This window comes from Klebsiella sp. PL-2018, from assembly GCF_019048985.1.
GTDB lineage: Bacteria > Pseudomonadota > Gammaproteobacteria > Enterobacterales > Enterobacteriaceae > Klebsiella > Klebsiella michiganensis.
The window spans coordinates 4193609-4305708 of sequence record NZ_CP077673.1; the positions used below are offsets into that span (position 1 = coordinate 4193609).

The following is a 112100-nucleotide window of genomic DNA, read 5'->3' on the forward strand; positions in this document are numbered from 1 at the left end:
TATCGCTGTTAATCAGCTGCCGCGAGATTTTCCAGAAATTCACCGTTAGCGGCTTGGCCAGAGGCACTTTCGCAACGCTAATCGGATACTGTGAACCGCTAGCGCGTTGCATCACCTGCCAGCGGCCATTAGCCAGCTGCTGGATAAATGCATTACGGAAACGGTATGGACCTATTTTAAGATAGCTGCCGCGCCCCTCCTTGTTGTTTTTCCTGCGTGACAGGCGCGTCTGAGCGGCCCCCAATTTGATAGCGGGCAAGTTACCCCGGTTAATCTTAATACCGGCGCTGAGGCGCTGCGGGTTGGCTTTTTTCAGCCTTGCGCGCTGCCTGACCAGTTTTACCGGTATTCCTTTTTTTTTGCCGTCGCCTACTACGGCCTCTTTTGCAACTTTCCGGCTTCCCTGCCGGATAGTTGCTTGCCCCACGCGGTTAAGCGCTTTGGCGGTCGCAGTCGGCACAATCAAACGGCTAAGGCTATTCAGGTTATTAATCGCCTTTTCCAGATTTTTTATGCTCATTCCTGTTCCAGTGTGATTTTCGGTTTACCGTTGAACTTCTCAAACCGCGTCACTGTCCACTCCTGGCCATCATAGAAAACCGTGTCACCGCTTCGGGGCCGGTACTCGCCAGAGAAAACCACTAACGTAGTACCCATGCCCGCCAGCGAGCCCATTTCCTCCAGCGACTCCGCCGGGATGGCGTCAAATGGCAGACCGTTAATCTCTATCGGCCTGGTCATGCGTTTGACCGTTACCACGTCCATCCGCGCCGCCAGCCGCTCGAATGGGTTACACATTCAGTTTTACCGCCACAGCTTCAGTACCTGCACCGGCATCCTCCCACACCACGCCTGCGGCTACCGCGCCAGCCTCTTCCAACTGAATTAAGCCGTCTTTCAGAAACACACGGGCACCCTGCGGGGTTTCCTCTGCTTCCACCTTCGGGAGTGAAAAAACACCGGTGGTAGCGCCAGTGCCGCTGCTGGCAGGTGGGATATCAACCAGCGCAACCGCAATCATGCCGCCAACAGCAACTGGCGCGCCACTGGCGATCACTTTTGCGCCCGCGTTCTGAAGGTGAATAGTGTTTCCGTCCTGAATGTAATTTTTAGCCATAATGATCCCTTACCGCCCCGGTAGAGGCGGAATTTAGGTACAAAAAAACCCTTTCGGGCCTGTCGGAGTTTGGGTGCTACGGGAGGGTTACTTCAGGGAGCCACGCACAAAGCCGCGATAATCCAGCGCACTGACACCAGCATCGATGCGAATTTTTGTGGCCACGCCATCAGTAGTAAAGCCGTCTTGCTGGTCAAAGTACGGGGTATCGATACCGTCGAGATAGGCCACTTCGATTGTGTCCGTGCCCTGCGCGGCCGTCAGATACCAGTTATCTTTGCTGTGCTTACTCAGGCGCGCCTCGGAAATCACCTCGGCAAAGTCTTTAATCGGGTTCAGTACCCCGGAATTTACATCAGCACCGGCAACACTATCAGAGCCGATCACCTGTCGCGCTTTGCTCTTCAGTTGCACAGGCACCAGCATAAACGCCGGGGTAATGTTCAGCGGCTGCTCGTCGTCCTGCTGTAGAAGCATCAACTGTTCAGCCTGGCTAATGGTATCAACGTTAAACTGGCCGGTTGCGATGTTTCCATGGCGCTTATCAAAGAGCGGGATCTCATCCGGCATTTTCACGTTGCCAGTAAGCAGGGCATACACCAGATTCCCGATAGTGGCCTTCGCGGCCATCCCCATTTTGCGCGGGATATCGGTAAGCGCACCCAAATCATCGTTAATAATCGCCAGGCGAGTAATGGAGAAAAGATTCCCGTAGGTTGCCAGGGCAATCGTGGCTTTTTTATCGCCGGTGGTGATGTATTTATACTCCGCGCCTTCATCCACTTTCTCCAGCGCTTCAAAGCCCCCCATGCCCACGCGGTTAGACGGTTTAAAATCGGTAAGCGTCCCTTTTTTGGTCCAGCGCTCGTAAGTTTCCGGGGAGTTATCCCAGCCCAGCATCATAGATTTATGCGACACATCCAGAAGGATAGCGCCAAAATCAGAGGATGAGTGAGTGAAAGCAGCTGCTACCATCTGCGCCGCATTCATACCCAAAATCGAAACCCCACGCTCGGTGAGCGACGCGCGCGCCAGATCCCGCAACGTCATAACGTTAAAAGCATTACTGGCTTCTACGGCGCAATGTCCAACACGTGCGCTAATCGCGTTTTTAATGCCATCGGTAACGAACCGCCCGTTATCAACGCGGCGCATGTGCGGCGGAATGGTGGTATCAATCATGGCTGTTTCACCCGCCAGCGCGGTAAGCAGTTTTTGGCGCGCCTGATCCACGGAACAATTTATATCCGCGAGGCTTTCGGCCTCCAGATTGACGTGCTGCGGGAACTGCGCAAACACCTCTCGGATCCCGCTGGCGCGCGCTTGCTGCTGCTGCATGAATGCATTCTGAAATGCGGCCGGCTCGGCGTTCGCCGGAGCCGGTTGTTGTACCGGTGCCGGGTTCGGCACTGGCGGCGGCGTTACAGAGTTGCGTGGAGGGGTAACAGAATTGCGAATATTGTCAGGCATTTTGGAATAGTCCTTAAGTTTGTGTGAATAAATACAGGCCATCGCGCTTAGCGGGTCGCTGATTTCGTCAGCAAAACCCAATTCCACGCATTCAGCGGCCGTCAGCCATGTTTCATCGGCCAGCATAGCGGCGATCTCTTCTGCACTTTTGCCGGTCTTCGTGGTGTAAGCGGTAAGAAGTAATCCCTCCCACTTATCCAGAAAATCGGCGTATTCGCGCATTTCATCAGCGTTACCGGCAGCGCTCCCCCATGGCTTGTGTACCATCATCATCGTGTTACCCGGCATAATGACTTTATGCCCCACCATGGCGATAACTGAAGCCATAGAGGCCGCAATTCCGTCAATGTGAACCGTGATGTAAGCGCCGGTACCGCGTAACAGGTTAAAAATCGCGACGCCGTCTCCCACGTTACCGCCCGGAGAGTTAATGTGGAGCGTGATGCTCTTCAGCTCGCCCAGCGCATCGAGATCTTGCTTAAACTGCTGCGCGCTAATCCCCCAAAATCCGATTTCGTCATAGATATCGATAATGGCTTCTGTTGGCTTCTGGCTGGCTTTCACGCTAAACCATGATTTAGCCCGCGGTGTGCCCGGAGTGCCCCCCGCGCTGGCGCGTGGCGGCGTAAATCCGACCTTAAGTGGTTCATTCATTCTTTTTGTCCTCGTTGTTATCAGGCTGTGGTTGCTTTTTAGCCTTCCTGCGGGATGTTTTGGTGTCATTTTTCCCTTTGTCGTTGCGCGGGTCGCTGTCAAATATCAGGCCGTGCTTTTTGTTCTCCTCAATTTCTGATAAGCGTTCCGCCTTAACTTCATCCGGGTTATGACCGCTGGCGCGTATCATTTCCGCTTCAGTGGCCCCGCCAGCGCGTATGCGAATACGCCACGCCTGGGCCTCTTTCACCGGGTCGATCCAGACCATGGAAGGTCCGCGATATTTCGCGCTGTAGAGCGTGTCTTTATCGAGGTTCGCCGGGACTTTGATTTTCCCGCTGCTGATGGCCATGCGTAGCCACATGCGATACACGCGGCGCGTGAAGGTCTGAATAAACCACTGCTGCAGCACGGCATAGCCCGCTGTCGATTCCACCAGCTCTTGCCGCTGAGCGCTGAAGGTACCGTTATAGTTGCGGGATGCACTGGAATAGCTGAGGCGCACACCGGCAGCAATCGCGCGGAGCTGCCCACTACGGAATGTTTCTAAATTTGGGTTTGGCCGGTCGGATTTAATCATTCCGATTTCCTCACCCTGCTGGAGCCCGTCGAAAATGATCCCGGGCTCAATTTCTATATCTCTGTCCTCCTCCGAACTGGTGTCGTCATAGCTCTGGCCATCGCCTTTTTTAATGTACATCCCCAGTGATGCGGCAATCCGGGCGGCAACCAGCTCCGCATCTTCGTACTCTTTGAGTGCGGCTAAACGCATGATGACGCCGCTGAGCATGGAAACACCACGCGTCTGGTGAAACCGCCGCGAAAACTTCACATGGAGCATGTTTTCAGCGGAAACTTCGTTCACATCACCTTTAGTGTGATACGTCGCCCCGGGATGGTTTTTATAGACCTGATAGGCTTTCGGGCCACCGTGTGTATTTTTCCTCACCCCCTGAATAATGTTCTGCCCGGGATCGTCGTCGAGCGGGACAAAATCGCATTCCAGCGCCTGAAGCCAGAAATAGATCCCCGCAGGTGGGGTTAAATCCTCCTGTCTGCCTTTAATGCATTGAGCGAATACTTCTCCGTCGCGCAACCAGCTGCGCAACATCATTCTCTCAAGCATGCCCCGGTTAAATTCGCCGGTCACCTCAGGGTTAACTGACCACTCCCCCCACAGTCGGGAAATTTGCCCTGCCAGCGCCTTATCTATCGTGCCGTCTTTCAGGCGAGGTAACGGGTCTACGGCTATTCCGTTTTCGCCTATTACGCGTTCTTCCAGCTTATCCAGCACCCCGATCACCAAATCATGGTTATCATCGAGGTAACGCGCCTGCTCGCGTAGTGACTGACTCCCGGCGCGGGTTAGCTGGTCTGCGGTGCGGCGCTCCCGCTTCCCTCTGTGCGTTTTTGTGGGCGTGGCGGCTTCATATGCCTGCACTTGATTTCTGGACTTCAGGCGCGCCGCCTGCCAGCCCGGAGAGAAAACGCCAATTGCCCGATCAAGGATATTCATCGTACAAACCGTGCATGTTTAAAGATGCCGCCGCCGCGTAACCGCCGTTGTTCACGCGCTAAACGCAGCTCCCACTCCTGTCGCCCCTGGCGGATTTCGTCTAAATTCTCCGTCGTCATCTCCTGCCCGTTAAACTTAATCATTTTCCCCTGCAAGACGGCGCGTTCTGCCTTTACGTATTCGTCTATGATTTCTCTCATATCGCGACAATTCATAACCATCCTCCTCCGCCTGACCAGGCAGATTTTTTAGCTTTTGATTTGGGTTTTCGTGTGGGTTTTGTAGCCGGGGTTTTCTGAGGCTTTGCCACCTGAACAGCGTCTTCAGGCAGTGGCGGGGCATCACGGTCTGGCCCTGCTGGCGAATAGTGGTCAACGGCATCAATCCACGTTTCCGGCTTTGCCCATTTCGGAGCGCGCGGCCACTTAATCTTGTCGTAGCCCTTAAGGATAGCGAGCGCTTCGGCGTACACCATCAAATCAAAAGCCTCGTTAGCCCCGCGCCCCGGTTTTTTCCAGTGGCCGTCCGGGCTGCGTTCTTCATATGTCAGCTCATCGTAGAAAGCGCTATCCAGCCATGCCGGAAAATGGACAAAACCCGGCCCGGGCGTTTCACGCCACAGTGCGCCGTTCACCCGGTCTTTAAGCGCATTGGTCTGGAGTAAGTAAAGCGGTACATCGCCGGACGCTTTCGCGCGACGTTTAGAATTGCCACTGTTGTCCGGGTAGGTTTCCTGAATAAGCTTGTCGCGCTTCAGTCCATCTCCCTTAAAAAGAAAGATGTTTCGGTGTATTCCCTCAATCCGGCAGCGCCGCCAGAAGGCGTAGGCGTTATTGGTTACGCCATCTTCGCCCCCGGAATCAACCGCCATACTCATCACGCGCATAGCCTTTGAATCATCGGCGGCGAGGGGCCACGCCCGCTCGTATACGTCAGAAATAAGAAGATCCCAGTCTTCCGGGAAGCTGGCCGGGTTAATGCGTAGCGCCTCGCCATTGGCATCACAGCGCAATGAATACTTAATTTCATACCGCGCCACTATCCAGCGTTCACCGCGCTCACCGTAGCCCACCAGCTGGACCACAAAGCGGCGATTCTTACCGCCCTGCACATCAACGGTTGCCACCAGAAAGCGCACGCCATCGGGTACAAAATATTCTTCCAGCGGTTCCGCGCGCGCTTCGAGCACTTCACTTTTCCGCTGTTCCAGCTTCGTCCGGGGGATATAAGGGCGTCCAAAGTCGGTATTGACTACCGTCTTTAACTTCTCCTCGCTCTGCGTGGCTTCATATTCCAGCTCGGCGTTAAGGTATTTGGAATAGAGCTGCGCCCATGTCTGATACGCAGCGGCTACCCCTTCCATCCAGAAAGAGGCGATACGGGATCGCCGCGGTGTTCCGCCCCGCTTACCTTTCCGGTCTATGGTTTCGCCGTCACGTAACCAGACACACTTTTTATTCAGCTCGCGCTTCATCCCGGCGTGAATAGTTTCATTGCATGAGGGGCATTGCAGACAGGCCGCTTCACTGGCCGTGGTTACATCGGGTGAATTCCGATACCCGGTCATGTTTTCCATAATCGGCTGGAAGTATTCGCCACAGTGAGGGCATGGCCAGTACAACCGGCGACGATCACCGGAGTTAAAAAGGCCCATAATACCGGTACACGGCGGGCCTTCGTGGGGGGTCTGCGGTCGCCATTTTACATCAATAACATCGCGGCCCGGCGAACTCTCCACCAGCGTTTTACCGGAGCTCATAAACGTAGTGGTACGCTTAGAGGCCAGCATGAAGCCGTCCCCCTCTCCATCTATGTTTTCGTCCATACGATCGTAATCAGTGAGCGCCACAAAGCGATAATCTGAAGAGCTCATGATATTGACCGATGGCCAGCCGATTTTTAGATAGTTACCGGCTTTAAATGTGCGGTCGTGAACGTTGTTATCGTTGCGCTTTGCACTGAGGCGTTTTTTCACTTCAGGACTACAATTAAACGTCCTGGCTAAACGTTTCTTTGAGTGTTCGCGGGCTTTCTCCTCGGAAATCTGAATAACGAGCATGTAAGCTGGGTCGCAAACTATGCTGTAGACGATCCACCCGTCAATTAGCGCAATGGTTTTACCCGTTCGCGCCGGTCCCACAAAAATCACCGCGTCATATTCGCGTGAAGCGAGGCAATTCATAGGCTCAATCACATACGGCGCGACATCCGGTTCCCACGGCACGGAGTTGGCCGCACCTTTCGGTACCCGCATATATTGAGCCACGGCGTCGCTGACCTTCATGCGACGGGGTGCACGCATCATCTCTGCAATATTTTTCCTGACCTGATTACCGCTGGCTTGCGGGTTCCTGCGTCGCCTCTTAAACCGCCTCAATTACCCCTCCTCGGTTTCGTCGTCCTCCTCTTCTTCTTCGGGATCTGCATCCCGTATTTTGTCAGCCATCACATCCCGCAAATCGTCGATCACTTCCTGCACCCTGGCGACGGCTTCGGGCGAAAGAGCGCAATCTCGCTCTAACACATCGGGTAATGTTTCCAGCTCCATCACCACGGCCTTAACAATGGCGGCAAAGTTGGCTACCACCTCATCAACCGGGATAAGTTCACCCTGTTCCCGCTCCAGCTTCACTTTTAATAACTCAGCGTTGTAGTGGGCCTGCCGCTCACTCGGCTTCATCTTCTCCACGTCTACCGGCTCGGCGTTGTCGAGGAATTCACACAAGATATCTTTCAGGTAATAGAGTTTTTTTTGCTTGTTACTGCCCGGGGCAAGCGGTACCCCTTTAAGCCGCGCAGCCAGCGTGGTGCGATGTACGCCGGTAATCCCGGCGATCTGCGAGATGTTGAGCCGCGCGTGGGTAATTTCCTTGTCCATGTTGTCGAACACTTATTAATCAATTGTGCAACTAAAAGAAATAATATCCCAAAATATCAAAATGATAGTCGGTTGTTGTTGACAGCCCAAAAAACCAAAAACCAGCCGTTTCCCGCGAGCACGCCGCCCCGTGTCGAGGCCCCCCGCCGGGAGTACCTTTTGAGTTGACGCTGGCGGCGCTCACTGGTGGCCCTGATTACGCGCTGGCGGGGCTGTCGGCGTTCAGGACACTATCCGGCAGGTGTGAACCCAGCTCAGCCGCTGCGAATATCTCCAGCCCATTTGAGCTCATCCATGTATTTTCCGGCGAGACGTTTTCCATAAAGAACTCCAGCGATTCATTAACCAGCGCTTTCGCCAGCGTCTCTGTGTTGGAGCGCCAGTGGTTCTCAATGGCACTCAGTAGTGGATCGGAACCGCTTGAGATGCTCTGAGCGCCTACCTGATAGGTTTTTTTGTTACCTGTAGACGTGCGACAAATCAGTTCAGAGCTCTGCACGACGTTGCTTTGATCGGCTGCTTCTTTCACCTGAACAGTTACCAGAGCCAGCTTATCGCCAGTCTCGGCGTCTTTGGTACTGCGGTAGTACATCGCGAGCACCAATTCATCACGTTTAAACATGTTTTCTTATCCTTCTAATCAGTTAACGGTTAACAATCGGCATCAGGCCGTGCAACGGCGCGACACGCCCACATGCAAGCCTCTTGCATTTTTGTGCGGGCGATGGCCAGACAGCGCAAAGACTCGTTACAAGCTGCTTCGTCAACGCTTCCAGCCACTACAGCTTGCGAGTGCATATGAGAGCGCTCAATGTCCAGCTTTTCGCAGAAATCGCGGCTCAGTTCTTTCAGGTCGTTCATTTGCGCGATATCGTCAGCGGTCAACGTGCGATAGCCTTTAATGGTTCCGCCGTCTTGTGGCTTTGCTTTATTCATCTTTTCACCAGGAATATACGTAAGGCGGGAGCCTGAGATACGCTGAACTCAGGCGATTAGATGTGGCCCCGTTGAGGGTCACGGAATTATTATGGTTGTGTTGTTACCGGCGTTTAGGATAGCGCGGGCGCTTGCTGCGGCGCTGCGGTTGCTGATGGTCGCTATCGGCGTGGATCACTTCACCGGTCACCTCGCGCGGTTCGTCTTCAGGAGCGGCGATTTTGTAGCCCTGAGTAACGTTAATCACCGGCAGCTCGCCCAGCTCATGCTTAAAGGAAATACCCTGCACGTTATCCAGCAATGACATCCCGTTTAGGTCGAGAGCCACCAACTCACCATTCACATATTCAATTTTGAAATCTTTCATAGGGTTCCTCTCCAAAGAGCGCAGACGCTCCTTTGAGTAAATGTGTATTAATTAATAAGGGGATAAATCAGAAGGGGTTACTTGAACATCTTCACGGCGCGCCTAACCCCGCGAACAACGCTATTACGCAGACAGGCGATATCTATTTTCTGGTGATGTGCTTGCGAGGTATCATTTGATTTATCCAACGCTTCAGCTACAGCTCCACCAGCGCTCACCGTACCATTTGAGATCCGGGCATCTCTCAACACCACCCAACCTTCACTACTACCGCGAAAAGCAGCTACCAACACCTCTAAGCGAGCAACGCGCCGCCTTAAAGCTCTTGTTGATTTAGCCTGGCGTTTTTTCTTTGCCATCCTGACCCCCTTCAATCTGGTTATCTTCAAACGTGGCCAGCTTGATAACTGACACCACAGATTTAGCCCATTCGGCGGCGCGCTGCTCATACTCGCCAAAGGTTGAATCCCGGCGATAGTCCTCATGGTAGTTAGCCACCAGCTCTCCGCGCTTCTCTCCGGCATCATCCGTAATGATGATATCGACCCGGCCCCCAACCTCAGTTACAGCATGGAGCGGCCCCGGCCATTCGCCCTCTAAGCGCTCACGCTTATAACGCGGAGGGGATACCACAATTGCAATCTTCACAATCACCTCTATTTTTCATTTCCCAACGATGAATAAATCCGCTCGCATGTCAGCCCGGCCCGGTAGCGCTCATCAGCGATTCCAGCAAGTTTTTCAGCTTCTCCTGCAATCTCTCCGAGCACGTAGGCGAGCATTCCGGCGGGGGTTGTGTCTGCTTTGCTTCCTGCGGTAGCGGCAAGATTTGCGGTTTCTCTTGCTGCGTCCAGACGGGTAGCGAGCTTTTTGGCTTGTTGCTGCAGCTGCTGCACAGTGCCAGAAAGCAAATCAGCATTAAGGCGCGCGGCCCTCTCTTTCTCTTTTGCATCAATTACAGCCTCATCACGTGCAATCAGTCGGCCCTGCTCAATCAGCCGGTTACCGTGCTCAGCAATGGCCAGCGCGGTAGCATCTGCGGCATCACGTTTAAACCATTTCGATTGCCACTCTGTGTCTTTCCACATAGCAACAGCGGCAAACCCACCAGCGATAAGCAAAGCAACGAGCAATCCTTCAGCTTTCATCGTCACGGCTCCTCCCGATACGTTGCAAACCTGCGCTTTGAGATGAACCATTTGCCGCAATAGAAATCTGCCCATCGAAGCTCGGCAGCACTAACTGACTTCCTCAAAGGCTCAAATCAAAGTGGTAGGTTCGGTGTGGTTAGGTGCGCATTGCGGCGCGCGGTGAAATTCAGATGTAAAAAAGCCCCGCGAGTGCGAGGCTGGATTATTCGTTTAGCGGCTTACTTCCGGCTTTTTTCAAAAATAAAATCATCAGAACCGAGAAGATGCGAACCGTATACCGCCTCATATTCGTCGCCTGACAGAAGTGCTTTTGTTTCCGCGATATCCTTCGTTGCATACAAGCCAACCAGATGCCATGGGTTGAGACGGATCGTTGCCCAGCCCATCACCCACCCCGGATTATCCGGGTCGCGTTTTAATCCCTTAGCTACATACATACCTTTCTCCATCGGGGAACCCGGAGACCATGCTATGCATTTATGTGGCTAAAATAAAGATAATCAATTCAGTGAGGCCGTTATTGTAAGGCCGGGCAAATCATGGCGATTATGCTCAACTGTCAGAACAGAATCAGAGGCGTCAACCTCGTAGGTTCTGGTATAAGGACCAGATATCTTGCCTGTCAGGAAATCGGAAATCAGCACCGAGCCATTCTGTCGAACTTTAAATGCTAACTGCGCCCCACATACAGCGCCATCCACCCGCTCTGCCAGATTTGTAATGGTGACTTGTATTTTTCTCATTTATGACCTCACGCAAAATATTTGAAACCGCTACGTAATATCGCCGGAAACAAATGTGCAGAATTTTGTTTTATTCAGCCAGCGGGATTATCCTCACTTTTCAGTAAATCATGCTGAAAGCTGCACGAGCCGGGCAACCAATGACCGCAGTAAATAGCACAGCCAGCGAAGGGTGGACCTCAATATCTGTTTTAATCGCCTTACCACCACCTGACAGCGCTTATCAGTTGGGCTATACCATAAAGTGCCAGGCATAACGCTGCAGACTTAATAACCCAGGCAGTAGCAATACCAATCTCCCTGGTGGCAGGGGCCTCCAGTTCAAGGCCATTTTTCATCGTTAACCTCAACAAATTTTGCATCAGCCAGTCAGACCAACGGCCCGGGTAAACACATCAAAGCCATAAGGCTGGCTACCGTTCTCATGCTGAATGATGGCCTGTAAGAGCTTCATCATGAACCGGTTGTCGCTGGTATCTATGCGCTGGTCGGGGGTAACGCCCGTCGCCTGAGCCACGCTGTTGATATACGCCTGTGTGTTGTTCTCGTTCGGCGGTGCCCAGCGTTTGATGATACCGCTCACAGTGTTCAGGCCATGCTTACGCTGATAGTTGCGCAGGATGATAATCATCGCCCGGATGCCGTAGTCCGGTGACGTAAACTGGCAGAAAGATTTATCTGTACGCTGTGCTTTTGGCATCAGCCCTTTCCAGTCATCCCCCCAGCGGATATTGCCGGGGTTGTTGTTGCGGATACCGCGGGAAACATTACCGGTTGTCATCGTTCACTCCTGCTCTTTTTTTTAGTGCGCTGATGGCGATTTCACGCAGCTTGTCCACGCCAACAAATCCAATCACGCCGCCAACAAATGGCGATATCGACACAGGCAGACCAACAACATCCAGTGCACTGGTTATGCATAAAGAAAGAGCGCCGCAAAGGACGCCCTCAAGCCATTTATTCTTGCGTGTCGCACCGTCATATATCAGACGACCATAGGCGATAAGCCCGGCCATTGACGCCCCCAGAATCTGGGGCCACGCGCTTTTTAGCCCGGTAGCTACCGCAGCCCAGAATTCTGGGTTCTTTTCGTTCATACTCATGAGCCTCGCCTCCGCTGCTCACGGGGTCGTCGAGTGAGTTAAGATGTGCCGCCAGATGGATTTACGACAAAGCTCAAAGTGAGTGACGTTCTGGCGGCACAAATGAAAAAGGCCACGCGGATGCATGACCTCTAAAATGATGATATTTACAACTCAGGGGATAGCGGCTATTATTCGCGCGCTGGAAATTGCCAGGAGGGCATCAGCAATTCTTGTAGATTATTGTTGCATTTAAGCTCACTTCCCGAAAGTGGGCTTTTTTTTGGTTAAAGAAAAGGCCCACCAGCAAGTGAGCCTTTATTTCCATATCAGGTGTGGTGCCGGGTGCCTCCCGGTGAGTAACAGCTCAGCACCTGTTACCCGCAAAGTTAACCTCTCCGCCCAACAATTGAACTTGCCGAGTTGCCCCGCCGCACAGGGGGATTCACCACAAGATTAATGAGATTACTGACCCTTGTTTAAACGGAAGTCAAACATCTCATTATTTTCTCTCGTCACCCCAGCAGGTAATCGTAATAGAGCCACAATTCAAACAGCGCATGGAAGTTCATGGTCACCCCAAGCAGAAAACATGCCAGCAAAAGCAACCACAAGCTCAGTCGTTCCATCAAACCTCACCAGAAAAGCACGCGTCAATTACAGTAATGCATGCTGAGCACGACACCTCAACGCGATCAGTAGCTCCAATAGTCTGAACAGACTAATTCAGCGTTAATAAATCAACAATAAACGGGTTATTAACTATCGCCTCCAATCTAAATCTGACCCACCAGCCAATTTACGCTACACCCGGCAAATACAATTGCACTTCGTCGGCAGCTCGATCCCGAACTGTGTGAAGCAACCTCTTACGACCACCAACGCCCCATTTCGCCATCTGGCTCGCACACTGGCTGATCGCCTTAGTTTCGGTATTGATGAGATGGTCGATTTTGTTCAGTCGGGACATAGCACCAATTCCCATGCGGACAACAGTGCGAAATACTTCATACACCTCGATTTCAAACTCAGGCTTGATCCAGGCCGCGTACCGTATGGCTAACAACTCAGCCGCCCATACGCCTTTATCATCCCCACCATTTACAACCTTAAGTGATTGTTTTTGTTCCAGACGACTTTTTTGTCCTCTGGAGTCAAGCGCCGTAACAAAGCGTTTAATGCTGGCACTTCGGATAAATTTGTTGGGCCGCTGAGATTCTGTCGCCTCTCCTTTAGCTACTGCGGCTGCGTGGAGATCATTGAGGCTGTAACGACCTTCTCCATCTACACGAACAGAAACGCCGTTTACTGATACGGTTGGATATTTCATAGCTATTTGCCTATAGAAAGTGAGCCTGTCACACAGAGATAGCTGTCCTGGAGTGCAACTAACTCTCAGGCTCGCTTTCTGTAGGCTCCAGGATTAAAACGTGCGCGTGTGAAACGCAGAGGGTTTACTGCAGATACAAAAATGAAGAGGCTGTTTGATTCCCATTTTTGCAGCAAGGCGTATTGAGATTGAGGATTTACATCGCGGCGAAAAAACGGCAACTTCCGCATTGAGTGCGCCAGGACGCAACACTTGTACGACTGGTTAACGTAATCCCGCCCACGTCTATCCGTGGGCTTTTTTTGGCTAAAGAAAAGGCCCACCAGCAGGTGAGCCTTTATTCTTATATCAGTTGTGGTGCCGGGTGCCTCCCGGTGAACCGCCGCCAGCCAATGGACGGTTCGCATTTCAAGCGCATTACATAAGACTGGCAATGCCCCGCCGCACAGGGGGATTCACCACGCCAGAAATATATCGTTTGTCTTCAAAGCTTGTCAACCATCGCGCCGGGAATCCCCCCTCCCCGCACCATCAGTCTGGAAGGCTAAGATAAAAAAGGCCACCAACACGGCGACCTTTTGATTAGGAGATATGATGATTAACGGACGACAATTTCCATACTCTGTCCCAGCGCTGATAGCGCTTTTTGAATCGTATCAATTTTGGTGCTGTGACCAAGCGATACAATGCGCTGTACTTCCTGTGGGCGCGTGTTAATCATACGGGCGAGTTCAGCATTGCTGGTATTGGTGTTGACCAGACGGTTTAGCAGTAATACTTTCGCTGCCACGCTGGACGGAACCTCAACAAATGCCTCTCCTTCATCTGATGGAGCGGGAATTTCCCGACGTTCATCGAAGTAGAAATCAAACGCCGTAACAAGGGCATCTTGCGCCATTTCTAGCGCCTCTTCCCTGGTCTCTCCTCCCGTCATTGCCTCTGGGATATCGGGAAAGAATACCGCCCAGCCGGTTTCGTCATGTTCAAAAATTAGCGGGTACCGCATATCGATTAAGTGAATCTCCGCAAGTACCAGCCCCGGAGGGCTGGATTTTATTTGATGCCGAGTTGCTTAAGAATTGCTTTCCTCAGCGGTTCCGGTATTTCCTTCCCCGGATGTCTCGGCATTACCGTTTGCTTGCCATTGAGATAGATTTTCAGGTGGTTAGTACCATCTTTAAACTCTGCCCCTTGAGCTGCAAGCCAACGCCTTAACTCGCTTTGCTTCACTTCCTCCTCCTGTCTGTTTAACTTGAGTTAATTGTACTCATTTTTGTTTACACAATCAAGTAAAAGAATAAACATTTTTGTTTTCATTAATGGAAGGAAAAGCAATTGCAGACATGTCTCCACTGCGGTGGCTGAAGCAAATCCATAATTCGACATACGGCGATATGACAGGGGTACTGATGCAATGCATCTCGCGAATACCCCTGTCGGATCGCCGGAAAGCAAAAACCCCGCCGAGGCAGGGTTTTGATGGTTAAGCTGTGTGTCGAAGTGACCACTCTTAACACACTATACGAGAAAATGCGGACCGCGTTAGTGATTTTTGACGAGTTTTGCTTTATTTTTCCTACACACAGCAAAATAAGAAAGCAGTTCTTGTCTAATTACACAGTTAATGCGGGGCTTAGAATGAGGGATTATCTTTGGGTGACATACAGTATGATGTAGAGTCCGAGCAGCAAGCGTTTGAATTGCTCGAACGTTATCTGAATGGACAAGGCCTACCAGGAAAAATTACTTTCAATGGCTGGCCTAACCTCACCATCAGGCTAACCGGTGATAAGTTCAACAAGTCACTCACCCCCTCAGTAATGAAGGGATTCGTTGAGATGCAATCGCAGATAAACAAGTCTTATGCGCTTGCTAAATACGGCACTCCAGATGTTCGCAGGCTAACTAAAGAAGAGCTTGATGCTCTAGAAATTGAAGTTACAGTAGAGCAAGGTTCGTCACTTGTTGAGATCAACATTGATGGATTCCTGAGCAAGCTTACGCACGAATTGGTAGGAAAAATGAACGCCACAGAGATTGTATTCACAGTTCTCGGTGCTGCCGTCATATGGGGCGGTGTAACCGTCTTTAAACGCTTTTTAGATAACCGTAAAGATACTCGCCTCGCGGAGATTGCTAAAGAAGGCGATATAGAACACCTGCGTGCAATGCAGGTGATGACTCAAGAAGAAACGAAACGCCTTCAGATCATCTCTGAAATGGTGGCCCAAAAGCCTCTTCTCGACAACATGGATCGTATGTCTTATGACGCTAAGACAACCATGGTTAAGTCATTCGTACGCTCAGATACCGCTGAAATTGATGGTGTAACCATCGATTCTGAAACTGCAAAAGAACTGGTCACAAATGCACGTCGCCGCTCTGTCGAAATACGTATAGACGGTATCTACCGCATAGAGGAAGTGAATAACACTGACCCAGAGTGTTTCAAAGTTAAGGTTCGTAGAGTCGATTCTGACCAGCGACTGACTTGCGTAGTGCAGGACATTTTCCTCGACGAGTCGGGAAACAAAGAAGCTCTCCAACAAGCAGAATGGGAAAGAAAACCTGTTCATTTAAGTATTAATGCAAAACATGTTGAAGGAGATATCAAGTCAGCTGTGATTTTGTATGTCAAAGATGTTGATAATAAGCCCGAATAGTCGGGCTTTTGCTTCACGATTTTACTTCGACATCCATCTCTAAGGCCACATCCAGCATGCTAAGGCAGCCGTCAATAAATCCTTCTGCCATCTGGATCTCAATGCGTATAAGCTTTTCATCCTTCTTTCGCGCTTTCGCAATTTTCCGCTTTGATATGCCATAGAGATAATGCACAACTAAGAGCGAATGCTCATAGGGCCTACGCTTTTGCAGCCGAGCTAAGCATCCCTCGATAATCAGGGCATCATCATCAGTGCATGAAAGACGATTTTTACTTGTTTGTGGAAGAAGCTCTTTGAATCCAGCGGCGACAGGAGGCCAGTATACATCCTCATGATTACTCGCCGCCCAAGCTCCCCAACGCTCCAGTACTTGCCGGATATCTCTCATGCAGCCCTCTGCTTTTTCAGTTCGCGGGTTTTACGGCGGTATGCCACCGCTATTTCTTCAAGGTCTTCTTTGCTGTAGTGCTTCGCTTCGTGCGGCCCTTCCAGCCAGTCCACCAGCTCAATCCCATACCACTCGATTAACGTTTCTCTGTAGCGGGCGTGCACAGTGGCGTTCTTCGCTGCGAATCGTCCTGAACCACCGTTACAGGCTTTGCACTGCCTGTAGGCGTTCTTTTCTTCGAACCGTAGCTCAGGGCGAGCCCCTACCCCCATGAAATGACCACAGTCCCACTGACCGCCAAATATCTTGGGTGGATTGTATGTGCCGCAGGACGGGCAAGGTTTCCCTTCGTCACGCTCCCGGATGAATGCGTTAAACGCCTCCTGCGCCTTTCGGACAAAGTAACCACGTGGTTGTAGTTCCTTCCTGCGGATTTTCAGCTTCGACTTACGCTCTGCCTCCGCTTTTTTCGCTTTCAGCGCCCGGTTGTGCGCTATTGCACAAACCGGACCACAGACTTTTTGCAGGTTGCGGGTCGGTGTGAATACCACTTCGCACTGAGGGCGGGTCTTCGGCTTGTACACCTTCACTTTTGGTTTCGCTGGTTTCTTCACTGGTCGTCCTTGATGCGCCGGGCGGTGAGTTCACTGGCTTTACGAAGCGACGCGTTTTTCAGGTTCACGTAACGCTCACGTTCGTTTTCAGCGCAGTTGCTGTCGCACAGCTGCTGCCAGACCATTGCCGCTCTGCGGTAAAAACGTTTTTCCTGCAGGCTGATGGCTTTGGCCTCCAGTGCAAGAATCTCTCTCCGTACACCACCGGGAATACAATCCCCCGCCGCTGCTGCACCTGTCTCGAAGTAGGCAAACCCGCCCGGTACAGCAACGCTGGACAATTTGCCTTCGCAGTACAGCCGACGAATCGCAGTCCTCAGCGTTACCGGGTTAATCTCCGGTAGCGCCGACCTGATATCACGCACCATCACGCCGGGGTTTTTGCTCACCACCTGAAGCACCAACTGTCCAACATTCATCCCCTGAACCCCGCTGGTATTTCTGAATAATCAACACTGGCGTATGTCGGTTTGAATGCCCGGTCGTCTCTCGCTGAACCAGCCCCCAGCGAGGGCGAAAGTTTGAGTGACAGTTCATCCCATTTTTCCCGCAGTTTCGACGGACTGAGGATGTTCCGGCACCAGAATGCGTCCCGGTTAGCGCGTTTGAACAGCGAGCAAATCTGTTTATGCGTCCGTCCATCCTGAACGACCATCAGGCGTACCTCGTTTGCCCAGGTTATCCAGTTTGGTTCTTTCGGTCTAACAACCTCTTCGTCGCTTTCAGCCGCCAGTTCGTACATCGCAATGATTTTTGACCAGATAAACTCGGCGCAGGTTAAATCCGCCTGGCTACCCCACTGGCGTTTTGCAGCGCTGTACACAAACGCTTCAGGGTGACGCGAAGAAAAATCATCTGATTGCTCGCCGCCGTCTGGTTGCGGAGCGACCGGACGAGAAGGTTTTTTATCTGATGGATCTGGTTTTGAATTTACTGACGGATCGGGTCCAGATTCTGGACTGTGAGAACCGCGTTTTTTCACCTTTTCCGAACGTTCAGATTTTGAACGTACAGAAGCTGAACGTTCAGAAGTTGAACATTCAGAATCTGTACGTTCAGATTCTGGACTGTCAGAATAATAACGAGAAGCGGCTTTTCTCAGCCTGGCGATATTGAGTGTATAAAGATTGCTGGTATTCCGCTGCCCATTACGGCGTTCCTTTTTCGTTAACCACCCATCCCTTTCAAGCTCACCTATCAGTGTAATAACGGTACTGCGTCCGGCCCCGGTCTGACGGGAAATCGTGTCAATTCCAGGGTAGCTAACTCCCTCATCATTCGAGAAATCGGCAAGGCGAGCCATGATTAGTAACTTGTTGCCTTTAATGCCTTCTGCTGCGCAACCGTCCCAGATGTACGATGATACTTTGACGCTCATTTTGTCGCCTCCTTGCGGTTAGCATTCAGCGAGCGATCCACCAGCCCGGCAACAAACACCGCATCGTTCACGTAATCGTAGAGCGAAACGGCTAACGGAGATTCCGATGCCACCAGCATTGGATATAACTGGCTCAGCCATACTCGGTGTATTTCTGACATGTAGAGATAAGCTACGTGAGCATTGTGGGCTGCGGTGGTATCAGCAGGGCCGTTGACTGCAGGAGCGTTGAGCTTTCTTTCCATCTCGTTAAAAGCCGAAATGTAAGCCTCTTTGAAACGAGCTGCTCGTTTACCTGTAAAGCCCATTGCCAGAAATGCAAAACCATCGCGGGTGATTTGGTAGCAGGGAAGTTTGCGCCCCGATACATCGGTGTAATCACTGAGCGAAAAATTTCGCTCAGTGAATTCAGGGGAGCATTCTAGCCGAGAGATTTTAGCCAAAATGTCTTTATGGGGTTTTCGAAAGTAGCACGCTACAGATAGTGAAGTTGTTACAACCTTACCTGAAACAACGCCAAGTTGGGGTTGATATACTGCTGGGGTAGTAGCCATTGCGGCAGCCTCTTGAGTGATTTGAACATAATCACCACAAATTGCTGCTAAACAACTGGTGGCGACCTGGGCAGGGTTAGCAGACCGGACACTCAAGAACCCGGCGAACCTTTCGGTTCCCCCACTCAGGCCACCATAATTCGAATGTGACTGAGCATTACACACAAAAAAACCGCGGGCGCGGTTGTGCGCTTGAGATGATTCCAGGCTGCTAAACCCGGTTGCTGGATTTACAGCAACACCGCGAATATAACCCGGAATACCCGAAAGACGCAATAATCGAAGATAATCAGAAAGAGATGTTGTGACGGTAGAGCAGTGTTTAGATTGAGAAAGGGTTGGGATCGAAGCCATGATGGCAACCTCTGTGTTGAGTTTAAATAACTCACCACCAGAGACGCCAATCTCAAGGGTGGCGAGACGTGCAGGGTTGGCGTAACCGGTCAACACAGAACCCGGCGCATCTTGCGATGCCCCTGCACGCCCCACCATAATTTGGGTGTAGCAATGCAATGTGCACAAAAAAACCGCGAGAGCGCGGTTGTGCGCTGTGTATGATTCCGGGACGCCAATCCCGGCAGCGGGATTTACCGCTGCAAGGACAGTGTAACGCCCGAAATTGCTGGAATCAATCTTTACTGGAGTGCTCATGTTCACCCTCTATTTTCCTGAACTTTCTTCTGAACTGGTCGATTGGGCTGAAACACTCTGGCCCGTAGTTCTCACGAAGGTATATAACGCGCCGGGTGTCCGGTTCCCAACGGATAACGTGGACACTAATCCCCCGGTAATCTTTGTACCAACGGCTAAGTTCGCGCATACGCCCTCCGCCTGACCGTTAAAATCACCTTCCACCCAATGAGCAAACTCCTCATTTACCGGCTCAAAGTCGTTCGCCACTCTGACTCCATACACAAACGGCGATGGCCCTTTACCGCCGGATACTGGCCGCTCAAATAGTTGCGAACGACGATATTCTGTTGCTAAGATATTCATGCGTTTATTACCTCCTAAATAATCGGCGCAACTGACGCTTCGAGCTGCAGACTCGGAGCGTCAACCTCTCTTCCAGCCATTACAAACATGTCTACTGCGTGATCCGCTACACCAACCCCATACAGCGCCAGAAAACCCAAAAACCCATGTATCTGATGCCGAAGTGTTTTATTAAACAAATTCGACAACGTTTTATGCTCTCTGTGGTCAATAACCCCGTCCGCTTCCGCTGCTATCTTTGCGCTCGCCAACTGCCCCGCAGCAACCAGTGCCTTCATCTCAATGTCGTACAAATCAACCTTGTCAATGCTGCCCGGCTTCGGTATGTCCACCAGCAACTTTCCCTTTCTGTTTGCCTGGTATTCAGTGAAGTAAGACGTTCCTGAAAGGTCTTCCATTCGCTCCAGCTCTGCGTGGGTAAAAAACCTACTGCCACACCTCTGGTACAGATGGTTGTTGAACACGTCGAACGTCATCCCCAAATCACCGGCCATGCCTTGACGGCCTCGCTTATGCGCCTTACACATAAGGCTGACCGCCGTGTTTATGCTATCTACCATTTTGTTTTTCCTTTGGTAGTTACGTTCTTAGCCCTGATGGGGCATGATTAATAAATGTCAGGTCTCATTACCGATTTAGTGATGACACCTCCAGTTGCACTTTCAATTTTTTTTGCTAGACCAAAACCCGCTTTTTTATACCCGTTGAAAACTAAGCGAAGATATCCGGGTGTAGTACCGACGCACGATGCAAGCGCCTGCTGCTCTTGTTTGGAAAGTGCATCCCAATACTTTTTCATAAAGTACCCCCTTGGTACATATTACATCATTCCAATGAACCCGCAAGGCACTTGTCCCATGTTGGTACAACCTCTTTAATAGAAACATGAAAACTATCCAGCAAATCAGGCGTGATAACGCGAGAAAACTAAGGGATGGCGTAGGCGGAAATTCTTTTTTCGCCACAATGATCGACCGTGAACCAACTCAAACTAGCCGGTTTATGGGAGATAACCCTACAAAAGGCATTGGTGATGCGATGGCCCGCCATATTGAAAAATGTTTTGACCTGCCTGAAGGCTGGTTGGATAGCCAGCACCAGACAACTAACATTTCAAAGAATCCTGATGTTTGCGACACGCAAAGAACTATTTCAAAAGTGCCTGTTATCTCATGGGTGCAGGCAGGTGCGTGGACAGAGATGGCATATGTAGATAATGATATGAGGTTCACCGAAAGATACCCATGCCCCGTACCTTGCGGTCCCATGACGTACATACTCAGGGTTATTGGAGAGTCGATGATTGATGAGTACCGCCCAGGTGATATGATTTTTGTAGACCCAGAAATATCTGCCACTCACGGTGACGATGTTATAGCGCTGATGCATGAAACTGGAGAAACGACATTCAAACGTTTGATTGAAGATGGCGGGCAGCGATATCTTAAAGCATTAAACACAAACTGGCCTGACCCCTATATAAAGATCAATGGCAATTGCTCCATCATTGGCACGGTCATCTTTTCAGGAAAGCCGCGAAGGTACTGTGCTAAGGTATGAATGAAAAAGACCTGCTTCGGCAGGTTTTTTTATACTTGACATTGTACCATGTAGGTACATAATGAACCTATCAAAAGCGAAACGCTAGTACGCCGCTAAATTGCCGCCAGTGGCGTATCTATGGCCGGAAAAATCGAGAGGTGTTGGATGAATAGCCCCAAAGCTACAGCCAGAGGCGACTATATTTGCGTTAAAGGGTTCTGGGAAGAGATCCTCAGAATTGCTGAATTGAACGTTATCGCAGCCAAGCAAGGTGGGCCGGATGATGCTTTATTGATCGAGTGGCACAAAGAGAGTATTAACGCGCTTTCTTTACGTATTGTTCAGGCTAAAACACAGTGTGCTGTACGTTTAACAACCGGCGACTGGCTCTCCGGTTTTGAGCGGGCGGTTGATCGCCCTGCACAAAGCGTTCAGTCTTCCAGTTCCAGTGAACGCTCAGGAAGCAAATCTTGTAAATAGAAGTCATACAAAGTTTGAGTTAAATCTGGATACCGATGAGGATTTATCTCTTCTTTCAATCTGTCCAGTTCCAAATCTGCAAGAATGCGAAGAAGGGCAGCATTGTCAGAGGGTGAAAGACTCTTGACAATCAATCTGACCATCAACTCCAGAGCTGCAAGCCTGTTGTCCAGGTTGGCTTTATCGAATGGTGGTTTATTGATAGACATAATATTTACCCTCCACGGGCGTTTTCTTGATGGGGTTTTCCACGTGTGAGGTGGAATTCGTGTGCCGGACACGGGTAAGCATCCGGCGTCAATAGTATCACCTCATACGAAGAGGCGAAAAGACAGGCAACAAAAAGCGCCCCACAGGACGCTATGCTCTTTAATAATCTGGATATCCGCAACTACCTGTTACCAACCGCCTCGGTCAGCCCCTCCAGGGGTTACTCCCGGCTATTCGTCTGACCGTTGGTTTCGACTTAGGCATTTTATTCATTTTAAACTCGGCATTACAGGATGGGCAAAAATGAACAAAACTGTACCCTTTCACCGACTTATCAACACCAGGTTGAAGCAGCGATATTCGCTTTTTTTGATAGCAACTTGGGCATGCATTCACGGAAACTTGAGAACCATTCACAGCAATCTGCTTCGAATAAACCAAAGAACCCGATTCAGTTTGGTGAAGTTCATAACCTTCAGACTCGCTTTTAAAGTCTTCGTACTCTGCAATTTTTGCTTTGAGAAGTGCCATTTCCTCATCACGAAGGCGAATTACATCGCCGAGCGAAAAACATTCAGCCTGAAGAGTAATTAGTTTGCCCTGAAGATCGATGGTTGCAGTTTTAACTTCGGCGTCAGTCTTTGCGTCATTAATAACTTTAACAAGACTCGCACTCTCTTTGATGGCGGTCATGACCGCAGATAATCCAGTTATCACCGTAAATGCTCTTTTGTTGTTGGGGATATCCAGATTAACCGAATCCTTGTTGTTGGGGAATAACCAGGATACCACCTCGCCTGATGTGGCTAAAAGCAGGCAACCAACATGAAAGCGCACTCCTTCTCTACCCGTTGTGGATGACAGGTGTGCAGTAAAACAACGGAGTGCGCTTCCAGTTGAGAACTGAATAAATCGAATTCCTTTTTTTATCGCCAACCGGCGAGGGATTCCTGCAACCAAAATCTAATGGAGATGCCCATGGCTCATATGACAGTGAAAGAACTCGTTGCTGCTGCTCACTCTGTAGCTCCATCCCTGCCACCAGCAAAAGCAAAGCTAATGCGTGAAATGGCATCCCGTCTGGATGTCACGCATGTCGCCCTTGCTGAAGCGTTGAGCCAAAATACCGAAATGGCCACCCAGATTGAAAACCTGAGCGGGGCCAACACTCATGGCTAAGAATTCCGTAGATGCATACGGTGCCAGCGGCAAAACCAATGTTCTGATGTTTGAACCGGAAAAACTGCATCTGGTCACTGATAAGGCTCACCCCCTTTACGATGAACGTATTCACCTGCCTCTCTGTGAAGCCATGGTGCTGAACATCATGGACCAGGGGGTTCTGGAGCCAATTATTGTCTGGAAAGACCCAGAAACCGGGCTGTCCTGTGTGGTCGATGGCCGTCAACGTGTGCGCCATACTCTGGAAGTTAACGAGCGTCTGGCAAACGAGGGGAAAACCCCGCTACTGGTTCCGGCAGTCACTAAACGCGGGTCAGCTAACCGCATGGCTCAGGCAATGGTGAGTACCAATGAGCTTCGCCAGGAGGACTCTCCTTTGGGGAAAGCCAAAAAAATGGCTGCGGCGCTGGAGCGTGGGCATGACGAAGAAGACCTCGCGTTGATGTTTGGTGTAAGCATTCATACAGTGCGTGCAACCCTATCACTGCTGGACGCCACTCAGGCAGTCAAAGACGCCGTAGAGTCCGGCACAGTGACCATTACCCAGGCGCGTCAGCTGGCATCACTAAAACCCGAAGAACAGCGGGAAAAGGTAGCAGAAATCGAAGCGGCAACCGCTGGCACTACCGGTCATGAAAAAGCGCGTCGTCAGCGTCAGGTTCTCGGCGATAAGAAACCACGCATTAAAACTCGCAAAGAAATCACAAAAGCCCTCGAAGGTGCCAACGGTGAATACGCTGATGCTCTGCGCTGGGTACTTGGGGAGGCAGAGTAGATGTGGATTCTCATTATCTGGATGTTCGGGAGCTACAGCCCATCTGACGCGAAGCCGGCAATCACCGCACAGGAATTTAAGACAGAATCTGCTTGTAGTTCTGCCTTTGCCAAAATTAAAGAACTTAACGATGGTGAACTGGCGCTGCGTGGCGTCTGCACGCCAAAAGGAGCCAACCTATGAACAGCAAATTTACCAGAGAGCAAATTGTCGCTCTCATCGCAGAGCACTCTTACGACAGTGCGTTAGTTGACGCGCTTGAATATCTATTGGCCACACTGGACAGCGAGCCGGTAGCGTGGGTTGTCGGCAGAGATGAGATTGAAGAGTTTAACCGGGGCCGTGAAATTATGGTTATGCGTGACGGCGATGATGAGCAATTGGAAAAGATTCCGCTCTATCGCCACGCGCAGCCAGCACCGGAATCTGAATTGAAGGCGATTGTAGAACGCCTGAACGCCAGCGGTTACGAATGCGGTGACGGGCCAGTCACCGTACGCAACGCTGCTGCTGTGGTCGATATTCTCTTGCAACAACTCGACGACGCTGTACAAGGGAGTCGCTTACAGCGAGCACCTGTAGTTCCTGAAATTCTTCCGTGCTCTGTTGAATTAAAACCCGGCCTAATACTCGGCAAAGGTTGCAAAACAGCAACCTTGTTGATGGCATTGCAAAACAGGGCTGACTACCGCACCGAAATTGATGCTATGACGCCAGAAGAACGCGCAGAACATGACGCCCGTATCGAGACATTCAAAGCTATGCTCGCAGCCGTTCCACCAGCATTTAACAGGAAAAATATTTAACATGAACCATTTAATGATCGACCTCGAAACCATGGGCAAAAATACAAAGGCCCCTATCGTCTCCATTGGCGCTGTGTTCTTTAATCCGCAAAATGGGGAAACCGGGAAAGAATTCTATACCGCCGTTAACCTTGAAAGTGCGATGGAACAGGGCGCTGTGCCAGATGGCGATACTATTCTGTGGTGGCTGAAGCAAAGCCCGGAAGCTCGTTCCGCTATCTGCGTTGATAATGCCATGCTGATATCTGTGGCTTTATCTGAATTAACCCATTTCATTAACCGCCATTCCGATAATCCAAGATATTTGAAGGTCTGGGGAAATGGAGCTACTTTCGACAATATCATTTTACGCGGTGCATATGACCGGTCTTCCCTGCCCTGCCCATGGGAATACTGGAATGACCATGACGTGCGGACAATCGTCACTCTCGGCCGCACTATCGGATTTGACCCGAAGAAAGCAATGCCGTTTGAGGGTGATGCGCATAATGCACTGGCTGATGCCAAACACCAGGCTAAATACGTGTCTGCTATTTGGCAGCGTTTGATTCCTGCGTAAATTTGGGTTATTGAGGTAATTTATGACTACGACTGATTTTATGGAAGAGCAGGAAGTATTCGACCTGCTCAAAAAGAAAAAAACTGCTGTCTGGCGTTTACGAAAAGAGCACGGTTTTCCCGACCCGGTCCTCACTTATCCATCACGATATAGCCGTAAAGCTGTAATGAAATGGATCGATAGCGGCGGCATTAACCCAGTTGTTTAACATGCCACAAAATTTTATCGGCATACAGCTCATACGCTTCTTTTTGCTCCACCAGCCAATCGTGTTTGTTATACACCGCCATCACTCCTCCCAGTTCATGCCCCAGCATCTTTTCGGTGACATGGGGCATAACCCCTTCCCCTGATAAATTCGTGACAAGCGAGCGCCTGAAGTCATGGGTTCGCCATTCCGGCATATCCATTTTATCCCTTAATTTTTTCATATAGAGATTAGCTGACGAGCGATCTATGGGCTTGTCCTGTTCCTGACCGGGAAAGAGCACATTATTTCCAGCATTGAGCAACCTATCAACGAAAGGTTTTACCTGGTCGAAAATAGGCCTACGGATTACGTTCCTCATCTTGGAATGCTCTGATGGGGTAGTCCAAATCAGATCATCCATGTTGAACTCACTGGCGTTAGCCAAGCGGAGCTCTGACAACCTCGCCCCCCAAAGCATCAGAAGTTGATGAAGTACCTTGTTTGAGGTAACGATCTTACTGTTCTCCAGCGCTAACCAAATTTTGGCTAGTTCCGTATACGTTAGAACCCGGCTACCCACATCAGGTTTCTTGCCAATAGTCTTAACGCTTAGCTTCAGAACCTCACAAGAGGGTATCAACTGGCGGCTGATACACCAGTTCATCACGGATCGTAACTGGAGAAGCAGCACTCTGGCCTTTTTCCCGTTTTTCTTCTCCTGCTTATCAAAGAATCTAACCCATGCAGAAACAGGTATGTTGACGATAGGAGCATCTGGAAATTCTGTGTACATGGTGTTGTACACAACTGACTTATAGAGCGTCTGAGTATTAGGCTTCAGCGTCTCAACATACTTGCTCCACCACTGATCCAGGCACTCCTTTAGCGTCAATTCTCCGTCTTCTTTGGCAAAATAATTTTTAGGGTTTAGTCCCTTGAGGTACAATTCGCGCATCTCGCCGACTATCACTCGGGCATCTTTGAGAGTCGTTGCGGGATAGCGGCCTATGGAAAGGCGCACAGGCCTGGCATTCCAACGATAGCGGAATTGAAACGTAATCGTTCCAGTCGGAGTTATGCGCACACTTAATCCGTCACCATCTGTGACTTCTGGCGTGCCGCTGTAGGGCTTACCATTGATGCTGCGAAGTTTGGTGTCGCTGAGGGCCACGGCTTAGTATCCTGTACACACTGAACTTCAGCATTCTGTACTCAATCTGTACGCAATGGCAAGTGAACGAGATGATTTTCTCCCAGAAAGGATGCGAAGGGAGAGGAAAGAAAAGAAACGAAGTGCTTGATGATACGAGAACTAATGGGATAACATGTAAAACAAGCAGAACGCTTAGAAATCAATCATATCTATGTCTCCTTAGTTAAATGGATATAACGAGCCCCTCCTAAGGGCTAGTTGCAGGTTCGATTCCTGCAGGGGACACTTTTGAATTATTCACCTCCGTTCACAGCATTCGTTTAATCATCACCACCGCAGAACAACGCCAGCCCCGAAGCAGATGAATCACAGAGGTTTATCGATTCCTGCATAGATCTCATCAAGTTGCTGTAGCCGGTCTTCATATGATTTCGTCAAACAGCGGCTGTCGCTGCCGCATTTCTGCCGGCTATGGAGCCATGTTTTTTGTGCGTCCATCATCTCGCCACGCGTCCCCATTGGAAAAAGCCCCCGCAGAAACTCATACTTCGTCGCCATCGCCACGTCCATATCGTTCAGGCTCCGGTTAGCGCAGATAGCCTTTTCATCCGCCTGCGTCGCTTTCTGACAATCAAAACTCGCGGAGTACCCCGCTACCGGATACAGCACAGCAATAGTCATCAGTACTTCTCTTATCTTCATATGCGCTCCATTTCCGCACTCCCGCCATTTGTGCTACCCGTTTATAACGAGTGCCCCTCGCTACGGAGCCCAGCGTAAGCTTTTGACACACTGACGCTCTGAACTATCCGTGCTGTCGATAATTATAGTTAATCCACCTTAAGGCTCCCATTGGGTGAACCGCGCGCCTTCCGCAATATCTTTTTCCCCGACGCTGATGCGCCCTACAGCCTGGCTGAATTATTGGTCAGAATTGCATCAGAGCGGGTCACGGCATTGCTTGCCAGCGAGGGGGAATATTTTTCTCGCGCAGCGATTTTCATATTTTTGCCTGGCCTGACTTCCCATCAATAAATATAAATTCATTTAAAATCAATGTAATAAATTAAACCCTATCATTCACAGTAGTTATCATTGTTGATTGTTTCCTTGCGTTACGATTCGCAAAACAATGCCGGTAGATAAATCCCTGCCGTCACGTATTCTTGCCGCTGCCGGATGCGCTGAACTGCTGTTCTTTCAGTATCAGCGTTGCTTAAAAGCAGCGCGTCCGGCGGTTTATGGCGGATGAAAGGCTATCTTCTCAGCCATCCGCTTCATATTGCGGCAGGATGTCTGCGACAAGAATCGGGTTCTGTACGGGACTTGCGGACAGCCTGTTGCCTTACCTAAATTGGTTATACGGATAGATATGATGAAAAAACTCGCAATGGCACTGGGTATCTGTGCGCTTATGGCTTGTGGCGCTGCCAGCGCGGCAAATGGTCAGGTCGTTTCAAAGGCTAAGTCAGCCTGCCAGAATAACGCGACGCAGTGCGCCCAGGCTAAGTCCACGGCGAAAGCGGATGCGCAGAAAGAAGCAAAAGCAGCCAAAGACGCCTGTGCTAAAAACCAGGCAGCCTGCGACAACGCAAAAACTGCGGCCAAAAACGCAGTGAAAAAGTAACAACAGTAGGGTGGGGTATAACCCCACCCTACTTTCAAAATATGCTCCCCACCGTACGCCAGCGTGACTCCCGCAGGGCAGATTCTGTTTTGCTTATGGCAGATATAGCAGGATTCTTTTCGCACGAGCCCGCATCAAAACAAGCAGTTACACGATACAGGCCTGACCCATGGCGGCGCTCCCTCGTCTGTCCGATCGCCATTCACATCGGCTAACAGACGTTTTTCGAGCAGGTTTCGCGTTCGATAAATCACCCGCTTATTAATTCACTACCCGCCTCCTGAATTATTAGTAATTCACATAATCACCGCGAATTTAATTCATCAATAAAATAATCAAAAACAATCAATCCGCAGCAAGATGAATGAGCATGCTAATTTTTTAGCAGCGATACATTTAATTATTACAGGAAAGCTGATAGCATACAGGAGAGATAATATCCTGACCGGATTCAACATAGCACTCCGCTATCAACAATTGATATAGAATATCTGTTTTGATAAATATTTTGTATGAATCGAAATCGTCGCAACGTCGATAGAGGTCAATTTAAGAAAACCATAACCCCCTATTTTTCATAAGATGATATAGACCATGGAAAGAAAAGAAAGAAACATATGGAAACTAAACAATCTCCCCCCCCTGGAATACTGTTCAATATCTCGCGCTAAAAAACTATTGAATTGTGAAATAGAAGATCTGCTTCATTGGCATGATATTGGCGCGATAAGCCTGTGCATAAAAGTAGGTAAAACTAACGGAACATTAAAAGGTGCGTTCCAACATGACCAGAGCAGTAATAATCTCTATTTTCTTAACGCCCCCAATATTGATGAGTTGAGCATAAGCGAAAGATCGTGGTCACGGCATTCAAAAATTAACAAAATTTTTAAATTTAATGATAGTGAAGCAAATCAGGAAGCCCAATATGGTATACCTGTTACCCAGCTAAAACTCCGGGTTTCCGTCTCTGGCTTATGGTACTGCCACACGAGAAATTTGATGGAGATCTTAGAAACACCTGAAGACATTATTACTGAGCAGAGGATAAGCATCATATCACCGGCCACCAATGTCCTCTTCTGCCACTTCATACCCGACGAGGATGAGAGGCCAACCATCACGCTGAGTAAGCTTTACATCACGAGTCAGGCGATTGAGAAAATTTATGAACATACCATCAGCAGTCGCCCTCTCGAACTTTCTGAAAAAACCTTACATTTATCTGAGGAGCAAGATATAGCGACGCCCTCAACGATTATGCAAAATAAGTTGCTCATTGAATTTATCAATCACATCATTCAATCCAATCCCCATTTTGGCGATAACATGCTTAACGCGACTGAAAACAAAAAAAGTAAAATATTTAATAGAGCTATGGATAAACTCAGGTCTGAAGGCGTGGTTTCCAGCTACGGCAGCATTAATCTTCCGGCGTCAGAATATACGTTCGAATAATACTTCTTTAATTTAATTAAATCAGAATGAATCATTACAACGCCATAGGTACAGGGCGCGCAATGCAGTAGCAAATGTGAAATGCATTTCAATATGAATTCAGAGATGAATCTGGCTTCATAATAAAATCGTTCTCTATAAACGCTCCTGATGTATATGAAATACTTTATATACAGCGAATCAACGTAACGTTAAATCTCTCTCAGTCGATTCGTTAAATCCCTGTCCTGCGCTCAATATTGACGCAGCCTGATGTGCCATTAGTATAAACTCTCGGGTCGCGGCGCTTTGCCAGGCCCCCTTTCGCTGTATCAAACACGCGGTTCTTTCCAGTAATGATGGCGCGAGTTCGATCGCGGTTAAATCGTCACGCCCCTGAACAATGGCAGCAGGAAGCAAGGTTGCCAACGACGTGCGTTCAACCACGGTCAGCACTGCGCTAATCGAGTTGGCCTCCATCTGCACTTTCGGTTGAATACCGCGCTGTCGGCAGTCGCGATCGATTTGCTCGCGAGTAGCAAAAGCGCTGCTTAGCAGAATCAGTGACGCCTGATTGAGCGCCGTCAGCGCCACACGGCGGGTCGCCGCCAGAGGATGAGAGCGGCCAACCACCAGCGCCAGGGTTTCAGAGAGCAGCGGCTGAGACACAATATCCCGTGAATCGCTACCGTCGAAAGCGATCCCGATATCCAGCTCATCATTGAGCAGCAGAGTCTCCATTCGATTCTGCGCCAGCTCTTGTATATCCAGCGTTATATTCGGGTAACGTTGATAAAACGAAGCCACCAGCGGCCCCATAAAATAATGGGTAAAGGTTGGCATCATCGCTACACGTAGGGTACCGCGCTGCAAATCTTCAACGTCATGGAGCGCGCGCTGCCCCTCGGCCAGTTCCCGTAAAGCCCGGCGCGCATAAATTAACCAGACCTTGCCGGCGTCCGTCAGGCAAGTGTTGCGCCCGCTGCGATCAAAAAGCCGTACTCCCAGCGTCTCTTCCAGCTGTCGAATCTGCTGCGACAAAGCCGGCTGTGAAACATGCAGGATGGCTGCCGCTCGCGTAAAGCCGCCGTGTTCAGCAACGGCAATGAAGTAGTTGAGGTGTCGCGGCAGCATGAATTCATCCATAAGAAATTCAAATGAACTCAATCATAATTAAGTATTTTAACTTATGAAATAAGTTACGTACTCTGCTCGCGATTCTTTACCAAACGCCACAGGAGATCGGCATGAGTTGCCTCAATACCTTCCCCACAGCGAAACAAACGCCGGCTACTCAACGATGAACCTGACGCAACGTAATGGCACGATGCTGCTGGTGCTGGTGCTTATCGGTATCAATATGCGTCCGCTGCTGACCTCCGTTGGACCGCTCCTTCCGCAGATCCAGCAGGCAAGCGGCATGAGCTTCACGCTTGCCTCTCTGCTCACCGCGCTACCGGTGATCGCCATGGGTCTGCTGGCGCTAGCCGGCGGCTGGATTAACCGTCATTTCAGCGAGCGCCAAAGTATCTCCCTCAGCCTGTTAACGATCGTCGCCGGGGCTTTACTTCGCGAACTGGCGCCGCAGAGCGCGCTATTACTCAGCAGCGCGCTCCTTGGCGGAATCGGCATTGGTATTATTCAGGCGCTCATTCCCGCGGTGATAAAGCGTCTTTTTCATCGTCGGACGCCGCAGGTGATGGGGCTCTGGTCCGCGGCGCTGATGGGCGGCGGCGGCCTGGGCGCCGCATTCACGCCGTGGCTGGCGCAGCATAGCGCTATCTGGTATCACGCGCTTGCGTGGTGGGCGTTACCCGCCGCCGCCGCGCTCCTCTGCTGGTGGCCGCTAAGCCGAACGTTACCCGCCCGGACGCCATCAACAACCCGGGTCACGCTTTTTCGCCATCGTCGCGCGTGGACGCTTAGCCTCTATTTTGGTTTGATCAACGGCGGCTATGCCAGCCTGATTGCCTGGCTGCCGCCTTACTATATGCAGTCGGGCTACAGCGCGCAGTTCAGCGGTACCCTGCTGGCGTTAATGACCATCGGCCAGACCGGCGGAGCGCTCCTGCTGCCCATCCTGGCCAGACATGAGGATCGACGAACGCTTCTGATGCTGGCATTGGCCTTACAGCTTGTCGGCTTCTGCGGTTTTATCTGGCTACCGCAGCAGGTACCGCTTGTCTGGGCCATCTGCTGCGGTATTGGGCTTGGCGGCGCATTTCCGCTGTGTCTGGTCCTGGCGCTCGATCACGCCAGGCACCCCGCCATTGCGGGCCGACTGGTCGCGTTTATGCAGGGAGTAGGCTTTATTGTCGCCGGGCTTTCCCCCTGGCTGTCGGGACTGCTGCGGAGTTTAAGCGGCAATTACCAGCTCGACTGGATGCTTCACGCCGCCTGCGTCCTGGCCTTAATGGCCTTAACGCTGCGTTTCGCTCCCGCACGCTACCCGCAAGAGTGGCAACATCAGGATTCAGCCGCTCGCTAAACCCGTTATCTCCTCATGCGGGATAGTTAACTCCTCCCGCATTCAGGCAAAAAAAAGCACAAAATCAAATAACTATATCAGTACAAAAACTGTTGTTAATGACCGTCGCCAGAATGAAATTTAATACCGAATGAAATTAATGTGTCGCCGAATCACGACACTCGTAAGTAACTAAAAATTAATAAAAAAATGGGTCTTGTTTCCCTCATTTTTTAGGCGTACATTAGCGCCATCTGGAGCCGTTTACGCTCAGAATTTACAGCTACCGCCCGCTGAAAAAGCGTCGTTTTCGTGAGCGATAGCTGAGCAGGCAATGAAGAGCAAATTCATTTAAGGCGTCTCGCCGAGAGCGCGGAGTGATGAGTCGTGAAATATTTCTTAATGGGCATTTCTTTTATGGTCATCGTTTGGGCCGGTACTTTCGCCCTGATGATCTAGCTTTAACGGTGTTAAAAAAAGGAGCCTCTCGGCTCCTTTTTTTATTCGTGGCTTTCGCTGGTTAACTTAGCCGATGCGGGAAGCAGCCCGTCAGCACGGAACATCGATTTAATGCCGCGCACCGCCTGGCGGATACGATCGCGGTTCTCAATTAACGCGAAGCGTACATGGGTATCGCCATAGTCTCCAAAGCCAATGCCCGGAGAAACGCAGACTTTTGCATCCTGCAGCAGCTTTTTAGCAAACTCCAGTGAGCCCATCGCCGCATACTGCTCTGGGATCTTCGCCCAGACATACATTGACGCCTTCGGACATTCCACCATCCATCCGGCCTCATGCAACCCTTTCACCAGCACATCGCGACGACGTTTATACTGCTCGGCAATGTCGCGAACGCACTGCTGATCGCCTTCAAGCGCGGCAATCGCCGCAACCTGTAGAGGGGTGAAAGTGCCGTAATCGTGATAGCTTTTAATGCGCGCCAGCGCATTAACCAACGTTTTGTTACCGACCATAAAGCCGATACGCCAGCCCGCCATATTATAGCTTTTAGAGAGCGTAAAGAATTCGACGGCGACATCGCGCGCGCCGGGGACCTGCATGATAGAGGGCGCTTTCCAGCCATCGTAAACAATATCGGCATAGGCCAGATCGTGCACCACCAGCACGTCATAACGCTTCGCCAGCGCCACGACTTTCTCAAAGAACTCCAGTTCGACGCACTGTGCGGTCGGGTTGGAGGGGAAACCGAGGATCATCATTTTCGGCTTCGGGTAACTCTCACGAATCGCGCGCTCAAGCTCGTTGAAGAAATCCACGCCTTCGACCAGAGGTACCGAACGTACCTGGGCTCCGGCAATCACCGCACCGTAAATATGGATGGGATAGCTGGGATTTGGCACCAGTACGGTATCGCCATGGTCAAGCGTCGCCAGCATCAGATGCGCGAGCCCCTCTTTTGAACCAATGGTGACTATCGCTTCTGATTCCGGATCGATCTCAACGTTATAGCGCTCTTGATACCAGCGAGAAATCGCCCGGCGCAGGCGCGGAATGCCGCGGGAAGTAGAATAGCCGTGGGTATCGGGACGCTGGGCAACGGTGCAGAGTTTCTCAACGATATGCGGCGGGGTGGCGCCATCGGGGTTACCCATGCTGAAATCAATAATATCTTCGCCGCGGCGTCGCGCAGCCATTTTTAGTTCAGCAGTGATATTAAAAACGTAAGGGGGGAGACGATCGATACGCGTAAAACGGCGTTCAGGACTGAATTCAGCCATAGATTCCTCGGATTAACGTTAGCGCCCGGACCGTCCGAGCGACGCTGCTGCCTGTGCAGCACGTTTAGAAAATAACCCGAAAATTTTCCTGCTGTCGAGAGGGGCAGAGAAAAATAATTTCTGGCGATAAAAACGGGCATCAGTACGACTAAATACGGCAGCAACGTTCTTTCCCCTCCTCGCCTACTACATCAAAATTAACATGCTGATATCTTTAATTTTACTTAAATGCTTGCTCATCCGTAGACGCTATTGAATCGCGGGTGTTTGTTATTAATCCCCTTTTATTTGTAAGACTTTTCCCTATTCATGCCTTCAGCTGGCCTTCTGCCGCGAGGTTTTCTATCATGTTGCTTTCTCGCGATTAACACGGCGCACACATGCACGAAATATTTACTATGCTGCTGGCGGTTTTTGACCGCGCGGCATTAATGCTGATTTGTCTCTTTTTCCTCATTCGCCTGCGCCTGTTTCGTGAACTTCTGCATAAATCCGCGCACACCCCTAAAGAATTGCTGGCCGTTACCGCGATCTTCTCTCTCTTTGCCCTCTTTAGCACCTGGTCAGGCGTACCGGTCGAGGGATCGCTGGTCAACGTGCGTATTATCGCGGTCATGTCCGGCGGGATCCTGTTCGGCCCGTGGGTTGGGGCTATTGTCGGCGCGATCGCCGGCGTACATCGCTACCTGATTGATATTGATGGCGTCACCGCCGTCCCCTGCTTTATTACCAGCATTGTCGCCGGTCTGCTCTCTGGTTTTATTGGTCGTAAAGTGCCGAAAGCCCAGCGCTGGAAAGCGGGGATCCTCGCCGGGATGCTATGCGAAACCTTAACCATGATTCTCGTGATCGTGTGGGCGCCTTCATTCGCGCTGGGGATAGACATCGTGTCTAAGATTGGTATTCCGATGATCCTTGGCAGCGTATGTATCGGCTTTATCGTTTTGCTGGTGCAGAGCGTTGAGGGGGAAAAGGAAGCCAGCGCCGCCCGTCAGGCAAAACTGGCGCTCGACATCGCCAACAAAACTCTCCCGCTATTTCGCCACGTCAACAGCGAGTCCCTGCGTCAGGTATGCGACATTATCCGCCGCGATATCAGTGCCGATGCCGTCGCGATTACCAATACCCAGCACGTGATGGCCTACGTCGGCGTCGGGGAAATCAACTACCGCGATAACGATGACTTTATCAGCCCAACGACGCAACAGGCGATCCGCTATGGGAAAATCATTATTAAAAACAATGATGAAGCTCATCGCACGCCGGAAATACACTCTATGCTGGTCATTCCGCTGTGGGAAAAAGGCGTCGTCACCGGTACGCTAAAAATCTATTACTGCCACGCACACCGCATCACCTCCTCATTGCAGGAAATGGCGGTAGGCCTGTCGCAAATCATCTCTACGCAGCTGGAGGTTTCCCGCGCTGAACAGCTGCGTGAAATGGCCAATAAAGCCGAGCTGCGGGCGCTGCAAAGCAAAATCAATCCCCATTTCTTATTTAATGCGCTGAACGCCATTTCATCGTCGATTCGCATGAATCCGGACACCGCGCGTCAGTTAATTTTTAATTTGTCGCGCTATTTACGCTACAACATTGAATTAAAAGATGATGAACAGATAGATATCAAAAGGGAGCTGTATCAAATCAAGGATTACATCGCGATTGAACAGGCTCGCTTCGGCGACAAGCTGACGGTGATTTATGATATTGATGATGAAGTCAGCTTTATGATCCCCAGCCTGCTAATTCAGCCGCTGGTGGAGAATGCTATCGTCCACGGGATTCAGCCCTGCAAAGGAAAAGGCGTGGTGACCATTGGCATCAATGAGTGCGGGAATCGGGTACGAATTAGCGTTCGCGATACGGGGAACGGTATCGACCCTGCGGTGGTAGCGAGGGTAGAGGCTGACGAAATGCCGGGAAATAAAATCGGTTTACTCAATGTTCATCACCGGGTCAAGCTACTGTACGGGGAAGGACTGCATATCCGACGCCTGACGCCGGGGACCGAAATTGCCTTCTATGTGCCAACCCAACACGCGCCCCAGGTGGCTACGGAGTCGCTGCTGTCATGAGCGGAGATAAAATGAAGGTCATCATTGTGGAAGATGAGTTCCTCGCGCAGCAAGAGCTCACCTGGTTGATTAACACCCATAGCGAAATGGAGATTGTCGGCACCTTTGACGACGGTCTGGATGTGCTGAAGTTTTTACAGCACAACAAAGTCGACGCCATTTTTCTCGATATCAATATTCCATCTCTGGATGGCGTACTGCTGGCGCAAAACATCAGCCAGTTCGCGCATAAGCCCTTTATCGTTTTTATTACCGCGTGGAAAGAGCATGCGGTGGAAGCCTTTGAGCTGGAGGCGTTTGATTATATTCTCAAGCCCTACCAGGAATCGCGCATTATCAACATGCTGCAAAAGCTGACCGGCGCCTGGCAGCAACAGCAGCAGGTCAGCGCCGGTAGCGGGGCAGCGGCCAATCCAGCCAGGGAAAACGACACGATTAATCTGGTTAAAGATGAACGGATTATCGTCACCAGCATCCACGATATTTACTACGCGGAAGCGCATGAAAAGATGACGTTCGTTTATACCCGCAAGGAGTCCTTCGTGATGCCGATGAATATCACGGAGTTCTGCAACAAGCTACCGCCGGCGCACTTTTTCCGCTGTCACCGCTCGTACTGCGTCAACCTGAACAAAATTCGCGAAATCGAACCCTGGTTCAACAACACCTATATTCTGCGGCTACGCGACCTTGAGTTTCAGGTTCCGGTAAGCCGCAGCAAGGTGAAAGAGTTTCGCCAGCTCATGCATCTGTAGAGGATTTACCCGAATAATCATTTCATTCGGGTAAGAGACGGGGCTTACAGAATCTGTCCCAGAGTCTGACGCAGGTGCGCGCCGGAGCCCAGCAGTCCCGGATTGTCGTGGACAATCAGATAGACCGGAATATCCTGGACGAAGGCTTTAAATCGGCCTTTATCTTCAAAACCGCCGCGAAAGCCGGAGGCTTTGAAGAATTCAAGGAAGCGCGGCACGATACCGCCAGCAATATACACGCCGCCAAAGGTGCCGAGGGTCAGCGCCAGGTTACCGCCAAATCGGCCCATAATGACGCAAAACAGCGACAGCGCGCGGCGGCAATCGATGCAGGTATCGGCCAGCGCGCGTTCGGTCACATCTTTAGGCTGCAGATTTTCCGGTAGACGCCCGTCAGACTTCACGATCGCATGGTAAAGATTAACCAACCCCGGCCCAGATAAGACGCGTTCAGCGGAGACGTGCCCCAGCTCGCTGCGCAGCTCTTCGAGAATAATGCCTTCCTCTTCGCTATTGGGGGCGAAATCCACATGGCCGCCCTCACCCGGCAGGCTCACCCAGCGCTTATCAACGTGTACCAGATGAGCAACGCCCAGCCCGGTACCGGCGCCGTAGACGGCAATCGGCTTGCCTTCCACCGGTTCCGCGCCGCCAAACTGAATCAGATGTTCAGCTTTTAGCATGGGGATCGCCATCGATACCGCGGTAAAATCGTTAATGATTTCCAGATGCGAGAAACCCAGGTTCTTTTTCATCTCAGCGATAGAAAATGCCCAGGTGTGGTTGGTCATCGCCACCCAGTCACCGGTAATCGGACAGGCGATGGCAATACAGCCGTCTTCTACCTGGACGTTATGCTCTTCCAGATAGACCTGAACAACGGCTTCAAGACTGGGATAATCGAGCCCGGAATAGGTCTTAGCACGAGAGATCTCCCCGCTTGCCAGATCGCATAACGCCAGACGAGCATTCGTTCCGCCAACGTCCCCTACTAAAGCAAATTTTGTCATTCCGTTACGGCTCCGCTAAAGTCAAAATGATTCTTTGGCACACTCTAAATTCATGACGTCCTAACAACAACGACCAACGCATAAGCGCCCTTTGTTTAGCGACCTACGTCACAGTTAGGCTGTAATTTATGAAATTATTGTGCGGCCGATCGTCAGGCCAGCTCTTTACTTTATCGTTTCAGCACCATTTGCGCCAACGACCTTAACGCCCCCGGGCAAAGTAGTGCGTCGAAACCTTCAGAAGGATATTTTCATGCTGCACCCGCGCGCCAGAACGATGCTGTTGTTATCAATACCCGCAATCGTGATTGGTATTGCTGCCAGCCTGGTCTTGATTGTGGCGATGAAAACGGCAGCCATGCTGCAGAATATTCTCTGGAGTAGCCTGCCTGGATTGCTGGGCATGAACGCCAGCGGCCCTTTCTGGACGATAGCTATCCTCACCGGCACCGGCATCGCCGTGGGTCTGGTCGTGCGTTTTAGTCCTGGTCACGCCGGACCCGATCCGGCCACCGAGTCACTCATTGGCGCACCGGTGAGTCCCGGCGCTCTGCCCGGCCTGCTCGCTGCGCTGATCGTCGGCCTGGCGGGCGGCGTTAGCCTCGGGCCGGAGCATCCTATCATGGTGATTAATATCGCCCTCACTGTGGCGCTTGGCTCCCGCCTTTTCCCGCGAGTCAGCGCGCTGGACTGGACGATCCTGGCGTCCTCCGGCACTATCGGGGCGCTATTTGGCACACCTGTTGCCGCGGCGCTGATCTTTTCGCAAACGCTGAACAGCAGTAACGATGTCCCGCTTTGGGACCGACTCTTCGCTCCCTTACTTGCCGCGGCGGCGGGCTCTCTGACCACCGGGCTGTTTTTCCATCCTAACTTTTCGTTACCTATTGCGCACTACGAGCGGTGGCAGCTTGTCGATATCTTTAGCGGGGCTATCGTGACGCTGATTGCTATTGCCGTCGGCATGGTTGGCGTTTGGTGCCTACCGCGCCTGCACGCGCTGATGCAGCGGCTGAAAAATCCGATCTTAACCCTCGGTATTGGCGGATTTTTATTGGGGATCCTGGGCGTCGTCGGCGGGCATATCACGCTGTTTAAAGGCCTGGATGAAATGCAGCAATTAGCCTTCAGCCAGACCTTAACCGCCAGCGATTACATGCTTATTGCTTTGGTGAAACTGGCGGCGCTGGTGCTGGCGGCCGCCTGTGGTTTTCGCGGCGGTCGAATTTTTCCGGCGGTGTTCGTCGGCGTCGCGCTAGGCCTGATGCTTCACGCGCACGTGGATGCCGTGCCGGCAGCCATCACCGTTTCCTGCGCCATCCTCGGACTGACGCTGGTAGTGACGCGTGATGGCTGGTTGAGCCTGTTTATGGCAGCGGTCGTGGTGCCCGATTCCACGCTGCTTCCGCTGCTGTGTATCGTCATGCTTCCGGCCTGGCTGCTGCTGGCCGGTAAACCCTTGATGATTGCCAGGAAGCGTGGAGATTAAACCCGGCTGTTTCTCTCTTCCAGCGCCTGAGTGACCGTGCGCAGAAAGTCGGGAATATCCATTTTTGGCAGCATCACCTCCACCAGCGTCAGCCTGTCTGAGGCGACGCTGCTATTCATCGCTTCCTGCAGTTCGTGGGTGCGCGTCACTCGCCAGCATCGGGAAGGGACATCCGGCGCAAAAGCGTCAGGCAGGCGATTCCAGTCCCAGAGCGCAATATCGTTATAGCGCTGCTCGGGGCCGTGAATCGCGCGCTCGACCGTATAGCCTTCGTTATTGAGCAACAGGATCAGCGGGCGCTGCTTATCTCTGAGCATCGACCCCAGCTCCTGAATAGTTAACTGCGCAGCGCCATCGCCAACAATCAGCACCACCCTTCTGTCCGCTGCCGCGATTAGCGCCCCGTAGGCTGCCGGAAGGGTAAAGCCTATCGATCCCCATAGCGGCTGGACAATCAGCGTTGCGTCAGCGGGCAGCTTAAGCGCGGCGGCGCCAAAAGCGGCCGTCCCCTGATCGGCAAGGATAATATCTCCCGGGCGCAGCTGTTTCTGCACCGTACTCCAGAAATTTTTCTGCGTCAGGCTCCCCTCTGGCGCGCCGCTGACGCCCGGCGCCTGAACATTTGGCGCATGCCATTCTGCCGCCAGGCTGGCAGTGAGTTCGATCAAGACATCCAGCGCCTTTTCCATCGGTACCCGGCTAAACCAGCGATCGCCAACCCGAACGGCGAAGGGCTGGACTTCTATCGTTTTTTCCTGCGTAAGGTGTTGGGTGAAACCGGCGGTAATGGTATCGGTAAAACGCGTGCCGACGCAGATAATGGTATCCGCGTTTTCAATGGCATCGCGGGTATCCTCTGCGCTGGCTATCCCGCTGTAAGTCCCGACGAACCCAGGCTGCTGCTCATCAAAAAGCCCTTTGCCCATCAGCATTGTGGCGTAAGCAACCGGCACCTTCGCCACCCACTCTCGCAGAGCGTTTTGTAGTCCATAGCGCTGGGCGAGGAAATCCGCCAGCAGCGATACGCGACGGCTGCTTCTGAGCATCCGCTCGGCGTGCTCGCGGAACCCGGCCAGCTGGTTCTCGTCGGCGGGCAGCGTGTGAATAAGCAAGCGGTGAGCTGGCGGGGTGGCCTTTGCTTTGGCCACATCGGCCGGCAGCATGAGATAACCGGGGCGATGCTGGGTCAGCATTTCACTCAGTACCCGGTCTATTTCATGGCAGGCATTTCCCGCCGCCAGCACCGCCTGAGAGCAGGTAATATGTTCACTCATACGCGAAAAGTGGCTGAAATCACCGTCGCCAAGCGTATGGTGCAGCAGCTCGCCGCGCTGCTGTGCGCCGGTACAGGGAGCGCCGACGATATGCAGGACCGGTACATGCTCAGCGTAGCTCCCGGCAACGCCGTTGAGCGCGCTCAGTTCACCGACGCCATAGGTGGTCAACAGCGCGCCCGCGCCCTTAATGCGCGCATAGCCATCGGCGGCATAGGCGGCGTTTAGCTCGTTAGCACAGCCTACCCACCCTAAGCTCTGCTGCGCGATAACGCTGTCGAGAAACTGTAAATTGTAATCACCCGGTACGCCAAACAAGCGGTCTATGCCGCAATCTACGAGACGATCCAGCAGATAATCGCCAATGGTATAAGTCGGTTGCATATCCTTACTCTCCTCTCGTGCAGGTAAGTTGAGTATTGAATAAGCAGGTGCGCTGTCCAGATTGCGCTCAACAATGGCGGTGGAAAGCAAAATTTACGCCTTCAGGGTGTGTACTCCGCGGCAAACATTCTTTAGTGTAAACGTATACACAACCCTGTTTTATCTGCGGAGGAAGTTTGGTTTACCAGGCAAACGCCACGCGATATCAAACGATGGAGTACCGCCGCTGCGGTCATAGCGGACTAAAGCTACCGGCGATTTCTCTTGGGCTTTGGCACAATTTTGGCGACGAAACGCGGGTGGAAACCAGCCGCCAGCTTCTGCGTCACGCATTCGATCTCGGCATGACTCATTTTGATTTAGCCAACAACTATGGGCCACCGCCGGGTTCGGCGGAGAGTCATTTTGGCCGCATCCTGAAAGAGGATTTTTTGCCCTATCGCGATGAACTGATTATCTCCAGTAAAGCCGGTTACACCATGTGGGACGGCCCCTATGGCGACTGGGGATCGCGCAAGTACCTGATTGCCAGCCTCGACCAGAGCCTTAAGCGAATGGGTCTCGACTATGTCGACATCTTCTACCATCACCGCCCCGATCTCGAAACGCCGCTACGGGAAACCATGGGCGCGCTGGACCACATCGTCCGCCAGGGGAAAGCGCTCTACGTCGGATTATCGAATTATCCGCTCGAACAGGCCCGGGAAGCCGTCAATATCCTTAACGATCTCGGCACGCCGTGTCTGATTCATCAGCCCAAATATTCGATGTTTGAACGCTGGGTCGAGGAGGGATTACTCGATTTCCTACAGAGCGCGGGGGTGGGAAGTATAGCGTTTTCACCGCTTGCAGGCGGCCAGCTCACCAACCGTTACCTGCACGGTATCCCGGCGGACTCCCGCGCCGCCAGCGGCAGCCGGTTCCTGCAACCGGAGCAGCTTACTGAAAGCAAGCTGGAAAAGATTAGTCAGCTGAATACGCTGGCCGAATCCCGCGGGCAAAAGCTCTCACAGATGGCGCTGGCCTGGGTACTGCGCGATGAGAAAGTGACGTCGGTACTGATTGGCGCCAGTAAAACTTCGCAGCTCGACGATGCGGTTGGCATGCTGGGAAACCGCCATTTCAGCGCCGAAGAACGGGCCACCATTGACGCGATCCTTGCGGTGTAAATTCATTGTTACTTTAGCAAAAAGTGCTCTCACTTGCGATTTAGGAGTTCCTCCGATGCGGCGGGGCTTTACCGCCCCGTAATATCAGGTTAACAGGCCGACAACGGCCCCGATCGTGAAGGAGAAGAGTATGTTCAGGTCACTGATTTTGGCTGCAGTGCTTCTGGCTTCAGCGCCATTGGTCGCTAACGCTGGTGAAATCACCCTGTTGCCATCAATAAAATTACAAATTGGCGATCGCGACAATTACGGTAACTACTGGGACGGTGGCGGCTGGCGCGACCGTGATTACTGGCGTCGACACTATGAGTGGCGCGATAACCGCTGGCGTCGTCACGACAACGGCTGGCATCGCGGCTGGGATAAAGGTATAGCCTACGAACGCGGCTATCGCGAAGGCTGGAAAGATCGCGATGACCGACGCGGCGGCTGGGGGCGTGGGCCAGGCGGCGGACGCGGACATGGCCACGGGCATCATTAATCGCAAAAGGGAGCCATTCGGCTCCCTTTTTCATCGTCACGCTTAACTGAATATCGTTCCAATAATCAGCCAGCCGTTAAGCAGCACAACGACCGCAACTATCCCCCACCCCAGCAGTTTTACCCACCGGGAATTGACCAGGTCGCCCATTAACCGGGAATCGCTGGTGAATATCAGCAGCGGCACCAGCGCGAGGGCGATACCAAAGCTCAGCAATACCTGGCTCATCACCAGAATACGCGTGGGATCCAGCCCCATTAAAATGACGATAAACGACGGCAGCATGGTGATCGCCCGGCGAAACCACAGCGGGATATGAAAGCGGATAAAGCCCTGCATTACCACCTGCCCTGCCAGGGTTCCCACAACCGTGGAGGATAAACCCGCCGCTATCAGGCTCAGACCAAAGATGGTAGCTGCCGCGTGGCTCAGTAAGGGCTCCAGCGTCAGATAGGCCTGATCGAGGTCGGCAATCCCGGTGTGGCCGTTAAAGTGGAAGGCGGCGGCGGCGGTCGCCATCATGGCCAGGTTAACAAAACCCGCGATGGTCATGGCAATGGCGACATCCCAGCGCGTGGCGTTATAGCGCTCTTTGCGCGTCCCCCCGTGCAGGTGCTGAGTGAGCGATGAGTGTAAGTAGATAACATGCGGCATGATGGTCGCCCCCAATACCCCGGCGGCAAGAAACACCGCTTCGCTGGTCGGCAGTGAAGGCACGATCATCCCTTTCGCCAGGGGTGCCAGCGCGGGCTGGGAGAAGATAAGCTCAACGACATACGCTGCGGCGACAAACAGCAGCAGCCCGCCTATCACTTTTTCCAGCGGCTTTTGACCGCGACGCTGCAGCATCAGAATCAGGAACGTCGCAATTCCGGTCAATACAGCGCCCTGAAGCAATGACACGCCGAGCACCAGCTTAAATCCGATAGCCGCGCCAATAAACTCGGCAAGATCGGTCGCCATAGCGATAATTTCGGCCTGCACCCAGTAGAACCACACCACAGGACGCGGGTAGTGGTCGCGAATTTGCTCCGCCAGATTTTTACCGGTGGCGATGCCCAGCTTCGCCGACATCACCTGAATCAGCATCGCCATCAGGTTAGCCCATACCACCACCCACAGCAGCTGGTAGCCAAAGCTGGCGCCGGCCTGAATGTTGGTGGCGAAGTTACCCGGATCGATATAGCCAATGGCAGCAATGAACGCCGGCCCCATCAGGGCGAGCTTAATCTTGCGCGCTGCGCGACCGCTGCTATTCTCAACGCGACTGTTGGTCATTTTCTGCCTCTGGAAATATAGCCTTTGCTATGTTTCATGCTATCAAAATGCGAATGATTATCAAGTTCATTTGGAGCGATGATAATGATTGCTGTGATAGGGGAGAACGATAGCGGGTTGGCAACGGAAAACCGGGGAACTGATAAACGCTTTTAATTAATCACCAGAATAGTACAACTGAGCAACTTTTAAAACCTTTACGTAACATAACAAAAATGCATGGTTGATCACTATTTTTGCCATTAGTCACATATCCTTGCAATAGTGTGTGCTGGCTCTCGTTTTCTTTGCGCTTGTTACATAGAATGTGCACAGAAATTTAACCTGCCTCATATTTGGAGCAAATATGGACCGCGTCCTGCACTTTATTCTCGCGATCGTAGTGGTGGCCATTCTGGCCCTGTTGGTCAGCCACAACCGTAAGCAGATTCGTATTCGTTATGTCGTTCAGCTGCTTGTCATTGAAGTGCTGCTGGCCTGGTTCTTCCTGAACTCTGACATTGGTCTGGGTTTTGTGAAGGGCTTCTCCGAGATGTTTGAAAAACTTCTCGGTTTCGCCAACGAAGGGACAAACTTCGTCTTCGGCAACATGAACGACAAAGGCCTGGCGTTCTTCTTCCTGAAGGTTTTGTGCCCGATCGTCTTTATTTCTGCGCTGATTGGTATTTTGCAGCATATTCGTATTCTGCCTATCGTCATTCGCGCGATTGGTACCGTGCTGTCCAAAATCAACGGCATGGGCAAGCTGGAATCCTTTAACGCTGTCAGCTCGCTGATTCTGGGCCAGTCCGAAAACTTCATCGCCTATAAAGATATTCTTGGCAAGATGTCCCGCAACCGCATGTACACCATGGCGGCGACCGCGATGTCTACGGTATCCATGTCTATCGTGGGCGCGTACATGACCATGCTGCAGCCGAAATATGTAGTTGCGGCGCTGGTACTGAACATGTTCAGCACCTTTATCGTGCTGTCGCTGATTAACCCGTATCGCGTTGACGAAAGCGAAGAAAATCTGCAGATGTCTAACCTGCATGAAGGGCAGAGCTTCTTCGAGATGCTGGGTGAATACATCCTGGCGGGCTTTAAAGTGGCGATTATCGTGGCCGCCATGCTGATTGGTTTTATCGCGCTGATTTCCGCGCTGAACGCCCTGTTCGCCACCGTCACCGGCTGGTTCGGCTATAGCATCTCCTTCCAGGGGATCCTCGGCTACATCTTCTATCCGGTTGCGTGGGTGATGGGCGTACCGGCAGGTGAAGCGCTGCAGGTAGGAAGTATTATGGCCACCAAGCTGGTTTCTAACGAATTCGTCGCCATGATGGATCTGCAGAAAGTTGCCGCCACGCTCTCTCCGCGTGCGGAAGGCATCATCTCTATCTTCCTGGTCTCCTTCGCCAACTTCTCTTCTATCGGTATCATCGCCGGCGCGATTAAAGGCCTGAACGAAGAGCAAGGTAACGTGGTTTCCCGCTTCGGCCTGAAGCTGGTGTACGGTTCTACGCTGGTGAGCGTGCTCTCTGCGTCTATCGCCGCGCTGGTACTGTAATTCGTCAGCGTTATCGCGAAAGCCGGGCAAGTCCCGGCTTTTTCATGCCCGCAGTTCGCTCAACGGCAGCGGCTTACCAACCAGATACCCCTGGAGATAATCGACGCCTAACTCGAGAAGCTTTTCCCGCTGCTCCGGCGTTTCAACGTATTCCGCCACCACTTTCATCTTCTTAACCTTAGCCATTTCAATAATGGATTTGACCATAATGGCGTCCAGCGGATCGGTCTCGATATCACGCACGAAGCAGCCGTCAATTTTCAGGATATCGGCCCGCAGGCTTTTCAGACGCTCGTAGTTTGCGTAGCCGGTACCAAAGTCATCAATCGCTATACCGCAACCGAAATCTCGCAGCAGCTGGATGTTATGCATGCTGGTCTCGACATCGGAAAACGCCTGCTCTTCGGTAACTTCAATCGTTATCGCCTCCGCCGACAGGTTATAGCGTTTAAACAGCGCGATGATTTGCGCCGCGCTATCCTTTTGCATCAGCGTATAGGGCAGAAGGTTGACGGAGAAATGCTGACCATGATGGTGATTGAGCGAACTAAACAGCGTATCCAGCACCTGCATATCAAAACGCTGGCTCAGGTTAAACTGCGCAATCAGCGGGATAAACCGATCGGGCGTAATGATGGTATTACCGCAGCGCATACGACTCAGTATCTCGTAATACCCCTCTCCGGAGGCGTCCCGGATAGGCTGGGCGTACAGCACCAGCCCACGTTCGTTAAGCGCCTGCTTAATCTTCGCCAGCAGCCGTACCTGTTCGCTCGTTTGATCGGAAATCTGCTCTTGCGCCGCGTCCAGCGGTAATACGCGCCGCGCCGCGCCGGCCTGCTCCGATAACCAGCTAAGCTGACCAAGCATCGGGTGAAGCTCAGATTCTATGCCGCGGTAGCCGCCCCACGATGCGCCAAATTCCAGATCTAACGCCTGGTTATTCCAGCTAAACTTTTTATGGTTAAGCGTGGAAACAATATGACTTAACCGCGCCTCTGGCTCCGGCCCCTTCAGTACCAGCAGTAGCTCGCTGCCGGGGAGCTGAAATATTCGCTCGCCGGGAGCTAATAGCGGCTGTAGCTTCCGGGCTATCTGCCGTTTGCTCTCCACTCTCATCATCATGCCATAATGGCGGCTCAGGAAGTCCAGATTCTGAATGCGCAGGCTGCTGATGGCCACAGCAGGATTCCGCTGCAGGTGACTCTCCAGCGCGCGCAGATTCGGTAAACCGGTTAGCGGATCTTCTTCCGCCTGATCCCGCCACCTGAACTTCATTCTTTCACTGCGAGCGTAGATATCCGCCATATAAAACAGGCAGATAGTGAAACAAATGAGTACCGAAAGAACAAACGACAGTGAATATTCAGTTTGTACGCCGTGTAAAAAATTCTGGTTATACGCCACGAGTAAAAAGGCTGAAACGGACCATGAAATGCGAATCAGCGTATGCCCCAAGCGGCTAATACCAATGAAGTATAAAATGAAAATAAGCGGGACTAAATAACCGGCAATAAAAACAGAATCATAAGGCGTACACAGCACCAGTAATATTGCCGCCAGGGCCACAAACCAATACAACGTAAATACCCGCTGCTCGCCCGCCCGCCATGAGTGGCAAAGATTACGCCAGAATGCTCGTGCATAACGTGGACTGATAATCATCCGCAACGGATAATAAAAGAATGTCGTGAAAATTAATGCGGCGCTAATCAGGCTTTGTATATCGATAATGGTGTAAATAACCGACATACTGCCGAAATAGCTGGATATTGCCAACGGAAAAGCAAAAAAACGCCCCGCCAGATACATGGTGACCTTCAAAAGGAGCGGTGCAAAAAAGCCGCCCCAAAAAATCCTCGCGCCCATATGTTTTGCCGTCAGCCCAGCGCGCCAGCGCCTTCCAAGCTGAAAGCGAACAATCGCGCAGGACAGGAAAACTGAGAAGATCTGGCAAAATAGCAGGATCAGCGCCTGGGTTAGCGTCAGATCGATTATCCAGGCATTAGTGATCGCAAACGCGATAATCAATGGCGCAACGGCGTAGCGGCCAAAAATAAAAAGTACGGAATACATTAAGCTCAGCGGTAGCCATGCCAGATAAATTTGATTTCCGTCAATAATGGTTTGTGGGGAAATAAATCGGGACAGCGGAATTGCGATAAAGCAGACCAGGAGCGCCAGCAGAGTTTTTTTGATCTTAATGTTAAGATGATCAAGCATTATTGTTAATTAAAACTCCGGCTGCAATAAATATATTCAGGCAACAGATATTATGTTGCTTAATAAAGGCAGGCAAGATTTTAAATAGTGAAAAAATCTGAAATTACTTAACGCAGAGGTTTGCTGACTTATTCAAAGAATGCTTTACATTTCCTCCGCCAGACAAACAAAAAACCCCCGCCGTAGCGAGGGTTCCGAATTTGGTGGAGCTAAGCGGGATCGAACCGCTGACCTCTTGCATGCCATGCAAGCGCTCTCCCAGCTGAGCTATAGCCCCACAGGACCTCTTTACGAACCAAACCTGATGGGTGCAGGTGTTGGTGGAGCTAAGCGGGATCGAACCGCTGACCTCTTGCATGCCATGCAAGCGCTCTCCCAGCTGAGCTATAGCCCCGTAACGTAAAGCGTGTCGTGTTGACGGGCGGCATAATATGAATTCCTTCGCCAGGTGTCAACGGCAAAATCAATCCCGGCAATTTGATCGCTGAAAAAGCAGGCAAACGGCTGACATTGCGAGCCTTATCGCAGCCAGAAGTTAAACATGTCACTCTTTCCTTTAAAAGGATGCTATAACATGTGCAACTAATTCCCACATATTTACTCAGGAAATAGTATGCTCAAGGAACGAATGACACCTGAAGAAATAGCGCATCTGACTGGCTTCAGTCGGCAAACGATTAACAAATGGGTACGTAAAGAGGGATGGCAAACGTCCCCGCGCCCCGGCGTACAGGGCGGTAAAGCGCGCCTCGTACATGTTAATGAGCAGGTTCGCGAGTTTATTCGCAGCGCGCAGCGCGTGGCCGAAAACCCTGTCCCCTATTCCGCAACGGATAACGATCTCGAATCTCTGCTGCTTACCCTGTGTAAAGAGATGACGCCGGGAGAGCAAAAGCTGCTGATGTCGCTGCTGCTGCGTGAAGGGATCACCGGGTTACTCAACCGACTCGGTATTCGCGATCGGTGAAAGCATGATGAAACTTAAAGATAAAATGACCCCAGCGGAGCTCGCCGAGTGCCTTAACCTCGCCCGGCAAACCATAAACCGCTGGGCCAGAGAACAAAAATGGCGGACGGAACCGATCCCCGGAGTCAAAGGCGGACGCGCTCGTCTTATCGTCATCGACAGGTCGGTGATCGATTTCCTGGCAAATATCCCGGCGCTACGGCATCTGACCATGGATAACCAGCTGGCGGAACCGCCCGTCAAATACTTTGTGAACGATGCGGACACAGTCTGGCGCCAGATTGTCGAGACCATGCACCTGATGACCCCAACTGAGCAGCTGCACCTGCGGGATTTTCTTGCGCGCGAGGGGATCAGCGGGTTTCTGTCCCGGCTTGGCATTACTGATGCGAAGTAACGGGCAAAAAAAACGGCGGGGTTCGCTATCCCCGCCGTTTAACAATCGCTGTATCAGGATCAGGATTGCTGGCTTTCGCGCTCAGCAATAAAGGCCAGCGCCTTGTTGATACGTTCTACGCTACGTGATTTACCGATCGCATGGACGGTCACATCAAGCGCCGGAGACTGACCCGCACCGGTCACCGCGACGCGCAGCGGCATTCCCACTTTTCCCATCCCCACTTCCAGCTCATCGGCCGTCGCCTGAATCGCATAATGGACGTTTTCCGCCGTCCAGTCGCTGATGGCGGCTAATTTGTCGCGCACCACTTCCAGCGGCTGACGAGCAACAGGACGCAGATGTTTTTTCGCCGCATCGGCATCAAACTCGGCAAAATCTTCATAGAAATAGCGGCAGCTCGCCGCCATCTCTTTAAGGGTTTTGCAGCGCTCGCCCAGCAGCTTCACCAGCTCAGCCAGCTGCGGGCCGTTACGGGTGTCGATATTTTCCTGCTCAATGTGCCACTGTAAATGCGTTGCCACGTACTCCGGGGCCAGCGAGTTGATATAGTGGTGGTTCAGCCACTGCAGCTTTTCCGTATTGAACGCGCTCGCCGATTTGCTCACCGCCCCCAGGCTGAACAGTTTAATCATCTCTTCGCGAGAGAAAATCTCCTGGTCGCCGCTGGACCATCCCAGACGCACCAGATAGTTCAGCAGCGCTTCCGGCAGATAGCCGTCGTCGCGATACTGCATAACGCTGACCGCACCGTGGCGCTTGGACAGTTTCTTACCATCGTCGCCGTTAATCATCGAGACGTGGGCGTAAACCGGCACCGGCGCATTCAGCGCTTTCAGGATGTTAATCTGGCGCGGGGTATTGTTGATATGGTCTTCGCCGCGAATAACGTGGGTGATTTCCATATCCCAGTCGTCAACCACGACGCAGAAGTTGTAGGTTGGAGAACCATCGGTACGGCGGATAATCAGATCGTCCAGCTCCTGGTTGCTGAATTCGATCGGACCGCGGATCTGGTCGTCAAAAACAACGGAACCCTCTTCCGGGTTGGCAAAACGGACGACGCAAGGTTCGTCATCAGCATGATGTTCGTGGCCATGGCGGCAGCGACCGTCGTAGCGGGGCTTCTCGCCTTTTGCCATTTGCTCTTCACGCAGCGCTTCCAGACGCTCTTTAGAGCAATAGCATTTATAGGCCGTGCCCGCTGTCAGCATTTCATCAATAACGGCGTTGTAGCGATCAAAACGCTTGGTCTGGAAGTACGGACCCTCGTCCCATTCCAGGCTCAGCCAGTTCATACCATCCATAATGGCTTCAATGGCCTCCGGCGTGGAGCGCTCAAGATCGGTATCTTCAATACGCAGCACAAACTCACCGCCGTGATTACGTGCAAAAAGCCAGGAATAGAGAGCAGTACGCGCGCCGCCAACGTGCAGATAGCCTGTCGGGCTGGGCGCGAAGCGAGTTTTGATTTTCATGAAGTGGCCTTACGTTTGATAAAGGTGCCGACACGCGGCAGTGTTCGTTGGATTTTATGGAGGAATATTCTAACACCGTGGGCTGATTCCTCAATGTTGTTACCGTTTCAACGTCACGCTTTCCCCTTTTTGTTTATAAATCATGCGCCACGGATGACATTGCGATCGTTTTGTTTAATTTTACGACGAACAAACAAATTATTTAGAAAAGGCGTTGACTCATTTTCAACTCTCCCTATAATGCGACTCCACACAGCGGGGGTGATTAGCTCAGCTGGGAGAGCACCTCCCTTACAAGGAGGGGGTCGGCGGTTCGAACCCGTCATCACCCACCAACTACTTTACGTAGTCTCCGCCGTGTAGCAAGAAATTGAGAAGTGGGTGATTAGCTCAGCTGGGAGAGCACCTCCCTTACAAGGAGGGGGTCGGCGGTTCGATCCCGTCATCACCCACCACTTTCTCGCCAGCTGGATTTCTTGCCGTAAAATGAAGTACCGAAGTGGGTGATTAGCTCAGCTGGGAGAGCACCTCCCTTACAAGGAGGGGGTCGGCGGTTCGATCCCGTCATCACCCACCACTTCGGGTCGTTAGCTCAGTTGGTAGAGCAGTTGACTTTTAATCAATTGGTCGCAGGTTCGAATCCTGCACGACCCACCAATGTAAAAAAGCGCCCTAAAAGGCGCTTTTTTGCTATCTGCGCTTACAAAGCCGGAACAGGCTTTCATCTTGCTATCCGCCACTGACCATCAATTCACCAGCGCCGCAATCAGCTTCTCCAGCGCGGGCGTCGCCTGCTGTTGGTCATAGACGATATACAAATCTGCCGGTATGCGTTCTTCCAGCGGACGAAACACCACCCCCGGCCACGTCATTTGCGCATAGCTATCAGCGATGAGCGTAATACCTATCCCCATACTGACCATCGCCAGAACCGTTTGCGGCTCCATCACTTCACGGATAATCATCGGCGAGAATCCGGCGCTCTGGCACACGCGCTGCAAAAACGTCCAGTCGGTATGTATTGAAGGCATGGTGACAAAATATTCGTTACGCAACGCCGCAAGCGGGATCGCCTTACGCGCGGCAAGCGGATGCTCTTCCGGCATGGCCACCAGAAAAGAGGATTCGTGCAAGCGCAGGCTGGTAAATCCAGGAGAAGGCGCTGTCGCCATCCGCCAGACGCCAGCGTCCAGCTCGCGTCGTTCCAGCATCGCCATCTGCATGGCGGGCATGTTCTCGCGAAAAAGCACCTCTACGTTAGGGTTCTCTTTCAAAAAACGCCGCATCACCGGACGCATTTTTCCCCACATAGCCGTACCTATCACGCCCAGCTCTACCCGTCCCGCCTCACCCCGCCCAATCTGTTCCACGCGCGCCAGCGCCTGATTCGCGCTGGAAAGCAGACGACGCGACTCCTCCATCAGGATTTTTCCTGCGTGGGTCAACGCTACGCTGCGGGAGTGGCGAACAAACAGCAGCGTGCCAAGCTGCTGCTCCAGGTCTTTAATGTGAATGCTGAGCGGAGGTTGCGACATGTTCAGACGGGCCGCCGCACGACCAAAATGCAGCTCTTCGGCAACAGCCAGAAAATAGCGCAATAACTTCAGATCGATACGATGCGTGCGTTCCATGGGTCATGCGCTCCTGAGGCATAAAGATAATGCGCAAAGTTACCACACTGCATCAGAAAAAATGAAACGGCGGAACATGTGCCCGCCGCGGAAGAGGATTAATGCGTCAGCGCTTTTTTCATTAACTTCTCAGGTTCATGTTTATATTTGAAGAACGCGGCAAAAATAACCGCCAGCAGCAATGAATAGGCCGCGAACACCAGCCAGATGGTCTGCCACTCTTTTACGCCATCAACAGAGAAGTAATCCACGGCCATGCCGCTGAGAACCGAACCTACCCATGCGCCAACACCGTTCACCATGGTCATAAACAACCCCTGCGCGCTGGCGCGAATATGCGCCCCCGCCTCTTGCTCTACGAACACCGATCCTGAAATATTAAAAAAGTCGAATGCGCAGCCGTAAACGATCATCGACATCAGCAGCAGAACAAAACCGAACGGAGACGGATCGCCAAAGGCAAAAAAGCCAAAGCGCAGCGTCCACGCCAGCATACTCATCAGCATGACCGTTTTAATGCCAAAGCGTTTCAGAAAGAATGGAATGGTGAGAATAAAGGCGACTTCCGCCATCTGCGAAACCGAAAGCAAAATAGAGGGATAGCGTACGACAAAGCTGTCGGCAAACGCCGGGTTGCGGGCGAAATCATGCAGAAAGGGGTTACCGAAGACGTTGGTTATTTGCAGTACCGCCCCGAGCATCATCGCGAAGAAAAAGAAAATGGCCATCCGCGGATTTTTAAACAATACGAATGCATCCAGTCCCAGCCTCGCGGCCAATGTGGCGCCAGGTTTCTTCTCGGTCACAGCAATTTTCGGTAGCGTAAGCGCATAAATCGCCAGTAATAACGACGCGGCAGAGGCGATATACAGCTGCGCGCTGCTCAGCTCCAGCCCCATCAGGCTAACCGTCCACATGGCGACAATAAAACCAAGAGTGCCAAATACGCGAACAGGAGGAAACGCGGTCGCCGGATCCTGGCCGGACTGTGCCAGACATGAATAGGAGATGCTATTAGACAACGAGATAGTCGGCATATAGGCCATCGCGTTAATCAGCATTACCCAGAACATCGTCTCCGGATCGGTGACGGTCGTTGCATAAAGAAGCACGCCCGCGCAGACCAGGTGGCAGAGCATATAGGCCCGTTCTGCACGTAGCCATTTATCGGCAACGATCCCCATAATGGCGGGCATGATAATGGCCGCCAGCCCTTTGGAACTATAGACAATGCCGACATTTGCCCCGGTGAAATGCAGTGTGTTTATCATGTAAGAACCCAGGGTGACCAGCCAGCTACCCCAGATAAAATATTGCAAAAACGACATGAGTTTTAAGCGAGAGGCGATACCCATTTTTCCGTTCCTTGCCATTAAAGTAAGACCCCGCAAGCGGGGTCAATATTTATTATTTTTTCAGGCCAGTTTGCGTAAGAAGCCGCAGATCAGGTTAATAAAGTTCTGCCGGGAGAGTTCGGCCGCTGCCAGGGTTTGCGCGTGAGATAGTTTCACATCGCCGAGGCCCTCAGCCAGATTGGTAATGGCTGAGACGGCCACCACTTTCAGCTCGCAATGGCGGGCAGCGATGACTTCCGGCACGACGGACATCCCCACCACATCGCCGCCGATAATCTGCATCATGCGAATCTCCGCCGCCGTTTCAAAATTCGGCCCGGGATAAGAGACAAATACACCTTCAGTCAGCGGAAACCCCTCCTCCTCCGCTACGCGCTGCAGAACGGCGCGGTAATCCGCGTCATAGGCGTTGGCCAGGGAGAAGAAGCGTTCGCCGAAGCGCTCATCATTCAGGCCCACCATTGGCGTACCCGGCATCGTGTTAATATGATCGCTGAGCGCCACCAGACTTCCCGGTCCCACTTCCGGACGTAAAGAACCGGCCGCGTTAGTACAAAACAGCAGTTCACACCCCAGCAGCTTTAGCGTCCGGATGGCATCAGTCATCACCGTCATGCCCCGACCTTCATAGAAGTGCCCACGCCCTTTCATGCAGGCAACGGGTACGCCGGCCAGATTTCCAAGCACCAGTTCGCCGGCATGGCCATGCACGGTACTCACCGGAAAGCCGGGCAGCTTTTCGTAAGATATCGCCACCGCATCTTCAATTTGTTCCGCCAGCGCCCCGAGACCCGACCCCAGGATAAAGGCCACCCGCGGCGTAAAATCCGGCTTATATCCGCGAATAATATCGGCGCTATACCAGGGATTCTGTGAGAAAAGCGTGTCGCTCATAAGCTGTCCTTAAAAACTGAAAGATCGATAAAGTGATTGGCTACCATGCTGTTATAACGATGCTACGCAATCGATTACCAATACAGTTTTCCCGGACGTTTGATATTAAAAAGCTATTGATTTCATTTCTGATACAAGGGGTCGTTTTCGCGTAAGGCGGTCAGCTGGCCAGCTTGCTGCCGCACCACCTCCCACAGCGCCTCTGCGGCTGTCGATAGCGAGCGGTTTTTACGCCGCGCCAGCATCAGCTGGCGTTCCACCACCGGGGTGAGCCGCTTCACCTGCAGATGACTTCCCTGAGGGAGCGGCAGCGCTAACGCAGGTAGGATGCTGATGCCTATCCCCGACTCAACCATTGGGAATAGCGTGGCCGGATGACCGATTTCCTGCACGATATTTGCGGTAACGGCGAATCCCGCGAGCGCGGCGTCAATCAGCGGCCGGCTACCCGAAGCATAATCCTGCAAAACCAGCCGCTGGTCATGCAGCGCATGCCAGCTCACCGCATCCCTTTTAGCGAAAGGGTGATCGCAACGGCAAAGCAGCAGGAAAGGTTCAGCGAGAACCGCCTCACACTGCAAATCGGTCGCGGCGCCAGGGTCGATAACAATGCCAAAATCAACTTCTCCCTGACGGATGCTCTCCAGCACCCACTGCTGGGGGCGATCGTGCAAAACGAAATGTATCTCCGGATAGCGACGGTTGCTGTAGGCGATGCACTGCGGGATCAGATGGGCGGAAATGGTCTGGCTGGCCGCCACCCGCACGGTTCCCATAAGCTGCTGCCCGACGCGCCCGGCCTCACGCAACGTGCCGTTTAACTCATCCAGCAGGCGCTCAAGCCGGGCCGCCAGCTGCTGTCCGGCTTCCGTGAGCACCACTTCGCGCGTCGTTCGGTCAAGCAGGCGTACGCCGGTCTGATGTTCCAGCTCTTTCACGCTGTGGCTTACCGCTGACTGACTCAGGCCAATACTCTCCCCTGCCCGGCTAAAGCTTTTGACGCGAGCAACGGTCACAAAAACCTTCAACTGACGTAGCGAATAATTCATCTCTTTTTTTCATGAATAGATGCAATAAATCGATTTTATTTCTCAAACTAAAGAAAGCACAATAGCGACATCGATTTTCAGGAGCGTTTATGAAATTTTTCCGCATTCTTGATCCATTCACCCTGACATTAGTCACCGTCGTCCTGCTGGCCTCCTTTTTTCCTGCGCGCGGCGGATTTGTCCCCTTCTTTGAACATTTAACCACCGCCGCCATCGCGCTGCTTTTCTTTATGCACGGCGCCAAGCTCTCCCGTGAGGCGATCGTTGCCGGGGGCAGCCACTGGCGTTTACATCTCTGGGTCATGTGCAGCACGTTTATCGTTTTTCCCGTACTTGGCGTGCTGTTCGCCTGGTGGGCGCCCGTTAACGTCGATCCGGCGCTCTATACCGGATTTATTTATCTTTGCATTCTTCCCGCCACCGTCCAGTCAGCCATTGCGTTTACCTCTCTGGCGGGCGGCAACGTGGCGGCTGCGGTATGCTCGGCTTCGGCCTCAAGCCTGCTGGGGATCTTCATTTCGCCACTGCTGGTCGGCCTGTTGATGAACCTGCACGGTGCGGGGGGGAGTCTGGAGCAGGTTGGCAAAATCATGCTGCAGCTGCTGCTGCCGTTTGTGCTGGGACATCTCTCTCGTCCGTGGATTGGCAACTGGGTGGCAAAACATAAAAAGTGGATCTCGAAAACCGACCAGACCTCCATCCTGCTGGTGGTCTATTCGGCGTTCAGCGAGGCGGTTGTTAACGGTATCTGGCACAAAGTCGGCGTCGGTTCGCTGCTGTTTATCGTTATTGTCAGCATGGTGCTGCTGGCGATTGTGATTGCGATTAACGTCTTTGTGGCGCGCAGGTGCGGGTTCAATAAAGCGGATGAAATTACGATTGTCTTTTGCGGGTCGAAAAAGAGCCTGGCGAACGGCATTCCGATGGCCAACATTCTCTTCCCGACCTCTATCCTGGGGATAATGGTTCTGCCGCTGATGATCTTCCATCAGATTCAGCTTATGGTCTGTGCGGTGCTGGCGCGGCGCTATAAGCGCCAGGCCGAAGCGTTACAGGCGCAGGAGAAAAGCCGCGCCTCCGAAGCCTAACGCGGGCGCTTAAGGGGCTCGACCAGGCTGGTCAGCCCCTCCGTTTTAATCAATAGCGTTAATGCCATCAGCTCGCCAAGATGCCCGGCGGGAAATTGATCCTTACGGGCAAACCACAGCAAATACTCTTCCGGCACATCGATTAAGCGCCGCCCTTTGTATTTACCAAACGGCATTTCCGTGTTGGCAATCTCAATAAGCTGATCTTTATCCACGCGACTCTCCGAGCAGACGCAGCATTTCGTCTTCATCGATCACCGCAATTCCCAGCTCCTGCGCTTTGGCAAGCTTAGAGCCCGCCGCCTCCCCGGCGATGACAAGGTCGGTCTTCTTCGACACGCTGCCCGCCACCTTCGCCCCCAGCGCAACCAGCCGGGCTTTCGCATCGTCACGGGAGAGCTGACTCAGGCTACCGGTCAGAACCACCGTTTTGCCGGCAAAGGGGCTATCAATCTCTTCCGCATTGACCACGACCGGCGCCGGCCAGCGGACGCCTTCTTTACGCAGCTGAGCAATCACTTCGCGGTTGCTCTCTTCGGCAAAGAAATTACGCACGTGCGTGGCAACCACAATCCCGACATCGGGCACTTTTTGCAGATCGTCAATTGAAGCCTGCTCCAGCGCCTCAATGGTGCCAAAGTGGGCCGCTAAACCGGCTGCCGTCGCCTCACCGACTTCGCGGATCCCCAGCGCATAAAGGAAACGGGCAAAGGTGGTCTCTTTGGACTTCTCCAGGGCATCCACCACGTTCTGCGCTGATTTGGGCCCCATGCGATCGAGCCCGGTGAGTTTACCCGGCGTCAGTTGGAAGAGATCGGCCGGCGTATGCACGTACTCTTTTTCAACCAGCTGATCGATGATTTTATCGCCCATACCGTCAACGTCCAGGGCGCGACGGGAGACAAAATGCTTGAGCGCTTCTTTACGCTGGGCGCCGCAGATCAGACCGCCGGTACAGCGCGTCACCACTTCGCCTTCCACGCGTTCAACGTCGGAATGACATACCGGACAATGGGTGGGGAACACGATCTCACGCGTCTCCTCCGGGCGTTCTGAGAGCACGACGTTCACGACCTGAGGGATAACATCGCCGGCGCGGCGAATGACCACCTTATCGCCGATACGCAGTCCCAGACGCTCGATTTCATCAGCATTATGCAGCGTCGCGTTGCTGACCAGGACCCCGGCGACGTGTACCGGCTCCAGACGCGCAACCGGCGTGATGGCGCCAGTGCGCCCGACCTGAAACTCAACGTCGCGCACGAAAGTCATCTGCTCCTGCGCCGGAAACTTAAACGCCACCGCCCAGCGCGGCGCGCGGGCTACGAAGCCAAGCTGTTCCTGCAGCGCCAGCGAATCGACCTTGATGACCACGCCGTCGATATCAAACCCCAGCTTCGGCCGATCCTCTTCAACCTGGCGATAGTAAGTAAGCACTTCCTCTGGCGTATGGCAGAGCTTTACACGCTCGCTGACCGGCAGCCCCCAGGACTTAAACTGCTGCAAGCGCGCCGAGTGGCTGGCAGGCAGCTCGCCGCCTTCCAGCACGCCCACGCCGTAGCAAAAGAAAGTGAGTGGACGCTTCGCGGTAATTCGCGGATCGAGCTGGCGTAAAGACCCCGCCGCCGCGTTACGCGGGTTAGCAAAGACTTTACCTCCGGTTCGCCGCGCCTCTTCATTAATTTTTTCAAACCCTGCCTGCGGCAGGAACACCTCTCCGCGCACCTCAAGCCGCTGCGGAATATTGTCACCGCGTAGCTTCAGGGGAATCGCGCGAATGGTACGCACGTTGGAGGTAATATCTTCGCCGGTCGTTCCATCGCCGCGGGTCGCCGCCTGCACCAGCAGGCCGTTTTCATACAGGATACTGACAGCCAGGCCATCCAGCTTGAGCTCGCAGCAGTAAGTCAGGTTATCGGTATTTTTCAGGCGATCCTGTACCCGCTTGTTGAACGCGAGGAAGCTCTCCTCATCAAAAACGTTGTCCAGCGACAGCATCGGGACTTCATGGCGAATCTGGCTAAAAGAGGCTAACGGTGCGGCACCGACGCGCTGGGTGGGCGAGTCCGGGGTGATCAGCTCAGGGTACTGAGCTTCCAGCTCGCGCAGTTCGCGCATTAACCGATCGTATTCCGCATCAGGGATTTCCGGCGTATCCATGACGTGGTAGAGATATTCATGATGGCGAAGCGTGGTTCGCAGTTCAGTCAGTTTTTGTTCGTTCGATTCCATATCACACCATCAATGATAAAAAACCCCCGACGGGCGGGGGTTCAGGATAAGTAGATGAAACGCAAGAAGATGAATCAGGCGTTAGCCTCTTTCACTTCACGAATTCGGTCTTGATATTCACGCAATTTTTGCGGCGTCATCATACGACGCTGGTCATCCAGCACTACGCCGCCGACTTCATCGGCAATGTACTGCGCGGACTGCAGCATCAGCTTAAAGTTTTGCAGTTCATCGCCAAAGGACGGAACCTGCATAAAGATAGTCACCCCGGGCGTCATCATATCCGCCATGCTGTCAGGATTGAAGGTGCCAGGCTTAACCATATTGGCCAGACTGAAGAGCACCTGACCGCTGCCGTCCGGGCTGAGGTGGCGATGGAAGATATTCATATCGCCAAATTTGAAGCCCGCCTGCTGGATGCTATTGATGAGTAGCTCGCCGTTGAGCTGCGAACCGTGATGCGCAGCGACGTTCATCACGATGACCGTCTCCTTACGCTCTTTAGGCTGCGGCGCGGCCTGCTGCGGCTCAGGGGCCTGAGGTTCCGGCGCCGGCTGCGGCTCTGGAGCGGCGGCAGGTTGTTGAACCGGCTGCTGCACATGCTGAACGGGCTGCTGCGCATGCTGAACGGGTTGCTGCACATGCGGAACGGGCTGCGGCTGTACCGGCTGCTGAGGCGGCACGGCGCGCTGCGGCTGCTGGACCGGGGCCTGGGCGTGAACGGGCTGATGTTGCGGCGGCTGCGGTGCACGGACAGGCTCTTCCGGGCGCACAGGTGGCTGTTGCGCCTGACGCTCATAAGGAGGCTGATACTGGTGCTGCGGCTGACGAGGTGCTTCATGCTCCCCATGAACGCCATTCGGCGCATGACTGGTCCGATGAACCCGGACTTCACCAACGCCTTCAACATCGTCATCAAAGTCGTCGCCTTCCGACGCTTCATCGTCGCGAGACTTCATACGTTTCAGTGGGCGATCGCGAAACATCGAGGAGCGTTCTTTACGGCTGGTCCAGAAACCGTGCACCAGTAAAGCGATTATGGCGATCGCGCCAACAATGATTAATATCAGACGCAAATCCTGCATCATTATATTCTCTGTTGTTCTAACACCTTGCCACCACGGCAAACATTTACTCACTAAGAGTATTTGCCGATTACATCAAGTGCAAGTGCGTCGGGGGCTTTCACTACATAAAGATGAACTAAATCGTGCTTTTTGCTGTTTTTTCGAACATTTCCTAACTGGTTATTGTCTGCTAACCCGATAAAATAGCCCGGCATTCAGCCTGGATGTCAAAAAAGGAGCATTACCTGACTATGGTTTCATCATCCGTAACGACCCCGCGTAGTGGCGTCTACTATTTTTCGCAGGGTTGGAAGCTGATCGGGCTGCCGGGGATCCGTCGATACGTATTCCTCCCTTTACTCGTCAACATTATTCTGATGGGCGGCGCATTCTGGTGGCTGTTCACGCGTCTGGACAGCTGGATCCCTTCGTTGATGAGCCATGTTCCTGAATGGCTGCAATGGCTTAACTATCTGCTGTGGCCCATGGTGGTCATTTCTATTCTGCTTGTCTTCGGCTACTTCTTCTCGACAATCGCCAACTGGATTGCCGCGCCCTTTAGCGGCCTGCTGGCCGAGCAGCTTGAAGCGCGCCTGACGGGCGCGACGCCGCCGGATGTCGGGGTTTTCGGCATCCTGAAAGATGTTCCGCGCATCATGAAGCGCGAGTGGCAGAAGTTTGCCTGGTACCTGCCGCGGGCCATCGTCCTTTTGCTTCTCTACTTTATCCCCGGTATCGGCCAGACCGTCGCCCCCGTGCTGTGGTTCCTGTTCAGCGCCTGGATGCTGGCGATTCAGTACTGCGATTACCCTTTTGATAACCATAAGGTGCCGTTTAAAACGATGCGTCAGGCGCTGCGCACGCGCAAAGTGACCAATATGCCAGTTTTGGCGCCCCTGACCAGCCTGTTTACCATGATCCCGGTGCTAAACCTGGTCATCCTGCCCGTCGCGATTTGCGGCGCGACGGCGATGTGGGTCGATTGCTACCGTGACAAACACGCCATGTGGAAGTAGCGCTATCGCTTTCGGAGCGGCTTATGCCGCTCCTTATTACTTCTGGCTTGCCATTATTTCTCTTCTGAATATAGATATGCTAAATCCTTACTTCCGCATATTCTTTAAGCGGGTATGCTGAAGCCGTACTCCCAAATTTCATACAGTTAAGGACGGGCCATGAGTAAGATTTTTGAAGATAACTCCCTGACTATCGGCCATACGCCGCTGGTACGACTGAACCGCATCGGTAACGGACGCATCCTGGCAAAGGTAGAATCTCGTAACCCGAGCTTTAGCGTAAAATGCCGTATCGGTGCCAATATGATTTGGGATGCCGAAAAACGCGGCGTGCTGAAGCCCGGCGTTGAGCTGGTGGAACCGACCAGCGGTAATACCGGTATCGCGCTGGCGTACGTGGCTGCGGCGCGCGGTTATAAACTGACGCTGACGATGCCGGAGACCATGAGCATCGAACGCCGCAAGCTGCTGAAGGCCCTGGGCGCTAACCTGGTGCTGACCGAAGGCGCCAAGGGGATGAAAGGCGCCATCCAGAAAGCCGAAGAAATTGTCGCCAGCGACCCGGAAAAATTCCTCCTGCTCCAGCAGTTCAGCAACCCGGCCAACCCGGAAATTCATGAAAAACCACCGGCCCGGAAATCTGGGAAGATACCGATGGTCAAATCGACGTCTTCATCTCCGGCGTCGGTACTGGCGGTACGCTGACCGGCGTGAGCCGCTATATCAAGGCACCAAAGGTAAAAAAGATCTGATTACCGTTGCCGTTGAACCTACCGACTCCCCGGTTATCGCCCAGGCGCTGGCAGGCGAAGAGCTGAAGCCAGGCCCGCACAAAATCCAGGGTATTGGCGCAGGCTTTATCCCAGGCAACCTGGATTTGAAGCTGGTGGATAAAGTAGTGGCTATTACCAATGATGAAGCCATTTCCACCGCCCGTCGCCTGATGGAAGAGGACCCGTCGCCTGATGGAAGAGGAAGGCATTCTGGCCGGCATCTCTTCCGGCGCTGCCGTTGCCGCTGCGCTGAAGCTGCAGGAGGATGAAGCCTTTACCAACAAGAATATTGTGGTTATCCTACCCTCTTCAGGTGAGCGCTATTTAAGCACCGCATTGTTTGCCGATCTCTTCACCGAGAAAGAACTGCAACAGTAATGCCAGCTTGTTAATATCGTGTAAAAAAGCACCTTTTCAGGTGCTTTTTTGTGGCGCACATCAAACTTTTACCCCTCCTGGCATTGATTCACTTCGTTGGGTCTGGTATTTAACCAGCACATTTATTTCGATGCGCGAAATTATTCCGATTTGGATTTCCATAAGCTGAATCGATTTTATGATTTGGTTCAAGTCTTCCTTTAGCGGCATAATGTTTAATGACGTGGTAGACGTTAACGGCCTGAAGGTTTCCACAGCGATTTTCCGCTGATGGTGCCGGAGCCGGATACGTGATGCCGGCGCTAACGATACAGGCTAAAGTTTGGCCGTTAGGCTAAACTTTAGGTCCACAACACTAAACCTATAAGTTGGGGAAATATAATGTTCCAGCAAGAAGTTACTATTACCGCTCCGAACGGTCTGCACACCCGCCCTGCTGCTCAGTTTGTTAAAGAAGCAAAAGGCTTCACTTCTGAGATCACTGTAACCTCCAACGGCAAAAGCGCCAGCGCCAAAAGCCTGTTCAAACTGCAGACTCTGGGCCTGACCCAGGGTACCGTTGTCACTCTCTCTGCCGAAGGCGAAGACGAGCAAAAAGCAGTTGAGCATCTGGTAAAACTGATGGCTGAACTCGAGTAAGTTCACGGGTTCTTTTTAATATCAGTCACAAGTAAGGTAGGGTTATGATTTCAGGCATTTTAGCATCCCCGGGTATCGCTTTCGGCAAGGCACTTCTGCTGAAAGAAGATGAAATTGTCATCGACCGGAAGAAAATTTCTGCCGATAAGGTTGATCAGGAAGTTGAACGTTTTCTGAATGGCCGCACCAAGGCCTCCGCCCAGCTGGAGGTCATCAAAACCAAAGCTGGTGAAACCTTCGGTGAAGAAAAAGAAGCCATCTTCGAAGGGCACATCATGCTGCTGGAAGATGAGGAGCTTGAGCAGGAAATCATAGCCCTGATTAAAGATAAGCATATGACTGCCGATGCGGCAGCCAATGAAGTTATCGAAGGTCAGGCTACTGCCCTGGAAGAACTGGATGACGAATACCTGAAAGAGCGTGCCGCTGACGTACGCGACATCGGTAAGCGCCTGCTGCGCAACATCCTCGGTCTGGCCATCATCGATCTGAGCGCGATTCAGGATGAAGTTATCCTGGTAGCCGCTGACCTCACCCCGTCTGAAACCGCACAGCTGAACCTGAACAAGGTGCTGGGTTTCATCACCGACGCGGGCGGTCGTACTTCCCATACCTCCATCATGGCGCGTTCCCTTGAACTGCCGGCCATCGTGGGCACCGGTTGCGTGACTACCCAGGTGAAAAACGGCGATTATCTGGTTCTCGACGCGGTGAATAATCAGGTTCTGGTTAACCCGAGCGATCAACAAATCGAAGAACTGCGCAACCTGCAGGCTCAGGTCGCTGAAGAGAAAGCGGAACTGGCTAAGCTGAAAGACCTGCCGGCCATTACGCTGGACGGCCATCAGGTTGAAGTCTGCGCCAACATCGGTACCGTACGCGACGTTGAAGGTGCCGAACGTAACGGCGCGGAAGGCGTTGGTTTGTATCGTACAGAATTCCTGTTCATGGACCGCGACTCGCTGCCGACTGAAGAAGAACAGTTCGCAGCATACAAAGCCGTTGCCGAAGCATGCGGCTCGCAGGCGGTTATCGTTCGCACCATGGACATCGGCGGCGACAAAGAGCTGCCGTACATGAACTTCCCGAAAGAAGAGAACCCGTTCCTCGGCTGGCGCGCAGTGCGCATCGCCATGGATCGCAAAGAGATTCTGCGCGACCAGGTTCGAGCTATCCTGCGCGCTTCCGCTTTCGGTAAACTGCGCATCATGTTCCCGATGATCATCTCTGTTGAAGAAGTGCGTGCACTGAAGAAAGAGATCGAAATCTACAAACAGGAACTGCGCGACGAAGGTAAAGCTTTTGATGAGGCAATTGAGATTGGCGTGATGGTGGAAACCCCAGCCGCTGCGACAATTGCGCGTCACTTAGCCAAAGAAGTTGATTTCTTTAGTATCGGTACCAATGATTTAACGCAGTATACTCTGGCAGTTGACCGTGGTAATGATATGATTTCACATCTTTACCAGCCAATGTCCCCGTCCGTGCTGACGCTGATTAAGCAAGTTATTGATGCTTCTCATGCTGAAGGCAAATGGACTGGCATGTGCGGTGAGCTTGCGGGCGATGAACGTGCTACACTTCTGTTGCTGGGTATGGGTCTGGACGAGTTCTCTATGAGCGCCATTTCCATCCCGCGCATCAAGAAGATTATCCGTAACACGAACTTCGAAGATGCGAAAGTATTAGCAGAGCAGGCTCTTGCTCAACCGACAACGGACGAGTTAATGACGCTGGTTAACAAGTTCATTGAAGAAAAAACAATCTGCTAATTCACGAGATGCGCGGCCCAAATTACTGCTTAGGAGAAGATCATGGGTTTGTTCGATAAATTGAAATCTCTGGTTTCTGATGATAAAAAAGACACCGGAACTATTGAGATTGTTGCCCCGCTCTCTGGCGAGATCGTCAACATTGAAGACGTGCCGGATGTAGTTTTTGCGGAAAAAATTGTGGGTGATGGCATTGCTATCAAACCTACTGGCAACAAAATGGTTGCGCCGGTAGATGGTACCATCGGTAAAATTTTTGAAACCAACCATGCTTTTTCAATCGAATCTGATAGCGGCATTGAACTGTTCGTTCACTTCGGTATTGATACCGTTGAGCTGAAAGGCGAAGGCTTCAAACGTATCGCCGAAGAAGGCCAGCGTGTGAAAGTCGGCGACCCGGTTATCGAATTCGATCTGCCGCTGCTGGAAGAGAAAGCCAAGTCTACCCTGACTCCGGTTGTTATCTCCAACATGGACGAGATCAAAGAGCTGATCAAACTGTCCGGTAGCGTAACCGTGGGTGAAACACCGGTTATCCGCATCAAGAAGTAATTCTTGCCGCAGAAGAATGGCGCCTCTCGGGCGCCATTTTTTTATCTCGCCGCTTTAAACGGCCGATAGCACTTCTCCCGCGAAAGTATTTTCATCCCTTCCGGGCCGCTTTCCAGAATCCGCTTCTCGCTGTCAGAAACCTGTAAATCACACTGATATCCGCCAACGGCGCCAAATAAAGATCCCACTTCGCAGACATCCTCAAGGGCTTCGCTGCCGGTGGTCTCAAAATGGCCGACGACTCTTCCCTGCTGACGCACCACTAAACGATAGCTCTTCATTCTCCCTCCCTATGCGGCGGAAGAATGAGCTCATCGCAGCCCTGTTCATTGGTCCAGGTCATAACCGCCAGCACCCGCTGCGCGGCAGCGTGGGCGGCCTCGCCCAGCGGCATTCCGCGCACCAGGCCGCTCGCCAGCTCGGCGCAAAAAAGGTCGCCCGTTCCCTTCAGATCGGTTTCAACGCGCGGATGTTCAACCACCTCGACCGACTGCGCGCTAACCACCAGCACGTTGATCGTGGCGCTATTTTCTCCCGGCGCGCTGGTGATAACGACCCATTTCAGTGAATCAGAGAGCAGACTACGGGCGGCAATAATCGCCTCCTGCTGATTATGGCAAGGCAGACCGCTTAGCGTTTCCAGCTCAAACAGATTGGGCGTGATCCCCTGCGCCAGCGGGAGCAAATGCGTACGATAGGCTTCAGGGATCTCGGCCTTGACGTAAATACCGCTATCCACATCGCCAATGACGGGATCAACGAGAATACACAGTTCAGGATGCTGCTCGCGAATGCGCAGCAGCCATTGCGCCAGACGCTTAATCTGCACGGCGCTGCCCATATAGCCGGTCGTTACCGCCCGCAGCTCGCGCAGGGCGTCACGCTCCTCCAGCGCCTTTAAATAGCCGGCAAACCACTCTTCCGGGATAACGCCGCCATAGTAAGTATCATAGTGCGGCGTATTGCTGAACAGCACCGTCGGCACCGCGATGACCCGCAGGCCGTGCTGCTTTATAGCCGGTATCGCAATACTGTTGCCTACGCTGCCGTAGACCACCTGCGACTGCACGGCCACAATATCGACCTGAAGCGCCCGACTTTTATCGTTGAAGAGCACCGATTGTATTTCATCTTGCTGGCCCATCCTTTCTCCCCCCGCTGGACAGCGGGTCATACTCTGATTATCATTCGTCCTATGCTAAAATTCATTTTGTCATAGGTCAATAATGATCGTTGGAAAAACTGCCAGTGAGATCTTCGATAGCATCCGCCATCTGGTACAAAGCGGCGCACTCAAGCCTGGCGATGTTTTACCGCCGGTCCGCGAGCTGGCGGGCAAGCTGTCGGTTAACCGCAATACCGTCGCTGCCGCCTATAAGCGACTGGTGACCTCTGGCCTGGCTATCAGCCAGGGGCGTAATGGTACCGCCATTAAAACGCATAATACCCTGCCCGCCCTTGAAGGTGGCGATCCCTCTTCGCCGCTGAAGGATATCTCCAGCGGCAATCCCGACCCCGCTCGCCTGGCAAACCTCAAGCACTATCTCAGCGCAATTGCGCCAGCGCCTCGTCTGTACGGCGATGCGGCGGTTGAACCACGGCTGGCCGCGTGGGCCAGCCGCTGGGTTAACAACGATGTGAACCTGGATGCCGATATTAACCTTGCCAGCGGCGCTGTCGATGCGCTTGAGCGCCTGCTGTGCGCCCTGCTGCTGCCCGGCGATAGCGTGGCCATCGAAGACCCCTGCTTTCTCAGCAGCATCAATATGCTGCGCTACGCCGGTTTTAGCCCTTCGCCGGTACCGGTCGACGGGGAAGGCATGCAGCCTGAAGCCCTTGAAGAGGCGCTGAGCAACGGCGCCCGGGCGGTCATTATTACCCCGCGCGCGCACAATCCGACCGGCTGTAGCCTCAGCGAATCCCGCGCCCGGGCAATACGCGAAATACTGGCCCGCTATCCGCAGGTTCTGGTGATTGTTGACGACCATTTCGCGCTGCTCTCCGCCACGCCCTGGTACTCCCCTATCGCCGCGGAAAGTCAGCGTTGGGCGCTGGTACGCTCCCTGTCAAAAACCCTGGGACCAGATTTGCGTCTGGCCATCGTCGCCAGCGACGCTGACACGTCGGCGGCGCTGCGGCTGAGGCTTAATTCCGGTAGCCAATGGGTCAGCCATCTGTTGCAGGATCTGGTCATCGCCTGCCTTAACGACAACACCTTTATGGCCTCTCTGGCGGAAACCCGGCGCCACTATCGTCAGCAGCATGAAAAGCTGATTGCCGCCCTCGCCAGCCGCGGAATCACCCATCTGACGCCGGGAGACGGCCTTAATTTTTGGTTCCCGCTGGAAGAGCCGAGCCAGCCGGTAGCGCTCCGTCTGGCGCACGCCGGCTGGCTGGTTCGCGAAGGCGAAACGTTCGGCATTCGCGCCCCTTCGCACGGGCTGAGGCTGTCGCTTGCGACGCTCAGCGACAATGAAATGAATAAGCTCGCCAATGACTTATACCAGATATTACAACAACAGTGACGGGAGTTAACGCTATGCAGATCCACTTTATCGTCCATGAAGTCTTTGAAGCGCCGGGAGCTTACCTGCACTGGGCGCAGGCGCGCGGCTACGGTATCAGCTGGTCGCGGGTATACGCGGGGGACAGGCTACCGGAAAACGCCAACGCTTTTGATATGCTGGTTGTGCTCGGCGGTCCGCAGTCGCCGCGCACGACATTATCTGAGTGCCCCTGGTTTGATAGCCACGCCGAGCAGCGTTTGATTGCGCAGGCCATTGCCGCAGGACGGATCGTGGTAGGGATATGCCTGGGCTCGCAGCTTATCGGTGAAGCGCTGGGCGCGCCGGTCATGCAAAGTCCGGAAAAAGAGGTGGGTCACTATCCCATCACGCTCACCACCGCGGGCCTGCAGGATGACAAACTGGCCCATTTTGGCCCCTCGCTGGTCGTCGGCCACTGGCATAACGATATGCCAGGCCTGACCCCGGAGGCGGAAGTGATGGCCTCCAGCGAAGGCTGCCCGCGGCAAATTGTGAAATACAGCGACCGGGTTTATGGCTTCCAGTGCCACATGGAGTTTGATGCTGAGGTCATTGAGCTGCTGATCGCCCATTCGCAGCAGGAGCTTAGCGCCGCCAGAGGCAGGCGTTTCATTCGTAGTGAACAGGAGATGCGTGCCTGGGATTATCGCGAAATGAATGAGAAGCTGTGGGCGTTTCTTGATAAGCTGACGGCAAAGTAAGCAAAAGGCTTTTATTAAAGCCCGACAGTTTAAGGATCCCCAGAAATGCACAATCCCAACCCACAGCTTAAAGCCGCCATCGAAGCCTGCGATCGCGCTATCTCCCAGGAGGATTACGCGACACTGATGGAGTATTACGCTGATGACGCCGCGCTGGTCGTCAAGCCAGGCATGGTGGTGCGGGGCAAAGAAAATATCCGCAACGCGTTTATCGCCATTGCCGACTATTTCCAGCACCGGCTGGTGGTGACGCAGGGAAAAATGGAGATTATCGAAGGCGGCGGCAATGCGCTGGTGATTATGGAGACCCGGCTGGATATCCCGACGGCGGAAGCCGGGATAACACAGGTCACGCGGCGCGCAACCTATGTCTTTCGTCAGCAGGGCGAACGCTGGCTCTGCACCGTGGATAACTCCTACGGTACGGACCTGCTCGACGCGCCCGAGGTTTAAATTCCCGCGCCCTGGGTAAAGTGCTCTTCGCCAAATACGCCGGTAGAAAGGTAGCGATCGCCGCGATCGCAAACGATCGCCACCACTACCGCGCCAGGATTTTCACCCGCCACGCGTAGCGCGCCCGCCACCGCGCCGCCGGAACTGACGCCGCAGAAAATCCCCTCCTTCACCGCCAGCATCCGCATGGTGTTTTCGGCATCCTGTTGATGGATATCGAGCACCGCGTCCACCAGCTGCGCGTTAAAAATGCCCGGCATATATTCGGCAGGCCAGCGGCGAATTCCGGGAATACTGCTCCCCTCTTCCGGCTGCAGCCCCACGATGCTCACCGCTTTATCCTGCTCACGCAGAAAACGCGATACGCCGGTAATGGTGCCGGTGGTGCCCATACTGGAGACAAAATGGGTGATCCGCCCGTCGGTCTGCTGCCAGATTTCCGGCCCGGTAGTGGTGTAGTGCGCGTACGGGTTGTCCGGGTTGTTGAACTGATCGAGCAGCTTGCCTTCGCCGCGCTGCGCCATGGCTAACGCTAAGTCACGCGCGCCTTCCATTCCCTGCTCTTTGGTGACCAGAATAAGCTCCGCACCGTAGGCGCGCATGGCGGCACGGCGCTCCTGGCTCATGTTGTCCGGCATCAGCAGCTTCATCTGATAGCCTTTAAGCGCGGCGATCATCGCCAGCGCAATGCCGGTGTTGCCGCTGGTCGCTTCAATCAGCACATCTCCGGGCTTAATCTCTCCGCGCTTTTCGGCCTCGACAATCATCGACAGGGCCGCCCTGTCTTTCACCGACCCCGCCGGGTTATTGCCTTCAAGTTTGACCCAGATTTCGCTGCCGTTGTCCGGCCCCATGCGCTGCAGTTTGACCAGAGGCGTGTTGCCGATAGTGTGTTCGAGTGTATTCACGTTTTTTGCTCAATAAAAAGCCCGGTAAGCATTACGCCACCGGGCGAAAAACATACGCGATAACCTATCAGGCTGACTCCGCCAGAGCAATATCCTCGCGCGTCTCAATGCGTTCCTTCCCGTGATAAATACGGGCATGCTGCAGACCGACAAACAGGCGCTCTCCCCGGTGCGGCGGGACGTCGTCGCGCATGACCACGGTCAGCGGCTCGGTATACCAGCCCAGCGGTTGTACCACCAATTGCGTGTAGTGACCTTTAGGGCTAGCTTCCAGCACCTGCACCGGCAGCGGTGAATCGAGACTGGTTCGGCGGCTCACGTCCACTTCCCACGGACGCAGGAACAGATCGACCGGCCCCTGATGCGCGGAGGTATAGCCCAGCGGCCAGCGGTGCGCGCCCACGTGGAATTGTCCGCCGCGAATGGTGCCCTGCAGACGGTTAACCTCGCCCATAAATTCCAGCACAAAGCGGGTCGCCGGTTCGCGCCAGAGCTGTTCTGGCTCGTCAACCTGCTCAATGTTGCCCTGGCTCATCACCACCACGCGATCCGCGACTTCCATCGCCTCTTCCTGATCGTGGGTGACGAAGACGCTGGTGAACTTCAGCTCTTCATGCAGCTGACGCAGCCAGCGACGCAGCTCTTTACGCACCTGGGCGTCCAGCGCGCCGAAGGGTTCATCCAGCAGCAGTATCTGCGGTTCAACGGCTAACGCACGCGCCAGCGCCACGCGCTGCTTCTGCCCGCCGGAGAGCTGCGCCGGAAAGCGATCCGCCAGGTGAGCCAGCTGTACCATCTCCAGCAGTTTGGTCACTTTCGCTTTGATGGCCTCCGCATTTGGGCGCTCGCGGCGCGGCAGTACGGTCAGGCCAAACGCAATATTGTCGAATACGGTCATATGGCGGAACAGCGCGTAATGCTGGAATACAAAGCCAACCTTACGATCCCGGGCATGCAGACGGCTCACGTCGGTGCCGTGAAAGCGGATGTGCCCGCTGGTCTGATGCTCAAGCCCGGCGATAATACGCAGCAGCGTGGTTTTACCCGAGCCAGACGGCCCGAGCAGCGCCACCATTTGTCCGGAAGGGATATCCAGCGAGATATCATTCAGCACCTGGGTGCGACCAAAAGACTTCTTAATATTGGCAATCTCAATGCTCATGATTTCCCTCCTGATGCTGGCGTTTTTCCTGATTTTCTAAACGCCACTGCACCACACTCTTCAAAAACAGGGTCAAAATGGCCATCAGCGTCAGCAGCGCTGCGGCAGTAAACGAACCGATGGTGTTGTAGTCCTGCTGCAGCAGCTCAATCTGTAGCGGCAGCGACAGGGTTTCACCGCGAATAGAGCCGGAGACGACGGAAACGGCACCAAACTCGCCAATCGCGCGGGCGTTGGTCAGCACCACGCCGTAAAGCAGCGCCCAGCGGATATTCGGCAGCGTGACGCGGCGGAACATCTGCCAGCCTGACGCGCCAAGCAGCACCGCCGCTTCGTCTTCGTTGCTTCCCTGGCTTAACATCACCGGCACCAGCTCACGCACCACAAACGGACAGGTCACGAAGATGGTAACCAGCACCATGCCCGGCCAGGCAAACATGATCTGCAGGTTGTGCTCATCCAGCCAGCCGCCCAGCGGCCCGTTGGAGCCGTAAAAGAGCAGATAAACCAGGCCCGCCACCACCGGCGACACGGCAAAAGGAATATCCAGCAGGGTCAGCAGCAGCTGACGTCCCGGGAAGTTAAAGCGCGTCACCAGCCACGCCAGCAGGGTACCGAACACCAGGTTCACCGGCACGGTAATCAGCGCAATCAGCACGGTCAGCCAGATGGCGTGCAGCATATCCGGGTTCGCCAGGTTTTCCAGCGCCGGCATCAGCCCCTTGCTGAAGGCCTGAACGAAGATATACACCGTCGGCACGACGAGAATAAACGCGGAAACCAGCACGCCCGCACCGATCAGAAACCATTTACCCCAGTTGATGCGGGGCGCATCGTATCGCTTCAATTGCGTAACTTCCGCCATCAGTGACCTACCACACGTCGACCAAAGCGACTTTGCAGAGTGTTAATCGAGTACAGCAGCAGCAGCGAGGCCGCGAGGATCACCGAAGCAATCGCGCTCGCCGCCGGGTAATCAAACTCCTGCAAACGGATAAAAATCATCAGCGAGGTCACTTCCGTTTTCCACGCAATGTTGCCGGCGATAAAAATCACCGCGCCGAACTCACCGAGGCTGCGGGTAAAGGACAGCGCAACGCCCGCCATCAGCGCCGGGGAGAGCTCCGGCAGCACCACCTTGCGAAAGCTCTGCCAGCGCGTGGCGCCCAGGGTTTCCGCCGCCTCTTCATATTCCGGACCCAACTCTTCCAGCACCGGCTGCACGGTACGCACCACAAACGGGATGCTGGTAAAGGCCATGGCCACCGCGATACCGAGCCAGGTATAGGTGACTTTAATATCAAATTTCGCCAGCCACTCGCCGTACAACCCGTTCACGGAGAAGAGCGAGGCGAGGGTTAAGCCGGCAACGGCCGTCGGCAGCGCAAACGGCAAATCCATCAGCGCATCAAGCAGCGTGCGGCCCGGGAAGCGGTAGCGGGTTAAGATCCACGCCATCAGCAGGCCGAACACGCCGTTAAAAATGGAGGCGACAAACGCCGACAGCAGCGTCACTTTATAGGCCGCCACCACCTGCGGGTTGGTCACCACGTCCCAGTACTGCGCCCAGCTCATCTGGGCAAGCTGCATCACCAGCGCGCTGAGCGGCAACAACAGGATAAGGCAGACGAACAGCAGGCTGGTCCCGAGGCTTAAGGTAAAGCCCGGCAGCACGCGTTTAGTCGATACTGCAAACATTACTTACGCCCCGCCGCCAGCAGTTTGTCCAGCTCACCGCCGCTGGCAAAATGGGTTTTCATCACATCAGGCCAGGAGCCAAATTTATCTTCCACGCGGAACAGTTCGGTCTGCGGGAATTTATCTTTCAGTTTGTTCATCACGTCCGGGTTATTCACGCGGTAGTAGTAATCGGTGATGATGGTCTGCGCCTGCGGGCTGTACAGGTAGTTGAGATAGGCTTTTGCCGCTTTCTCGGTACCGTTGGCCTGGACGTTTTTATCCACCCACGCCACCGGGAACTCGGCCAGGATGTTGGTTTTCGGGATAACCACCTCAAAGCCCTGCGCTTCATACTGTTTGCGGATGTTATTCACTTCCGATTCGAAGCTGATCAGCACATCGCCCAGACCGCGCTCGGCGAAGGTCGTGGTAGCCCCGCGACCGCCGGTATCAAACACTTCGACGTTTTTCAGGAACTGGGTCATGAACTGCTCGGTTTTCGCTTTATCGCCGCCGTCAGCCTTGTCCGCCGCGCCCCACGCCGCTAAATAAGTGTAACGCGCGTTGCCGGAGGTTTTCGGGTTCGGGAAAATCAGCTTCACGTCGGAACGCACTAAGTCATTCCAGTCGTGGATATTCTTCGGGTTGCCTTTACGCACCAGGAAGCCCATGGTGGAGTAAAACGGCGAGCTGTTATTCGGCAGACGGCTTTGCCAGTCGGCGGGGATCAGCTTGCCTTTGTCGTGCAGGATCTGGACATCGGTCACCTGATTGTAGGTCACCACGTCGGCCTTCAGCCCTTGCAGAATCGCCAGCGCCTGTTTTGATGACCCGGCATGAGATTGTTTAATCGTCAGCTTATCGCCGCCGTTATCTTTCGCCCACTGCTGTTCGAACTGCGGGTTAAGGGCGGCAAACAGCTCGCGAGAAACATCGTAGGAACTGTTCAGCAATTCCGTCGCCTGCGCCTGCGCGACCAGCAGCACAGAAGCAGCCAGCGCCAGATATCCTTTTTTTAGTGATTTAACGGCCATTGCGCACCCTTATCAATATGATGATTTTCTGCTGATCATCATATTTATAACGGCTATGAAAGGAGTAACGGTTTTATATACCGTTTGGCGATTTGGAAGTCGAAAAGAGAATAAGGGAATGGCAAAGCTTATCTGAATCACGCATGCAGAACCGGAAAACGTTCGACGCCTGCCGGCCGCGCCGAACGGTCCCCTCTCCCTGCGGGGGAGAGGGTCAGGAGAAGATCTTACAGCGCCAGCAGTCTATCCAGCGAAGGCGCGAAGTAGTATCCGCCGGTCACCGGTTTGGTAAAACGCAGCATCGCGTCGCGCTTACCGTCGGTATCGCCGAACATGCTCAGCAGCTGCTGTTCAATATTGTGCAGACGCGCGCAGTAGGCGCAAAAGTAGAGGCCGTGGGTGCCGCTGGCGGTACCGTACGGCAGGCTCTGACGCACAATCTTCAGCCCTTTACCTTCTTCTTTCAGATCCACGCGGCTCAGGTGAGAGGTATCCGGACGATCGTCGCCGTCAATCTCTTCGTTGGCTTCTTTGGTACGGCCGATCATCATCTCCTGATCGGGAACGCTCATGCGATTAAGCTGCTTGAGGTTGTGCTCCCAGCGCTGCACAAATACGTAGCTGCCGCCCGCATCGACGCCATCCTGAATCACCGCCACTTCACGGCGGGTCTCTTCCCCCGCCGGGTTTTCAGTACCGTCGACAAAGCCGCTCAGATCGCGCTCTTCAATCCAGCGAAAGCCGTGAATCTCTTCTTTGACATCAATCGCTGCGCCAAAAGCGGACAGGGCCGCCTGAGCGACAGAAAAATTCAGCTCATGCTGCGCGGACAGAATGTGGATTAGCACATCATACTGGGTGGCCGGGGCCAGACCTTTGCCATAGGACGGGAAGTCTTTTAGCTCTTCAGCCCCGACGCCACCGCTTAGCTGACGCCAGACGTTATGGCCAAAAGCGACCACCGCCCCCAGCTTCGCTTCCGGGTATTTCGCCTGAAAGGTGGCTAACTTATCGGCAAACACCTTGCTGGCTTCGCGCAGGGCGTCAACATCGCCTTTGACATTTGCTTCAATCCAAATCGCCGCACGGCAATGTTCCGGCAAAATGCCGCTCTGAACCTGAGACATCGCTCCTCCTGAAATAGTACAACCACAACGCTGTGGCTTTTTAAGGCGCTATTGTACCCGCTTTTTCAGGACCTCGAATCACTTCAGATCAAATTAGCGACGCCAGATAATCTTGCTCACCTTCCAGTTTTTCAGCGTGTCGTCGGAGGGCATTAGCTCATCAGGGCCGCTCCAGTTGCCGGTGAAGGCATAGCTAATATGCTGGCTACCCTCGGCCTTGCACTCCACCACGGCACCGTTATCGTTGCTGCCTTTCTGGCAGTTACCAAACGCTTTGCTGTAGATATCGCTGAACGGGGTACCGATTTTCACGCCGCTGGCGGCTTTGATATTGCTATCGCGCACGTCGATGCGGCTAATAGTCCCGCTCTCGCCGTTGATGGTCAGCGCGACCTTGTCATCTTTTAACGCTTCGAAATAGCGCACAATATTGCCGTTAGCCGTTTTCATGCCGCTGCGCAGGCGGTAGCTGCTGCCGAGCGCGTCGCCGATCGCCTGCTCGCTCAGCGCCGTTGACGCCGTCAGGTTGCCTACGCCCTGTTCGCTCACCTCCATAGAGGAACCAAACCAGTTCCACGGATAAGCCGCCGACCAGTTCACCGAGCTCATCGTTGAGCAGCCGGTTAAAGCCAGCGGTAGTGCGCAGAGAAGTAAACGTAGCGATTTCATGACTGAGTGTCCTTTCTGATGTATTCAACGCAAGTTGGAGTGCGCGATCGGCAAAAAGTGCCGTTAAACCTGTTCTTCGCGAAAACAGGCTTTCAGCCGACGGCTGCTTAACAGCCACCAGAGCGCGTAAAGATCCGCCGCCAGCAGGCCGATGGTCACCGCCGAAGGCGACTCGCCGCTCATCCACAACAGCGGTTGCCAGACCAACAGCAAGAGCTGGGAAAGCACCAGCAGCCAGCGCATCATGGGCCAGAGCCGGGGGAAGCGCTGACGATGCCCGCTAATGATAAACGCCAGCACCGCCGGAATGCCGGGGAGCAATCCCAGCCAAAAATTATCGTGGTCCGGATAAAACAGATTCAGCAGCGCGTCGCCCTGCTGGCGTGACGCGCCGGCCATCAGAAATAGCACCCACGTCCGCGCCTGAAGCAGCAGCACGCACCAAAAGAGAAACGGCAAACGCAGGCGGCCGTGGGTATCGAAATCGGCGGGGATAAACTCAGTATTCTTCATCTTCAATTAAGCGCTTGCCGAGGCACAGCACGTCTGAATGCTCATAGCCAAGGCGTTCGTACATCCCCTGCACCACGTCATTATCTTCGCGAACCATAATATTTATTTTCGGACAGCCGCGGGCGATCAGCTTTTTCTCCAGCCGATTAAGCAGCGCATTAGCAATACCGCGACCGCGATATTCAGGATGCACGCCAAGATAATAGGCAGACCCGCGATGCCCGTCATAACCGCCCATCACCGTGCCAACCACTTCACCGTTAACTTCGGCGACCAGAAACAGGCTGGCATCGTGGTTCAGCTTACGTTCAATATCCATTTCCGGATCGTTCCATGGGCGAAGGAGATCGCAACGCTCCCACAGGGTGATGACCTCTTCGAAATCTTGCTGGCGAAAAACGCGTATCTCCATGGTATTCCCCACCATTGACGGTTAAAAACAGAGATTATGGCGTGATTGTGCCCGATAGCCAATATCAGGCGCAATGAACCGCAAAAAATGGCATACTATGACTTTGTCATGTATTGAAATGAAAAGTAAAACAATTCTTATTTTGAATGGTCGTATCAGAAAAGACGATACGATATAACATTGGTTACCACTTGTTTGCAATTCAGGCCGAATGAGCACTTTTAAACCATTAAAAATACTTGCTTCGCGCCGCCAGGTGCTGAAAGCCGGGCTGGCAGCAATCACGCTTTCAGGGATCGCCTCACAGGCCAGCGCGAAAGAACAACAGCCATTGAAAACACCCAATGGGCACAGCAAACCCGCAGCGAAGAAAAAAGGCGCCAAACGCGTCGTGATGCTCGACCCGGGCCATGGCGGTATTGATACCGGCGCTATCGGCCATAACGGTTCAAAAGAGAAGCACGTCGTGCTGGCGATCGCTAAAAACGTGCGCAGCATTCTGCGCAGCAACGGCATCGATGCGCGCCTGACGCGCAGCGGCGATACCTTTATTCCGCTCTATGACCGGGTGGAGATCGCCCACCAGCACGGCGCCGATCTTTTTATGTCAATTCACGCCGATGGTTTCACCAACCCGAGCGCGGCCGGCGCCTCCGTTTTCGCCCTTTCCAACCGCGGCGCCAGTAGCGCCATGGCAAAGTATCTCTCGGACCGTGAAAACCGGGCGGATGAAGTGGCCGGCAAGAAAACGACGGATAAAGACCACCTATTGCAGCAAGTGCTGTTCGACCTGGTACAAACTGATACCATCAAAAACAGCCTGACGCTCGGTTCCCATATCCTGAAAAAGATCAAGCCGGTGCACAAGCTGCACAGCCGCAATACCGAGCAGGCGGCGTTTGTGGTGCTGAAATCGCCGTCGATTCCGTCGGTGCTGGTAGAAACCTCGTTTATTACCAATCCGAACGAAGAAAAACTGCTCGGCACCACCGCGTTCCGACAGAAAATCGCCACAGCGATTGCCAACGGCATCATCAGCTATTTCCACTGGTTCGATAACCAGAAAGCCCACTCGAAGAGACGTTAATGAGACCCGATGCGCACCAGGTAAAAGCTTTCCTTCTCCAGCTCCAGGATGCTATCTGCCAAAAGCTCAGCGCCGTTGACGGCAGCGAATTCATCGAAGATAGCTGGCAGCGGGAAGGCGGCGGCGGCGGACGCAGCCGGGTGCTGCGCGATGGCGGTATCTTTGAGCAGGCTGGCGTTAACTTTTCGCACGTGCACGGCGAGGCGATGCCGGCCTCCGCAACCGCGCACCGCCCTGAGCTGGCGGGCCGCAGCTTTGAAGCGATGGGCGTCTCGCTGGTCGTGCATCCGCGCAGTCCCTATATCCCCACCAGCCACGCCAACGTGCGCTTCTTTATCGCGGAAAAACCGGGCGCCGAGCCGGTATGGTGGTTCGGCGGAGGCTTCGATTTAACCCCCTACTACGGCTTTGAAGAAGATGCCGTTCACTGGCATCGCACCGCCCGCGACCTGTGCCAGCCCTTCGGCGAAGAGGTTTATCCGCGCTATAAAAAGTGGTGCGACGACTACTTCTTCCTCAAGCATCGTAACGAGCAGCGCGGCATCGGCGGCCTGTTTTTTGATGATTTGAATACCCCGAACTTTGACCATTGTTTCGACTTTATGCAGGCGGTGGGCAATGGCTTCACCGATGCGTATCTGCCCATTGTCGAGCGGCGTAAAGAGAGGGTCTGGGGCGAGCGCGAACGCGCTTTTCAGCTCTACCGCCGCGGGCGCTACGTGGAGTTCAACCTGGTGTGGGATCGCGGTACCCTGTTCGGCCTGCAAACCGGCGGCCGCACCGAATCCATTCTGATGTCGATGCCGCCGCTGGTGCGCTGGGAATACGACTACCAGCCGGAAGCGGGCAGCCCGGAAGCGGCGCTGAGCGAGTTTATTCAGGTGCGCGATTGGGTTTAACGTTGCCTGATAGTGCGGTTCGCAGGCCAGATACGGCGCTGTTTTGCCTGATGGCGCTACGCTTATCAGGCCTGCGATGACGGCGCGAATCGCCATCCGCTAAATAGATCGTCATCACGCCCACTGCCGCATCCGCTGATGCAGCGTCAGCGACGGTTTCTCGGCGAACAGCTGCTGATAATCGGTAGCGAACTGGCCCAGGTGCCAGAATCCCCACTGCATCGCCGCATCCTTAACCGTCGTGCTCTGCGACCACGGGCTAATCAGCTCCCGGCGCACCGCGTTTAAACGAATGCGCTTCAGCCAGGCGTTCGGCCCGATCCCCAGAATGGCGTGAAAGGCGTTTTGCAGCGTACGGCGGCTGACGTGCAGCTGCTGACATAAATCGAGAACCGTCAGCGGCTCCGACATATTCTCCAGCACGTACTCCCGCGCCCGGGAAAGCAGACGCCGATAGCTCTGGTGGCTAATGCTCTCGGCGGTAATCATCGGCTGCGCCTCCTCCAGCATCGCCCCCATCGCCAGCAGGAGATTATCGCCCAACACCTTACGCACCGCGGGCTGATGAAGGTTCTCCGGATTCTCGCTAAACGTCGCCAGCGCCTGCTGCACAAAGCCCCACAGCGCCGCCTTGTGCTCCTCTTTGACCTCCAGCGCCGACTGGTTACGCAGCATATGCAGCACCCGCTCCGGGTGATGCAGGAAGCTGGCCTGGCGGGAAATGACATCCTCCGAGATCACTACGCCCAGAATGGTGTAATCATCCGGCGTGCTGAGCTCAAACTCGGTGCCGCCGGGTCGGGTGGCGATTTCGGCGCTGCCGAGGCACTGTGAGCCAATAAACCCCTGCTCGCCGCGGGTTGCCGGAATACCGAACCAGAAGGAGTTCGGCCACACCAGGCAGGACTGACGCAGCGCCAGGCCGGTATATTCGCGAAAGACCTGAATATCATCGAGCAGGATTTCGGTAAATTCACCGTGAAATTTCCCCGGATGCAGCTGATCGTAAATCTGCTGCCAGGCGGTAATCGTCAGGGCATGTTCATAGACATCGGTGGTCCGCCGCTGATGGACGTTGTCCACCTCGACCATCGGCGTCAGTTTAACGTCTTCGGGTAATGCTTCATGATAAAGATGGTGCAGGTTGGCCGGTTTTTTCTTTTTCATGATCTGATAAACCGGGAGCGCTTTCGCGTTCCCGGCACCTCCGACTGGTTAATTTTTTAAGCGATAGCGACTACTGCGTTTACGCAACGCTCCGGTAGAAAAGAGCTGCTCCAGCGCCTTCCTGGCCTCTTCAAGCGACCAGCCGAAATGGGCGGCCACCTCCCCTGCCGTCATTCCCTGACGCGTCGAAGAGAGCAGCGTCAGCAAGGGTTCTGAGGATTCCACGACCACCGGCGGCTCCGGCGTTTGCGGCAGCCGTTGAAAACCGGCGATCAGCCGCTGGGTATCCTCTTCCGGGCGTCCAATCTCCCGACGGCTGATAACGCGCCCCGTACGCTGCGCCGCAGCGCTGCCGGCATCCAGCGCTGCCCGGCACGCCGCCAGGTCGCCTTCCACCACCAGCGTCAGCCTGCCGGGGTCAAGAACCTCATGGCTGAGCAGCCGCACGTTGGCCGCCTTCAGCATCGCATCCGCCGCGTCAACGGCGGCCACCATGCCGTCCACTTCCAGTAATCCCAGGGCGTTGATCATCGCTTCCCCCTTACGCGCGCTGGATTGGATGACGGGCAATATCCAGAACGGCATCGGTAAAGGCGTTACAGGCGGCTTTACAGGCGGCCTGGCTTCCCGTCAAAAAGGCGGCGGAATAGTTGGTTTCCGACGGCGGCGGCACGTAGGTCACCAGCTGCACGTCGGCCGATTTCATTGCCGCATCGATACCGAAGGTCGCCTCCAGCGGCGGCGCCACCAGATAAGCGATCGGATCGCCCAGCGCAATGCCGGAGGTAGACGAGAGATAAGAGCCGGTACGCGACACCACGTGCGCCAGAAACGCCGTATCTTCGGCATCGTTGGCCCACTGGAACGCGGCCCCAGTTTCGATATGCGCCACCATCGCATCCAGACCGGCGCGCACTTCCGCCGGGTTCGGGCCGCCCAGCATAATCAGCACTTCACCTGCGGTTGGCGAAGGGCCGTGGGCCGCGCCGGCGTAAAGAGAACGACCGTAGACCACTTCCACCATCGCCTGTTTTGTCGCTTCGTCAGCGGCAATATAAGTCACATCATCCGAATCCGCCGTGATGAGTCCGAGGCTACGTATATGTGGCGGTAATTTAAGCTCGCGGGCAAAGCCGTCATTCACTGAGGCAATCACGCGCATGGCCGTCACCGAAGGGCGAATTAAATCTAATGCAGGCATGATGCCTCCTTACCGAGTCATGTTGATGCCGGAAGCCTTCTGCTCCAGCATGCGTTTGGCCAAATCGACAATCACCGCCGCGGCTTCTACCGGGGGCGTACCGCCCTGGTGAATATTGGAAATACAGGTCCTGTCCGCTTCGACGGTGGTCGCCACGCGCGGCGAATACACGGCGTAACAGGAGAGGCTTTCCGACTGCCCCAGCCCCGGACGTTCGCCTACCAGCAGGATGACCACCTTCGCGCCGAGAATTTCGCCAATCTGATCTTCAATTTTGACCCGCCCGTAGCGGACGAAGAACGGCGTACCGACCTTCAGTCCGGCCTGCTTCAGGCCCGACAGCAGCGGCGGCAGGATCTCTTCATAGTTGACGGTAATCGCGTCGGTAGAGAGGCCATCGGATACCACCACCTGAACGTCAGGATTCGCCACGCACTGCGCCTTCAGCGCCTCAATAGCCTCCGGACTCAGCCGACGGCCCATATCCGGGCGCGTCAGGTAGAGGTTTTTGTCGCTAATTTCGGAGCGCACCTCCAGCAATCCCTGGGTTTTCACCCACTCCTCCGGTACCTCTTTCAGCACCGTATCCTTGGAGCGCGAGTGGTCGGCGAGGAAGCGCAGCAGCGCGAGGGTGCGCGGACGCGGACCGGCGCGGCCGGTACACACGCGCGCTGCGGTGCTGCGCTTCAGTTCGGCCAGCACTTCCGCACGATGCGGCTGCTGCACGCCAATCCAGCCTTTCGCCTCTGGCGAACCTAAATCCAGCACGCAGCTCTCCGCCGCGACCTCGCACCGGCTGGCGCACTTCGTCACCGTCGCCTCAGGCGCTGCTGCTGCCGTCTGCGGTTGTCCCATTGACGCCATCACGCTACGTACAATTTCTTCAATCTGCTTTTGATCCATCATGTGTCATCCCCGCGTCATCAAAAGAACAGTGACGGATCGCCCGCCCGTTGGGTCAGACGACCGTTTGCCATAATGCCCATGGTTTCCAGCCAGCGTTCGAACTCCGGCGACGGCCGTAGATTCAGCAGCTGACGGACGGTAGCGGTATCGTGAAACGCGGTGGTCTGATAGTTGAGCATGATGTCGTCGCCGAGCGGCATGCCCATGATGTAGTTGCAGCCGGCGGTGGCGAGCAGAATCATCAGGTTTTCATTGAGGTTCTGGTCGGCGTCGGCATGGTTGGTGTAGCAGCAGTCGCAGCCCATCGAGATGCCGCTCAGCTTGCCCATAAAGTGATCTTCGAGACCGGCGCGAATAATCTGCCGATCGTTATAGAGGTACTCCGGCCCGATAAAGCCCACCACGGTATTGACGAGGAACGGATCGTAGTGCCGCGCCAGGCCATAGTTGCGCGCCTCCATCGTCACCTGGTCGGCGCCGAAGTTCGCGCCGGCCGACAGCGCCGAGCCCTGCCCGGTTTCAAAGTACAGGCAGTTCTCCCCGGCGATACGGTTAAACTCGGCGCCGACCGCCCGCGCTTCATCGAGCATCGCCAGCTCCACGCCGAACTCTTTTAGCCCCTTTTCGCTGCCGCAGATGCTCTGGAAAATAAGCCCCCCCGGGGCGCCGCGACGGATCGCTTCAATCTGGGTGGTAACGTGCGCCAGCACGCAGCCCTGGGTCGGGATATTAAACTTGTCGATAACGCCGTAGACGGTATCGAGGACGCGGGTCAGGTTCTCCACGTCATCGGTTACCGGGTTAACGCCGATCACCGCATCGCCCGCGCCGAACGAGAGCCCTTCGTAGATTTGCGCGGCAATGCTCTGCACGTCATCGCGGGTATCGTTCGGCTGCAGGCGGCAGCTAAAGGTGCCCGGCAGGCCGATGGTGGTGTTGGCTTTTTTAATCACCGGCATTTTCTTCGCGCCGTAGATCAGGTCGGCGTTGGAGCAGACCTTCGCCACCGCCGCCACCACTTCTGAGGTCAGCCCTTTGCGCACAAACGCGATGTCATCGCTGGTGACCTCATCGTTAAGCACGTATTCGCGCAGGTCGCTGATAGTCCAGTTTTTAATCCGCTGATAGGCGGTTTCGTTGACGTCATCCTGAATCAGGCGCGTCACGCAGTCCTCTTCATAAGGAATCACCGGATTGTTACGAATATCGGCGACCGTCATATCGGAGAGCACCTGCTTCGCCGCCACGCGCTGCTGCGAACTTTCCGCCGCCCCCCCCGCCAGCACATCCCCCGAACGCAGTTCGTTGGCTTTAGCCAGCACCTCTTTTACATCCTTAAACTGATAAACATTGCCGAACAATGTGGTCTTTAGTTTCATAAGTCGTTCCCTCAGGAAGGAAATGCGAGTGATTTCACCGTCACCGGCACAACCGATCCGCCAAAAAGAGGCGTACCAATGTCGATATAGTCCCCCGCCCGTACGCTCACCTCATCGATGACCGCCAGCGGGAGTTGTTGCAGCTGCGGGCGCAGCAGCATGCCCAGCGCTTTGCCAAAGTCCTGCTCGGCCACCACCAGCAGGGGATGCGGGTTGGGAAAGCGCGCGACAAAAGCCAGCAGCGCGTCAATCACCACCAGCAGGGCGGCGTAGCGCACCGGCAACGAAGCAGGAAGCGCCAGCACGTAAGCATCCGATCCCGGATCCAGATCGAGCTGCATCAGCGCCTGCTGCCAGGCGCTCAGCAGATCGGCTTCATCAAGCGGGATCGCCACCGGCAGATTGCGCAGCGGGAGCTGAACCCCCTCCAGCCAGATGGTGCTGCCGGAAAGCGAGAGCGTGTGCGCGCCGGCGCCAATCACCGTGGCGCGTACGGTTTGCGCCGGGAACTGCACGTTCATCTCCCGCAGCCGCGGATGCTCATGCAGCGCCGTGGCCAACAGTGGCCCAATATCAGAAAAACAGAACGGATCCGCGGGCTGGTTGCGGTAGCACTCGCCCACTCCGCCGGAAAGGGTTATCACCTCGGGTACCGCGCCTGCGGGCAGCAGGCCGGTTTGCATCAGCCGTTGCGCCAGCGGAGAGAGCGTGCCGTCGATAACTTCGACGATCAGCTCCGCCATCCGCCGCGCTACCTGCGCTAACTGCGAAGCACTCAACGCGCGCGCATCGGCGCCTGCGCCAAAAACCTCATCGACGATCATTTGTCCCGGCTGATGGTCATAAACCACCCGCCCCTGGCCGTCGGTCTCCAGCAGGCGCCCGCCAACGTTCAGGCAGGCGGTGGCGCTGATTTTTCCCGCTTCAAACAGCGCGTAGTTTGAAGTACCACCGCCGATATCAATGTTCAGCACCCGGCACATCCGCTGTTCAGAAAGGGTTTGCGCCCCGGCGCCGTGACCGGCAATCACCGATTCCAGATGCGGCCCGGCGCTAGCCACCACAAAGTCGCCGAGCGACTGCGAGAGCGCCATCACCGCCGGGCGGGCGTTACGGGTTTTCGCGCTTTCGCCGGTGATAATGATCGCCCCGGAGTCCACCGATTCGGGGGCAACCCCGGCGGCCTGGTACTGCGCCAGAATCAGCGCCTTGAGTTCGGCCTCCTTCAGACCGCCCTGCTTATCAACCGGGGTAAAGAAGACCGGGCTTTGCCAGCTAATTTCGCGTTTGATGAATTCGTAGCGCGGCACCTGCGACACCGCCGCACGGTTAACCAGCTCAAGGCGGGAGAAGATCACCTGAGTGGTGGTGGTGCCAATATCGATACCGACGCTCAGCAGCTGGCGAGTTTTCACGATTGCGCCTCCGCTTCGGTTTTCGCCGCCGCCGGCGCGCTTTCATCTTTCGGCACCAGCAGCATCGCTACGCCAATGGCGGTGACGCCGCCGATCAGCTTGCCGACGATCATCGGGAAGATCATGGCGTTCATGTTGGCGGCGGCGAAGCCTAAGTGATCCCCCAGCGCGAAAGCGGCGGAGACGGAGAACGCGCAGTTGATGACTTTGCCGCGGGTATCCATCTGCTTCATCATGCCGAACATCGGGATGTTGTTGGCCAGCGTCGCCACCATACCGCCGGCAGCCATATTGTTGATTTTCAGCAGATTACCGACGCGCATCAGCGGCTTTTCAAACCAGCGGGTCAGCAGCAGCACCATTGGATAAGCGCCGAGCAGCACGCAGGAGATCGAGCCAATGACTTCAATGGCGCGCATCACCTCGCCGGGCTGGTCGCCGGGAGCCATAAAGATCGGGTCGAGCCCCGGGATCAGATCCCAGCCGAGCAGGAACTTGATGACCGCCGCCGCCAGGCCGATGGTAATCAGCGCCACCAGAAATTTGGCGAAGATCTGGAAGCCGTTGATCATTTTTTCCGGAATAAACTTCAGCCCCAGCGCCACCAGCACCGCGACGATAAGCACCGGGATCATATTCATCAGGATCAGCGCGAAAGTGAACTCCACCGGCTGTCCGTTAATCTCCACGCCGGAGTACATGGCCACCAGGCCGCCGGCGATGCAGCCGATTGGAATCGTGACGATCCCGGCCAGCACGCCCAGCGCCAGGTAGCGGCGGTCGGAGGGCTCGATGATGCCGAGCGCGACCGGAATGGAGAACACCAGCGTCGGCCCCATCATCGCCCCGAGGATCAGGCCGGAATAGAGCCACGCCGCCACGTCGCCGCCCGCCAGCTCTTTAGCGAGGAAGAAGCCGCCCATATCGCAGGCCAGCAGCGTTCCGGCGAACATCGACGGGTTGGCACCGAGCATTTCATACAGCGGAATTATCACCGGCCCGAGCAGATGCGCCAGTACCGGCGCCAGCGCGGTCATCCCGACCATCGCCAGGCCCAGCGCGCCCATCGCCATAAACCCCTCTTCGAACTGGCCGCCGGATCCTTCGATGCTTTTGCCAAACTTGCCGAGAAAGCGCGCCGAGCCGCCAAACTGCGACAGGATCCTGTCCACGGCGGCAATCAGCATAAAGAACATCATGATGTACATGATGATTTCGTTAATTCCCATAGCCTTTACTCCCTGTCATTTATGATTTGTAGATACTGTGAACGCCGGGGCATTAACCGCGCTCCGGGGGCTTTCCCGGGTCGCGGCGTGAACGCCTTACCCGGGCTATGGAATAGCAGACGGCTGCGATCCTGTAGCCCGGCTAAGCGCAGCGAGCCGGGACAGCCACACGCCTCCGGGAAAATGGCCGCATCAGCGCGCCGCCGCGTACAGATCGATAACCTGCTCCCGGGTGGCGGTGCGTGGATTGGTGCGCAGACAAATGTCCTCCTGCGCCGCCTGCGCCCATGCGCTGAAATGTTCGGGCTTCGCCCCGGCGTCAGAGAGTCGTTTGCTCAGGCCGACTTCGGCGATCAGCGCCTCAACGGCGGCAATAGCCTCGTGGTCGTCGGTTTTTTTAGCGGTCAGCGCCCGGCCGATCTGGCTGAAACGCTCGCGGCATACCATGCGGTTAAACCGCATTACCGTCGGCAGCAGCATGGCGTTGGCCTGCCCGTGTGGAATATGCAGCGCCGCGCCGGGCTGATGCGCCATCGCATGACACAAACCCAGACCCGCGCTGGAAAAGGCCATTCCCGCCATACAGGAAGCCAGCAGCATGCTTTCGCGGGCGGCGAGGTCGTGGCCGTAGCCCACGGCCTTCGGCAGCGCCTGGCCGATCATCGCTATCGCGCCAAGCGCCAGGCTATCGGTAAAGGGCGTCGCGTTGAGCGCGCTGTACGCCTCAACGGCGTGGGTCAGCGCGTCAATCCCGGTCATCGCCGTCACCGGCGGCGGAACGCCTTCGGTCAGGGCGGCGTCGAGAATCGCCACGTCGGGCATGAGCGAGGCGTGCGCCAGCACCTGCTTGCGCCCGCTGACCGCATCGATAATCACCGTCACGTTGGTGGTTTCCGAGCCGGTTCCGGCGGTGGTCGGCACCGCAATGAGCGGCAGACGCGGGCGCAGTACGCTGCTTTCCGTCATCTCGCTGAGCGTCTGCTCCGGGTTGGTGACCAACAGCGCGACCGCTTTCGCCGCGTCAAGCACCGAACCGCCGCCAAAGGCCACCACGCCGTCGCACTTCGATTCGCGCAGCTGCGCCACCGCCGCGCAGACGTCGGTAATGCACGGCTCTCCCGGCGGACAGGGCCAGACGGTCATCGCCACCCCCTTCATCGCCAGGCTGCGCGCAAGCCCGGCGGTCATTCCCGCCTGATGCAGGAAACTGTCGACCATCACCAGCAGATGGCTTACGCCTCGCGCTTGCGCTTCCTGACCGCAGGCGCTCAGCGCGCCGAGGCCGCACAGCGTCACCGGCGGCACGCTGAAGGTTTTCACCCGCTGCAGATTCAGGGTATCGAATGCCTGAAAGAGCGCCGTCTGCAGTTCAGCTTGCATAGATTCCCTCCGCTTTCTCTCTCCCGCTGTTGGCTATCGCCAGCGGGGTCATAAACAGGCTGTGCTGCGGTAAATGCACCCGTAATTCCGGGAAGCGCTTGCGAAACAGCGCGTCCACGCCCGGCTGCATACAGGAGCCGCCCGCCAGCCATAAATCAGCAATGCCCTGGCCTTCGATATGGTGAGCAACAATCTCGGCCATCTTTTCGTATACCGGCTTCACCACCGGCCAGATCTCCTGGGCGTTGCTGCGCTTGTACTGCTCCGCCTCTTCCAGCGGCATGCGGCGGTTACCGGCAAGGGTCAGGGAGATATGGTGACCGCCGGTCGCTTCATCGGCGGAGTACGTCACCTCGCCCCGTTTGACGATAGCGATCCCGGTGGTGCCGCCGCCGATATCCACCACGCCCGCGTTGTCGAGCTGTAGCAGATCCGCCACCGCGGTCGGTTCATCCAGCACGTGGCTAACTTCCAGCCCGGCAGATTCGAGTACGTTGATCGAAATACGCGGGTCGGTGCCCGGCGGAAACGAGGTCGCCGCGTGGCTGAAGCGACAGCCAAGCTGCTGTTCGAGCGTATCGAGATGGCGGCGCACGATGGTGACGGCGCCGAAGAAATCCCAGACGATGCCGTCACGCACGACGTCAGCCCAGTCCAGACACACCGCCACCGGCTGCCCTTCGCTGTCGACAACCATCGACACCACGTCGCAGGTGCCTAAATCCACGCCCAGCCACAGCGGTGATTCACTGGCGGCAGGCGTCTGATTACACAGGGCGGCCGCTTTTTGCAGTCTGGGGGTGAGCCAACGTTGTTCGTCGTGTGCCATGAGTCATCCCTTATACAATTCGGAAGGCATCCACCAGCACGCAGCGCCGCAGGCGAACGAAGGTGCGCGCACTGGTTACCCCCTCCCCGGTTGGCGTGGTGATGGTCATGGTGGTCCAGCCCTCTCCGCCCAGCCCGAGCCCGGCGATGCACGGCCCGTTTTTAACGAAAATGCTGGTATCAATGGCGTTCGCCATCTGATTCATGTTGTCGATATTGCGCGAGTGCATCGCCGCCGTGTGGTGGCAGCCGCCCTCCAGCTGCACCGCCAGCGCGATAGCGTCATCGACGCTGGCCACCCGTACGACAGGGAGCACCGGCATCATCAGTTCCGTCACGGCAAATGGATGGCTGGCCGGGGTTTCCACGAACAGCAGGCGCGTCTGCGGCGGCACGTTCAGGCCGATGGCGGCGGCAATCTTGCTCGCGTCACGTCCCACCCAGTCACGGCTGACCGTACCTTTGCCGCGCTCATCGATATTCTTCAGCAGCACCGGCTGAAGCTGCTCGGCCTGGGCCGCGCTGAGCTTCACCGCCTGCTGGCCTTCCATCAGGCGCATCAGCTCGTCGGCGACGCTATCGACCACAATCAGCACCTTTTCGTCGGCGCAGATGATGTTGTTATCAAACGAGGCGCCTTTGACGATGGACTGTGCGGCGCGCGCCAGGTCGGCCGTTTCGTCGACCACTACCGGCGGGTTACCGGCGCCGGCGGCAATCAGACGTTTATTGGTATGCTTGCGCGCGGACTCCACCACCGCTTCACCGCCGGTGACCACCAGCAGGCCAATACCGGGGTACTTAAACAGCCGCTGGGCCGTTTCGATGTCCGGGTTCGCCACGGTGACCAGCAGATTGGCCGGACCGCCCGCGGCAATCACCGCCTGGTTGAGCAGCATAATCGCCCGCTGGGAAACCCTTTTCGCCGCCGGATGCGGGGCGAACACCACGCTATTGCCCGCGGCAATCAGGCTGATGGCGTTATTAATTACCGTCGCCGCCGGGTTGGTGGAGGGGGTGACCGAGGCCACCACGCCCCAGGGCGCGTTTTCAATCAGCGTCAGGCCGTTATCGCCGGTGAGCACCTGCGGAGAGAGGCACTCCACGCCCGGCGTGCCGCGCGCCTGGGCCACGTTTTTGGCAAATTTATCTTCAACGCGACCCATGCCGGTTTCGCTGACGGCAAGCTCCGCTAATTCTCTGGCGTGTTTTTCGCCCGCCTCACGGATGGCGTGAATCGCCAGCTGGCGCATCGCCACGCTTTTCAGCCCCTGCTGGGCCACCTTTGCCGCCGCGACGGCGTCATCCAGGGAGGCAAAGACGCCCATCTCATGAACGGCGTCGTCCGGCTGGCTGCTGGCCGTCATTTTCAGCAGTACCGCTTTCACCACCTGTTCAATATCCTGTTGATTCATGATGTTCAGTCCTATTTATGGAAAATCACCTGACCGCCGGCCACCGCTTCATCGACGATACCGATGACGCACAAATCCACAGGAGACGCCTCGCTGCGGTGTGCCTGTCGCGCCGAGCTTCCGCTCACCAGCAGCACCCATTCGCCGGGCCCCGCGCCGATGCTGTCGATGGCGACGGCGCACTGCCCGTCGGGCTTGCCCGCGGCATCAATCATCTCCACCATTAGCAGCTTGTCGTGCGCCAGCCCCTGATGGCGGACGGTGCAGACAATCTGTCCCGTGACGACTGCCAGTTTCATACCGCCTCCCTGAATTGCGTGGTAAGTCGTGGGCCGGATAAGCGCAGCGCCATCAGGCAATGGCGCGCGTTAATGCCGGAGGGCAACGCTGGCGCGTCTTATCCGGCCCGACCATCAGATGTTGCTGTCGCCTTTAAAACTGATGGGGAACACCTCCTCCAGATCGCCGTGCGGACGCGGAATCACGTGCACCGATACCAGCTCGCCGATGCGCTGCGCCGCAGCGGCGCCGGCATCGGTAGCGGCTTTGCAGGCCGCCACGTCGCCGCGCACCATCGCGGTCACCAGACCGCCGCCAATCTGCTTCACGCCAACCAGCTTCACGCGCGCGGCTTTCACCATCGCATCAGAGGCCTCAATCAGCGCAACCAGGCCCCGGGTTTCAATCATTCCTAATGCTTCCATTGTGTTTTCCTCTTACTTAAGGGGGTCCAGAACGGGACCGTTCATTCAACCTGCGTGGGTAAGCGGCACTCGCCGCTTACGTCACTCCGGCGCGGCACGGCTGCCACTAACGCCAGTTCGATAATTTCCTGCACGCTACAGCCTCGGGAGAGGTCGTGGAGCGGTGCGGCCAGCCCCTGAATCAGCGGCCCGACCGCACGATAGCCGCCCAGGCGCTGGGCGATTTTGTAGCCGATGTTGCCGGCTTCCAGCGACGGAAAAACCATCACGTTGGCCCGCCCCTGCAGCGGACTGGCGGGCGCTTTTTGCGCGGCGACCTCCGGCACGAAGGCGGCGTCAAACTGCAGTTCGCCATCCACCATCAGCTGCGGAGCGCGCTGACGTACGATCTCTGTGGCCTGCTGTACGTTGGCGACGTTGGGATGACGGGCGCTGCCGCTGCTGGAAAACGACAGCATCGCCACCCGCGGCTCCTCGCCGGTAATGGCCTGCCATGTCTCCGCGCTGGCGATGGCGATATCCGCCAGCTGCGCCGCCGTCGGCTGCGGCACCACGCTGCAGTCGGCAAATCCCAGCGCCGGTCCGACGTACTGCGGCAGCATCAGAAAGATCGACGACAGCGTTTTGCAGCCCGGCTGAAGGCCAATAATGCGTAATCCGGCGCGCAGCACGTTCGCCGTCGAGGAGAGATTGCCGGCAATACACACGTCGGCCTTCCCGGCGCTGACCATGGCGGCGGCGAACATCAGCGGGTCGTTGAGTTTTTCCTCCGCGTCCGGCGGCGTTTTTTCTCCGGCGCGGGCAAGCCAGCTCCGGGCAAACGCTTCGCGCATTTGCCGGTTGCTGTGCGGGTCGACGATCTGCATACCGTCCATCGGCAGGCGGTGGCTGAGGGCGAACTGGCGCAGGGCAAAAGGGCTGGCGATCAAAATCGGCTTTGCCAGCCCCTGCTGCTGGAGGTAGTGCGCCGCTTTGAGGACGCGGATATCCAGCGCGTCCGCAAACACCACCCGGGCGGGCGAACGCAAAGCCAGTTGACGGGCGCGTTGAATAATCATTGCTCCCCTCCCAGACGCTGTTGGATCTGACTGACGGTTAGCGGATGTTTCGCCACGCTTAAAATCATCATCACGTAGACGGTGCTGGAGAGGCGGTTGATCGCCTGCAGAATGTCCGGACGTAAGACCTCAAAACTGCGGGTAATAAAGACCTGCGCGGCGACCGTTTCCGTTTCGCGTATTTTGCTGCGCAGCAGATTGAGCAGCGCGGCATCGCGGCCGTGGCCGGCTTCCGGCACCAGATGATCGTGGTCGAGATAGCGCAGCGGCTGGTGGGAAAGGCGATGCAGTTCATCCTCGTTCAGCCCGACGATAGACTGCGCCGCCAGCGGTTCACCCACGGCGTCGGCGCGCATAATATTGCCCAGGCGCGAGCGGATATCCGCCAGCCAGGGCTGCCAGGGCTCCGCCAGTTCGATTTGCAGCCATACCGCCAGGGCGATGGTGGCGTCGAGGGCGGCGCGAAAGCCCAGCCGCGGATCGCTTTTGGCGACCATTTTTTCCGCCGTCAGATGGGTCAGGGTGTCCGGTTTTTTGTCTACCGGCTGGCGGCACAGCTCGCAGCAGGCCTGCGGATGCGTACCGCTGCTGGTTAAACCGTGTACCGGCTGCGGCTGCTGCGCGTCGTCATCGACAAACAGGCTGCCCTGCTCGTCGAGAAACTTAATGCGCAGACGGCGGCTTTCCAGCAGCTCCCGGGCCGAAGGCGTCAGACGGGCGTCGGCGGGCAGATGAATTTCTGCTCCTTCGCTGAGCGTATGGTTCGCTCTGAGCCAGGCTTCGGTAATAAAATCTTTCATAGCGATTGCCAGTTCGCAGGCCAGGCGACGTACAGGAAGCGCACGGTCGACGGCGTGCCGAATTCTATGCTCGAACCTTTCGGGATAAACATCACGTCCCCGGCTTTGGCCACCATGGTTTCGCCTTCATGGCGCACGTGGAGTTCGCCCTCCAGCACCATGTCGACCTCGTCATAGTTCAGCGTCCAGGGGAAGAAGGCGTTTTCCCACTGCATAAACCCGGAGGCCATGCTGCTGCCGTCCTGCTCGGTAACCAAATCCGTTAAGCCGACGCGGTGCGGTTCGGCGCCGTCGAAGCGGCCGAATTTCACGCTGCTGCCGTCAATGACCTTTACGCCGCCTTTACCGGTGACCGCCTTAAAGCTGGGCTGCATCGCGTCCATCCCCAGCGACTGCTTCTCCTTCATCACTTTTTCCATCAGCTGCGCCACCAGGCTTTCGGTAAACTGCCCTTCCGGCAGCTGCGCGATAATGGTTTCGCGAATGCGCTGGCTTTCGGTTTTTTCCTCTGCCGCCGGGACTGCCGGCTCTGGCGCAGATTCATCGCACTCCTGGATGGCGACGCCCAGCAGCTCCGCGACTTCGCGGGCTTCCGGGGTGATGATGCTGGCGCGCAGCACAACCGATATTTCCTCTTCGCCTCGCGCGTGGGCCGCACGAATATCGTTAGCTGTGATAAGTTTCTTCACCTGCCCCTTCCTCCTTTTGGCTGAGCTCACTCAGGTAATTCACCAGATGCTCTACGCTTTGCGGGTCGTGAGCGTTGAGTTCGAAAATCGGCTCCTGAAACCCCATCCCGTGCAGCAGTTGCCGCACCGCGGCGACGTCGGCGTCCGGCATATCCGTTTTGCTGATCGCGGCGATATGTCGTTTATTCGCGCCAATATCCAGTAGCCCGGCGGGTAAGCGACTTTCGGTATCATTTGCCGCGTGGACATAAATCAACGTATCAACATCCTGCAGCGTGGTAATTAATGCGTGGTACCAGCGCGGATGGCTGAAATATTCCCCCGGGGTGTCAATATCGCCTTTCTCGTTAAATTCCACGGCCTGCGTTTTTCTCGCGAGGGAATAATTTCCCTGCAACGCATTAAATAGCGTTGTTTTTCCCGCGCCCACCGTACCGACAAATGCAATACGTTTCATTGCCGCCTCTAATTAGCTTTTGGTTAACTCGCAGAGGGTGTAATTTAATAATCGGCCAAGCCCGCTCACCGTCTGCAGCAGCGCCTCTTCTACCGCGCCGACCGAGCCGTAAATCACCAGCGCGCCGCTAAACCGGTCGAGAAAACCGATATGCACATCGGCGGCCTTCATCGCTAAATCACCGGCGATCATGGCGGTTTCTCCAGGGGTTAAGGTCATAATGCCGATAGCGCCGGATTCGGGAACGCCGATCTTTTTCGCCAGTTCTGCCCCAGGGTGCGCAATCAGATGCGCCAGCGTCACCTGCTTGCCGGGTACAAATTCCTGAATGATGCGTTCTTTATCCATGGCTCACCGCTCCGCTAAAACTTGCGCTTATCGTGACAAGTTTCCGCTGGAGTAAATAACAAAATTCGGCAAGTTGATTTGAAAGGTGAGATAGATCACTTATAAACAGAAATAAAAAAGCGCGGGAGAATTCCCGCGCCTGAAATAATTAAATGAAAATTACAGCGGCTGAGTTTGCGCTTCAACAACCGCCAGCGCGACCATATTCACGATACGCCGTACCGAAGCAATTGGCGTCAGGATATGCACCGGCTTTGCGACGCCCATCAGCACCGGTCCGACGGTGACGCCTTCAGAGCTGGAGACGCGAAGTAAGTTGTAACTAATACGCGCCGCTTCCATATTCGGCATCACCAGAATATTGGCCGAACCTTTCAGCGGGCTGTCCGGCATCCGCTCATTACGAATGCTTTCCACCAGCGCGGCATCGCCGTGCATTTCGCCATCGATCATCAACTCCGGCGCCTGCGCCTTCACCAGCTCCAGCGCCTGGCGCATTTTGCTGGCGGACGGGCAGTCCGAGGAACCAAAGTTCGAGTGCGACAGCAGCGCCACCCGCGGTTCAATCCCGAATCGACGAACGGTTTCTGCCGCCATCAGGGTGATCTCGGCAATTTGCTCCGGCGAGGGATCGTGGTTGACGTAGGTGTCGGCGATAAAGGTGTTGCCGCTCGGCAGCAGCAGCGCGTTCATCGCCCCGGCCGCATGAACCCCTTCGCGGTAGCCAAACAGCGGCTGAATGACGCTGTAGTGCTCGTGATAGTCACCGATGGTGCCGCAGATCATCGCATCGGCTTCGCCGCGCTGCACCATGATCGCGCCAATGACCGTAGTGTTGCTGATCACCGCCCGCTGCGCCTGCTCCTGGGTGATCCCGCGGCGCTTCATCAGGGTGTAATATTCATTCCAGTACTCTTTGAAGCGCGGATCGGATTCGTTATTGACGATCTCAAAATCAACCCCGGCTTTGATCTGCAGTCCCAGCTTCTGGATGCGCATCTCAATGACGCCGGGACGACCGATCAGAATCGGTTTCGCCAGCCCAAGGGAGACCAGCTCCTGAGTCGCGTGCAGTACGCGGGTATCTTCGCCTTCCGCCAGTACCACCCGCTTCGGCTCTTTGCGCGCCTGCGAGAAAATCGGCTTCATAAACAGGTTCGTTTTGTAGACGAACTCGCTGAGCTTCTCGATGTACGCATCAAAATCGGCGATCGGGCGGGTCGCGACGCCGGAGTCCATCGCCGCTTTCGCCACTGCCGGAGCAATCTTGACGATCAGCCGCGGGTCGAACGGCTTCGGAATGATATATTCCGCGCCGAAGCTCAGATCCTGATCGCCGTAGGCGGAGGCCACCACTTGGCTCTGTTCAGCGTGCGCCAGCTCGGCAATCGCGTGCACCGCCGCCAGCTTCATCTCTTCGTTAATCGCCGTTGCGCCGACGTCCAGCGCGCCGCGGAAGATGAACGGGAAGCACAGCACGTTGTTCACCTGGTTCGGATAGTCGGAGCGGCCGGTACAGATAATGGCGTCGGAGCGCACCTCTTTCGCCAGCGGCGGCAGAATCTCCGGCTCCGGGTTAGCCAGCGCCAGAATCATCGGCGCGCGGGCCATTTTCTTCACCATCTCCTGAGTCAGCACTTTCGGGCCCGAGCAGCCGAGGAAAATGTCCGCCCCGTCAATCACGTCATCCAGCGTGCGTTTGCCGCTGTCTTCGACCGCATAGGCCGCTTTCGTCTCCGCCATATTCGGCTCGCGGCCCTTATAGATAACGCCTTTCGAGTCGCAGACCACGATGTTGTGTTTCTGCATCCCCAGCGCCACCAGCAGGTTCATACAGGCAATCGCCGCCGCGCCCGCGCCGGAGACCACCATCCGCACGTCGGAGATGTTTTTCTCCACCACCCGCAGACCGTTAAGAATCGCCGCGGTACTGATAATCGCCGTCCCGTGCTGATCGTCATGGAAAACCGGAATATTCATGCGCTCGCGCAGCTTTTGCTCGATGTAGAAGCACTCCGGCGCTTTAATATCTTCAAGGTTGATACCGCCGAAGGTCGGCTCCAGCGCCGCGACGACGTTGATAAATTTGTCCGGGTCCAGTTCATCGACTTCAATATCGAACACATCGATACCAGCGAATTTTTTAAACAGAACGCCTTTGCCTTCCATCACCGGCTTACCGGCCAGCGCGCCGATATTGCCCAGCCCCAGAACGGCCGTGCCGTTGGAGACCACCGCCACAAGGTTGCCGCGCGCGGTATATTTATAGGCTGCCAGCGGATCCTTCTCGATTTCCAGGCAGGGCGCGGCGACACCCGGCGAGTAGGCCAGGGCCAGATCGCGTTGGGTAGCCAGCGGTTTGGTCGGGGAGACCTGGATTTTTCCGGGGACCGGGAATTCGTGGAAATCAAGGGCGCTTTGTTTTAACTGCTCATCCATTTTATCGTTCCTTTCACGTATCGATCGTAGGGGGTGAAACGTTATCGCGTACCTGGTGTTCACCCTAAAGGGCCACCTAGTATCTCGCCTGACGGCTTCGTAAACTTTGAACACCGCCAAACTCTCGCCATAACAAAGTTATATTTGTTATCGATTTATATTGTTTATGTAACTTAGTTTCAGAAGCAATGATAGCCCCGTCTGCTATGCTTTTTAGTTATGCAACTCATCACCCTCTCTATCCTAATCCAATAAAAACTCATGTAACCTATTGTTTCAGGAGCACATTATGTCCCGTAGAGAACTAGCCAACGCCATCCGCGCCCTGAGTATGGATGCAGTCCAGAAAGCCAACTCCGGCCACCCCGGCGCGCCAATGGGTATGGCCGATATCGCCGAGGTGCTATGGAACGATTTCCTCAAGCACAATCCTGAAAACCCGCAATGGTACGATCGCGACCGCTTTATTCTCTCCAACGGCCACGCGTCGATGCTGCTTTACAGCCTGCTGCATCTGACGGGCTATGACCTGCCCATCGAAGAGATAAAAAACTTCCGTCAGCTGCATTCAAAAACCCCGGGCCACCCGGAGATTGGCTATACGCCGGGAGTGGAAACCACCACCGGTCCGCTGGGGCAAGGACTGGCGAATGCCGTGGGCCTGGCTATCGCCGAGCGCACGCTGGCGGCCCAGTTTAATCAGCCAGACCATGAGATCGTCGATCACTTCACCTACGTGTTTATGGGCGATGGCTGCCTGATGGAGGGGATTTCTCACGAAGTGTGCTCTCTGGCGGGGACGTTAGGACTGGGCAAGCTGATCGGCTTCTACGACCACAACGGCATTTCCATTGATGGCGAAACCAAAGGCTGGTTTACCGATGACACGGCAAAACGCTTTGAGGCCTATCACTGGCATGTGGTGCATGAAATTGACGGCCACGACCCCGAAGCCGTGAAGAAAGCGATTCTGGAAGCCCAGAGCGTGAAGGACAAACCCTCGCTGATTATCTGCCGTACGGTGATAGGCTTTGGTTCACCGAATAAAGCCGGGAAAGAAGAGGCCCACGGCGCGGCGCTGGGAGAACAGGAAGTGGCGCTGGCGCGCCAGCAGCTGGGCTGGCATCACCCGGCGTTTGAGATCCCGAAAGAGATCTACCGGGCCTGGGACGCGCGTGAAAAGGGACAAAAGGCGCAGAAAAGCTGGGAGGAGAAGTTTGCCGCCTATCAGCAGGCCCATCCGCAGCTGGCGGCGGAGTTTACGCGGCGCATGAGCGGCGGACTGCCTGAGTCGTGGAATGAAACGACGCGGAAGTATATTGCCGATCTGCAGGCTAACCCGGCGAAAATCGCCACCCGCAAAGCTTCGCAAAATGCCCTCGATGCCTACGGCCCGCATCTGCCGGAACTGCTGGGCGGCTCCGCTGACCTCGCGCCCAGCAACCTGACCATCTGGAAAGGATCGACTTCGCTGAAAGAGGATCCGGCGGGTAACTATATCCACTACGGCGTACGCGAGTTTGGGATGACGGCCATCGCCAACGGCATCGCGCATCACGGCGGGTTTGTCCCCTATACCGCCACCTTCCTGATGTTCGTCGAATATGCCCGCAACGCGGCGCGTATGGCGGCGCTGATGAAAGCGCGGCAAATCATGGTCTATACCCACGACTCCATCGGTCTCGGCGAAGATGGTCCGACGCACCAGGCGGTAGAACAGCTGGCCAGCCTGCGCCTGACGCCAAACTTCAGCACCTGGCGACCGTGCGATCAGGTGGAGGCCGCGGTGGCGTGGAAGCTGGCGGTCGAACGTCACAGCGGGCCGACGGCGCTGATCCTCTCAAGGCAAAATCTGGCGCAAATGGCGCGCACGCCGGAGCAGGTACAGAATATCGCCCGCGGCGGCTACGTGCTGAAGGACGCTGGCGGCAAGCCGGACCTGATCCTGATAGCTACCGGTTCGGAAGTCGAGATCACCGTGCTGGCGGCGGAGAAGCTGCTGGCCAAAGGGGTGAACGTGCGCGTGGTTTCCCTGCCATCGACCGACGTGTTTGATGCCCAGGAGGAAGCCTACCGGGAATCGGTCCTGCCGTCGGACGTCAGCGCCCGCGTCGCGGTTGAGGCCGGCATCGCCGACTACTGGTATAAGTATGTGGGGCTAAAAGGCAAAATCGTCGGCATGACCGGCTACGGTGAATCGGCCCCCGCGGATAAGCTCTTCCCTTACTTCGGCTTTACCGTTGAGCATATCGTTACCGTAGGGGACGAGGTACTGAACGGGTAACCCAGAGCGTGGGCCAGGCGTCTGGCCCCTGCCAGTTATCGCACTGCGGCTGCCGCGCGTAGCGTACCAGGCTAAACCGCTGGCCATCATAGCGCCAGCGCGTTTGCGGCCCGTCGCCGGGGGGCTGGAAAGGCAGAGTGAGCCGTACCGGATGAGCAATATACGGCCGCTGGCGCGACACCAGCCAGGCCAGCCAAATGGTGTTGTAGGCGCCCGCTTCGCAGCTGGTCATCAGCAGCACCCTATCGTCGGTCAGCGCGGCAACCCGCACCTCGCGGCGAAACGGATCCAGCGAACAGGCGCTGCTGTTCATGCGCTCGTTGCCATAATCCATGAGATCGTTAAGTTCATCGCGGCTGAGGGGGGACTCCGCCACGTCGATTCTCGCCACCGAGCGCAGCGCCGGGGCGGGCGGAACGCTGAGCGGCGGCTCTTCCCCCTTCCCTACCCACGCGGTTTCGCTCCCCACGCGCTTCTGCCGGCTATCGATAAACAGCAGGGCGGCTTTCAGCCCCTGTAAAGAGATGGCCTGCAGGCCATTTTCGAGGGTTATCGCCTTTGCTGCCTGCACCTGCTGCAGAAAGGCATCAATGGTGACGCTATCGTCGGTTTCAAGCAGTTTGTCGGCGATCTGCCAATGTTTATCGCCCAGAGACAGGGGTTTACCATCGAGGCGAAGGCGCGGCGCAATCGGCGCCAGCGCCGCGACCGGATTGCCCACGCCGCCGAGTTCAATGCGCAGGCTGGCGCTGGTAGCCGCCCCGGCGCTGCGGGTGAGGGTCATGACCAGGCCGTGATGCAGCCCGACGTTGCGGGCCACGCAGAAGTTCTGATTGTTGCAGGTTACCTGCCAGTCATTGAAGAGCTGTTGTGCCGGCGCCGCCCGCACCAGCGACGTCGGCACTAAACCGAAAAGCAGAAACAAAATAACCCGATGCAACATGAGCGGCACAACCCCGGAGAAAACGCCATACACAGCGGCTATGTTCACCAGCGGCGAGGTTTTACTCAATCGGATTTATCAGAGATCCCCGTTCATCAGCCCGGAGGTTTGCAAATATTGCAGCAGGATCACCGCTTTGCCATCGCGGATCTCCCCGTTCGCCATCATCTCCAGCGCCCGATGATAAGGGAGCTCCAGCACCTCAATATCTTCATCATCAACGCCGCCGCCATCGTTGGCCCGCTGAGTATCGTTATATTCGGCAATGAAGAAATAGATAAGCTCGGTGACGCCGCCGGGCGACATAAACAGTTCAAACAGTTTGCGCACTTCACCCACTTCGAAACCGGTCTCTTCAATGGCTTCTTTGCGCACGCACTCCTCCGGCTCATCGCTGTCCAACAGCCCGGCGCAGGTTTCAATCAGCATCCCGTCTTCGTTGCCGTTTATCCAGGTCGCGATGCGGAACTGGCGAACCAGCACGACGGTCTGCTTATGGCGGTTATACAGCAAGATGGTAGCGCCGTTGCCGCGATCGTAGACTTCGCGTCTATGGCGAACCACGCTGCCGTCGCTGCGCGTCAGTTCATAGGTCATGTTGCGCAAAAGGAACCAGTTTTCGGAGAGGATTTTATCTTTGATAATGTTGATATTGAGTGACATACGAGCCCCACAGCGTGAAATGACGATTCCATACTACGCTGTGAAGCCCGCTTTGTCGTCAGTGAAGCGGAATCGATTTAACCTCGAGGAAGTCCATTATCCCCTGCGCCGCGTGGCGGCCTTCCGCCATGGCGGTCACCACCAGATCGGCGCCACGCACCGCATCGCCGCCGGCAAACACTTTGCGATGGGTGGTCTGGTAGCGGTAGCGGCTTTCCACATTGGCCTTGATTCGACCCCGGCTATCGAGCTTAACGCCCACCGATTCCAGCCACGGCATACCGTGCGGATGGAAACCAAAAGCCATGATCACCGCGTCGGCGGGCATGACAAACTCGCTTCCGGGGATTGGCGACGGGCTGCGGCGCCCCTGAGCGTCCGGCGCGCCCAGCCGGGTACGCAGAAAGCGTACGCCGTTGACGTGTCCCTTTTCGTTCAGCTCCAGGGTGACCGGCTGGACGTTAAATTCAAACTGCGCCCCCTCTTCGCGCGCGTTTTTCACCTCTTTCTTCGAACCAGGCATATTGGCTTCATCGCGACGATAGGCGCAGGTAACCTGCTTCGCGCCGTGGCGCAGCGCGGTACGCACGCAGTCCATCGCCGTATCGCCGCCGCCGAGCACCACGACGTTCAGCCCTTCGGTGTTGACGTAAGGCTCTTCCGGCAGCTCAAGCAGCCCCATCACCTGTTTGGTGTTGGCTATCAGGAACGGCAGCGCGTCATATACGCCGGGCGCGTCTTCATTCGGCAGATCCGCTTTCATCGAGCGATAGGTTCCGGCGCCAATAAATACCGCGTCATAGTCATCAAGCAGCGTCGTCAGCGGGATATCTTTGCCTATCTCGCAGTTCAGCTCAAAGCGCACGCCCATCTGGGTAAAGATTTCCCGCCGCCGGGCAAGCAGAGATTTATCCAGCTTAAAGGCAGGAATACCAAAGGTCAGCAGACCGCCAATTTCCGGGTGACGGTCAAAGACCACCGGACTCACGCCGTTACGCACCAGACGGTCGGCGCAGGCGAGCCCGGCAGGACCCGCGCCGATAATCGCCACCCGCTTGCCGCTTTCAACGACCTGAGAAAGATCCGGCCGCCAGCCGTTGGCCAGCGCCTGGTCGGAGATATAGCGTTCAATGTTGCCGATAGTCACCGAACCGTGCTCATCGCGCAGCGTGCAGGCCCCTTCGCACAGGCGATCCTGCGGGCAGACGCGGCCGGTAATTTCCGGCAGGCAGTTGGTCTGGTGAGAAAGCTCCACGGCGGCGGAAATATCCCCCTCTTTCACGCGTTCAATCCACTGCGGAATGTGGTTATGCAGCGGACAGGTCCATTCACAAATGCTGTGCTCGCCGCACGTCAGGCAGCGCTCCGCCTCGCGGTTGGCCTGCCCGGCGCTGAACGGCAGATAAATTTCGCTAAAATTGGCCTTACGCGCCTCGGCGGATAGCTTGTCGGGCTCGCCGCGCGGCGGCGTCGCGGCCATCTGTGCGACTTTGCCTGCGGAGCAAGGCGCCATCGCCGCACCGGGGTGGCCAAGACGCGCCGCGCGCTGACGCCGCTGTTTCGCCAGATTCACCAGCGTGCTGTCCGTTGCCAGTACCAGCGCTTCGGCCGGGCAGTTTTGTACGCAGGCGGGCCCCTCTTCGCGACCGCTGCACAAATCGCATTTATGCGCCGTCGCTTTGACCCTCTCCTCCTGTACCGGCGTCAGGACGATTTGCATCACGCCAAACGGGCAGGCAACCATACAGGATTTACAGCCGATGCATTTCTCCTGATTAACCTGGACGCTGTCGTTAAGCTGGCTGATGGCGCCATTGGGACAACTGCGGGCGCACGGCGCCCCTTCACAATGGTGGCAGGTTACGGCGTTACGTTTTTGCTCGTTTTTGATAACCGTAATGCGCGGCAAAAAACGCTGCGGGGTCAAAACATGCTGCTCATCGTTGTGCGCCATGACGCAGGCAACTTCACAAGCCTTGCATCCGATGCACTTATGACTATCGCTTAAAATAAAGTGGTTCATGACATCCTTCAGTCTTCGTGGTGAATAACCCCTCAATTCGCATGCTTATCTATTACCCGACAAAACGGTGCCAGAACAATGTGCATTTGCACAGGTTGCCGATTTTTTGGTAATAACCCGAGGTGGATCAATTTTTTTGACTTAAATGAAATCACGTTTTATTTAGCTAAGTAATAATGCGCTACGTATGCGCCACCGCGGCGGCGCGCCGAAAGGAAGGAGCAGATAGAGGAAGAAAGAGAGTTCTTTACGCTGCCATAAAAGGCACACGATAAATTACACTATCTCCTTATTTTCTCCACGATTGCCTGAGGGCTTGCCGCTAGAGTGTCACAGGCTGTGCAATAACAAAAAAATGTGCAAAATGAGGTCCTAATTCTGATGGCGAATTTTTTTATCGATCGCCCCATTTTTGCGTGGGTACTGGCAATACTTTTATGCCTGACCGGTACGCTCGCAATTTTGTCGCTTCCCGTTGAGCAATATCCCGACCTTGCCCCGCCTAACGTACGGATCACAGCGAACTATCCGGGCGCTTCGGCACAGACGCTGGAAAATACGGTCACCCAGGTTATCGAGCAAAATATGACCGGCCTCGATAACCTGATGTATATGTCATCCCAGAGCAGCGGCACCGGCCAGGCCACCGTGACGCTGAGCTTTACCGCCGGGACCGATCCGGATGAAGCGGTCCAGCAGGTGCAGAACCAGCTACAGTCGGCGATGCGCAAACTGCCGCAGGCCGTCCAGAACCAGGGCGTAACGGTGCGTAAAACCGGGGATACTAATATCCTGACGATCGCCTTCGTCTCTACCGACGGCAGTATGGATAAACAGGATATCGCCGACTACGTCGCCAGTAATATTCAGGACCCGCTCAGCCGGGTCAACGGCGTCGGAGATATTGACGCCTATGGTTCGCAGTATTCGATGCGCATCTGGCTCGATCCGGCCAAACTCAACAGCTTTCAGATGACGGCAAAAGACGTCACTGATGCCATCTCTTCGCAGAACGCGCAGATCGCCGTCGGCCAGCTGGGCGGCACGCCGTCGGTGGATAAACAGGCGCTCAACGCGACGATTAATTCACAATCGCTGTTACAAACGCCGGAACAGTTCCGTGATATTACCCTGCGGGTTAATCAGGACGGTTCGGAAGTCACCCTTGGCGACGTCGCCACCGTCGAGATGGGGGCGGAAAAATACGATTACCTCAGCCGCTACAACCGCCAGGCGGCGTCCGGGCTGGGGGTTAAGCTGGCCTCTGGCGCAAACGAAATGGCGACCGCTGAACGCGTCATCAGCCGTCTGAACGAGCTGTCGCAATATTTCCCGCACGGCCTGGAATATAAAGTCGCTTACGAAACCACCTCATTCGTTAAGGCGTCGATTACCGACGTTGTGAAAACGCTGCTTGAAGCCATCGCGCTGGTCTTTCTCGTGATGTATCTGTTCCTGCAGAACTTCCGCGCCACGCTGATCCCGACCATCGCCGTTCCGGTGGTGCTGATGGGAACCTTTGCCGTCCTTTACGCCTGCGGCTACAGCATCAACACCTTAACCATGTTCGCGGTGGTGCTGGCGATAGGCCTGCTGGTGGACGATGCCATCGTGGTGGTAGAGAACGTCGAGCGTATCATGAGCGAGGAGGGCCTCTCGCCGCGTGAAGCGACGCGAAAATCAATGGGGCAGATTCAGGGCGCGCTGGTCGGTATCGCCATGGTGCTATCGGCGGTATTTGTGCCGATGGCCTTCTTCGGCGGCACCACCGGCGCGATCTACCGCCAGTTCTCGATTACCATCGTCTCGGCGATGGTGCTGTCGGTGCTGGTGGCGATGATCCTCACCCCGGCGCTGTGCGCCACATTGCTTAAACCCGTTCATAAAGGCGAAACCCACGGGCAGCGGGGCTTTTTTGGCTGGTTTAACCGCACGTTTAACCGTAACGCCAGCCGCTACGAAACCGCGGTCGGCAAAATTCTTCATCGTTCGCTGCGCTGGATAATGATCTACGTCCTGCTGCTGGGCGGGATGGTCTTTCTGTTTCTGCATCTGCCCACGTCATTCCTGCCGCTGGAAGACCGCGGCATGTTTACCACTTCGGTGCAGTTGCCGAGCGGCTCAACCCAACAGCAAACCCTGAAGGTGGTGCAGCAGGCGGAAGACTACTTCCTGAACAATGAGAAGCAAAATGTTGAATCGGTGTTCGCGACCATCGGCTCCGGCCCCGGCGGCAACGGCCAGAACGTGGCGCGTATGTTCGTACGCCTGAAGGACTGGGACGAACGCGATCCCACAACCGGTTCATCTTTTGCCATCATCGAACGCGCAACCAAAGCGTTTAACAAAATTAAAGAAGCGCGCGTCTTTGCCAGCAGTCCGCCGGCCATCAGCGGTCTGGGCAGCTCCGCCGGTTTCGATATGGAGCTGGAGGATCACGCGGGCAACGGACACGAAGCGCTGATGGCCGCCCGCGATACCCTGCTGGAGCTGGCCGGCAAAAATAACCAGCTCACCCGAGTCCGTCACAACGGCCTCGACGATAGCCCGCAGCTTCAGGTGGACATCGATCAGCGTAAAGCGCAGGCGCTGGGCGTCTCTATCGACGATATCAACGACACCCTGCAGACCGCGTGGGGGTCAAGCTACGTTAACGACTTTATGGATCGCGGCCGCGTGAAGAAGGTCTACGTTCAGGCGGCCGCGCCGTATCGCATGCTGCCGGACGATATCAACCTGTGGTACGTGCGCAACAGCAGCGGTACGATGGTGCCCTTCTCCGCCTTCACGACCTCGCGCTGGGAGACCGGCTCGCCGCGTCTGGAGCGCTACAACGGCTACTCGGCGGTAGAGATCGTCGGTGAAGCCGCGCCGGGCGTCAGTACCGGTACCGCCATGACGATTATGGAAGAGCTGGCCCAGCAGCTGCCGAACGGCTTTGGTCTCGAATGGACGGCGATGTCTTATCAGGAGCGGCTCTCCGGGGCGCAGGCGCCGGCGCTGTACGCCATTTCGCTGCTGGTGGTGTTCCTGTGCCTGGCGGCGCTGTATGAAAGCTGGTCGGTGCCGTTCTCGGTGATGCTGGTGGTGCCGCTGGGGGTTATCGGCGCGCTGCTGGCGACCTGGATGCGCGGACTGGAAAACGATGTCTATTTCCAGGTGGGCCTGCTGACGGTTATCGGCCTGTCGGCGAAGAACGCCATTCTTATTGTCGAATTTGCCAATGAGCTGAATCAGAAAGGCGAAGATCTGCTTACCGCCACGCTCTCCGCCTGCCGCCAGCGTCTGCGGCCGATCCTGATGACCTCACTGGCGTTTATCTTCGGCGTACTGCCGATGGCCACCAGCACCGGGGCGGGCTCCGGCAGCCAGCATGCCGTCGGCACCGGGGTGATGGGCGGGATGATTTCCGCCACGGTGCTGGCTATCTTCTTCGTGCCGCTGTTCTTTGTGCTGGTACGCCGCCGCTTCCCGCTCAAGGAACGGCCGCAATAATCGGGACGCGCCCTGACGATATTTTCGCCAGGGCCAAATAACAGAAAAGGCGACCGGACAGGTCGCCTTTTTCATGTGGTCGCTTCAACTGCATTATTATTCTGCCTGTGAAATCGCCATGCTTTTATTGCGGAAAACTATTTACGAAGCATGCCTTCGATAAAGTCTTTCCAGTTCCCCAGTTCGTGTTCAATCATAATAGCCTCTCTTATTATTATGGGTGATTTTATGCAAATTCATTGATAGTTAAAAGCCTGTTTGCGCTATCGTACTGATAACTTTCATTACCCCCTGCGGAACGTTCTCTTTCATTCGTAAGTACTATGAGCCGATTTTGCGCATTTTAATGTGACCAACAGCAACATTTAGCAACATTTGTTCATCAGCCTGAATCACCGGAATCCGCCTCGAGGCCAGGAAACGCCGTCAGGGGGCGTTCAAAAAACAGCCAAAATGTAACGATGAATATATCCCGACGGGAAAAAACGATATTTATTAAAGCATTTCACGTATTATTTATTCAGGGCTTATATATTCGGAACATTCTTAGCCAATCGTTTAATTCAACGGAAAAGGTTTAATCATGCTTACCATGTACGGGATAAAAAACTGCGACACCATAAAAAAGGCTCGCCGCTGGCTGGAGACGCAGCAGATAGAATATCGCTTTCATGATTATCGTGTCGATGGTCTGGATCGAACTTTATTAGATACCTTTATCGCTGAACTCGGCTGGGAAGCCCTGCTTAACACCCGGGGGACGACGTGGCGCAAGCTGGATGAAACGGTCCGCGCCGGTATCAATAACGCCGACGCTGCGGCAAAACTGATGCTGGAAATGCCGGCAATCATTAAACGCCCATTGCTCTGCGCGCCCGGTCAGCCTATGCTGCTGGGTTTCAGTGAATCAAGTTATCAGCAGTTTAACGAGGTGTAGTCTATGTCTTGCCCGGTCATTGAGCTGGCTCAGCAGCTTATTCGCCGCCCTTCCCTCAGCCCCGATGATGCGGGATGCCAGGCGTTAATGATTGAACGCCTGCGTGCGATTGGCTTTACCGTTGAACCGATGGATTTCGGGGATACCCAAAACTTCTGGGCCTGGCGCGGGCGCGGGGAAACGCTGGCGTTTGCCGGCCATACCGATGTCGTCCCGTCGGGGGACGCCGATCGCTGGATTAATCCCCCCTTTGAACCCACCATTCGCGACGGCATGCTGTTTGGCCGCGGCGCCGCGGATATGAAAGGCTCGCTCGCGGCAATGGTCGTCGCCGCCGAACGTTTTGTCGCTCAGTATCCGAATCATAAAGGTCGTCTGGCCTTCCTGATCACTTCTGATGAAGAAGCCAGCGCGAAAAACGGCACCGTTAAGGTTGTTGAAGCGCTGATGGCGCGCAACGAGCGCCTGGATTATTGCCTGGTCGGCGAACCGTCCAGCACTGAAGTCGTCGGCGATGTGGTGAAAAACGGCCGTCGCGGCTCGCTGACCTGCAACCTGACCATTCACGGCGTGCAGGGGCACGTGGCCTACCCACATCTCGCCGATAACCCGGTGCACCGCGCCGCGCCGATGCTGGCGGAGCTGGTGAATATCGAATGGGATAAGGGCAACGAGTTCTTTCCGCCGACCAGTATGCAAATCGCTAACGTGCAGTCCGGCACCGGCAGCAACAACGTGATTCCCGGCGATATGTTTGTCCAGTTCAACTTCCGCTTTAGCACCGAGCTGACCGACGAAATGATTAAAGCGCGCGTCGTTGCGCTGCTGGAGAAGTACGCGCTGCGCTACAGCGTCGACTGGTGGCTCTCAGGCCAGCCGTTCCTGACCAGCCGCGGTAAGCTGGTTGATGCGGTGGTTAACGCCATTGAGCACTATAATGAAATAAAACCGCAGCTGCTGACCAACGGCGGCACGTCCGACGGGCGCTTTATCGCGCGTATGGGCGCGCAGGTGGTTGAACTGGGGCCAGTGAACGCCACCATTCATAAAATAAACGAGTGTGTGAATGCCGCCGACCTCCAGCTGCTGGCGCGGATGTACCAACGCATCATGGAACAGCTGGTCGCCTGACGGCATCAATAGAGAAGAGGTAAGCGCATGGATTGGCTAACGAAATACTGGTGGGTTCTGGTGTTGGTATTTTTGGTGGGCGTGATGATCAACGTGATTAAAGATCTGACCCGCGTTGACCACAAAAAATTTCTCAACAATAAACCGGATCTGCCCCCGCATCGCGACTTCAACGACAAGTGGGACGACGATGACGACTGGCCGAAGAACGACCCGTCGAAGAAGAAGTAACATCTTACTGCGGATTGCCATAAAGCAATCGCCCGGCGAGTTCGACGCGGGTCAAGTAGCCCGGACTGATGCGCAGCATCGCCTCCGGGAAAATATCCTACTCTGCGCTCTTTTCCCGGGGGCGGCGCTTAACGCGCCTTGCCCGGGCTACGGGTTTACAGCTCGTCTGCAGGTCCGGTAGCCCGAACAGATACGCAGCATCGCCTCCGGAAGATTACCCCACTCTGCGCTCTTTTCCCGGGGGCGGCGCTTAACGCGCCTTGCCCGGGCTACGGGTTTCCAGCTCGTTGCAGGTCCGGTAGCCCGAACAGATGCGCAGCATCGCCTCCGGGAAATTATCCCACTCTGCGCTCTTTTCCCGGGGGCGGCGCTTAACGCGCCTTGCCCGGGCTACGGGTTCCCCCCCGTCTGCGGGCCGGTAGCCCGGACAGGCGCATCGCGCCGCCTCCGGGTTTATTATTCACAGCAGTTCAATAATATCGCTGTCTTTCGGCGTGCTGCCGCTGAGGGCTTCATCGAAATAATGCTTCGGTACGGTAAAGCGCAGATGATCGAGGGCAAACTGCATACTGCGATCGTCAATCGCGTGCCCCAGATCTTCAACAATATCCAGCGTCACGTCACCGCCGGCCTGCTGCAGCGCCTCCTGCCCCGCCACCGCCCACGCCAGATCGATCACCCGATCTTCACCGCCGTGGATCAGGTGAACAGTGGTCGCGGTCGTCGCGGTCTCCGGCAGCGTCGCATAGCGGCCGTTAAAGGCGATCACCCGCGATGCCAGACCCGGCTCGGCTTTAATGCTCTCCAGCGACATAATCGCCCCCTGTGAGAAGCCGATCAGCGCCGTCGCCTGCGGGCTGACGCCGCTCTGCTGTTGCCAGTAGCGCACCGTTTCGATAAAGGTCGGCATGATGGCATCCACCCGCTGCTGGCGGTTTTCTTCGCTAACGCCCTGAACGGAAAACCACTGGCGTCCCGGAGGCGGACCGCACGGCTCAGCGCCGCCGATACTGACAATCAGCGCATCGGGAAACAGCGGCGCAAACCAGCTACCGATTTGCCCCATGGCCACCGGGTTATCGCCGACGCCATGAAACAGCAGCAGCAGTTGCTGTGCAGGTGTCGCGGGGCTCTGAACAATAAAATGATCGTGTTTCATGGCTGTCTCCTTAATGTCTGCAAGGAAGTTTACGCCGCAGGCGAAATATGACCATGCCATTTAACTGAAGGAGTTAGTTAAAAAAATTGCAGCATTTTAACCTGCCGGCGCAGGTCGTTGGCGCGGTTTTCATCCAGGCTGAGCAGCGCCTGCGCCGCCTCTTCGCGCAGCCTGGCCAGCAGCGCTTTCCGTCCGGATAAGCCTAACGTCCGGCAAAGCGCGGCCTCATCCTGCTGCTGCAGGCGGGCCCGCAGCGCCGGAAGCGGCAGCTCCACCAATATAAGCAGGCGATTGAGGCTACCCGCCGAGGTCAGTAGCGGACGATGGGCAAAAGCAAAACCCGCCACCTCCAGCCAGTCTTCTTCAGTAAGAATAGTCGCTTTCAGCGCCGTCAGCGGCACAGGTTCATCTCGCCACTCGCGCAGCCAGAATTCGTCGCGCTGCAGCCGTTGGGCTTCTTCGCTTGCCAGGCGATGGCCCGCTTCGCTGAGAGGATAGAGCGCCATCGCGGTGTAACAGCCGCTGCTGGCTTCCCGATGCGTGCCCAGCCGCACCAGCGTAAAACCGCAGTGTTGCCAGAAGCGCCACAGCTCAGGCGTGTAGCCAAAACTCACCGAGAGATAATCCCGGTCCGCAGCCTGCGACGCCGCCCGGGCCACCAGCCGCTGCCCCAGCCCTTCGCGCTGGCGAGCCGGATGCACGGCAATACGGCTGATGCGCAGCCCCGCCAACGTAGCCGCCAGTGGGCTACCGCCGTGCGCCGCCAGCGACTGCGCCACCAGATTGCCGCGCGGACGGCGATAGCCGGCCCACACCGCCTGGCTAAGCGGCGGCTCAAGACCACCCTCCTCCACCAGCCATAGCGCTCCGGCGATGCGCTCCCCGCCGCGGGCGCAGGTAAAATGCTGCCCCGGCGCATCCATCATGCGCCGGAGGTCCAGCGGCGAGGTGCGATAGTGGGCCCCGGAGAGCAGCTGATACATCGCTTCCGGTAACGCAGACTGTCGCCGCCAGCTCTCCTGGCTGACGCTTTCCAGCACGATATCGCCGCCTGGCGCGTGCTGAAAGGTCTCGTCGTTGAACAGCAGCAGCCGCGCAATCGCCGCCTCCAGCGGGCAGCCGCTTGCCCAACGGATGGGCGTCGTCAGGCTAAACTGCCGTAAGTGCGCAAAACTGGCGCAAAACTTAAGCAAAAAGCCGCGTCCCGTCCCCTCGTACCCCTGAACGGTAGTGGTCAACAGCGTCCTCGGGAAGCGGGAGACCAGCTGGCGCAGCAGCGGCCCGGGGATGGCCGCGGCCTCATCGACAATCAGCCATCCGGCGGTGCAGCCGGAAGCCAGCAATGCGTCGGGGGCCATAAAGCGGAAAGCCTCCCCGGCGAATGTCGCCATCACCTCCGCTGCTCCCCGCGTCGGTGCCGTGACGATGGCATCTCCCCCCAGATGGCGAATAAGCATTCCCGCGAGCGCGGACTTGCCTCGCCCGCGCTCGGCGGTTAGCGCCGCAATACCGGGAGGGAACCGGGCCAGTTCGGCAAGCACGACAGCCTGCTCCGCCTGCGGATGTCCGTCGGCGGGATGCCATGGCGGGCGCACGGGTAACGCGGGCACCGCAAGTTCATTGCCCTGCCGCCAGAGAATGGACGCGTTATCCGCACTAATCTGTTGGCAAAAACGATAAACAAAATTCGGCGTAGGGATGGGGTCGGGAGCGTCGCTCCAGCGCAGAGAATCCGCATCAGGACGGGCCGGCCATTGCGCAAAGTCGGGGGTGAGCAATACCAGCCAGCTTCCGGCGCGCAGCGTACCGGCTAATGCGGCAAAGGCCGCCACATCAAAACCCTCGCGGGCATCGAAAAAGGCGTGCTGGAATTCGCGGCCCAGCAGCGATTTCAGGGCAGCAGACGAGACGTACGGCTCGGGCATCGGACGCGGGCCGACCCACAGCCCGTCGCCCGCCAGCGCGGTACGTACTCTTTGCGCCTGACGCAGGGTCCAGGCATCGTCGCCGCTGAGGACCAGCAGACGACGAACGCCTTCGCGCGCCATCTGCGCCGTCAGGTGACGCAGTTCATCCATGACAACAGAGCATTACAGCGCGTTGCCGAAGGTGTTGCACTGCGCCGGGTCGCCGCTATCGAAACCGCGTTTAAACCAGGTATAGCGCTGCTGCGACGTTCCGTGGGTAAAGCTGTCCGGCACGACGCGCCCCTGGCTCTGCTGCTGCAGGCGATCGTCGCCAATCGCCTCTGCGGCATTCAGCGCTTCCTGCAGATCGCCGGTCTCCATGTAGTCTTGCTTCTGCATGTTGTAGCCCCAGACGCCGGCAAAGCAGTCCGCCTGTAGCTCCATTTTTACCGACAGACGGTTCGCTTCCGCCTGCGAAGCGTTTTGCTGCAGCTGGCGCACTTTCGATTCAATACCCAACAGCTTTTGTACGTGATGGCCAACCTCGTGGGCGATAACGTAACCCTGCGCGAAATCGCCGCCGGCGCCAAGCTTGTTTCTCATCTCATCGTAGAATGACAGGTCGATATACACCGTGCTGTCCGCAGGGCAGTAAAAAGGCCCCATGACCGATTGACCGGTGCCGCAGGCGGTCCGCGTCGCGCCGCGGTACATCACCAGTTTGGGCTGCGGATACTGACGGCCCATATCTTTAAAAATAGCGCCCCAGGTATCTTCCGTGTCCGCCAGAATCACCTTCGTGAATTTCGCGGCCTCTTCATCCTGCGGGCTAATGGAGCGTTGGGTGGTTTGCTGTTGAGATACCGGCTCGCCGGTCAGCATGCCGGTTAAATCCACGCCGTAATAGCCCGCCACCAGAACAATAATCAGCAGTACAATGCCGCCTTTACCGCTGGGGAGACGAAAACCGCCTCCGCCGCCCATCGGTGAACCAGATTGACCACGACGATCTTCCACATTGTCGCTCTCGCGACGTCCTTGCCAGCGCATAAGCACCTCAATTCATCATATTAACCAATGAATAAGATCGTAGGCGGTTCAGCGGAGGATTACCACAGGAAACAGCAAGAAGAGCGCCAGAAGAAGAAAACTTCTTCTGGCGTCGGGGGATTAGTCGAGCTTCACGCCCAGGCGATGAGCGACTTCTTCGTAGGCTTCAATCAGGCCGCCAAGGCTCTGGCGGAAGCGGTCTTTGTCCATTTTATCCATGGTTTTTTTATCCCACAGACGGCTGCCGTCCGGAGAGAATTCATCCCCCAGCACCACTTCGCCTTTGAACAAACCGAACTCCAGCTTGAAGTCCACCAGGATCAGGCCCGCATCGTCAAACAGCTTTTTCAGCACATCGTTAGCTTTGTAGGTCAGCTCCTGCATACGCGCCAGGTTCTCTTTGCTCACCCAGCCAAAGGTTTCGCAGTAGGATTCGTTGACCATCGGGTCGTGCATGGCGTCGTTCTTCAGGAACAGGTCGAACAGCGGCGGGTTCAGCTCGATGCCCTCTTCAATCCCTAAGCGTTTCACCAGCGAACCGGCAGCGCGGTTGCGCACCACGCACTCCACCGGCACCATATCCAGCTTTTTAACCAGACACTCGGTATCGGACAACAGCGCTTCCATCTGGGTCGGGATACCCGCTTCCGCCAGCTTGCTCATAATGAAATGGTTGAACTTGTTGT

Annotated in this window: 120 protein-coding genes, 7 tRNA genes and 2 pseudogenes (2 of these 129 running past the window's edge); 43 read left to right on the plus strand and 86 right to left on the minus strand. The window is 55.2% G+C overall.

Features of this window, described 5'->3' with window-relative positions; translation table 11 throughout:
- The 21 genes from MKleb_RS19510 to MKleb_RS19610 all read right to left on the minus strand — a co-directional run.
- Positions 1 to 520, minus strand: the 5' portion of a protein-coding gene (locus MKleb_RS19510) for a phage tail protein (RefSeq protein WP_217076095.1). Its footprint begins 59 nt before the window's first position; the window shows 520 of its 579 coding nt (coding positions 1–520); its start codon is at positions 518 to 520; its stop codon lies off the left edge, out of view.
- The gene (locus MKleb_RS19515) at positions 517 to 798 is read right to left on the minus strand and encodes a DNA breaking-rejoining protein (RefSeq protein ID WP_217076096.1); all 282 of its coding nucleotides are present in this window, start codon (positions 796 to 798) and stop codon (positions 517 to 519) included. Before MKleb_RS19515 ends, MKleb_RS19510 begins: the two co-directional genes overlap by 4 nt.
- A complete protein-coding gene (locus MKleb_RS19520) occupies positions 791 to 1117 on the minus strand; it encodes a DUF2190 family protein (RefSeq protein ID WP_217076097.1) in 327 nt (108 codons plus the stop codon). Before MKleb_RS19520 ends, MKleb_RS19515 begins: the two co-directional genes overlap by 8 nt.
- 87 nt (positions 1118 to 1204) lie before the next feature.
- The gene (locus MKleb_RS19525) at positions 1205 to 3241 is read right to left on the minus strand and encodes a ClpP-like prohead protease/major capsid protein fusion protein (protein WP_217076098.1); all 2037 of its coding nucleotides are present in this window, start codon (positions 3239 to 3241) and stop codon (positions 1205 to 1207) included.
- Positions 3234 to 4757, minus strand: coding sequence for a phage portal protein (locus tag MKleb_RS19530; RefSeq protein ID WP_217076099.1), 1524 nt, complete (start codon positions 4755 to 4757; stop codon positions 3234 to 3236). The genes MKleb_RS19525 and MKleb_RS19530 overlap by 8 nt, the downstream gene beginning before the upstream one ends.
- Positions 4754 to 4972, minus strand: a complete 219-nt coding sequence (locus tag MKleb_RS19535) for a hypothetical protein (protein WP_217076100.1) — start codon at positions 4970 to 4972, stop codon at positions 4754 to 4756. The genes MKleb_RS19530 and MKleb_RS19535 overlap by 4 nt, the downstream gene beginning before the upstream one ends.
- On the minus strand, positions 4969 to 7062 hold the full coding sequence (locus MKleb_RS19540; RefSeq protein ID WP_217076763.1) for a phage terminase large subunit family protein: 2094 nt from the start codon (positions 7060 to 7062) through the stop codon (positions 4969 to 4971). The genes MKleb_RS19535 and MKleb_RS19540 overlap by 4 nt, the downstream gene beginning before the upstream one ends.
- A 72-nt stretch (positions 7063 to 7134) precedes the next feature.
- Positions 7135 to 7635, minus strand: coding sequence for a DUF1441 family protein (locus tag MKleb_RS19545; RefSeq protein WP_217076765.1), 501 nt, complete (start codon positions 7633 to 7635; stop codon positions 7135 to 7137).
- Positions 7636 to 7831: 196 nt separating this feature from the next.
- Positions 7832 to 8257, minus strand: coding sequence for a hypothetical protein (locus MKleb_RS19550; protein ID WP_217076102.1), 426 nt, complete (start codon positions 8255 to 8257; stop codon positions 7832 to 7834).
- Between the two features lie 29 nt (positions 8258 to 8286).
- The gene (locus MKleb_RS19555) at positions 8287 to 8571 is read right to left on the minus strand and encodes an Acb2/Tad1 domain-containing protein (RefSeq protein ID WP_217076104.1); all 285 of its coding nucleotides are present in this window, start codon (positions 8569 to 8571) and stop codon (positions 8287 to 8289) included.
- A 103-nt stretch (positions 8572 to 8674) separates the two neighbouring features.
- Entirely contained in the window at positions 8675 to 8938 is a 264-nt protein-coding gene (locus MKleb_RS19560) for a hypothetical protein (protein WP_217076106.1), read from the minus strand.
- Positions 8939 to 9015: 77 nt separating this feature from the next.
- Positions 9016 to 9297: a hypothetical protein gene (locus tag MKleb_RS19565; RefSeq protein ID WP_217076108.1), complete on the minus strand. Its 282-nt coding sequence runs from the start codon at positions 9295 to 9297 to the stop codon at positions 9016 to 9018.
- Complete coding sequence (locus MKleb_RS19570; RefSeq protein WP_217076111.1) at positions 9272 to 9586, minus strand: hypothetical protein; 315 nt, start codon at positions 9584 to 9586, stop codon at positions 9272 to 9274. Before MKleb_RS19570 ends, MKleb_RS19565 begins: the two co-directional genes overlap by 26 nt.
- A gap of 8 nt (positions 9587 to 9594) precedes the next feature.
- On the minus strand, positions 9595 to 10086 hold the full coding sequence (locus MKleb_RS19575; protein ID WP_217076112.1) for a DUF2514 domain-containing protein: 492 nt from the start codon (positions 10084 to 10086) through the stop codon (positions 9595 to 9597).
- 221 nt (positions 10087 to 10307) lie between these two features.
- Complete coding sequence (locus tag MKleb_RS19580) at positions 10308 to 10526, minus strand: hypothetical protein (RefSeq protein WP_217076767.1); 219 nt, start codon at positions 10524 to 10526, stop codon at positions 10308 to 10310.
- 63 nt (positions 10527 to 10589) lie between these two features.
- A complete protein-coding gene (locus tag MKleb_RS19585) occupies positions 10590 to 10832 on the minus strand; it encodes a hypothetical protein (RefSeq protein ID WP_228740750.1) in 243 nt (80 codons plus the stop codon).
- A 361-nt stretch (positions 10833 to 11193) separates the two neighbouring features.
- The gene (locus MKleb_RS19590) at positions 11194 to 11613 is read right to left on the minus strand and encodes a structural protein (RefSeq protein ID WP_217076113.1); all 420 of its coding nucleotides are present in this window, start codon (positions 11611 to 11613) and stop codon (positions 11194 to 11196) included.
- Positions 11600 to 11929 (minus strand): phage holin, lambda family, encoded by a 330-nt coding sequence (locus MKleb_RS19595; protein ID WP_217076771.1) that lies wholly within the window; start codon positions 11927 to 11929, stop codon positions 11600 to 11602. The genes MKleb_RS19590 and MKleb_RS19595 overlap by 14 nt, the downstream gene beginning before the upstream one ends.
- A 784-nt stretch (positions 11930 to 12713) precedes the next feature.
- The gene (locus MKleb_RS19600; protein WP_217076114.1) at positions 12714 to 13244 is read right to left on the minus strand and encodes a KilA-N domain-containing protein; all 531 of its coding nucleotides are present in this window, start codon (positions 13242 to 13244) and stop codon (positions 12714 to 12716) included.
- 598 nt (positions 13245 to 13842) lie between these two features.
- Positions 13843 to 14250, minus strand: coding sequence for a type II toxin-antitoxin system HicB family antitoxin (locus tag MKleb_RS19605; RefSeq protein WP_217076115.1), 408 nt, complete (start codon positions 14248 to 14250; stop codon positions 13843 to 13845).
- A 47-nt stretch (positions 14251 to 14297) separates the two neighbouring features.
- Complete coding sequence (locus tag MKleb_RS19610) at positions 14298 to 14474, minus strand: type II toxin-antitoxin system HicA family toxin (RefSeq protein WP_012542177.1); 177 nt, start codon at positions 14472 to 14474, stop codon at positions 14298 to 14300.
- Between the two features lie 422 nt (positions 14475 to 14896).
- Between MKleb_RS19610 and MKleb_RS19615 the strand changes: the two genes are divergently transcribed.
- Entirely contained in the window at positions 14897 to 15907 is a 1011-nt protein-coding gene (locus tag MKleb_RS19615; protein ID WP_217076116.1) for a hypothetical protein, read from the plus strand.
- A gap of 13 nt (positions 15908 to 15920) precedes the next feature.
- Here the strand turns inward: MKleb_RS19615 and MKleb_RS19620 are convergent, their stop codons facing one another.
- From MKleb_RS19620 to MKleb_RS19655, 8 genes are all read right to left on the minus strand, one after another.
- Positions 15921 to 16298 (minus strand): antiterminator Q family protein, encoded by a 378-nt coding sequence (locus MKleb_RS19620; protein ID WP_217076117.1) that lies wholly within the window; start codon positions 16296 to 16298, stop codon positions 15921 to 15923.
- On the minus strand, positions 16295 to 16912 hold the full coding sequence (locus MKleb_RS19625; protein ID WP_217076119.1) for a recombination protein NinG: 618 nt from the start codon (positions 16910 to 16912) through the stop codon (positions 16295 to 16297). Before MKleb_RS19625 ends, MKleb_RS19620 begins: the two co-directional genes overlap by 4 nt.
- Complete coding sequence (locus MKleb_RS19630; protein WP_217076121.1) at positions 16909 to 17331, minus strand: hypothetical protein; 423 nt, start codon at positions 17329 to 17331, stop codon at positions 16909 to 16911. Before MKleb_RS19630 ends, MKleb_RS19625 begins: the two co-directional genes overlap by 4 nt.
- A complete protein-coding gene (locus tag MKleb_RS19635) occupies positions 17328 to 18290 on the minus strand; it encodes a helix-turn-helix domain-containing protein (RefSeq protein ID WP_217076122.1) in 963 nt (320 codons plus the stop codon). The genes MKleb_RS19630 and MKleb_RS19635 overlap by 4 nt, the downstream gene beginning before the upstream one ends.
- Positions 18287 to 19495, minus strand: a complete 1209-nt coding sequence (locus tag MKleb_RS30225; protein ID WP_217076123.1) for a Rha family phage regulatory protein — start codon at positions 19493 to 19495, stop codon at positions 18287 to 18289. The genes MKleb_RS19635 and MKleb_RS30225 overlap by 4 nt, the downstream gene beginning before the upstream one ends.
- Positions 19473 to 19664 (minus strand): DUF4222 domain-containing protein, encoded by a 192-nt coding sequence (locus tag MKleb_RS19645; protein WP_217076124.1) that lies wholly within the window; start codon positions 19662 to 19664, stop codon positions 19473 to 19475. Before MKleb_RS19645 ends, MKleb_RS30225 begins: the two co-directional genes overlap by 23 nt.
- Before the next feature lie 190 nt (positions 19665 to 19854).
- Complete coding sequence (locus MKleb_RS19650) at positions 19855 to 20400, minus strand: YmfL family putative regulatory protein (protein ID WP_217076125.1); 546 nt, start codon at positions 20398 to 20400, stop codon at positions 19855 to 19857.
- 47 nt (positions 20401 to 20447) lie between these two features.
- The gene (locus MKleb_RS19655; protein ID WP_217076126.1) at positions 20448 to 20639 is read right to left on the minus strand and encodes a transcriptional regulator; all 192 of its coding nucleotides are present in this window, start codon (positions 20637 to 20639) and stop codon (positions 20448 to 20450) included.
- 86 nt (positions 20640 to 20725) lie between these two features.
- Here MKleb_RS19655 and MKleb_RS19660 point away from each other — a divergent pair, with 86 nt between their 5' ends.
- Together MKleb_RS19660 and MKleb_RS19665 are read left to right on the plus strand one after the other, a co-directional pair.
- Positions 20726 to 21400, plus strand: a complete 675-nt coding sequence (locus MKleb_RS19660) for a LexA family protein (protein WP_217076128.1) — start codon at positions 20726 to 20728, stop codon at positions 21398 to 21400.
- 147 nt (positions 21401 to 21547) lie between these two features.
- Positions 21548 to 21862: a hypothetical protein gene (locus MKleb_RS19665; RefSeq protein WP_217076129.1), complete on the plus strand. Its 315-nt coding sequence runs from the start codon at positions 21548 to 21550 to the stop codon at positions 21860 to 21862.
- On the opposite strand, the gene MKleb_RS19670 is transcribed toward MKleb_RS19665, so the two are convergent.
- Complete coding sequence (locus MKleb_RS19670) at positions 21814 to 22071, minus strand: hypothetical protein (protein ID WP_217076132.1); 258 nt, start codon at positions 22069 to 22071, stop codon at positions 21814 to 21816. The genes MKleb_RS19665 and MKleb_RS19670 overlap by 49 nt on opposite strands.
- Before the next feature lie 205 nt (positions 22072 to 22276).
- On the minus strand, positions 22277 to 23008 hold the full coding sequence (locus MKleb_RS19675) for a hypothetical protein (protein ID WP_228740754.1): 732 nt from the start codon (positions 23006 to 23008) through the stop codon (positions 22277 to 22279).
- A 42-nt stretch (positions 23009 to 23050) separates the two neighbouring features.
- On the opposite strand from MKleb_RS19675, the gene MKleb_RS19680 reads away from it, so the two are divergent.
- Genes MKleb_RS19680 through MKleb_RS19705 form a run of 6 tightly spaced genes read left to right on the plus strand, consistent with a single transcriptional unit; the run spans position 23051 to position 25602 of the window.
- A complete protein-coding gene (locus tag MKleb_RS19680; RefSeq protein WP_217076134.1) occupies positions 23051 to 23251 on the plus strand; it encodes a hypothetical protein in 201 nt (66 codons plus the stop codon).
- A complete protein-coding gene (locus tag MKleb_RS19685; protein WP_217076136.1) occupies positions 23244 to 24029 on the plus strand; it encodes a ParB/RepB/Spo0J family partition protein in 786 nt (261 codons plus the stop codon). Before MKleb_RS19680 ends, MKleb_RS19685 begins: the two co-directional genes overlap by 8 nt.
- A complete protein-coding gene (locus MKleb_RS19690; protein ID WP_217076138.1) occupies positions 24030 to 24212 on the plus strand; it encodes a hypothetical protein in 183 nt (60 codons plus the stop codon).
- Positions 24209 to 24835 carry a hypothetical protein gene (locus MKleb_RS19695; protein WP_217076139.1) on the plus strand — a complete coding sequence of 209 codons (627 nt, stop codon included), beginning with the start codon at positions 24209 to 24211 and terminating at the stop codon, positions 24833 to 24835. Before MKleb_RS19690 ends, MKleb_RS19695 begins: the two co-directional genes overlap by 4 nt.
- A gap of 1 nt (position 24836) precedes the next feature.
- Positions 24837 to 25394: a 3'-5' exonuclease gene (locus MKleb_RS19700; RefSeq protein WP_217076141.1), complete on the plus strand. Its 558-nt coding sequence runs from the start codon at positions 24837 to 24839 to the stop codon at positions 25392 to 25394.
- A gap of 22 nt (positions 25395 to 25416) precedes the next feature.
- Positions 25417 to 25602, plus strand: a complete 186-nt coding sequence (locus MKleb_RS19705) for an RING finger protein (protein ID WP_217076142.1) — start codon at positions 25417 to 25419, stop codon at positions 25600 to 25602.
- Here MKleb_RS19705 and MKleb_RS19710 read toward each other — a convergent pair.
- Positions 25586 to 26755, minus strand: coding sequence for a tyrosine-type recombinase/integrase (locus MKleb_RS19710; protein WP_217076143.1), 1170 nt, complete (start codon positions 26753 to 26755; stop codon positions 25586 to 25588). The genes MKleb_RS19705 and MKleb_RS19710 overlap by 17 nt on opposite strands.
- A 195-nt stretch (positions 26756 to 26950) precedes the next feature.
- On the opposite strand from MKleb_RS19710, the gene MKleb_RS19715 reads away from it, so the two are divergent.
- A tRNA-Arg gene (locus tag MKleb_RS19715) sits at positions 26951 to 27022 on the plus strand.
- Positions 27023 to 27103: 81 nt separating this feature from the next.
- Here the strand turns inward: MKleb_RS19715 and MKleb_RS19720 are convergent.
- Positions 27104 to 27439, minus strand: a complete 336-nt coding sequence (locus tag MKleb_RS19720) for a lysozyme inhibitor LprI family protein (protein ID WP_033836713.1) — start codon at positions 27437 to 27439, stop codon at positions 27104 to 27106.
- A gap of 150 nt (positions 27440 to 27589) precedes the next feature.
- On the opposite strand from MKleb_RS19720, the gene MKleb_RS19725 reads away from it, so the two are divergent.
- From MKleb_RS19725 to MKleb_RS19735, 3 genes are all read left to right on the plus strand, one after another.
- The gene (locus MKleb_RS19725; RefSeq protein WP_177952542.1) at positions 27590 to 27772 is read left to right on the plus strand and encodes a hypothetical protein; all 183 of its coding nucleotides are present in this window, start codon (positions 27590 to 27592) and stop codon (positions 27770 to 27772) included.
- Between the two features lie 337 nt (positions 27773 to 28109).
- A complete protein-coding gene (locus MKleb_RS19730; protein ID WP_004852922.1) occupies positions 28110 to 28364 on the plus strand; it encodes a hypothetical protein in 255 nt (84 codons plus the stop codon).
- A 594-nt stretch (positions 28365 to 28958) separates the two neighbouring features.
- Entirely contained in the window at positions 28959 to 29822 is an 864-nt protein-coding gene (locus MKleb_RS19735) for a hypothetical protein (RefSeq protein WP_025106650.1), read from the plus strand.
- Between the two features lie 180 nt (positions 29823 to 30002).
- Here the strand turns inward: MKleb_RS19735 and cynR are convergent, their stop codons facing one another.
- Positions 30003 to 30935: a transcriptional regulator CynR gene (gene cynR, locus MKleb_RS19740; protein WP_025106649.1), complete on the minus strand. Its 933-nt coding sequence runs from the start codon at positions 30933 to 30935 to the stop codon at positions 30003 to 30005.
- A 166-nt stretch (positions 30936 to 31101) separates the two neighbouring features.
- Here cynR and MKleb_RS19745 point away from each other — a divergent pair, with 166 nt between their 5' ends.
- Both MKleb_RS19745 and ypdK read left to right on the plus strand, forming a co-directional pair.
- A complete protein-coding gene (locus MKleb_RS19745; RefSeq protein ID WP_025106648.1) occupies positions 31102 to 32289 on the plus strand; it encodes a cyanate transporter in 1188 nt (395 codons plus the stop codon).
- Between the two features lie 366 nt (positions 32290 to 32655).
- A complete protein-coding gene (gene ypdK, locus MKleb_RS19750; protein ID WP_077777854.1) occupies positions 32656 to 32727 on the plus strand; it encodes a membrane protein YpdK in 72 nt (23 codons plus the stop codon).
- A 41-nt stretch (positions 32728 to 32768) separates the two neighbouring features.
- Here ypdK and alaC read toward each other — a convergent pair whose 3' ends face one another.
- Positions 32769 to 34007, minus strand: a complete 1239-nt coding sequence (alaC, locus tag MKleb_RS19755; protein WP_009654875.1) for an alanine transaminase — start codon at positions 34005 to 34007, stop codon at positions 32769 to 32771.
- 398 nt (positions 34008 to 34405) lie between these two features.
- Between alaC and MKleb_RS19760 the strand changes: the two genes are divergently transcribed.
- Together MKleb_RS19760 and MKleb_RS19765 are read left to right on the plus strand one after the other, a co-directional pair.
- Complete coding sequence (locus MKleb_RS19760) at positions 34406 to 36085, plus strand: sensor histidine kinase (RefSeq protein WP_161506375.1); 1680 nt, start codon at positions 34406 to 34408, stop codon at positions 36083 to 36085.
- Positions 36086 to 36096: 11 nt separating this feature from the next.
- On the plus strand, positions 36097 to 36840 hold the full coding sequence (locus tag MKleb_RS19765) for a LytR/AlgR family response regulator transcription factor (protein ID WP_025106647.1): 744 nt from the start codon (positions 36097 to 36099) through the stop codon (positions 36838 to 36840).
- A 44-nt stretch (positions 36841 to 36884) separates the two neighbouring features.
- Here MKleb_RS19765 and glk read toward each other — a convergent pair whose 3' ends face one another.
- A complete protein-coding gene (gene glk, locus MKleb_RS19770; protein WP_004852938.1) occupies positions 36885 to 37850 on the minus strand; it encodes a glucokinase in 966 nt (321 codons plus the stop codon).
- Between the two features lie 253 nt (positions 37851 to 38103).
- Between glk and MKleb_RS19775 the strand changes: the two genes are divergently transcribed.
- Positions 38104 to 39339 (plus strand): ion channel protein, encoded by a 1236-nt coding sequence (locus MKleb_RS19775; protein WP_014230299.1) that lies wholly within the window; start codon positions 38104 to 38106, stop codon positions 39337 to 39339.
- Here the strand turns inward: MKleb_RS19775 and MKleb_RS19780 are convergent.
- The gene (locus tag MKleb_RS19780; RefSeq protein WP_217076144.1) at positions 39336 to 40997 is read right to left on the minus strand and encodes an alpha-keto acid decarboxylase family protein; all 1662 of its coding nucleotides are present in this window, start codon (positions 40995 to 40997) and stop codon (positions 39336 to 39338) included. The two genes, MKleb_RS19775 and MKleb_RS19780, sit on opposite strands and share 4 nt — an antisense overlap.
- A gap of 176 nt (positions 40998 to 41173) precedes the next feature.
- Between MKleb_RS19780 and mgrA the strand changes: the two genes are divergently transcribed.
- Both mgrA and MKleb_RS19790 read left to right on the plus strand, forming a co-directional pair.
- Entirely contained in the window at positions 41174 to 42166 is a 993-nt protein-coding gene (mgrA, locus tag MKleb_RS19785) for an L-glyceraldehyde 3-phosphate reductase (RefSeq protein WP_217076145.1), read from the plus strand.
- A 130-nt stretch (positions 42167 to 42296) separates the two neighbouring features.
- Positions 42297 to 42647, plus strand: a complete 351-nt coding sequence (locus MKleb_RS19790) for a DUF2502 domain-containing protein (RefSeq protein ID WP_217076146.1) — start codon at positions 42297 to 42299, stop codon at positions 42645 to 42647.
- A 42-nt stretch (positions 42648 to 42689) separates the two neighbouring features.
- On the opposite strand, the gene MKleb_RS19795 is transcribed toward MKleb_RS19790, so the two are convergent.
- Positions 42690 to 43925, minus strand: coding sequence for an Nramp family divalent metal transporter (locus MKleb_RS19795; protein ID WP_025106644.1), 1236 nt, complete (start codon positions 43923 to 43925; stop codon positions 42690 to 42692).
- Positions 43926 to 44271: 346 nt separating this feature from the next.
- On the opposite strand from MKleb_RS19795, the gene MKleb_RS19800 reads away from it, so the two are divergent.
- Positions 44272 to 45474, plus strand: coding sequence for a NupC/NupG family nucleoside CNT transporter (locus tag MKleb_RS19800; protein ID WP_025106643.1), 1203 nt, complete (start codon positions 44272 to 44274; stop codon positions 45472 to 45474).
- A 42-nt stretch (positions 45475 to 45516) separates the two neighbouring features.
- Here MKleb_RS19800 and MKleb_RS19805 read toward each other — a convergent pair whose 3' ends face one another.
- From MKleb_RS19805 to MKleb_RS19815, 3 genes are all read right to left on the minus strand, one after another.
- Entirely contained in the window at positions 45517 to 47697 is a 2181-nt protein-coding gene (locus MKleb_RS19805) for an EAL domain-containing protein (RefSeq protein ID WP_217076148.1), read from the minus strand.
- 201 nt (positions 47698 to 47898) lie between these two features.
- A tRNA-Ala gene (locus tag MKleb_RS19810) sits at positions 47899 to 47974 on the minus strand.
- Between the two features lie 41 nt (positions 47975 to 48015).
- A tRNA-Ala gene (locus tag MKleb_RS19815) sits at positions 48016 to 48091 on the minus strand.
- Between the two features lie 219 nt (positions 48092 to 48310).
- On the opposite strand from MKleb_RS19815, the gene MKleb_RS19820 reads away from it, so the two are divergent.
- Positions 48311 to 48664 (plus strand): YfeC-like transcriptional regulator, encoded by a 354-nt coding sequence (locus MKleb_RS19820; protein ID WP_004852968.1) that lies wholly within the window; start codon positions 48311 to 48313, stop codon positions 48662 to 48664.
- Positions 48665 to 48668: 4 nt separating this feature from the next.
- Positions 48669 to 49061, plus strand: coding sequence for a YfeC-like transcriptional regulator (locus MKleb_RS19825; protein ID WP_014839155.1), 393 nt, complete (start codon positions 48669 to 48671; stop codon positions 49059 to 49061).
- Positions 49062 to 49120: 59 nt separating this feature from the next.
- On the opposite strand, the gene gltX is transcribed toward MKleb_RS19825, so the two are convergent.
- On the minus strand, positions 49121 to 50539 hold the full coding sequence (gene gltX / locus MKleb_RS19830; protein ID WP_025106641.1) for a glutamate--tRNA ligase: 1419 nt from the start codon (positions 50537 to 50539) through the stop codon (positions 49121 to 49123).
- A 259-nt stretch (positions 50540 to 50798) separates the two neighbouring features.
- Here gltX and MKleb_RS19835 point away from each other — a divergent pair.
- The 4 genes from MKleb_RS19835 to MKleb_RS19850 all read left to right on the plus strand — a co-directional run bounded on the left by MKleb_RS19835 (position 50799) and on the right by MKleb_RS19850 (position 51196).
- Positions 50799 to 50874, plus strand: a tRNA-Val gene (locus MKleb_RS19835).
- A gap of 44 nt (positions 50875 to 50918) precedes the next feature.
- Positions 50919 to 50994 (plus strand) — tRNA-Val (locus MKleb_RS19840).
- 46 nt (positions 50995 to 51040) lie between these two features.
- Positions 51041 to 51116 (plus strand) — tRNA-Val (locus tag MKleb_RS19845).
- Positions 51117 to 51120: 4 nt separating this feature from the next.
- Positions 51121 to 51196: transfer RNA gene (locus MKleb_RS19850), tRNA-Lys, on the plus strand.
- A gap of 89 nt (positions 51197 to 51285) precedes the next feature.
- Here the strand turns inward: MKleb_RS19850 and MKleb_RS19855 are convergent.
- The 4 genes from MKleb_RS19855 to MKleb_RS19870 all read right to left on the minus strand — a co-directional run bounded on the left by MKleb_RS19855 (position 51286) and on the right by MKleb_RS19870 (position 55468).
- Positions 51286 to 52170, minus strand: coding sequence for a LysR family transcriptional regulator (locus MKleb_RS19855; RefSeq protein ID WP_014230307.1), 885 nt, complete (start codon positions 52168 to 52170; stop codon positions 51286 to 51288).
- Positions 52171 to 52268: 98 nt separating this feature from the next.
- Positions 52269 to 53525, minus strand: a complete 1257-nt coding sequence (locus tag MKleb_RS19860; protein WP_025106640.1) for a nucleoside permease — start codon at positions 53523 to 53525, stop codon at positions 52269 to 52271.
- Positions 53526 to 53585: 60 nt separating this feature from the next.
- A complete protein-coding gene (gene xapA / locus MKleb_RS19865) occupies positions 53586 to 54419 on the minus strand; it encodes a xanthosine phosphorylase (RefSeq protein ID WP_014230309.1) in 834 nt (277 codons plus the stop codon).
- 122 nt (positions 54420 to 54541) lie between these two features.
- A complete protein-coding gene (locus MKleb_RS19870; RefSeq protein ID WP_025106639.1) occupies positions 54542 to 55468 on the minus strand; it encodes a LysR family transcriptional regulator in 927 nt (308 codons plus the stop codon).
- An 89-nt stretch (positions 55469 to 55557) separates the two neighbouring features.
- Here MKleb_RS19870 and MKleb_RS19875 point away from each other — a divergent pair, with 89 nt between their 5' ends.
- Positions 55558 to 56556 carry a bile acid:sodium symporter family protein gene (locus MKleb_RS19875; RefSeq protein WP_004852990.1) on the plus strand — a complete coding sequence of 333 codons (999 nt, stop codon included), beginning with the start codon at positions 55558 to 55560 and terminating at the stop codon, positions 56554 to 56556.
- On the opposite strand, the gene MKleb_RS19880 is transcribed toward MKleb_RS19875, so the two are convergent.
- From MKleb_RS19880 to zipA, 3 genes are all read right to left on the minus strand, one after another.
- On the minus strand, positions 56553 to 56771 hold the full coding sequence (locus MKleb_RS19880) for a DUF3820 family protein (RefSeq protein WP_004123346.1): 219 nt from the start codon (positions 56769 to 56771) through the stop codon (positions 56553 to 56555). The genes MKleb_RS19875 and MKleb_RS19880 overlap by 4 nt on opposite strands.
- Positions 56764 to 58788 (minus strand): NAD-dependent DNA ligase LigA, encoded by a 2025-nt coding sequence (gene ligA, locus MKleb_RS19885; RefSeq protein WP_014230312.1) that lies wholly within the window; start codon positions 58786 to 58788, stop codon positions 56764 to 56766. The genes MKleb_RS19880 and ligA overlap by 8 nt, the downstream gene beginning before the upstream one ends.
- A gap of 74 nt (positions 58789 to 58862) precedes the next feature.
- Positions 58863 to 59876, minus strand: coding sequence for a cell division protein ZipA (gene zipA / locus MKleb_RS19890; protein ID WP_014230313.1), 1014 nt, complete (start codon positions 59874 to 59876; stop codon positions 58863 to 58865).
- Positions 59877 to 60106: 230 nt separating this feature from the next.
- On the opposite strand from zipA, the gene cysZ reads away from it, so the two are divergent.
- From cysZ to crr, 5 genes and pseudogenes are all read left to right on the plus strand, one after another.
- The gene (gene cysZ / locus MKleb_RS19895; RefSeq protein WP_217076149.1) at positions 60107 to 60871 is read left to right on the plus strand and encodes a sulfate transporter CysZ; all 765 of its coding nucleotides are present in this window, start codon (positions 60107 to 60109) and stop codon (positions 60869 to 60871) included.
- Positions 60872 to 61030: 159 nt separating this feature from the next.
- Positions 61031 to 62022: pseudogene (cysK, locus tag MKleb_RS19900) on the plus strand (cysteine synthase A).
- Positions 62023 to 62403: 381 nt separating this feature from the next.
- On the plus strand, positions 62404 to 62661 hold the full coding sequence (gene ptsH / locus MKleb_RS19905) for a phosphocarrier protein Hpr (RefSeq protein WP_002913505.1): 258 nt from the start codon (positions 62404 to 62406) through the stop codon (positions 62659 to 62661).
- A 44-nt stretch (positions 62662 to 62705) separates the two neighbouring features.
- Entirely contained in the window at positions 62706 to 64433 is a 1728-nt protein-coding gene (gene ptsI / locus MKleb_RS19910) for a phosphoenolpyruvate-protein phosphotransferase PtsI (RefSeq protein WP_025106637.1), read from the plus strand.
- A gap of 42 nt (positions 64434 to 64475) precedes the next feature.
- A complete protein-coding gene (gene crr, locus MKleb_RS19915) occupies positions 64476 to 64985 on the plus strand; it encodes a PTS glucose transporter subunit IIA (protein ID WP_000522253.1) in 510 nt (169 codons plus the stop codon).
- Positions 64986 to 65026: 41 nt separating this feature from the next.
- On the opposite strand, the gene MKleb_RS19920 is transcribed toward crr, so the two are convergent.
- The gene (locus MKleb_RS19920) at positions 65027 to 65266 is read right to left on the minus strand and encodes a hypothetical protein (RefSeq protein WP_004104337.1); all 240 of its coding nucleotides are present in this window, start codon (positions 65264 to 65266) and stop codon (positions 65027 to 65029) included.
- Positions 65263 to 66129: a pyridoxine/pyridoxal/pyridoxamine kinase gene (pdxK, locus tag MKleb_RS19925; RefSeq protein ID WP_025106636.1), complete on the minus strand. Its 867-nt coding sequence runs from the start codon at positions 66127 to 66129 to the stop codon at positions 65263 to 65265. The genes MKleb_RS19920 and pdxK overlap by 4 nt, the downstream gene beginning before the upstream one ends.
- Before the next feature lie 82 nt (positions 66130 to 66211).
- On the opposite strand from pdxK, the gene ptsJ reads away from it, so the two are divergent.
- From ptsJ to MKleb_RS19940, 3 genes are read left to right on the plus strand one after another with little or no spacing between them, the layout of a single operon-like run.
- Positions 66212 to 67510 carry a MocR-like B6 salvage transcription factor PtsJ gene (ptsJ, locus tag MKleb_RS19930; protein ID WP_025106635.1) on the plus strand — a complete coding sequence of 433 codons (1299 nt, stop codon included), beginning with the start codon at positions 66212 to 66214 and terminating at the stop codon, positions 67508 to 67510.
- Positions 67511 to 67524: 14 nt separating this feature from the next.
- Entirely contained in the window at positions 67525 to 68232 is a 708-nt protein-coding gene (locus MKleb_RS19935) for a type 1 glutamine amidotransferase (RefSeq protein ID WP_009654866.1), read from the plus strand.
- Between the two features lie 45 nt (positions 68233 to 68277).
- On the plus strand, positions 68278 to 68685 hold the full coding sequence (locus MKleb_RS19940; RefSeq protein ID WP_025106634.1) for a YybH family protein: 408 nt from the start codon (positions 68278 to 68280) through the stop codon (positions 68683 to 68685).
- Here the strand turns inward: MKleb_RS19940 and cysM are convergent.
- From cysM to MKleb_RS19985, 9 genes are all read right to left on the minus strand, one after another.
- Positions 68682 to 69593: a cysteine synthase CysM gene (gene cysM / locus MKleb_RS19945; protein WP_025106633.1), complete on the minus strand. Its 912-nt coding sequence runs from the start codon at positions 69591 to 69593 to the stop codon at positions 68682 to 68684. The genes MKleb_RS19940 and cysM overlap by 4 nt on opposite strands.
- A gap of 67 nt (positions 69594 to 69660) precedes the next feature.
- On the minus strand, positions 69661 to 70755 hold the full coding sequence (cysA, locus tag MKleb_RS19950) for a sulfate/thiosulfate ABC transporter ATP-binding protein CysA (RefSeq protein WP_025106632.1): 1095 nt from the start codon (positions 70753 to 70755) through the stop codon (positions 69661 to 69663).
- Entirely contained in the window at positions 70745 to 71620 is an 876-nt protein-coding gene (cysW, locus tag MKleb_RS19955) for a sulfate/thiosulfate ABC transporter permease CysW (RefSeq protein ID WP_025106631.1), read from the minus strand. Before cysW ends, cysA begins: the two co-directional genes overlap by 11 nt.
- Positions 71620 to 72453, minus strand: coding sequence for a sulfate/thiosulfate ABC transporter permease CysT (gene cysT / locus MKleb_RS19960; protein WP_004123378.1), 834 nt, complete (start codon positions 72451 to 72453; stop codon positions 71620 to 71622). Before cysT ends, cysW begins: the two co-directional genes overlap by 1 nt.
- The gene (gene cysP / locus MKleb_RS19965) at positions 72453 to 73469 is read right to left on the minus strand and encodes a thiosulfate/sulfate ABC transporter substrate-binding protein CysP (RefSeq protein ID WP_014230322.1); all 1017 of its coding nucleotides are present in this window, start codon (positions 73467 to 73469) and stop codon (positions 72453 to 72455) included. The genes cysT and cysP overlap by 1 nt, the downstream gene beginning before the upstream one ends.
- A 227-nt stretch (positions 73470 to 73696) precedes the next feature.
- Positions 73697 to 74596 (minus strand): Dyp-type peroxidase, encoded by a 900-nt coding sequence (locus MKleb_RS19970; protein ID WP_009654897.1) that lies wholly within the window; start codon positions 74594 to 74596, stop codon positions 73697 to 73699.
- 93 nt (positions 74597 to 74689) lie between these two features.
- Positions 74690 to 75265, minus strand: coding sequence for an RpoE-regulated lipoprotein (locus MKleb_RS19975; protein WP_014230324.1), 576 nt, complete (start codon positions 75263 to 75265; stop codon positions 74690 to 74692).
- A 63-nt stretch (positions 75266 to 75328) separates the two neighbouring features.
- Positions 75329 to 75778 carry a DUF2919 domain-containing protein gene (locus tag MKleb_RS19980; RefSeq protein ID WP_004853030.1) on the minus strand — a complete coding sequence of 150 codons (450 nt, stop codon included), beginning with the start codon at positions 75776 to 75778 and terminating at the stop codon, positions 75329 to 75331.
- The gene (locus MKleb_RS19985) at positions 75765 to 76190 is read right to left on the minus strand and encodes a GNAT family acetyltransferase (protein ID WP_004853033.1); all 426 of its coding nucleotides are present in this window, start codon (positions 76188 to 76190) and stop codon (positions 75765 to 75767) included. The genes MKleb_RS19980 and MKleb_RS19985 overlap by 14 nt, the downstream gene beginning before the upstream one ends.
- Before the next feature lie 211 nt (positions 76191 to 76401).
- Here MKleb_RS19985 and amiA point away from each other — a divergent pair, with 211 nt between their 5' ends.
- Together amiA and hemF are read left to right on the plus strand one after the other, a co-directional pair.
- Positions 76402 to 77277: an N-acetylmuramoyl-L-alanine amidase AmiA gene (gene amiA / locus MKleb_RS19990; protein WP_217076150.1), complete on the plus strand. Its 876-nt coding sequence runs from the start codon at positions 76402 to 76404 to the stop codon at positions 77275 to 77277.
- Positions 77277 to 78176: an oxygen-dependent coproporphyrinogen oxidase gene (hemF, locus tag MKleb_RS19995; protein WP_014839170.1), complete on the plus strand. Its 900-nt coding sequence runs from the start codon at positions 77277 to 77279 to the stop codon at positions 78174 to 78176. Before amiA ends, hemF begins: the two co-directional genes overlap by 1 nt.
- A 114-nt stretch (positions 78177 to 78290) precedes the next feature.
- Here hemF and eutR read toward each other — a convergent pair whose 3' ends face one another.
- The 18 genes from eutR to maeB all read right to left on the minus strand — a co-directional run bounded on the left by eutR (position 78291) and on the right by maeB (position 95591).
- The gene (gene eutR, locus MKleb_RS20000) at positions 78291 to 79343 is read right to left on the minus strand and encodes an HTH-type transcriptional regulator EutR (RefSeq protein ID WP_025106630.1); all 1053 of its coding nucleotides are present in this window, start codon (positions 79341 to 79343) and stop codon (positions 78291 to 78293) included.
- A 48-nt stretch (positions 79344 to 79391) separates the two neighbouring features.
- Positions 79392 to 79874, minus strand: coding sequence for an ethanolamine utilization microcompartment protein EutK (gene eutK, locus MKleb_RS20005; RefSeq protein ID WP_014230327.1), 483 nt, complete (start codon positions 79872 to 79874; stop codon positions 79392 to 79394).
- A 10-nt stretch (positions 79875 to 79884) separates the two neighbouring features.
- Entirely contained in the window at positions 79885 to 80544 is a 660-nt protein-coding gene (gene eutL / locus MKleb_RS20010; protein WP_004853042.1) for an ethanolamine utilization microcompartment protein EutL, read from the minus strand.
- Between the two features lie 9 nt (positions 80545 to 80553).
- Positions 80554 to 81447 carry an ethanolamine ammonia-lyase subunit EutC gene (gene eutC / locus MKleb_RS20015; RefSeq protein WP_025106629.1) on the minus strand — a complete coding sequence of 298 codons (894 nt, stop codon included), beginning with the start codon at positions 81445 to 81447 and terminating at the stop codon, positions 80554 to 80556.
- Positions 81448 to 81467: 20 nt separating this feature from the next.
- Complete coding sequence (gene eutB / locus MKleb_RS20020; RefSeq protein ID WP_086074280.1) at positions 81468 to 82829, minus strand: ethanolamine ammonia-lyase subunit alpha; 1362 nt, start codon at positions 82827 to 82829, stop codon at positions 81468 to 81470.
- Between the two features lie 11 nt (positions 82830 to 82840).
- On the minus strand, positions 82841 to 84244 hold the full coding sequence (gene eutA, locus MKleb_RS20025) for an ethanolamine ammonia-lyase reactivating factor EutA (RefSeq protein ID WP_217076151.1): 1404 nt from the start codon (positions 84242 to 84244) through the stop codon (positions 82841 to 82843).
- Positions 84241 to 85473 (minus strand): ethanolamine utilization protein EutH, encoded by a 1233-nt coding sequence (gene eutH, locus MKleb_RS20030; RefSeq protein WP_025106627.1) that lies wholly within the window; start codon positions 85471 to 85473, stop codon positions 84241 to 84243. Before eutH ends, eutA begins: the two co-directional genes overlap by 4 nt.
- A gap of 192 nt (positions 85474 to 85665) precedes the next feature.
- Positions 85666 to 86853: an ethanolamine utilization ethanol dehydrogenase EutG gene (gene eutG / locus MKleb_RS20035; RefSeq protein ID WP_025106626.1), complete on the minus strand. Its 1188-nt coding sequence runs from the start codon at positions 86851 to 86853 to the stop codon at positions 85666 to 85668.
- Positions 86843 to 87682, minus strand: coding sequence for an ethanolamine utilization protein EutJ (gene eutJ, locus MKleb_RS20040; RefSeq protein ID WP_025106625.1), 840 nt, complete (start codon positions 87680 to 87682; stop codon positions 86843 to 86845). The genes eutG and eutJ overlap by 11 nt, the downstream gene beginning before the upstream one ends.
- Positions 87683 to 87692: 10 nt before the next feature.
- Positions 87693 to 89096, minus strand: coding sequence for an aldehyde dehydrogenase family protein (locus MKleb_RS20045; protein WP_025106624.1), 1404 nt, complete (start codon positions 89094 to 89096; stop codon positions 87693 to 87695).
- A gap of 11 nt (positions 89097 to 89107) precedes the next feature.
- Complete coding sequence (eutN, locus tag MKleb_RS20050; protein ID WP_004853058.1) at positions 89108 to 89395, minus strand: ethanolamine utilization microcompartment protein EutN; 288 nt, start codon at positions 89393 to 89395, stop codon at positions 89108 to 89110.
- Between the two features lie 114 nt (positions 89396 to 89509).
- Complete coding sequence (eutM, locus tag MKleb_RS20055; RefSeq protein WP_000387720.1) at positions 89510 to 89800, minus strand: ethanolamine utilization microcompartment protein EutM; 291 nt, start codon at positions 89798 to 89800, stop codon at positions 89510 to 89512.
- A gap of 41 nt (positions 89801 to 89841) precedes the next feature.
- A complete protein-coding gene (gene pta, locus MKleb_RS20060; protein ID WP_014230333.1) occupies positions 89842 to 90858 on the minus strand; it encodes a phosphate acetyltransferase in 1017 nt (338 codons plus the stop codon).
- The gene (eutT, locus tag MKleb_RS20065; protein WP_025106623.1) at positions 90855 to 91658 is read right to left on the minus strand and encodes an ethanolamine utilization cob(I)yrinic acid a,c-diamide adenosyltransferase EutT; all 804 of its coding nucleotides are present in this window, start codon (positions 91656 to 91658) and stop codon (positions 90855 to 90857) included. Before eutT ends, pta begins: the two co-directional genes overlap by 4 nt.
- Positions 91655 to 92347, minus strand: coding sequence for an ethanolamine utilization acetate kinase EutQ (gene eutQ, locus MKleb_RS20070; protein WP_217076152.1), 693 nt, complete (start codon positions 92345 to 92347; stop codon positions 91655 to 91657). The genes eutT and eutQ overlap by 4 nt, the downstream gene beginning before the upstream one ends.
- Positions 92325 to 92804 carry an ethanolamine utilization acetate kinase EutP gene (eutP, locus tag MKleb_RS20075; protein ID WP_025106622.1) on the minus strand — a complete coding sequence of 160 codons (480 nt, stop codon included), beginning with the start codon at positions 92802 to 92804 and terminating at the stop codon, positions 92325 to 92327. The genes eutQ and eutP overlap by 23 nt, the downstream gene beginning before the upstream one ends.
- A 12-nt stretch (positions 92805 to 92816) precedes the next feature.
- Complete coding sequence (eutS, locus tag MKleb_RS20080) at positions 92817 to 93152, minus strand: ethanolamine utilization microcompartment protein EutS (RefSeq protein WP_004123425.1); 336 nt, start codon at positions 93150 to 93152, stop codon at positions 92817 to 92819.
- Between the two features lie 159 nt (positions 93153 to 93311).
- Complete coding sequence (maeB, locus tag MKleb_RS20085; protein WP_217076153.1) at positions 93312 to 95591, minus strand: NADP-dependent oxaloacetate-decarboxylating malate dehydrogenase; 2280 nt, start codon at positions 95589 to 95591, stop codon at positions 93312 to 93314.
- Positions 95592 to 95880: 289 nt separating this feature from the next.
- Between maeB and tkt the strand changes: the two genes are divergently transcribed.
- Positions 95881 to 97875, plus strand: coding sequence for a transketolase (gene tkt, locus MKleb_RS20090; RefSeq protein WP_042945780.1), 1995 nt, complete (start codon positions 95881 to 95883; stop codon positions 97873 to 97875).
- Here the strand turns inward: tkt and MKleb_RS20095 are convergent.
- The 3 genes and pseudogenes from MKleb_RS20095 to aegA all read right to left on the minus strand — a co-directional run bounded on the left by MKleb_RS20095 (position 97844) and on the right by aegA (position 101504).
- Positions 97844 to 98818, minus strand: a complete 975-nt coding sequence (locus MKleb_RS20095) for a DUF1176 domain-containing protein (RefSeq protein WP_217076154.1) — start codon at positions 98816 to 98818, stop codon at positions 97844 to 97846. The genes tkt and MKleb_RS20095 overlap by 32 nt on opposite strands.
- A gap of 65 nt (positions 98819 to 98883) precedes the next feature.
- A pseudogene (gene nudK / locus MKleb_RS20100) lies at positions 98884 to 99481 on the minus strand (GDP-mannose pyrophosphatase NudK).
- Between the two features lie 58 nt (positions 99482 to 99539).
- Complete coding sequence (gene aegA, locus MKleb_RS20105; protein ID WP_025106618.1) at positions 99540 to 101504, minus strand: formate-dependent uric acid utilization protein AegA; 1965 nt, start codon at positions 101502 to 101504, stop codon at positions 99540 to 99542.
- A gap of 381 nt (positions 101505 to 101885) precedes the next feature.
- Between aegA and acrD the strand changes: the two genes are divergently transcribed.
- On the plus strand, positions 101886 to 104999 hold the full coding sequence (gene acrD / locus MKleb_RS20110; protein WP_025106617.1) for a multidrug efflux RND transporter permease AcrD: 3114 nt from the start codon (positions 101886 to 101888) through the stop codon (positions 104997 to 104999).
- Positions 105000 to 105136: 137 nt separating this feature from the next.
- Here the strand turns inward: acrD and ypfM are convergent, their stop codons facing one another.
- Positions 105137 to 105196 (minus strand): protein YpfM, encoded by a 60-nt coding sequence (ypfM, locus tag MKleb_RS20115; protein ID WP_100181659.1) that lies wholly within the window; start codon positions 105194 to 105196, stop codon positions 105137 to 105139.
- 386 nt (positions 105197 to 105582) lie between these two features.
- Between ypfM and MKleb_RS20120 the strand changes: the two genes are divergently transcribed.
- The 3 genes from MKleb_RS20120 to MKleb_RS20130 are packed head-to-tail and all read left to right on the plus strand — an operon-like array spanning position 105583 to position 107298.
- Positions 105583 to 105936, plus strand: coding sequence for an ArsC family reductase (locus MKleb_RS20120; RefSeq protein WP_004853073.1), 354 nt, complete (start codon positions 105583 to 105585; stop codon positions 105934 to 105936).
- A 3-nt stretch (positions 105937 to 105939) separates the two neighbouring features.
- Complete coding sequence (dapE, locus tag MKleb_RS20125; protein WP_004853076.1) at positions 105940 to 107067, plus strand: succinyl-diaminopimelate desuccinylase; 1128 nt, start codon at positions 105940 to 105942, stop codon at positions 107065 to 107067.
- A gap of 27 nt (positions 107068 to 107094) precedes the next feature.
- Positions 107095 to 107298 (plus strand): YpfN family protein, encoded by a 204-nt coding sequence (locus tag MKleb_RS20130; protein WP_004123464.1) that lies wholly within the window; start codon positions 107095 to 107097, stop codon positions 107296 to 107298.
- A 460-nt stretch (positions 107299 to 107758) separates the two neighbouring features.
- Here MKleb_RS20130 and ypfH read toward each other — a convergent pair whose 3' ends face one another.
- The 4 genes from ypfH to purC form a co-directional block, all read right to left on the minus strand.
- On the minus strand, positions 107759 to 108457 hold the full coding sequence (gene ypfH, locus MKleb_RS20135; protein ID WP_004853078.1) for an esterase: 699 nt from the start codon (positions 108455 to 108457) through the stop codon (positions 107759 to 107761).
- Between the two features lie 77 nt (positions 108458 to 108534).
- A complete protein-coding gene (locus tag MKleb_RS20140; RefSeq protein ID WP_108703516.1) occupies positions 108535 to 110535 on the minus strand; it encodes a tRNA(Met) cytidine acetyltransferase TmcA in 2001 nt (666 codons plus the stop codon).
- Positions 110536 to 110547: 12 nt separating this feature from the next.
- The gene (locus MKleb_RS20145; RefSeq protein WP_014839185.1) at positions 110548 to 111414 is read right to left on the minus strand and encodes a KPN_02809 family neutral zinc metallopeptidase; all 867 of its coding nucleotides are present in this window, start codon (positions 111412 to 111414) and stop codon (positions 110548 to 110550) included.
- A 120-nt stretch (positions 111415 to 111534) separates the two neighbouring features.
- Positions 111535 to 112100: the 3' portion of a phosphoribosylaminoimidazolesuccinocarboxamide synthase gene (purC, locus tag MKleb_RS20150; RefSeq protein ID WP_004104417.1), read on the minus strand. 148 nt of this gene lie beyond the right edge of the window; the window shows 566 of its 714 coding nt (coding positions 149–714); the start codon falls outside the window, past its right edge; it ends in the stop codon at positions 111535 to 111537.

Coding starts and splice junctions, on each gene's coding strand:
- MKleb_RS19515 (WP_217076096.1), bottom strand. CDS start 798: ATGTGTAACCCATTCGAGCGGCTGGCGGCGCGGATGGACGTGGTAACG.
- MKleb_RS19520 (WP_217076097.1), bottom strand. CDS start 1,117: ATGGCTAAAAATTACATTCAGGACGGAAACACTATTCACCTTCAGAAC.
- MKleb_RS19525 (WP_217076098.1), bottom strand. CDS start 3,241: ATGAATGAACCACTTAAGGTCGGATTTACGCCGCCACGCGCCAGCGCG.
- MKleb_RS19530 (WP_217076099.1), bottom strand. CDS start 4,757: ATGAATATCCTTGATCGGGCAATTGGCGTTTTCTCTCCGGGCTGGCAG.
- MKleb_RS19535 (WP_217076100.1), bottom strand. CDS start 4,972: ATGAATTGTCGCGATATGAGAGAAATCATAGACGAATACGTAAAGGCA.
- MKleb_RS19540 (WP_217076763.1), bottom strand. CDS start 7,062: ATGATGCGTGCACCCCGTCGCATGAAGGTCAGCGACGCCGTGGCTCAA.
- MKleb_RS19545 (WP_217076765.1), bottom strand. CDS start 7,635: ATGGACAAGGAAATTACCCACGCGCGGCTCAACATCTCGCAGATCGCC.
- MKleb_RS19550 (WP_217076102.1), bottom strand. CDS start 8,257: ATGTTTAAACGTGATGAATTGGTGCTCGCGATGTACTACCGCAGTACC.
- MKleb_RS19555 (WP_217076104.1), bottom strand. CDS start 8,571: ATGAATAAAGCAAAGCCACAAGACGGCGGAACCATTAAAGGCTATCGC.
- MKleb_RS19560 (WP_217076106.1), bottom strand. CDS start 8,938: ATGAAAGATTTCAAAATTGAATATGTGAATGGTGAGTTGGTGGCTCTC.
- MKleb_RS19565 (WP_217076108.1), bottom strand. CDS start 9,297: ATGGCAAAGAAAAAACGCCAGGCTAAATCAACAAGAGCTTTAAGGCGG.
- MKleb_RS19575 (WP_217076112.1), bottom strand. CDS start 10,086: ATGAAAGCTGAAGGATTGCTCGTTGCTTTGCTTATCGCTGGTGGGTTT.
- MKleb_RS19580 (WP_217076767.1), bottom strand. CDS start 10,526: ATGTATGTAGCTAAGGGATTAAAACGCGACCCGGATAATCCGGGGTGG.
- MKleb_RS19585 (WP_228740750.1), bottom strand. CDS start 10,832: ATGAGAAAAATACAAGTCACCATTACAAATCTGGCAGAGCGGGTGGAT.
- MKleb_RS19590 (WP_217076113.1), bottom strand. CDS start 11,613: ATGACAACCGGTAATGTTTCCCGCGGTATCCGCAACAACAACCCCGGC.
- MKleb_RS19595 (WP_217076771.1), bottom strand. CDS start 11,929: ATGAACGAAAAGAACCCAGAATTCTGGGCTGCGGTAGCTACCGGGCTA.
- MKleb_RS19600 (WP_217076114.1), bottom strand. CDS start 13,244: ATGAAATATCCAACCGTATCAGTAAACGGCGTTTCTGTTCGTGTAGAT.
- MKleb_RS19605 (WP_217076115.1), bottom strand. CDS start 14,250: ATGCGGTACCCGCTAATTTTTGAACATGACGAAACCGGCTGGGCGGTA.
- MKleb_RS19620 (WP_217076117.1), bottom strand. CDS start 16,298: ATGAGAGATATCCGGCAAGTACTGGAGCGTTGGGGAGCTTGGGCGGCG.
- MKleb_RS19630 (WP_217076121.1), bottom strand. CDS start 17,331: ATGAATGTTGGACAGTTGGTGCTTCAGGTGGTGAGCAAAAACCCCGGC.
- MKleb_RS19635 (WP_217076122.1), bottom strand. CDS start 18,290: ATGAGCGTCAAAGTATCATCGTACATCTGGGACGGTTGCGCAGCAGAA.
- MKleb_RS30225 (WP_217076123.1), bottom strand. CDS start 19,495: ATGAGCACTCCAGTAAAGATTGATTCCAGCAATTTCGGGCGTTACACT.
- MKleb_RS19645 (WP_217076124.1), bottom strand. CDS start 19,664: ATGCGCGAACTTAGCCGTTGGTACAAAGATTACCGGGGGATTAGTGTC.
- MKleb_RS19650 (WP_217076125.1), bottom strand. CDS start 20,400: ATGGTAGATAGCATAAACACGGCGGTCAGCCTTATGTGTAAGGCGCAT.
- MKleb_RS19655 (WP_217076126.1), bottom strand. CDS start 20,639: ATGAAAAAGTATTGGGATGCACTTTCCAAACAAGAGCAGCAGGCGCTT.
- MKleb_RS19660 (WP_217076128.1), top strand. CDS start 20,726: ATGAAAACTATCCAGCAAATCAGGCGTGATAACGCGAGAAAACTAAGG.
- MKleb_RS19665 (WP_217076129.1), top strand. CDS start 21,548: ATGAATAGCCCCAAAGCTACAGCCAGAGGCGACTATATTTGCGTTAAA.
- MKleb_RS19670 (WP_217076132.1), bottom strand. CDS start 22,071: ATGTCTATCAATAAACCACCATTCGATAAAGCCAACCTGGACAACAGG.
- MKleb_RS19680 (WP_217076134.1), top strand. CDS start 23,051: ATGGCTCATATGACAGTGAAAGAACTCGTTGCTGCTGCTCACTCTGTA.
- MKleb_RS19685 (WP_217076136.1), top strand. CDS start 23,244: ATGGCTAAGAATTCCGTAGATGCATACGGTGCCAGCGGCAAAACCAAT.
- MKleb_RS19690 (WP_217076138.1), top strand. CDS start 24,030: ATGTGGATTCTCATTATCTGGATGTTCGGGAGCTACAGCCCATCTGAC.
- MKleb_RS19695 (WP_217076139.1), top strand. CDS start 24,209: ATGAACAGCAAATTTACCAGAGAGCAAATTGTCGCTCTCATCGCAGAG.
- MKleb_RS19700 (WP_217076141.1), top strand. CDS start 24,837: ATGAACCATTTAATGATCGACCTCGAAACCATGGGCAAAAATACAAAG.
- MKleb_RS19705 (WP_217076142.1), top strand. CDS start 25,417: ATGACTACGACTGATTTTATGGAAGAGCAGGAAGTATTCGACCTGCTC.
- MKleb_RS19720 (WP_033836713.1), bottom strand. CDS start 27,439: ATGAAGATAAGAGAAGTACTGATGACTATTGCTGTGCTGTATCCGGTA.
- MKleb_RS19730 (WP_004852922.1), top strand. CDS start 28,110: ATGATGAAAAAACTCGCAATGGCACTGGGTATCTGTGCGCTTATGGCT.
- MKleb_RS19735 (WP_025106650.1), top strand. CDS start 28,959: ATGGAAAGAAAAGAAAGAAACATATGGAAACTAAACAATCTCCCCCCC.
- cynR (WP_025106649.1), bottom strand. CDS start 30,935: ATGCTGCCGCGACACCTCAACTACTTCATTGCCGTTGCTGAACACGGC.
- MKleb_RS19745 (WP_025106648.1), top strand. CDS start 31,102: ATGAACCTGACGCAACGTAATGGCACGATGCTGCTGGTGCTGGTGCTT.
- alaC (WP_009654875.1), bottom strand. CDS start 34,007: ATGGCTGAATTCAGTCCTGAACGCCGTTTTACGCGTATCGATCGTCTC.
- MKleb_RS19760 (WP_161506375.1), top strand. CDS start 34,406: ATGCTGCTGGCGGTTTTTGACCGCGCGGCATTAATGCTGATTTGTCTC.
- MKleb_RS19765 (WP_025106647.1), top strand. CDS start 36,097: ATGAAGGTCATCATTGTGGAAGATGAGTTCCTCGCGCAGCAAGAGCTC.
- glk (WP_004852938.1), bottom strand. CDS start 37,850: ATGACAAAATTTGCTTTAGTAGGGGACGTTGGCGGAACGAATGCTCGT.
- MKleb_RS19775 (WP_014230299.1), top strand. CDS start 38,104: ATGCTGCACCCGCGCGCCAGAACGATGCTGTTGTTATCAATACCCGCA.
- MKleb_RS19780 (WP_217076144.1), bottom strand. CDS start 40,997: ATGCAACCGACTTATACCATTGGCGATTATCTGCTGGATCGTCTCGTA.
- MKleb_RS19790 (WP_217076146.1), top strand. CDS start 42,297: ATGTTCAGGTCACTGATTTTGGCTGCAGTGCTTCTGGCTTCAGCGCCA.
- MKleb_RS19795 (WP_025106644.1), bottom strand. CDS start 43,925: ATGACCAACAGTCGCGTTGAGAATAGCAGCGGTCGCGCAGCGCGCAAG.
- MKleb_RS19800 (WP_025106643.1), top strand. CDS start 44,272: ATGGACCGCGTCCTGCACTTTATTCTCGCGATCGTAGTGGTGGCCATT.
- MKleb_RS19805 (WP_217076148.1), bottom strand. CDS start 47,697: ATGCTTGATCATCTTAACATTAAGATCAAAAAAACTCTGCTGGCGCTC.
- MKleb_RS19820 (WP_004852968.1), top strand. CDS start 48,311: ATGCTCAAGGAACGAATGACACCTGAAGAAATAGCGCATCTGACTGGC.
- MKleb_RS19825 (WP_014839155.1), top strand. CDS start 48,669: ATGATGAAACTTAAAGATAAAATGACCCCAGCGGAGCTCGCCGAGTGC.
- gltX (WP_025106641.1), bottom strand. CDS start 50,539: ATGAAAATCAAAACTCGCTTCGCGCCCAGCCCGACAGGCTATCTGCAC.
- MKleb_RS19855 (WP_014230307.1), bottom strand. CDS start 52,170: ATGGAACGCACGCATCGTATCGATCTGAAGTTATTGCGCTATTTTCTG.
- MKleb_RS19860 (WP_025106640.1), bottom strand. CDS start 53,525: ATGGGTATCGCCTCTCGCTTAAAACTCATGTCGTTTTTGCAATATTTT.
- xapA (WP_014230309.1), bottom strand. CDS start 54,419: ATGAGCGACACGCTTTTCTCACAGAATCCCTGGTATAGCGCCGATATT.
- MKleb_RS19870 (WP_025106639.1), bottom strand. CDS start 55,468: ATGAATTATTCGCTACGTCAGTTGAAGGTTTTTGTGACCGTTGCTCGC.
- MKleb_RS19875 (WP_004852990.1), top strand. CDS start 55,558: ATGAAATTTTTCCGCATTCTTGATCCATTCACCCTGACATTAGTCACC.
- ligA (WP_014230312.1), bottom strand. CDS start 58,788: ATGGAATCGAACGAACAAAAACTGACTGAACTGCGAACCACGCTTCGC.
- zipA (WP_014230313.1), bottom strand. CDS start 59,876: ATGATGCAGGATTTGCGTCTGATATTAATCATTGTTGGCGCGATCGCC.
- cysZ (WP_217076149.1), top strand. CDS start 60,107: ATGGTTTCATCATCCGTAACGACCCCGCGTAGTGGCGTCTACTATTTT.
- ptsH (WP_002913505.1), top strand. CDS start 62,404: ATGTTCCAGCAAGAAGTTACTATTACCGCTCCGAACGGTCTGCACACC.
- ptsI (WP_025106637.1), top strand. CDS start 62,706: ATGATTTCAGGCATTTTAGCATCCCCGGGTATCGCTTTCGGCAAGGCA.
- crr (WP_000522253.1), top strand. CDS start 64,476: ATGGGTTTGTTCGATAAATTGAAATCTCTGGTTTCTGATGATAAAAAA.
- MKleb_RS19920 (WP_004104337.1), bottom strand. CDS start 65,266: ATGAAGAGCTATCGTTTAGTGGTGCGTCAGCAGGGAAGAGTCGTCGGC.
- pdxK (WP_025106636.1), bottom strand. CDS start 66,129: ATGGGCCAGCAAGATGAAATACAATCGGTGCTCTTCAACGATAAAAGT.
- ptsJ (WP_025106635.1), top strand. CDS start 66,212: ATGATCGTTGGAAAAACTGCCAGTGAGATCTTCGATAGCATCCGCCAT.
- MKleb_RS19935 (WP_009654866.1), top strand. CDS start 67,525: ATGCAGATCCACTTTATCGTCCATGAAGTCTTTGAAGCGCCGGGAGCT.
- MKleb_RS19940 (WP_025106634.1), top strand. CDS start 68,278: ATGCACAATCCCAACCCACAGCTTAAAGCCGCCATCGAAGCCTGCGAT.
- cysA (WP_025106632.1), bottom strand. CDS start 70,755: ATGAGCATTGAGATTGCCAATATTAAGAAGTCTTTTGGTCGCACCCAG.
- cysW (WP_025106631.1), bottom strand. CDS start 71,620: ATGGCGGAAGTTACGCAATTGAAGCGATACGATGCGCCCCGCATCAAC.
- cysT (WP_004123378.1), bottom strand. CDS start 72,453: ATGTTTGCAGTATCGACTAAACGCGTGCTGCCGGGCTTTACCTTAAGC.
- cysP (WP_014230322.1), bottom strand. CDS start 73,469: ATGGCCGTTAAATCACTAAAAAAAGGATATCTGGCGCTGGCTGCTTCT.
- MKleb_RS19970 (WP_009654897.1), bottom strand. CDS start 74,596: ATGTCTCAGGTTCAGAGCGGCATTTTGCCGGAACATTGCCGTGCGGCG.
- MKleb_RS19975 (WP_014230324.1), bottom strand. CDS start 75,265: ATGAAATCGCTACGTTTACTTCTCTGCGCACTACCGCTGGCTTTAACC.
- MKleb_RS19980 (WP_004853030.1), bottom strand. CDS start 75,778: ATGAAGAATACTGAGTTTATCCCCGCCGATTTCGATACCCACGGCCGC.
- MKleb_RS19985 (WP_004853033.1), bottom strand. CDS start 76,190: ATGGAGATACGCGTTTTTCGCCAGCAAGATTTCGAAGAGGTCATCACC.
- amiA (WP_217076150.1), top strand. CDS start 76,402: ATGAGCACTTTTAAACCATTAAAAATACTTGCTTCGCGCCGCCAGGTG.
- hemF (WP_014839170.1), top strand. CDS start 77,277: ATGAGACCCGATGCGCACCAGGTAAAAGCTTTCCTTCTCCAGCTCCAG.
- eutR (WP_025106630.1), bottom strand. CDS start 79,343: ATGAAAAAGAAAAAACCGGCCAACCTGCACCATCTTTATCATGAAGCA.
- eutK (WP_014230327.1), bottom strand. CDS start 79,874: ATGATCAACGCCCTGGGATTACTGGAAGTGGACGGCATGGTGGCCGCC.
- eutL (WP_004853042.1), bottom strand. CDS start 80,544: ATGCCTGCATTAGATTTAATTCGCCCTTCGGTGACGGCCATGCGCGTG.
- eutC (WP_025106629.1), bottom strand. CDS start 81,447: ATGGATCAAAAGCAGATTGAAGAAATTGTACGTAGCGTGATGGCGTCA.
- eutB (WP_086074280.1), bottom strand. CDS start 82,829: ATGAAACTAAAGACCACATTGTTCGGCAATGTTTATCAGTTTAAGGAT.
- eutH (WP_025106627.1), bottom strand. CDS start 85,473: ATGGGAATTAACGAAATCATCATGTACATCATGATGTTCTTTATGCTG.
- eutG (WP_025106626.1), bottom strand. CDS start 86,853: ATGCAAGCTGAACTGCAGACGGCGCTCTTTCAGGCATTCGATACCCTG.
- eutJ (WP_025106625.1), bottom strand. CDS start 87,682: ATGGCACACGACGAACAACGTTGGCTCACCCCCAGACTGCAAAAAGCG.
- MKleb_RS20045 (WP_025106624.1), bottom strand. CDS start 89,096: ATGAATCAACAGGATATTGAACAGGTGGTGAAAGCGGTACTGCTGAAA.
- eutN (WP_004853058.1), bottom strand. CDS start 89,395: ATGAAACTGGCAGTCGTCACGGGACAGATTGTCTGCACCGTCCGCCAT.
- eutM (WP_000387720.1), bottom strand. CDS start 89,800: ATGGAAGCATTAGGAATGATTGAAACCCGGGGCCTGGTTGCGCTGATT.
- pta (WP_014230333.1), bottom strand. CDS start 90,858: ATGATTATTCAACGCGCCCGTCAACTGGCTTTGCGTTCGCCCGCCCGG.
- eutT (WP_025106623.1), bottom strand. CDS start 91,658: ATGAAAGATTTTATTACCGAAGCCTGGCTCAGAGCGAACCATACGCTC.
- eutP (WP_025106622.1), bottom strand. CDS start 92,804: ATGAAACGTATTGCATTTGTCGGTACGGTGGGCGCGGGAAAAACAACG.
- eutS (WP_004123425.1), bottom strand. CDS start 93,152: ATGGATAAAGAACGCATCATTCAGGAATTTGTACCCGGCAAGCAGGTG.
- maeB (WP_217076153.1), bottom strand. CDS start 95,591: ATGGATGAGCAGTTAAAACAAAGCGCCCTTGATTTCCACGAATTCCCG.
- tkt (WP_042945780.1), top strand. CDS start 95,881: ATGTCCCGTAGAGAACTAGCCAACGCCATCCGCGCCCTGAGTATGGAT.
- MKleb_RS20095 (WP_217076154.1), bottom strand. CDS start 98,818: ATGTTGCATCGGGTTATTTTGTTTCTGCTTTTCGGTTTAGTGCCGACG.
- aegA (WP_025106618.1), bottom strand. CDS start 101,504: ATGAACCACTTTATTTTAAGCGATAGTCATAAGTGCATCGGATGCAAG.
- acrD (WP_025106617.1), top strand. CDS start 101,886: ATGGCGAATTTTTTTATCGATCGCCCCATTTTTGCGTGGGTACTGGCA.
- MKleb_RS20120 (WP_004853073.1), top strand. CDS start 105,583: ATGCTTACCATGTACGGGATAAAAAACTGCGACACCATAAAAAAGGCT.
- dapE (WP_004853076.1), top strand. CDS start 105,940: ATGTCTTGCCCGGTCATTGAGCTGGCTCAGCAGCTTATTCGCCGCCCT.
- MKleb_RS20130 (WP_004123464.1), top strand. CDS start 107,095: ATGGATTGGCTAACGAAATACTGGTGGGTTCTGGTGTTGGTATTTTTG.
- ypfH (WP_004853078.1), bottom strand. CDS start 108,457: ATGAAACACGATCATTTTATTGTTCAGAGCCCCGCGACACCTGCACAG.
- MKleb_RS20140 (WP_108703516.1), bottom strand. CDS start 110,535: ATGGATGAACTGCGTCACCTGACGGCGCAGATGGCGCGCGAAGGCGTT.
- MKleb_RS20145 (WP_014839185.1), bottom strand. CDS start 111,414: ATGCGCTGGCAAGGACGTCGCGAGAGCGACAATGTGGAAGATCGTCGT.